Origin of the sequence: Phytoactinopolyspora alkaliphila (assembly GCF_010550695.1) — a bacterium.
In the GTDB taxonomy this organism is placed as follows: domain Bacteria; phylum Actinomycetota; class Actinomycetes; order Jiangellales; family Jiangellaceae; genus Phytoactinopolyspora; species Phytoactinopolyspora alkaliphila.
Genome location: NZ_JAAGOB010000003.1, coordinates 1 through 112,692, shown reverse-complemented (window position 1 = coordinate 112,692; position 112,692 = coordinate 1). Strand labels below are relative to the sequence as shown.

Genomic DNA, 112,692 nt, shown 5'->3' with positions numbered 1-112,692 from the left:
CACGGTCGACGCGAGGTGGTCGGCGAGATCGACCCCGGCTCGGCGTCTCGTCCAGGCCCGGTCGAGACCGGCGGAGGGCCTGGTCAGGGCCTGCTTGTCCTGGTCGGGGTGACGCACGACGACGATCCGGGCACGGCGGCAAAGCTGGCGAAGAAGGTGTGGGAGCTGCGCATCCTGGACGGTGAGCGCTCCGCTGCCGATGTCGGCGCGCCGGTCCTCGTCGTGAGTCAGTTCACACTGTACGCCGACACCCGCAAGGGGCGGCGGCCGTCATGGAGCGCCGCCGCGCCGGGACCGGTCTCCGAGCCGCTCGTCGAGGCGTTCTCGGCCGCGCTACGAGCACTCGGCGCGCGGGTGGAGTCGGGCGTCTTCGGCGCGGACATGAAGGTCAGCCTGGTCAACGACGGGCCGGTCACCCTCGTGCTGGACGCCTGACTGAATGACGTCCGGCGCGCGCCCAGACCTCTGCGGCCCTTCTCAGACATCGTCCTGACGCCGATCTGTCATCCTGACGCCCAGAAGCCGTGCCTCCCGTGCCGTCTGGGCCCTTTGCGCGACTAGGCGGCGTCAGGACGACAGATCGGCGTCAGGACAGCGGGCGCGCCGACTACCGCAGCTGCGGCCGGATGTGCAGGCCTGCCTCTGGATCCACCACGACCTCCTGGGTGGCCGCTACCCCACCCGCGACCAGCTCCACGTCCACCGGGACGTTGCGCTTGATCACGGCCAGGCCGATCGGCCCGAGCTCGTGGTGGCGGGCGGCGGAACCGACATGGCCCACAGTGCGTCCGTCCGCGACGACCTCGTCTCCGTGCGCCGGCAGGTGATCCACTGACCCGTCCAGATGGAGCATCACCAGGCGACGCGGAGGCCTGCCCAACGTGTGCACCCGGGCGACAGTCTCCTGCCCCCGGTAGCAGCCCTTGTCGAGATGGACCGCGGAGCCGATCCAGCCCACCTCGTGGGGAATGGTGCGATCGTCGGTGTCCAGGCCGTGTCTGGCCTCGTGCGCCTCGATGCGCAGCGCCTCATACGCCCACACCCCGGCGAGGGAACCGGCGTCGCCGGCGTAGGCGGAGAGCTCAGCGCGTGGCACGAAGACGTCGCGTCCCCGCTCGGTCACCCTGCTCAAGTGCGTCGCGGGTTCGGTGCGCGGCTCCCAGACCACCGCGACGTCGCCGGTCACGTCACTGATCTCGACCTGGGACCAGAACTTCATCCGTTCCAGGTAGGCGACCAGATCCGCGGCGCGGCCGGGCTCGACATGGAACCAGATGGCCGTACCGTCGTCCACCCCGTACAGGGCGTGTTCAACCCTGCCGTGAGCGTCCAGGATGAGTGCGGCGGTCGCCTCCCCCGCCGCCAGCTGTTCCAGGTGCTGCGAGGTGAGCTGGTGCAGCCAGGTCAGCCGGTCCGGGCCACTCACCCGCACCACGCTGCGGTGCGAGAGGTCGACCAGGCCGGCGCCGTCGGCGAGCCGCCGCTGCTCGCGCAGGGGGTCACCGTAATGCGCCGCGACCCCGGCATCCGGGTCGGTCGCCTCCACGGCACCGGCGGTGTGGAGCAGCGGGCTGCGGTACAAGGTATTCACGCTCACGACCGTACCCAACACCGGGCGATGCGGCGATCATCCCGGTCAGGACCGGCAGGCCAGTGTGCCAGGCGGCTGAGCCTGCCGCGCGGCCGGTCAGCCCGCCGGACCGGTCAGCCCGCCGACTCCGACGCCCCCGCGACCCGCTGCAACTCGGCGGACAGGTGCGGCTGCAGGTCGTGGCCCATGGCTGCCATCTCGTACACATACATCAGCCTGCCGTTGACCATCCCGTAGAGCCGGTGCCCGGCACGGTAGTCTTTCGCGGTTTCAGTCTTCAGCACACCGCGCGTGGCCAGCTCGATCCTGGCCGGCTCCGACCGCCCGATATAGATCTCGACATACCCGGTGGGGTGGGTGAGCAAGACCTCGACCTCATCATTGGGCTGAGGACGCCAGTACCCCGTCTCCCGGGCCGCCGGGCGGACCAGATTGCCGTCGTCGTCGAGAATCCAGCTGCGACTGGTGTAGGACAAGAACGGCTTGCCGGGGACGTAGGTGAACTCCACCTCCTGGCCGAAGCGGTATGCCTCGATGGTCGGGTAGTCACCGACGCCTGCGCCCTCCCATCGCCCGAGGAGCCAGGCGAGCGGCACACAGTCGGTATGAAGATCACTGGGGATCTCGATCACAGTGCGAAACCTTGGTCGAGGGCGGGTGCGCTTATCAGGCCTGGCCCTTGAAGAGCTTCAGCACGACGAGCAGGGCCATCAGGCCGGCTCCCACCGCGACCAGCACCATCAAGGATGTAAAGACGATTTCCAGCACGGCTACGAGTGTAACGGTGCCGGGCGGGCGTGTCGCACGCGGCGCCGGTTCCTACGCTTGTCCACCATGGCTCACACTCTCGTCGTCAAAGTCACCGCAGGCGTCGACGCACCGGAGCGCTGCTCGCAGGCGTTCACGGTGGCGTCCACCGCCGTCAGCATGGGAGCCACGGTCTCGCTGTGGCTCACCGGCGAGTCGGCCTGGTTCTCGCTCCCCGGACGTGCCGCGGATTTCGATCTCCCGCACGCCGCGCCGTTGCCCGACCTTCTGGACAGTCTGCTTGCCGCGGGACAGGTGACGCTGTGCACCCAATGTGCGGCCCGGCGCGAGATCGGGCCGGACGATGTCATCCCCGGCATTCGCATCGCCGGAGCTGCGACGTTCGTCGAGGAGACGCTCGCGGAGGGCGTGCAGGCCCTCGTGTACTGATCCGGTGTGCGACGTCGTCGCACGTCGTCGGTGGCTCGTAGGTGTGGGTCGTCGGTGCGTCGTCGGCGCCGCGATCAGATGACAATGCGACGCTCCGCGGCCTCGTTGTGTCACCTGATCATCTCGCGTCCGCATTGTGGACATGATCAGGTGGCACGACAGCCGGCCCGAATGCAGTTTGTGCACCTGATCATCTCCGGGGAAATGATCAGGTGCACAAACGACGATCAGGTGACACAGGTGTCAGACGACGGTGACGTCCACTGTGTTGATGGCGCCGCGTGAAGCGACGACGGACCGGTTGACCGGCTCCGCACCGGGGGCGAGTGTCCGGACTGTCCACTCGCCGGGGGCGGCGAAGAACCTGAACTGCCCGGTGGTGCTGGTGGGCACCTCCGCGGTGAACTCACCCGTCGAGTCGAGCAGCCGCACGTAGGCGCCGGCCAAGGGCGCGTCGTCGCGAGACACGACGCCCTGGATCACGGTCTCCTTGGCGACATCGACGCCGTCCAGCGCCACACCGCCTGTGGTGGCTCCGCACATGTGCTCAGGCCTCCCCGGGCTCGTCGCCGACGGCGACCGGAACGCCCACCAGGGAGCCGTACTCGGTCCACGAGCCGTCGTAGTTCTTGACGTTCGGCACGCCGAGGATCTCCCGCAGCACGAACCAGGTGTGCGAGGAGCGCTCCCCGATCCGGCAGTAGGCGATGGTGTCCTTGTCCAGCTCCACGCCGGCCTCGGAGTAGAGCTCGCGCAGCTCGTCGTCGGAGCGGAAGGTGCCGTCGTCGTTGGCCGCCTTGCTCCACGGGATGTTCGCCGCGGTGGGGATGTGGCCCGGCACCTGCGAGACCTCCTGCGGCAGGTGCGCCGGGGCGAGCAGCCGGCCGGCGTACTCGTCCGGCGAGCGGACATCGACCAGGTTCTGCGCGCCGATCGCGGAGATGACCTCGTCGCGGAAGGCCCGGATCGAGTTGTCGGTGCCCTCGGCGACGTACTGCGTCGCGGGACGCGCGGGAACCTCCTCGACCAGCTCGCGGGCGTCCAGCTCCCACTTCTTGCGGCCGCCGTCCAGGAGCCGGACGTCAGGGTGGCTGAAGAGCTTGAACTGCCAGTACGCGTAGGCCGCGAACCAGTTGTTGTTGCCGCCGTACAGGATCACGGTGTCGTCCCGCGAGATGCCCAGACGGGACAGGAGCGCCTCGAACTGCTCCTGGTTGACCAGGTCGCGGCGGACCGGGTCCTTCAAGTCGGTGGTCCAGTTGACCTTCACCGCGCCCTTGATGTGGTTCTTGTCATAGGCGGTGGTGTCCTCGTCGACCTCGACGAGAACGACCTTGGGATTGTCGAGATTCTGCTCGACCCAATCGGCCGAGACGAGAGCGGACTCGCGGCTCATGGAGAGACCTCCGGTGTGTTGGTGGTGCGGGCAGGAAAGAAGCGGCGATACAGCAGGTAGATCTCGCAGCCGAGGCAGTAGCCGAAAGCGGCGTTGAGGAACGCCGCAGCCAGCGCCGCGCCGACTGCGATGTACGCGATGAGGGTGACGTCAGAGAGGTACCCGACGAGACCGGCGACCGTGAAGACCAGCCCCACCGCCTGGGCAAACCGCGGCGGCTCCGGACTCTCGAGCTCGCCCGGCGGACCGATACGGGGCCGGACCAGGCGACGGAACAGCAAGCCGTAGGGCGAAGCTGCCACACCGAAGATCACGGCCAGGCCGAACACCACGCCCTGAACGGCGAGGAGCCATGGACTACCGGTGACCAGCACCACGGCGAGCACAACGGTGGTGATCGTAGCGGCGAACCGGGGACCGCGAGGATCGATCATGGAGCGGAATCTCCTGACGTGGACGGGCAGTGAAGTGCGCACACGTGGGGAGCCGGGCCTCAAGGACCACACTTGGGCAGGCCGAAGCGGCTCCCGTCAGGACATGAGACAGAGCATGGTGGAGACGCGCCGGTAGTCAATGGCGCGTCTGCGGGTCAGCTCTGTGCGGAACACGCCATTAGATTACGGCCGATCAGAGCTGAGGTCACGTTCAGTATCACATAATGAGACAGCAAATCTCACGACATGGTCATGCGCCGCCGCATCCACGGGTCCTCACCGGGGGGCGCGGAGGCTTCCGGTCCGCGCTCACCACAGCGCGGCCCTCGCTCACACGGCATTCAGCACGGCGCGGACCTCGCCGATCCGGGGCACTCCCGTGGCACGCCCCACCACACTGCCTTCTCCATCGAGGATGAGTGTGGTCGGCGTGCGCGCGATGCCCAGCACCCGCACCAGCTCCAGATTCCGCTCCGCGTCGATCTCGATGTGAGCTACCCCGGACTCCGTCCCCGCGATGTGGGACAAGGTGCCGCGTGCGGCCCGGCATGGCTGGCAGAACGCCGTGGAGAACTGCACCAGCGTGGCCCGGGAACCCAACTCCGCCCCGAGGTCGCCAGAGCTCAGGACAGCCGCCCGATCGGCCGGCTCGGAGTCCTGCGCGGATCGCACGATCCCGTCGCGCCGCTGCCGCCAGACCCCGAACAGTGTGGCCAGCGCCAGGACGGCGAGTACGACAGCAACTCCGGTCATGGTTGGCGCAACGCCTCCTTCACGAGGTTTGTTCCGCTTGCCGCTCACCCAGGGGAATCAGCCCACCAGGAGCTGGCCGAGCACATACGCCGCCGGGGCGGCCGCGACGAACGGGCCCACCACGCGAAGCGGCGCGATCGACGCCGGGGCATTCGTGGCCGCTGCGGTGACCGGTACGTTCGTAGCCGGCGCGGCGACACCGCCTGCGCCGCTCGCGGTCAACCCGGGCTCAGCATCCGCCGCGCCGGACAGGTCATCATCATTCGGTGAAGCGACGGGAAGCCCGAGGCCGCTCTCCCCCGCAAGCCGATCCGCCACCGCGAAGGCGACGGCACTCATGACGCCGGCGAATGCGGCGATCACCACCGCGCTCACCGCCGGAACGGCCTCGCCGAGCGTGTTCACCAACGAAACCAGGACCGCTGCCCCGGTACTGGCGACCAGTACTCCGACGACGCGCCGAACCGCCCGCGAGATCGGCAGCGCCTCGGCCAGGGCCACCGTGCCCACCCCCAGCAGGGCAAGCGTCACCGTGTGAGTTCCCTCGGGAGTGGTGTGAAGCGACAGCCAGAGCACGGGCATGACGATCAGTACACAGGCGGTGACCACCAGGCTCAGGGCGGTGTTGAGCCCGCTCCGGCCGTCCCTCCGGAGCAGCTGGATGACGAAGGCGGCGAGCACCGTAGGTCCGAGCACGCCGGCCATCGGCGTCAGGTCCGCCGTGCCGGACAGCTCGATCCAGACCAGCGCGCCGATGCCAGCCGTCAACCCGAGCCATCCCGCGGCGCGGGCCGAGCTGAGATCGGACGAGCCGACAACTCCCAGAGCAAAGACGATCTGCACGATCGCGATCCCCACGGCCAGCAGCACCGACCCGGAAGTAGATGCCAAGCCCAGAACTGCCGCGAGGGCGGCGGCGGCTAGGGGAAGTCGGGCGGAAGGCACTCGTCAATCCTGACAGACCGGCGTCGCAGCCTTCCGCCGGTTAGGCAACAAGTCGGCAACAGTACGGTCAACGACGGCGTCGCGGTTCCCTTGCGCCTGCCCGCGTCAGGCCGGCCCGCGCGACCACCTCTGCGCGTTGCGCTCACCCGCCGGCGAAGGGCGGGAGCAGGTCGACGACCGAGCCGTCGCCCAGCTCTTCACGCTCCGGGTCCCGCTTGCCGAGCGGCGTCTCGTCGACCAGGACGGCGCAAATAGCCAGGACGGCAGCGAAGCGGGAGTCGGCGCCGTGCGCGGCTTTCGCCGCGGCCAGCGCCTCGGCGAGTGTGGCGGCGTCGTACGACTCCTCCGGGGTGCCAGCGGCTGCCCGGAGCGCCGCCCAATAGCGCAGCGTCACCTTTGCCATGTTGCCATCTCATCACACTCCACGGCCGATGCGGGCGCCGTCGCCCAGGTCCGGCCTTTCCGACTGCGATGATCGCTCGGGCACGGGCTGCGAACGGCCGCACGCTGCCGGGCACCGGCCGCGTGCCCGGTTTCACCGGGATCACATCGGTCCGCTATATTTGGCGCCAAGCAGGACCTGGGCGACGGAGCTCCCCAGGTCCTTTCGCGTTTGTCGGGGACGACGGCGAAGGAGAACTCGATATGGCTACCATCGTCCTGCTCACTCAGGTGTCTCAACCACCCGAGGAGGTTCTCCCAGCGCTGGGGCTGCTTCTTCACGACGTCCGGGTCATGCCTGCCGAGGGATCGGCACTGGTCGACGCGCCGGCCGGGGACGTCGTCATCGTCGACGCCCGGCGCGAGCTGTCCCACGCCCGCAGCCTGACCAGGCTGCTGCGCACCACGGGCGTGGACGCCCCGCTGCTCGCCATCGTCACCGAAGGAGGCCTCGCAGCGGTCACCGCTGAGTGGTGCGTCGACGATGTGCTGCTCGACACCGCCGGCCCCGCCGAGGTGGAGGCCAGACTGCGGCTGGCGCAGGGCAAGCTGGCCGCCACCACATCCGATCAGCCGGATGAGATCCGGTCCGGAGATCTGGTGATCGACGAGGCCACCTATACCGCGAAGGTCGGCCGCCGCACCCTCGAGCTGACGTACAAGGAGTTCGAGCTGCTCAAGTTTCTCGCCCAGCACCAAGGCCGGGTGTTCACCCGGGCGCAACTCCTGCAAGAGGTCTGGGGATACGACTACTTCGGCGGCACCCGCACCGTCGATGTCCACGTCCGCCGCCTGCGGGCAAAACTCGGGGCCGAACACGAGGCACTGATCGGCACGGTCCGCAACGTCGGCTACCGGTTCGTGCCGCCACAGCAACGCGGCTCCCGGCAGGCCGGCACGCGCCAGCCCGCCCCGGTGGAGCTGCCCGACGATCATCACTCAGCCGACGCACCGGACCGTCCGGCGTCGCCGGCTTCCCTCGACGCGATCCGGATGGGCGGCTAGAGCAAAGCCCGACTCGTCGGTCCGCCGCCGGTGCGCGATGATGCACCGATGAGAGTCACGCGAGACACGACGTTCAGCGCCGAGTCCGTCCGCCGGCTGGGTGAGCTCGCCCACCGGGCGAGGTCGGCGGACGGTCAGGCGCCGTTCTCCGACGAGCTGTGGCAAGCGGCGGTGGAAGGACTCACCGACGCGGCGCTGACCACATGGGCGGGCGTCGCCTCGGACGACGCGGCACCGACGCCGCGGGCCGGCCGGACGCCGCCCGCCGGGCACGTGCCGCCTGCTGGGCAGATTCTGAGCGGTGCGGCCTTCGCTGCCCGGCAGGGCGAAAGGAGGGCGGCGGAACTCCTGGTCGACCCGGACCGACGCCGGCACGGACTCGGCGGTGCGCTGCTGAGCGAGCTCCTGGACTCCGTGCCGGGCGAGGTGTGGGTGTGGTCGCACGGCGATCACCCCGGCGCCCGGGCGCTTGCCGCTCGGCACGGGCTGGACCGAGCCAGGGAACTGTTCCAGCTACGACGTCCGGCCGACCGGCCGGTCCCCGACACACAGGCGCCCCCGGGGGTGACGGTCCGCACCTTCCAGCCGGGGCAGGACGAGGAGGCATGGGTGGCGGTCAACTCGGCCGCGTTCTCCTGGCACCCGGAGCAGGGCAGCCGCACCATCGACGACATCCGGGCCGCACAGAGCGAGCCGTGGTTCGATCCCGATGCCTTCTTCGTGGCCGAGTCCGGCGGTGAGATGGTCGGCTTTCACTGGACCAAGATCCACCCGGTCGTTCCGGACAGCCCCGGCGATCCCGCTCTGGGCGAGGTGTATGTCCTTGGCGTGGCGCCGCAGGCTCACGGCTCCGGCATCGGCGGTCACCTGACGGCCGTGGGCCTGCGTCATCTCGCCGCCCAGGGTGCCGGCGAGGTCATGCTCTACGTCGAGGGGGACAACGCCGCCGCGCTGCGTGTCTACGAGCGGCTCGGCTTCACCCGCTACGCCGTGGACGTGGCGTACCGGCGGGGTGCGGGCGAGTAGGGCCATCACAGCCGGTGATCGACGGTGACGCACCGTCTACCCTCCGTTAACGTCGGCGTGACACCATTGGCGGCATGGCTCCCGAACAGACGGTGACGCAGGCCCGGTACCTCGATCGTGAGCTGTCCTGGCTGGCCTTCAACACCCGCGTCCTGGAACTGGCCGAAGACCCGGCGGTGCCCCTGCTCGAGAGAGCCCGGTTCCTCTCGATCTTCTCCAGCAACCTCGACGAGTTCTACATGGTCCGGGTGGCGGGCCTGAAACGGCGCATCGCGGCCGGGGTGGCGGTGCCCGCCGTTAGCGGGCTGCTCCCGCGAGACGTGCTGGAGCGGACCCTCGACGGCTCTCGGGAGCTGATGACCCGGCAGACCCATTGTTTCCGCGACGACGTCCTGCCCGCCCTGGTCAAGGAGGGCATCGAGCTGTCCCGGTGGGACGATCTCGACGACAGCGAGCACGTCCGGCTGCGGACGCTGTTCCAGGAGCGGATCTTCCCGGTGCTGACGCCGCTGGCAGTCGATCCCGCGCATCCGTTCCCGTACATCTCCGGGCTCTCCCTGAATCTGGCGGTGATGGTCCGCAATCCGGTGACCGACACCGAGCACTTCGCCCGGGTGAAGGTGCCGCCGAACTTCGCTCGTTTCCTGCCCGTGTCCGAGCAGCGCTTCGTCCCTCTCGAGGACGTCATCGCCGCTCACCTGTCCCTGCTGTTCCCCGGCATGGACGTCCTCCAGCACCACACGTTCCGGGTCACCCGCAACGAGGACGTCGAGGTCGAGGAGGACGACGCCGAGAACCTGCTCACCGCGATGGAGCGCGAGCTGATGCGCCGCCGCTTCGGGCCCGCGGTGCGCCTGGAGGTCGAGGAGACCGTAGACCCACACGTCCTCGATCTTCTCCAGCGGGAACTCGGAGTGAGCCACAACGAGACGTTCTCGCTCCCGGGTCCGCTCGACCTCACCGGGCTCAGCGGTATCGCCGATCTGGATCGCGCCGAGCTGAAGTACCGGCCGTTCCTCCCGGCAACCCACCGCGACCTGCCGGACGTCGAGTCGGCGGCCCCGGCCGACATGTTCGCCGCCATCTCCAAGGGCGACATCCTGGTGCACCATCCGTACGACTCGTTCTCCACGAGCGTGCAGCGCTTCATCGAGCAGGCGGCCGCGGACCCGCGCGTCCTGGCCATCAAACAGACCCTGTACCGGACCAGCGGCGACTCCCCTATCATCGACGCCCTCGTCGACGCCGCCGAAGCCGGCAAGCAGGTGCTCGCTCTCGTCGAAATCAAGGCGCGCTTCGACGAGCAGGCCAACATCACGTGGGCCCGTAAGCTGGAGCAGGCCGGCGTCCACGTCGTCTACGGCCTTGTGGGGCTGAAGACCCACTGCAAACTCTGCCTGGTGGTACGCGACGAAGCCGGCGGGATCCGGCGCTACAGCCACATCGGCACCGGGAACTACCACCCCAAGACCGCCCGCCTGTATGAGGACCTCGGCCTGCTCACCGCCGACGCCGGGGTCGCCGAAGACGTCAACCTACTCTTCAACACTCTCTCCGGCTACTCCATCGAATCGGAGTACCAGCGCCTGCTGGTGGCGCCGCACGCGCTACGCACCGGCATTATCGAGCGGATACAACGCGAGGTCGAGCACCACGAGCAGGGCAGGCCGGCACGGATCCGGCTCAAGCTCAACTCGCTCGTCGACGAGGCTGTCATCGACGCTCTCTACGACGCCTCCCAAGCCGGCGTCCCCGTGGACGTCTGGATCCGCGGCATCTGCAGTCTCCGCGCCGGAGTACCAGGCCTGTCGGAGAACATCCGGGCCCTGAGCATTCTGGGCCGTTTCCTGGAGCACTCTCGCATCATCGCGTTCGAGAACGGCGGCCAGCCGGAATACTGGATCGGCTCGGCCGACCTGATGCACCGCAACCTGGACCGGCGTGTCGAAGCGCTCGTCCAGCTCATCCACCCGGAGCACCTGAGCGAACTCGAGGCGATGTTCGACCTCGCCTTCGATCCGGCGACGTCGGCGTGGCACCTTCGCGCCGGTGGGGAGTGGGAACGGGTCCACATCGGCCCCGGCGGAGAACCGCTGGCGGATCTTCAGCACCTGCTGATCGAGCGCAAGCGCCGCCGGCGGACCACCACGTGACACGTGCCGAGCCCGCTGCGGCGCCGCCAGCGCGCCGCGAGGCCGAGCAGAAGTTCCGGGTGCATGGGCTGTTCCGACTTCCAGACCTCCACGACGTGCCGGGCGTGCACGAGGTCGAGGATCACGGCTCGACCGAGCTGGAATCCTCCTACTTCGACACCGAAGATCTCCGCTTGATCCGCGAGGGCATCACGCTCAGGCGTCGTACCGGCGACGATCCGGGCTGGCACCTGAATCTATCCGCGGCGGACCCGAGGCAGGGGGTGAGGGACGAGATCCGCTTGCCGTTGTCCGCATCGGCCGGCCGGCCACCGGACGAGCTGCTGCGGATCGTCCGCGCGGTCATCCGCGGGTCTCCGGTGCGACACATCTCGACGCTACGCACCTACCGAACTACGTACCTTCTGCGCAACGCGAACGGGAAACCCGTCGCGGAGCTGGTCGACGACGCGGTGCACGTCCTGACCGGTGACGGCACTGTCACGGCACGCTTCCGCGAGCTGGAACTCGACGAGCGCAAGGGCGGCAAGGCCGCCGGCCGGGTGGCGGCGGCACTCACCGGCGCGGGAGCCGTCGGCGGTGAGTTCGTCGCCAAGGTCGTCCGGGCACTGGGTCCCGCCGCCACGAGCCCTCCAGAGGTACCGGATCCAGCCGAACCCGGTCCGGACGACCCGGCCGCCGACACCGTGACGGCCTACCTCGCCGTTCAGATCCGAGCACTGCGCAAGGCCGACCTGGCGTTTCGCTGGGCGCCGGAGTCGAGTGAGGACGCCGTGCACCGGATGCGCGTCGCGGCGCGGCGCCTCCGCGGGGCTCTCCGCACGTTCCGGCCCCTCCTTGACTCAGGCCGGACCGTCCACTTGGCGTCCGAACTGGCCTGGTTCGCCCGTGGTCTCAACGAACTGCGGAACAACGACGTCCTGCGCGCCCGGCTCATCGCCCACAGTGCGCACCTCCCCGAGGAGGTACCGAGCGGGCCCGTGAACGCCTTCGTCGAGGCCGCGCTCACGGCCGACGCCGCGGAGGCGCACGCCTACGCGCTCGCGATCCTCGACTCCCGTCGGTATCTGCGCCTGCACGACGAGTTGGTCGCCGCCGTCCACGACCCCTCGTTCGGCGGCGAGTCCGGTGGGTCGGCCCGAGATGTGCTCCCGGCTCTCGCCCACAAGGTATGGAAGCGCCTTCGCGCATCGGCGGACTCGCTACGCGAGAATGCCCCTGCCCAGGAGTGGCATCGCGTGCGGCTGCATGCCAAGCGGGCTCGCTACGCGGCCGAAGCGGTGGCGATGTCGCTCGGCGACGACGCCGCGGCCTTCGCGCGGGAGATGCGAAAACTCACCGACATACTCGGCGAGCACGAGGATGCCCATCAGGCCATCGACGCATTACATCTGCTGGCGCGTCGCCCGCCGGCCGATGCGGAGATCGTCTTCGCCCTCGGTGCGCTCGCCACCGTCGAGAAAGATCACGCCCTGCGGGCGCGGGTCCGGTTCACCGACGCTTGGTCACGCACCAGGCGAGTGGGCGCTCCACGGACGTGGACGGGCGGCTGATCCGGGTGGTGATCAGGACTGCTTGAGGGCGATCTGCTCGACGATGTTGGCCACGGTCTCGAATCCGTCCACCGCGGACTCCAGCGTCTCGATGACGTCCTTGAGCTTGTGCACCGTGAGCGCGTCGTACTCGCCCGAGAAGATCCTCGCGAGCAGCCGCCGATACGTCTGGTCCGCCTCGTTCTCCAGGCGGTTGATCTCGATCCAGTACTTGGTGAGCTCGCCTGCCGTGCGCAGGCGCGGCATCGCCTCCGCCGTGAGCTCCGCGGCACGGTCGAGGACGTCGACCATGGACGCCACGCCGTTGGGCAGATCCTTGATCCGGTACAGGACCATCAGATCCAGCGCTGCCTCGACGTCGTCGAGCACGTCGTCGAGCGCGCCCGCGAGCCGGTAGATGTCGTCGCGATGAAACGGCGTCCTCACGCCCGAGTTCACCCGCCGGACGATGTCGTGCGTGTGCTCGTCACCCGTATGTTCGATGTCCTTGAGAGTGGGCACCAGCGCCGCACGGTCCGCGTCCGGGACGAGCGCCTCCGACAGCACGCGGACACCGTCCCGCAGATTCTGGGCCGAAGCGGTGAACAGGTCGTAGAAGACGATATCTGCAGGCGAGAGTCGCATGCGGAATCGCACGAGAGTTTCTCCCTCACTTAAGAGGTCGCGACCTCTAGGCGTGTTCTGAGAGGCGCACCCCTCATCATCGGACGATCGAATGCTAGAACGTCGAGATGAACAGTAGCGCAGCGGTTCAGCGCCGAACCCTGCGGAGTTGCGGTCACGACCCTACTAGTATCCCACTAACCTCGGCTTTCGTCTTCCATGCGGGCGGACGTGAAACCGGTCACTCGCCCCGCGACACAGGATCGGTGCAGGCGGGCGAGCCTGCCTGGCTCGTCGTCATCCCGATCGCTCTGCCCGGCATGCACGACCGGCCGGCGCGGCTCGGCCAGCCACCCGACGGGGGCGGCGCGGAGTTCAGAACCCGGATGCCGGAGCCCCGCACCGTGGGCCCGCGCGGGACACTACAGTGGTGCGCCATGGCGGACGCGCGACCCTTGAGCGAGCTTGTCGAACCCGGGTGGGCACAGGCCCTGGCTCCGGTATCCGAACATGTCACGGCCATGGGCGAGTTCTTGCGGGCGGAGATCGCGGCCGGCCGCTCCTACCTGCCGGCGGGTCCGCATGTCCTTCGAGCGTTCACCCAACCGTTTGACGACGTCCGCGTCCTCATCGTCGGCCAGGATCCGTACCCCACCCCGGGTCACGCCGTGGGGCTGAGCTTCTCCGTGGCGGCGGACGTGCGCCCGCTCCCACCGAGCCTGATCAACATCTTCCGCGAGTACTGCGAAGACCTCGGGCATCCGCCGCCGAGCACCGGCGACCTCTCCAGGTGGGCGGACCACGGAGTGCTCTTACTCAACCGAGCGCTCACCGTCGCCCCACGCCAGCCCGCGGCCCACCGCGGCAAGGGCTGGGAGATCGTGACCGACCAGGCGATCCGCGCCCTAGCCGCGCGGCGGCGGCCGCTGGTTGCCATCCTCTGGGGCCGCGACGCCCGGAATCTCCGCCCTCTACTAGGCAATACACCGTGTATTGAGTCCGCACACCCGAGTCCGATGTCGGCTCGCAACGGGTTCTTCGGTTCACGGCCTTTCAGCCGCGCCAACGAGCTCTTGACACAGCTCGGTGAGCCACCTGTCGACTGGAAGCTTCCGTAAGGCTCCGGCTTCTGACGGATCAGCCTTTGCTCACGGTGCGGAATGCCCCTTTGACAAAAAGAGCGAACATCGTATGCTGCGGGTCGCGGGCTCAAGGTGGTACTGTTTCCGCGGGTTGCAGTAACAGTTCCTCGTACGTCCTTGACCGCCCGTGGATTGTTATGGCGGGCGTTTTTCGCTTCTCTGTGCCTAGCACGGTAGCGGGAGACGGCAGCAGCAACCGGAGTCGCACGGTGCGGCTCCACATACCGTCCCCTAGGAGGACACAGCACATGGCACAGGGAACCGTCAAGTGGTTCAACGCCGAGAAGGGCTTCGGCTTCATCGCGCAGGACAACGGCGAAGCCGACGTCTTCGTGCACTACTCGGCCATCCAGACCGAGGGCTACCGCACCCTGGATGAGAACCAGCGCGTGGAGTTCGAGATCACGCAGGGTCCGAAGGGACCGCAGGCAGACCAGGTTCGCCCGATCTGACCTTAGTCCGTACTTCGCAAGAACTGCCGGTCTGCGCGCCCACGCATTCCGGCCAGACGTGCAAAGCCATGGGTGATGCTGTGGCTTAGCGGCGAAACGCCCCTCACGCCCAGCGCGGGGGGCGTTTCGCTTACGTGCTTAGTCCGGGCCGCCAGTTGCGTTCCGTCAATGGTGCCCCTCGACATTCTCTAAGCCTTCGTTTCATAAGCGATATGGACTTGTTATAGAAACGAGCTCATAGGCCTCTCTGATACAAATGCTCCCGCACGCCAGGCTTGCCTGTGCAACATTTACGGTCCGGCATACCCGGAAATCCGTACCACTGGCATATACCAGGGGGTAACAATGCCCGGGAAAGATCATCTCTCTGATGGGTCACGCTCCCATAGCGCGGTATTCCGCCGGTGCATAGCCATCGCAATCACGAGGCCGGGTCGCTGCTGTGCCCGCGCGACGTCGTATCCCCATCCGTCCCGGAACAATCCATCTGCCCTTCGCGCCCGTATCCTCGGATGTGCACATGTTCCCCCACACCGAACGCGCGTCGGACACAGCGCTCGTCGAGGGCCTTGCACTGGGAGACCAGCCCGCGGCGCTCGCTTTCGTGCGCCGGTTCCAGGGTGCGGTCTTCGGTATCGCGCTGTCGGTCACGCGTGACCGCGGCTTGGCCGAGGACGTGAGCCAGGAGGTATTCCTCCGCGCCTGGCGAGCGGCCGGGACCTATGACCCGAGGCGAGCGTCGGTTCTGACGTGGCTGCTGACCATCGCCCGCAATGCCGCGATCGACGCGGTCCGGGTCAGGCGGAACACCCCTGCGGAATCCGAAGCCCTGGAGCGGCTGATCCACGACTCCATACGAGATCCGGACCCCACCGAGCCGGTGCTCCATCGCATCGAAGCCGAGCGGGCAGTGCGCCGCCTACGCGCGCTGGCCCCAGAACAGGCCCGGGCTGTGGTTCTCGCGACCATGGGCGGATGCACGGCCGCTCAGGTCAGCCAGCTGGAGCAGATCCCGCTCGGCACGGCGAAGACCCGCATCCGGACCGGCCTGCGGCGGCTGCGCGACCTCATCGATGAGGAGGAACACCATGAGTGAGCGGCATCCCACCGAGGACGCGCTCCTCGACTTGGCGCTGGGTGACGTGCCGGAACCCGGCAACCAGCTTCTGACTCAGCACTTGTCCACGTGCCCGGCGTGCCGCAAGCGCTACGACGCGATCAACGACTCGATCGAGCTCACCCTGCCCGCCGCGCCGCGAGTCCAGCCCGCGCCGGGCTTCGATCAGGCGGTCCTCGAAGCGATGGGCATGTCCGGCCCCACCGCAAGGCGGCGCGTCGCGCCGCAGGCGGCCGGAGGTGGCACAGTGGCCGAGCCCGGGCGGGCTCCCCGCCGCCGATCCGCTCTGGTCGCCCTCGCGGCAGGCGTGGCCGGTGTGGTGATCGGCGTGGGCGGGTCGATGGTCGCCGGAAGTCTCGACGACGGCCCGCCTGCGGCGACGGTCGACGTCGGCACTCCCCTCGTCACGGATGAGGGTGAAGCGGTCGGCACGGCAACGCTGAGCTACCTCGGCGACCAGCGCGTCGTCGTCGTCGCTGCCGCAAATGGGGACGGCCGGACCTACGAATGCCGCCTGCGGCTGCCCGACGGGCAGACATCTGTCCTCGGCGAGTGGACGGTACCGGACACCGGCAGCACCTGGGTCATGCCCGCGCCCTACGCGGACAGCATGACTGTCGAGCTCGTGGACGATTCAGGAGCTGTCTGGTCGACGGCGCGGCTGTGAGTTGCCGGCGTTCACGAGCCTGACCTCGTCGTCGCCCGCTTGTTCTCGGCTTCCGGCGCGTCATAATGGAGTGACGACGATGAATAGCGGGGAGCCGGGCGCATTCCATGACCACTAGTGGCGAAGTGAACAGCGGCCGGGGCGAACGTCCTCTGTTGACTGTCGCCCATCGCGCCGCCAATGATCCCGAAGCTTTGCGGGCGGTTCTGGACCTTGGCGTGGATCTGGCCGAGGCCGACGTCCGCTATTTCAAGGGCGTGCCCGAAGTTCGGCATTCGAAGACTCTGGGCTCGCGTCTACTGTGGGAGCCAGGTGAGCTCACCCACCGGGCACAGATCGACGTGCTGACGCTCGCCGACCTCCTCGAGGTGGTTCCCGGGGCCAGGCATCGCCTGATGCTGGACCTGAAGGGGATCTGGCCCGGTCTGGCTCCCGCCGTCGCCCGGACGTTGCGAGAACACGCCCCCGACTCGCCTGTGGCGATCTGCACCCCGCACTGGTGGATGTTCAAGGCGTTCGCCGACGCGCCGCAGGCACGCATCATCCCGTCGGCGGGCAGCTGGCCGATGTTGGAACGACTACGCGAACTCTTGCGCAAGGGGCAGAGCGGGTGGCCGATTCAGCGGCCGTTCTTCGGCTGCTCGGTGCACCGCACGCTCCTCACGCCGGCCGTCGTCGCCGAACTCCGCCGCCGGGTGGGGCATGTGCTCACCTGGCCGGTAGACACGGACGCTCAGCTAGCCGACGCACGCCGCCTCGGCGTCACCGGTGTCACCAGCAAGAACCTGGAGCTCCTAGCCCAGATCCACGCCCCGAGCTAACCCGTCCCGCACGCCGTGCCGGTCAACCAACACTCAGCGTGACGTCTCCAGGCTCAGTCCCAGCCCCTGGCATGGGTTGTGGTCGTTCGAATCGGACAATTCGGGCGCATTTACGATGCGTAACCCATGCCAGGGGCTGGGACGGCGGGGTGGGATATTTACTGAGGGTTATCGGGGTGCAGCGGATCGGTGGGGGCACCGGCGCCCTCGGCCGCGCCGTACAGCATCTCCCGCAGCGCCTCCACACCGGTGTGCTTCGGTGCCCAGCCCAGTTCCATCCGAATCCGCGTCGTGTCGAGTGTGGGCAGGTTGAGGAACAGGTTCAGCAGCGCGTCGTCGGCGCGCGCCAGCCGCAGGCGCCAGGCCCCGCCGACGGCCACCCGTGCGGCCAGCTCCGGTACCGGCACCACCCTGGACCTGAAGAGATCGCCCAGCTCTCCCGCGTCGATTATCGGCTCGGCGGCCACGTTGTACGCGCCCCGCGCCTCGCTCAGGACGGCGAGCCGGTAAGCCTCGGCGACATCCGAGGTGTGCGCGGCCTGGAACCTCAAGGCGGCAGGCAATGGCAGTATCGGCAACCGGCCGGGCTGGAACAGCGCCCGGGGCACCATGGGCCCGGCAAAGATCCGCCGTTGCTCGCTCGCGGACTCCCGGCTGAACAGGAAGCACGGCCGCATCCGCACGATACGCATCGCAGGGTTGCGGAGCTCAAACGCGTCGAGGTACCGCTCGAGATACGCCTTCTCCCGCCCGTAGGCGGCAGTCGGAATGCTGTGCGTCGGCCAGCTCTCGTCCACGTGCTTCCCCCGCCCGGGAGAGTAGGCACCTACCGACGACGCATACACCAGGGCGCCGACGCCGGCCTCAGCGGCAGCCTCGAACACCCCGATGCTCCCGATGACGTTGACGTCCCACGTCTTCAGGGGATCGTGCGTGGGCTGGAATGCCCACGCCAGGTGGATGACAGCGTCGGCGCCCTGGAAGTGCCGCGCCATCGACGGTGAACGGACGTCGTCGCCGATGAACGTCGTCTTCGGCGGCTGCCAATCCGGGACCCGGCGCGCCAGAGCCACGATCTCGTCGACCTGCCCGTCGCCGGCCAGCGCTTCGACGACGCTGGTTCCGACGTTCCCCGTCGCACCCGTGACCACCACTCGCATGGCCAGACCGCTACCCCGCTGCGCGCTGGTCAAACCCAGGATGCCGTCCTCGTCATCCTCGATGAGGTCCAGCAGCGCGCCGAGGTGCCGGCCGACGAAGAGAGCGACACGAGCGACCCGCTCGGCGCCTACTCGGTGCCCGCGACGGCCACGCGTTCAGTCCATGCCGCCGTCACCACCGCGTCCCTTGGGAGACTCCGGTTCGCGCTCGCCCTCGGGCCCGCCGTCCATCTCGTCGGCTACTGTCGGGCTGGTGTGCTCGTCAGCGAAGTCGCCTCCGCTCTCGTACGCATCTCTGCGCCGGCGCTCGTCGTCCTGGCTGTCCGGCGGACGTTCCCGCTTGTTGTCGGTCATGTCATTCCCGTACCCCAGGCCGTGGTCTTAGAACATCCGCTGAAGAGCGCGGTTGTTCGCCAGCCCCGAGCCGCAACGCTGGACGATTCCTTCAGCGGTGGAAGAGTTCATCGGCCAGGGGCCACACAAGCTTCCACCGCTGAAGGAATCGTCCAGCGTTAGAGAGGCGGCGCTCACCGTCATCACCATGCGGCAGCCGCTTGGAAAGTGGCCGTCGACGGTGGGATAATCACCGTGGCATGGCCTAACAAATTGAGATCAATTCTCATATGAACTAGTGTCCTGCCCCAGACGCACCGTGCCGGTGGATTCTCACCCATCGAGGCACACCCCAGAACACTACGGCGAACGAAGGACCACGATGGCGAACAGGAAACCGATCAAGACCGAGAAGCGGTCTGCCCGCAAGCGGAAGAACCCGCTCGACGCGGCCGGCATCACGTATGTCGACTACAAGGATGTCAACCTGCTGCGCACGTTCATCTCTGATCGCGGCAAGATCCGTTCGCGGCGAGTCACCGGCCTGACTCCGCAGCAGCAACGTTCGGTGGCGCGAGCCATCAAGAACGCGCGCGAGATGGCGCTGTTGCCATACACCGAGGGCTCCCGCGGACCCCGCTGACTTATCGGCCCGCCCGCTCCGCCACCTGAGCGTCGATCCGTCGCACCAGATCGACGATCCGCCGGACAAGTCTGTGCCCATCACGGTCAGGCTGGAGGACACCTGCGACGGCGGGTATCGCCAGTGCGGCCGCGAGAACGCGCGGGCTCATCGGGGTGGCGTGGATCGAGTTCAGAGCCGGCGTGCCGCCCAGCGGCGCTCGGCCAGGAGGAATGCGAGCACCGCCGCGAATCCGATGGCGGCGAGCGCTGACGCTGCCGCGATGTATTCGTCGGGCGCGTGGAGGGCACGGTCCTCGTCCTGCCAGGGCCACAGCGCTCGCAGGCATCCGGCCATCACCCCCGTGAGGATGACCAGGGCGAACCGCCGGTGGTGTTCGAGCAGCCACTGCAGGAGCTTCACGAACGACGCCAGTCCGACGGCGGCGCCAAGCATGAAGAAGGCGAGATACCCGACATCGCGGTCGTTCACCGCCGCCAGGGTGTCGTCGTACAGGCCGAAGGTCAGCAGGAGAAACGAGCCCGAAAGGCCGGGAAGCACGAGGGCGGACACCGCCACGGCCCCGGCCAGGACGATCACCGGCCGCTCCGCCTCGACATCAGACGGCGGGATACTGACTACCACGAAGGTCAACGCTGCCGCGAGCAAGGCGATCGCGGCGTCGCGCCATCCCCAGTGGATGCGGCCCGCCCCGGCCGCACCGGTGAGGCCGGCCAGCCCAACCTGATCCGGCTTCGGCGGGCCCGGCTCACGACCGGCCCTCTCGGCCCGGTGGGCCCTCTCGGGCCGGTCGGCTCGGCCAGCCCGGCCGGCCAGCGAGAACGGCACCCACAACGATGCGAGCACCAAACCGAAGAACAGCGCCCGGCTGTGTACCGGGTTCTCCTCGACCCAGCCCTCGAGCAGTCGCGCCATCACCACCAGCGCGATCACCATGCCGGCCAGCAGAGGAAGGATGAGCCGCCAGCTGACCTTCCTGAACTCCCCTGCGGCGGACGCGGCGCCCCGGCCGCGCGGAATGTCGACGACAGCCCGGCGCAGCCCGGACAGGAAGTGGCCCGCAGAGGTGATCACCGTCTCGTAGACGCCGACCACCAGTGCAACGGTGCCCCCGCTGACGCCGGGGACCGTCTCCACCGTACCGATCAGGGCTCCACGCAGCGCGTTCAGCCCGTGGTCCCGCCATGCGGGCTCAGTAGCCGGGCGTCGATGGCGTGCTCGAAAACCTGGAGGTCTCACATCGTTGGGCACGGCGGAACTGTATCTCGTGACCGTCGCGCCGCCTCGAGCGCTACCAACGCGTCAGGGCAGGGAGCGGCGGCCCGAGCGGCCGGTGAGCCGCCGCCGCTGGGAATCGTCGAGCATCAGGTACGCCGCCACTGGAACACCGATGAGCACCAGCAGCACCAGCCAACCCGGCAGGAGCCACCATGCCACCAGAACGCCGCCGGCCCCGATCAGGAGCTTCGTGCCTGTGGACATTGGATCTACCTCTTTCTCTCTTCGCCGGGCGGGTTCACGCTCGGGTCGTCGTCGGCGTGCCCGCGATCGCCGGGGGTCCGGCCGGAGCACTCGCCACTACCGATTGTGCGTCCACAAGCACCCGAGATGCCTCAGGGAAGGCCCTGATCTGTCCCTGACTGTCCCGCTCTTCCCCACTGATCATTGGCGATCGCGCACCTAGTTAGGCATGTATGCGCCAACGATCATGAAAAAGAGGCGTGGGTGTGCGGGACAATGGTGAGCATGCACAGTGAGGTACTTCAGCTGAACACCGGCACCGATCTGGTCACCGATGTCACGTCCGAGCTCCGCCGGTTCTGCGGCGGCCTCGGGGACGGGTTGTGCCACCTGTTCGTTCCACACGCGACGGCGGGCCTGGCGATCATGGAGACCGGCGCCGGCTCCGAGCCGGACCTTGCCGACGCGATCGACCGGTTCCTGCCCAGGGAAGACATCTACCGCCACCAGCACGGTAGCGTCGGCCACGGCCGCGACCACGTCCTGCCGGCGTTCGTCGCTCCGTCCATCTCCATCCCCGTGCTGGACGGTGAGCCTGCCCTCGGCACGTGGCAGAGCGTCGTCGTCGTCGATTCCAACACGGACAATCAGCAGCGCACGCTCCGTCTGTCGTTCCTAGCCTCCCCATGATCATGGGGGTGGGCGGCCACCGGGTCAGCTGGCCCAATCCAGCAGCGATTCGTGCCGCGCCGGGTCCCGCAGCTCGGCGAGGGCCTGTTTCTCCAGCTGACGGATCCGCTCCTTGGTCAAGCCGACGCGTTCGCCGACCTCCTGCAGGGAGTGCTGTCGCCCGTCGTGCAGGCCGTACCGGAGCGTGATGATCATCGCCTCCCGCGGCGGCAGCGTACCGACGAGTGCGCGCAGCTCCTCGCCCAGCGCCCGGAACTCGGCGACCTCGGCGGCCTGCAGCACCTCGGCGTCCTCGATCAGGTCGCCGACACTGGCGGTGCCTTCGTCCCCCACAGGCGCGTCCAGGCTGATGACGTCGCGGGCGATCTCCCGCAACTCCTCCACACGTTCCTCCGAGAGGTCCGTCTCCTCGGCGAGCTCGGCCGTGGTAGGTGAACGCCCGAGATCCACCTGCAGCTTCCGCTCCGCGCGGCCGAGCTTCGAGATGTTCTCCACCTGGTATGCCGGCAACCGGATGGTCCGGGCCTTCTCGGTACGCGCGCGTTCGAAGGCCTGCCTGATCCACCACATCGCATAGGTCGAGAACTTGTAGCCCTTGGCATAGTCGAACTTCTCCACGGCGCGGATCAGGCCGAGATTCCCGTCCTGCACTACGTCGAGGAAGGACAGGCCCGAGTTGCGGTAGTACTTTCTCGCTGCGGACACGACCAGCCGCAGGTTGGCGCGGATCATATGGTCCTTGGCCGCCATACCGTCATCCGCAATGGCCTGGAGCTCTTCCCGGCGGTGCGGTGCACCGTCGCCGGAAGCCTCAGCCAGGAGATGCTGGGCATAGAGGCCCGCTTCGATCCGCTTCGCCAGATCGACCTCCTCGGAGGCGGACAGCAGCGGCGTCCCGCCGATCTGCTTCAGATACTGCCCAACCAGGTCATAGTCCGCCTCGGGCTCGCGGGGCTCAGTTCGAGCCCGCCGGATGTCCGTGCCGTGTCCGTTGACCATCACCATCAAATCGCTTCCCTCCTTCACTTCCTTCCTACCCATGCCGGGTGCATGACATGTCTCCGCCACGGGTACGGCATCAGGCGTCCGCCATCTCGACGATAGGCAGGTGAGCTGTACAGATGAACACTCATGACACCCCTGAGGTGGACGAACTCTGGACCCGGTTCCACAAAGCCGTGAACATGTCCTCGCGAGAGCTCGTCGACTGGCTCGGCGTTCAGCCCGATGTGGCGCCGACGCCGGGCCCGGACGGACCTGCGCCCCTGGGGATGGCCGCCGTCGGGATCCTCGGCAAGCGCAAGGTAGACCTCACCGCCGGTGATCTCGAAGCGATGCGGAAGATCGTCGACATCGTCGCCGACGAGACGGCCGGCACCACGGCTTCCGAGGCGGCCAACGACGAGCGCAAGCGCCATCGGCTGATGAGCGTGGGCCATGACCCGCTCCGCGACCCGGGTGACTGATGTGGGCGCGGACACGAGGGACGACGCCGAGCCGGAGCCTCCGGCACCTGTACCGCGGAGCCGGTCTCTAGACCGATTGCGCAAAGCCGCCGCCGGCTGTCAGGCATGCGGACTCTACGCCGATGCGACGCAGACCGTCTTCGGCGCCGGCTCACGCGACGCGCGCCTACTCCTCGTAGGCGAGCAGCCCGGTGATGTCGAAGACCGGGAAGGAGATCCCTTCGTCGGACCGGCCGGCAAGCTCCTGGACCGTGCGCTCGTCGACGCCAGGATCACCAGGTCCGGGGTCTACGTGACCAACGCCGTGAAGCATTTCAAGTTTCGCCGTGCGGAGCGCGGGAAACGCCGTATCCACCAGAAGCCTGACGCGGGCGAACTCGCAGCGTGCCGGCCGTGGCTGCGGGCAGAGTTGGCCGCTGTACAGCCCGAGGTGGTCGTCGTACTCGGTGCCACCGCGGCAGCAACCCTCCTCGGACGTGCGTTCCGGGTAAGCCATCAACGCGGCCAGCCGCACTCGTGGTCCGAGCTGGCTGCTGCCTCACCGCTGACCTCCGATGAACACGATGACGTAGGCATCGGTGACGACGCCATGGTGGTGGCGACCGTCCATCCCTCGTCGGTGCTGCGTGCCCGGGGCATGGGTGGCGACCAAGGCGCGGCCGCCTACGACGGCTTGGTCTCGGACCTGACGGTCGCCGCCCACCTGTAGCAGGTGGACGGCGACCGGGTCCGAACGTGGGCCGAGCCACTACCCTTCGCGGGGAACCTCGCCCCGCCAGGCACCGGTCTCGGTCGGGCGGGACTCGATGAACTCCTTGAAGTTCTTCATGTCCCGCTCGACTGCCCGGCTGACGATTCCGGCCTTGTCCCCGATGGTCTCGGCGGCGCCTTCGGGCTCCATCTCCATCTGGAGCGTGACCCGAGTCTGATCATCGGTGAGCTTGTGGAAAGTCACCACGCCGGCTTGGTCGGTGCCGCCCGTGGAACGCCAGGCGATCCGCTCTTCAGGGTGCTGCTCGGTGATCTCGGCGTCGAAACTGCGCCGGACACCGGCGACTTCCACCTCCCAATGGAGGTGACGGTCGTCAATCTGCGTGACCGACTCCACATCAGCCATGAACTCCGGAAAGTCCTCGAACTGAGTCCACTGGTTGTAGGCCGTGCTGATCGGAACAGCCACATCAACAGATTTCTCCGCGGTGGTCATCACCACTCCTCTCGGTTGCTTACCGACAGCAGTGCGGTTACCCCGCAGGGCCCGGCCATAACGCCGGAGGCGTCAACGCGGCCGGTGCCGGTCGATCAACTGGCGAGCCATCTCCTTGGCCCGGCGAGCGGCATAGGTGTCGCCTTCCGCGGCCGAGATGATGGAGCCCTTCATCAGGATGTGCCATGACCTGGCGAATTCGTCCACTTCGGTCAGCCCGGCCCGTTGCGCACGCTCTCGGACGGCGGCACGGATGTTCTCCAGGTACGCGATGCAAGCTTGGCCCGATGGGTGCTCCGGCCCCATCTCGAGCAACACGTTGATGAACGAGCAGCCCTCGAAGTCCCGTTGCTGGAACCACGTGTCGAAGACGTCGAAGATGGCGAGCAGGCGTTCTTCGGGGGTGTTCCCGAGCCGCTCGGACTCGGCCATCACCAGGTCAAGGGTCCACACCTGCTCGCGCTGCTGGAGGAAGGCCAGCGCCAGATCGTCCTTGGCCGGGAAGTATCGGTAAAAGGTAGCCTTCGCCACGGACGCACGGGCGATCACCTCATCCACTCCGACGGCACGCACCCCCTTGCGCGAGAAGAGGTCGTACGCCGCCGCAAGGATTCGCTCCCGTGCGCCGCGCGATGGCATGGCGGCTATAGAATTCATCTCGGATTCCAATGTAATCCTTGACGCGGAGATCCGTCCACGCTAGACAGACAGAACGTTCTGTCTAGTTTCGAGGTGTTGTACTTGGGTGACCTGAGACCCGTCGAGTTCGCAGAGTTGGCCGTAGACCTTCGTGGCGATTTCGATCTCGCGAACACCGTGCGCAGCATCCCGGAGCACGCCTCGGCATACACCAACTGTGATCAGGCCAGCGTCGTCGTCGGCGAGCACCGCCCGGTCAAGGTCGCCTCGGCTACCAACAGCCAGGCTCGGCACGCGGACCAGCTGCAAGTGGAGCTGGAGGAAGGCCCGGGGGCCGCCGCGATGGCCAGTGGGCAAGCCGTCGTGGTCGATGACATCTCCGCCGGTGACCGATGGCAGCGGTGGACCTCACAGGCGGCGGAGCTCGGCTTCACCGGTGTGATCTCGGTCCGCCTGAGCACCAAGGTGGCCACGATCGGCGCGCTCAACCTCTATGTCACACGGCCGGCCGAGTTCGACGACGACGACATCCGCGCGGCTGAGGTCTTCGCCCGGCACGCCGCACTCGCCGTCGATTCCGCTCACCGGATCTCGACACTGCGCCGGGCGGTCGACGACCGGACGATCATCGGCCAGGCCCTCGGCATCCTCAGTCAGCGGCACGGGCTCGACGCCACTCGCGCCTACGCCATGCTCGAGCGTTACGCCAAGGACGAGCACGTCGGGCTGCGGGACGGTGCTGAGGAGGTCATCGCGGGACGCCTGCCGGCGCAACGCTGAGCCAGCCGCATGACGGCTCTCGGTGGGGGTATGGAATAGCGCAGGAAGGAGTGTCAATGCGCCTTGCTCAGCTTCAGCGGTCCCCTTCGCACCGGCGTAGGCCCAGTCGATGAACGGCGTCGTCGTTTTCGTACCCTCTCCTCTGCTCACCATCACCATCGAGAATCACGGCACCCAGCCGGACATCCACCTGCACGCAGGTGGCCAGGGTGTGTGGCAATCACGCATGCTGGTGACGCTGGGAAGCCAAGTCACGATGTGCGCGGTGCTGGGCGGGGAGACGGGCCACGTGCTGCGCCCGCTCCTCGAGGCGGAAGGGCTCACGGTCCGCTACGTCGAAGGCTCCGGGCGCAACGGTTCGTACGTGCACGACCGCCGACGCGACACCCGGGAGGTCGTCGCGGAGGCCCTCGCCATGCCGCTGGCCCGGCATGAGCTGGATCAGCTGTACGACATGACGCTCAGTGCATCCCTCGATGCCTCGGCGGTGATTCTCAGTGGTCCCGCGGGCGATGACACTATCCCGGCGGGCATCTACCGCCGCCTGGCTGCCGACCTGCGTGCCACCGGCAGAATGGTGGTCGTGGACCTGAGCGGAGAGCGGCTCGCCGCCGCTCTCCAGGCAGGCGTGGACGTGCTGAAAGTGAGCGACGACGAGCTGATGGCGGACGGCCGCCTGACCCGTTCCGATACCGGGGCCATCATCGAGGCGATGTACCACCTGCACGAGGAGGGCGCCAGCCGTGTGGTCGTCAGCCGTGCCGCCGAGCCCGCCCTGGCATTGGACCGCGGTGAGGTGGTGGAGATCACGGTTCCCCGGCTCCAGGCGGCCGACACGCACGGCGCCGGCGACTCGTTCACGGCCGGCGTCACGGTGGCGCTGACTCGCGGCGCATCCTTCCACGACGCGTTGCGCCTCGGCGCGGCGGCCGGTGCGGTGAACGTCACGCGGCACGGCCTGGGGTCAGGCGACGTAGAGTCCATTCTCAAGGTCCGCGACCTGGTGGAGATAGCGCCGTGGCCCCGCGAACACACTGGAACACGGCTGAGCCCGCAAGAACTCGCCCGGAGGGCGCAAGGCGAATGACGTCCGTTCCCAGAGTCCTCATCACCAACGACGACGGTGTGCGCTCGGCCGGGTTGCACTGCCTGGCTGAGGCGGCGGCAGCGGCAGGGGCCGATGTGGTCGTGGCCGCTCCCGCCACCGAGGCCAGCGGCAGTAGTGCCGCGATCACCGCTGTGGAGCGGCACGGCCATATCGTCCACGAACGACACCGGGTCGACAGCCTCGGAGACATGCCCGTGTATGCGGTGCCGGCCGCGCCGGCACTGATCTCGTTGATCGCGATGAACGGAGCCTTCGGCCCGCCTCCGGAGCTCGTGCTCTCAGGTGTCAACTACGGCGCGAACGTGGGCCGTGCCATCCTGCACTCCGGAACGGTCGGCGCGGCGCTGACGGCCGGACTCAACGGAGCGCGCGGATTGGCCGTCTCCCTCGACGTCGGCCTGGACCCCACCGAGACGCCGCACTGGGAGACCGCCGCGGACATCGCCGCCGGCATCATGCCTTTCCTGCATGTGCAACCCGTCGGCACCGTGCTGAACCTGAACGTGCCGGACGCGAAAGCCGAGCACGTGGCAGAGCTTCACGTCGCCCCCTTGGCGCCGTTCGGCGCAGTCCAGACTGTTCTCACCGAAGAGGGTGAAGGGATGATCCGGCTCGGGATCACCGACGTCTCCGACCCGCCTCCGCCCGGCACAGACGCTGCGGTGCTCGCGAACGGCTACGCGGTGATCACCGCGGTGCAGTCCGTGTGCGAGACACCCGTGCCCGCGCTGGACGAGGTCATCTCGGGCTGGGTCGCTCGAACGCCGGATGGCGAGAGGACACCTTCCGGGCAGAGGTGAGGTGCCCCCCGAGATACCCGGCGGCCGAAGCGGCCGCGGCACCGGCCAGGCCGAGGACGACTCCTCGCCCATACCGCCCACGGTGGCGTGCCGCCCACGATGCGGTGTAGAGACCGAGCGCCGCCGTGTTGCCCAGAGCGTGCACGAAACCCACCCGCCGTTCGCCGGCGGTGGTGTGAGCCCATTCGGCCAAGCCGGTCACAGCGGTGGGAACGGCCGCCACGATCCCGAGCGCGATCAGCCGGCGGCTGGCGGTTCGCGACGTGCGGCCACCCACCGCGTCCAGCATCATGCTCGACGTCCACGCCCCCACCGGTATGTCGGTGAGCAACGGATGTACCGCGTGCCCAAGCCATCGGCCCCGGAGGACGTCCGCCCGGCCCTGGTCGCCCAGCAGCGCCTGCGCCGCGGCATGCACAGGTCTTTGCCATGTGTCCAGCGCCGTGGCGGCTTCCAGCCGTTGTGTCCAGCGTACGACGCGGGGTCGGTCGACGGCGCTTGGCGTTTCCTGCCGGCCGGCCGGGATGTCCGCGTCGTGTGTTTCGGCACTGTCAGTCATGCCCGTGGGATACCCCCGGGCACGCCCCACATGCCTGCTCGGCGCAGGCCCCAAGAAGCTCCCTGCTTCACCGCGCGGAGCGGTTCGGCGCGATCAGTCTTGGTCGGGCAGCTTCCCCGACGAGATGACCATCTGGGCGACGTCCCTGAGCTTGACGTTGTGGTGCTGTGAGTAGCGACGCAGCAGAGCGAAGGCCCGGTCCGCGTTCAGGCTGTAGCGCTCCATCAGGATGCCCTGTGCCTGGCCGATGAGATGCCGGGCACCGATGGCCTGGCGCAATCCCTCTTCCTCGTGCGCCGTGGCCAGCGCGACCGACGCATGCCGCCCGAAGACATCGGCGATGTCGGCGTCGTCGTCGTCGAACATGCCCGCGCGCTCGCCGTAAAGATTCAGCGCGCCCAGCGTACGATTCGGAGTGAACAAGCGCACCGCCAGCAGGCTGCGCAATCCCAGCTCGGCGGCCTTGGGCCCCCACACCGGCCAGCGATCGTCCAGGCCGGTGTCCTTGACGACGTAGACGTCGCGGTCCCACATGGACTGCAAACACGGGCCCTCTCCGCAGTCCAGCTGGAGGCGGTCCGCCTCGGCGATCCGCGGATGGGTCGTGACAATGGTCTCGATGCGGTTCCGGCCACCGAGGAGCATGACTCCGGCGTCGTCACACCCCGTTGCCTCCTGGGCGTACTCGACGATCCGCTCCAGGGTGGCGTCCATGTCTGGCTGCTGGTGCAACTCCAACGCCATTTCAGCGAACTGGTCTGCGTCCGGCTCGTCCACGCGATGTCTCCCCGCCGATGATATTGGCTACCCGTCGCGCGCTGAGCGGCCCCGCGTGCAGGACGGATCCACATTCCCTCGCGCCCAGCGTACCCGGCTTTGTGGCGAATCGAGCACGAGCTGACCGGAAGCTTCTCCACCTCCGCGGGCGGCCCGCACTCCGGGGTCACCCGGAGAAGACCCTGAACAGACCCTGGAGTGTCCCTCGAGACGGTGTTCTACCGCGTTGACCACGCCTAACGTGTGGAGCACGGCACCGCGACACGGCGGTGCACACCAACGACAACCGAGACCGAGGGTTTCATGATCACTGCGAGAGGACTCACCAAGCGTTACGGTGATACCACCGCTGTCGCCGCCGTCGACTTCGCCGTCCGGCCGGGCTCTGTCACGGGCTTCCTCGGGCCGAACGGTGCCGGGAAATCCACCACCATGCGGATGATCCTGGGCCTGGACCGTCCAACGGCCGGAACGGTGACCGTGAACGGGCGTGCGTACCAGGATCATCCGGCGCCACTGCACGAGGTCGGCGCGCTGCTCGAGGCCAAAGCCATCCACGGCGGACGCACGGCATACAACCACCTGCTGTGGCTGGCGAAGAGCAACGGCATTCCCCGGCGCCGGGTGGACGAGGTCATCGGCATGGTCGGCCTGGACAACGTCGCCCGGAAGCGATCCGGCGGATTCTCGCTGGGTATGGGCCAGCGGCTCGGGATCGCCGCCGCCCTGCTCGGCGACCCGGGTGTGCTCCTGTTCGACGAGCCGGTGAACGGCCTGGATCCCGAGGGCATCCGCTGGATACGTACGCTGATCCGGAGCCTGGCCGCGGAAGGCCGCACGGTCTTCGTCTCCAGCCACCTGATGTCGGAGATGGCCTTGACCGCCGACCATCTGCTCGTCATCGGCCGGGGGCAGATCTTGGCCGACACCGACATGAACGACTTCATCGCGCGGAACTCGTCCGCCTACGTCCATGTCCGGTCGCCGCACGGCACCCAGCTGGCTCACCAGCTCGCCACGCGGGGCTGGCGGGTGGAGCCGGCGGAGGACGGCGCCCTGGCCGTCTACGGCACATCCGCCGAACAGGTCGGCGACGTAGCCGGATCGAACGGCCTGCACGTCCACGAGCTCCGCAGCGTGCATGCCTCCCTGGAAGAGGCGTTCATGCGTCTTACCGCGGACAGCGTCGACTACCACGCCGGCGTTCCGGAGCTTCCGGACGTCGCGATAACTACTGACTTCCACGCCAACCGAACACCGGCCGGAGTGTGACCACTCATGACCGCGACACTACTCGCACAACCCCGCCCGACGCAGGAAGCAGAACCCCGCCGTGACGTGCCGCGTCTGACGTTCGGCCGCGTCCTCGACGCGGAGTGGACCAAGATCCGCACGGTCCGATCGACCACGTGGACCCTCGCTGCCCTGGTGGTCACGAGCATCGGGCTGACCGCGCTGATGGCATTCGCCGCGGCCGGTGACCTCGCCTCGGGTAACGCCGACGATCCGATAGGCGCGTTCGTCATGATCGGGCTGATGTTCGGCCAGATCGCCGCACTCGTCCTCGGTGTCCTGGTGGCGTCGGCCGAGTATTCGAGCGGCATGATCCGTACCACGCTCGCCGCCGTACCGCGCCGGGGAACGGTCCTCGCCGGCAAGGCCATCGTGCTCGGTTCGGTCCTCCTGGTGCTGGGCCTCGTCACGTCGTTCGGTAGTTACCTGGCAGGGAACTTCTTCCTCAGCCAGGAGGGCATCGGACTGTCACTCGGCGATCCAGGAGTGCTGCGCGCCATCGTCGGCGGCGGCCTCTACCTGGCGGTCCTGGGAATCTTCGGGCTCGGTCTCGGCGTGCTGATGCGGCACACCGCCGGAGCTGTCACAGCCGGCATCGCGCTGATCTTCGTCGTCGGCTCGCTCGTCGGACTCGTCCCGGGAGCGCTCGGCGAGTGGCTGAACAAGCTGATGCCGGGCAACGCCGGCGGCGCCATAGCGACCGTGGAGTCCTTCGATCCCAACGTGCTCGACCCATGGGTGGGCTTCGCCGTGTTCTGTGCCGAGACAGGGCTTCTGCTGGCCGTCGCCGGCCTGATCTTCCGCCGCCGCGACGCGTGATGCGCGCCAACGCAGCCGAACGGGGATAGCGTGAGCCACGTGCCTGTCATCGCGACCGAAGACCTGACGAAACGCTACCCGGGCATCACGGCCCTGGACCGCCTCAGTGTCGAGATCGAGCCCGGAGTGGTCGGCCTGGTCGGCGCCAACGGCGCCGGCAAGTCGACGCTGATCAAGATACTCCTCGGACTGTCCGAAGCCACCTCAGGACGCGCCAGCGTCCTCGGCTTGGACACCGTGAGCCACGGACCGCAGATCCGCGGGCAGGTGGGCTATATGCCCGAGCACGACTGCCTGCCCGCGGACGTCTCCGCCACCGAGTTCGTGGTGCACATGGCCCGGATGTCCGGTCTTCCCGCCGACGCGGCCCGTGAACGCACCGCCGACATCCTGCGCCACGTCGGTCTGTACGAGGAGCGCTACCGCCCGATCGGCGGCTACTCCACCGGCATGAAGCAGCGGGTGAAGCTCGCCCAAGCGCTGGTCCACGACCCGCAGCTCGTCATGCTCGACGAGCCCACCAACGGCCTCGACCCGGTCGGCCGGGACGAGATGCTGGCCCTGATCCGCCGTATCCACACCGACTTCGGCATCGCGGTGCTCGTGACGTCGCACTTGCTCGGCGAACTGGAGCGCATCTGCGACCACGTGGTGGTCATCGACGCGGGTGTACTCCTGCGCTCGTCCGCGACGGCGGACTTCACCCGCGCGAGCGAGCAACTGGCCGTGGAGGTCACCGCGGGCACCGAGGCGGTCGCTCGGGCCCTGACCGCAGCAGGGCTCACCGTCAGCGCCGCCGGCCAGATCCTCGTGGTCGAGATCACCGGTGAGGACACGTACGACGTGGTCCGCGACACGGTCGCGGATCTCGGACACGGGCTGCTGCGCCTGGAACCACGGCGACACCGGATCGCCGAAGTCTTCGAAGGAGGTGCCGCCGATGTCTCCGCAGCCTGAAGCAGCTCCGTCCGGTGTCATCCACGACATCGGCTACCGCGGCTACGACGGTCCCCGGCTGGGCCGCAATCTCGTCGCGCGGGCGTTGTTCTTCCACAGCCTGCGCGGCGTGTTCGGCATCGGGCGCTCGGCGCGGTCCAAGGTGATGCCGATGGGGCTGTTCGCGGTCATCTGGCTACCCGCGCTGGTGATCGCGGTGATCACCGTGGTCACGGCCAGTCAGGGCCTCCTGAACGACGTGCCGGTGCAGTTCGCTCGCTACCCGATGCTGTTGCAGCCGGCCGTGGCGATCTTCCTCGGCACCCAGGCACCGCAGGCGGTCTCCCTCGACCTGCGCTACAACACCCTCCCGCTCTACCTGTCCAGGCCGCTGGAGCGCGTCGACTACGTCACCGCGAAGTACGCCGCTCTCGCGACCGGGGTCTTCATCCTGCTCGCCATTCCGATCCTCACCATGTACATCGGAGCCCTCCTGGCCGAGCTGCCCGCCGGCGAGCAGACGGGCGACGTCGTGCTCGCGCTGATCGGCGCCGCACTGTTCTCACTCGTGCTGGCCGGAATCGGCCTGCTGATCGCCTCACTGACAGCGCGCCGCGGGTTCGGAGTGGCCGCGATCATCACGGTTCTGGTGATGAGCTACAGCGTGGTCAGTGGGCTCCAGGGGATCATCGGCCACGGGCAGAGTGATCTCGCCACCGCCGGCTGGCTCGGCCTCCTCTCCCCGATGACCCTCGTCGACGGCGTGCAGACGTGGGCACTGGGAGCGGAGTCGTCGGCGGTCGCGGGACCGCCGGGCGATCTCGCCGGGCTGGTCTTCTGCCTGGTGACCGCCACCGTCGTCGTCGGCAGCTATCTGTGCCTGATGTACCGCTACCGGAAGGTCACCGTCTGATGGCCACTCTCACCGTGTCTGGCGTATCCCGATGGTTCGGGAACGTCGTCGCCGTCAACGACGTCACCATGTCGATCGATCCCGGCATCACCGGGCTGCTCGGCCCCAACGGCGCCGGCAAATCCACCCTGATCCACCTCCTGGGCGGATTCCTGCCGCCGTCTGCTGGGACAGTCACCCTCGACGACGCCCCGGTGTGGAAGAACCCGGAGGTGTACCGGACCATCGGCCTCGTTCCGGAACGCGAAGCGACGTTCGACTTCTTGACCGGCTGGGAGTTCGTGCTGGCCAACGCGGAGCTGCACGGCCTGGACCAACCCGCCGCTGCCACACGGAAGGCACTGGCCACCGTGGCCATGGAGTACGCCCAGGAGCGCAAGGTCGGCGAGTACTCCAAGGGGATGAAACAGCGGGTCAAGATGGCATCCGCGCTGGTACACGAGCCGAGTGTCCTGCTGCTCGACGAGCCGTTCAACGGCATGGATCCGCGGCAGCGGATGCATCTGATGGACCTGCTGCGCAAGATGGGCGCCGACGGGCGCACCGTGCTGTTCAGCTCGCACATCCTCGAAGAGGTGGAGCAACTCGCCCATCACATCGAGGTCGTCGTCGCCGGCAGGCACGCGGCGTCCGGGGATTTCCGCGAGATCCGGCGGCTGATGACCGACCGTCCGCATCAGTTCGTCATCCGGTCCAGCGACGACCGTGCCCTGGCCTCCGCGCTCATCGCCGACGGCTCTACCGAAGGCGTCTCCCTCGATCTGCAGGACAAGGCGCTTCGTGTCCAGGCCAGCCACCTGCTGAGCTTCGCCGAGCTTCTGCCCCGGGTGGCTCGCGGCGCCGGGATCCGGCTGTACGAGGTCAGCCCGGCGGACGAGTCCCTCGAGAGCGTCTTCTCCTATCTGGTCAAAGCCTGAGGCAGGGATTCACGTGAACTCGACAATCATCCGGATGACGGCCCGCGCGATGCTCGGTGGGCGCCGCATCTACCTGCTCGCCGCACTCTCGGTCCTGCTCTTGGTCCTGGCCGTGCTGTTGCGCCTGTTCGCGGACCTCTCGCCCGACGACACCGCCCAGTTCCTGCACGGCGTCTCGCTGAGCACCCTGCTGCCACTGTTCGGCCTGATCGTGGGCACCGGCGCCATCGGCCCGGAGATCGACGACGGCTCCATCGTCTACATCCTCGCCAAGCCGATCTCCCGGGCGGAGATCGTGCGCAGCAAGCTCCTGGTGGCGGTGACCGCGGCGATCGCCTTCGCGGCGGCGCCGACGTTCCTCGCCGGAGCCATCATGGCGGGCACGTCGGCGAACGTCGCGCTCGGGTTCGGCGTCGGCGCGCTCGTCGCCGGCGTGACCTATAGCGCGCTCTTCCTGCTGCTGGCGATCGCCACCCGGCACGCCGTCATCGTCGGCCTGGTGTACGCGCTGGCATGGGAGAGCCTGGTGGGCAGTTTCGTGCCCGGCGCCCGGACGCTGAGCATCCAGCAATGGGCGTTGTCGGTGACCGAGGCCATCACCGGTCCGGGCGTGATCTCCTCCGACGTCAGCCTCGGTGCGGCGCTGGTGCTGCTCGTCCTGGTCGTCGGCGGCACCACCTGGTACGCGGGCGAACGTCTGCGCGTTCTCACCCTCGCCGGCGACGACTGACCCCCTACCACAACCCCTGGCATGGGTTGAGGTCGCTAATCGGCCCGAAATGTCCGTTTCCAGCGACCTCAACCCATGCCAGGGGTTGAGAACGGCCGTGTGGACCATCCGCTGCCCGGCCGTTCGGCCTCTAGGCAGATATGTGCCGCGATGCTAAGTTTTCTCGACACCTGCGCTGGCCATAAGTAGTCCAGCGCATACGGGGGAAAACCGAATATCTGCCACGGGAGGATCCCCGACATGGTCAGACGCATCGCCGTCGCTGTCACGTCCCTTGCCCTGCTGGCCGCCAGCGCCAGCACCGTCGCCGCCGAGGATGCGGGTGTGCCCGAACGCCCGGTCCCAGATCATGTCGAGGACCTCAGACTCGACGACCCGGTGACCGCTTCAGGGGCTGAGCTCGACGGGAAGATCGATCCCCAGCTGCTCGAAGCCACCGGCACCGAGCTGGTGAGCGTGCAGCTGAGCGAGGATCCCGTCTCGGTCGTGGCTGCCGGCGACGCGTCGCCGGCGCGGCAACGGCAGCAGAAGGCCGCAGTCGACCGGCAGCAGGCGAGCGTCCTCGGATCGATCACCCGTGCAGACGGCTCGGCCCAGCAGGTCGCCGCCGTCTCCGGCGCCCTGAACGCCGTGATCGTCGAAGTCGACGCGGCCGCGCTGAAGGACCTCGCCGACGACGAGCGCGTCGTGTCGATCGCGAAGGTGATCGACTACGAGGAGGCACTCAACGAGACCGTTCCCTACATCGGCGGCGAGACCGTGCACAACGCCGGCTTCGACGGTGACGGCGTGCGTGTCGCGGTGCTCGACTCCGGAATCGACTACACCCACGCCAAGCTCGGCGGTGCGGGCACCCTCGAGGCCTACGAAGAGGCCTACGGCACGGACTTCGACGACCCCGCCAACACCACCCGGGACGGCCTCTTCCCCACCGACAAGGTAGTCGAAGGCTACGACTTCGTCGGCGAGCAGTGGGTCGGCGGCGACCCGGCGTCGGCGCTCAATCCCAACCCGGACCCGATCGACTACGACGGTCACGGCACGCATGTCGCCGACATCATCGGCGGTGTCAACGGCGTGGCGCCGGCCGTGGACCTGTACGCCGCCAAAGTGTGCGCATCCCAGGATTCCGCCTGCTCGGGCGTCGCCCTGATGCAGGCGATGGACTGGGTTCTCGACCCGTACGGCAACGGCGACACCAGCGATCCCGTGGACATCGTGAACATGTCCTTGGGCGCCGTCTACGGTCAGCACTTCGACAACCAGCTCTCCCAGGCGGTGGAGAACGTCTCGGAACTGGGCGTGCTCGTCGTCGCAGCCTCGGGCAACAGCTCCGACAAGCCGTTCATCACCTCCACGCCGGGCGCCGCGCCGTCGGCCCTCTCGGTGGCACAGACCTACGTGCCGTCCGCGGTGCTACCCCTCATGGAGGTCGTCTCACCCGAGGCGATCGCCGGCGAGTACGCCGCCGTGTTCCAGCCCTGGTCGGTGCCGTTGACCGAGCTGATCGAGGGACCGCTGCAGTACGCCGACGGGCAGGGCGGCAACCTCCTCGGCTGTGAGCCGTTCGAGCCGGGCAGTCTCGATGGGCTGGTGGTCCTCGTCGACCGGGGCGACTGCAACTTCAGCCTCAAGATCAGTCACATCAGTCAGGCCGGCGGCATCGCGGGCATCATCGGCATGGTCACCCCGGACGAACCCTTCGCGGGCGCCGACGGCGGCGACCGTCCCATCGACATCCCGGGCTTCATGATCGGCCAGGCGGAGAACCAGGCGCTCAAGGCCCACGTCGAGGACGGCGTCATGGTGCGCTTCGACCCGGAGGCCGGCATACCGCTGATCGGGCACACGGTCGGATCCTCCTCCCGCGGCCCCACGGTCGAATCGAACATCATCAAGCCGGAGATCGGCGCCCCCGGGGCATCCATCTCGGCGATCGCCGGCACCGGTGCGGGTGAGGGCGCGTTCGGAGGCACCTCGGGCGCCACCCCGATGGTGGCCGGCTCCGCGGCCCTGCTCATGCAGGCCTTCCCGGAGCGGGACCCCATGCAGGTCAAGGCGAATCTGATGAACACCGGCGAGATCGAGATCATGAACGAGCCGGAATTCCTCGGCGGTGACCTCGCACCGATCACCCGGATCGGCGGTGGCGAGGTCCGCGTGGACCGCGCGCTGGCGGCCGGAGCCACGGCTTGGGTGCCGGAGCAGCGAAGCGCGGCACTGTCCTTCGGGTTCCACGAGGTGCACCAGAAGAGACTCACCATGACCGAGGCGGTGCGCGTCACCAACGTCTCCGACCGGCGGATCACCTACGACGTCACCCCGGAGTTCCGTTTCGCCGACGACGAGGCGAACGGTGCGGTCACCGTGACCGCACCACGCAGCGTGAAGATACCGGCCGGCGCCTCGCGTGACGTCAAGGTGACGATGACGATCGACGGCGCCGCACTGCGGGAATGGAACCTCGACTCCGGAGCGCTCGGCGCCGACGGCGACGCCCTCACCGCCATGGAGTACGACGGCTACCTCACCTTCGCCGAGGCCGGCCAGGACCAGAACACGATCCGAGTGCCGTGGCACGTTCTCCCGCGGCAGACCGGCGACGTCCGTGAGACCAAGGTCAGGGACTCCCTCCGGCTCGTGAACACGGGCGTCGGAGACGCCGCCGTGGAGACGTACTCGCTGATCGCCGAGAGCGAGCGGCAGGAGCGGGGAGACGCGGGTGAAGGCATGCCCACGCCAGACTTCCGCTACCTGGGCGTGGCAACCGCACCCGTTCCCGCGGGGTTCTGCTCCGACGACGAGTCGTTCGTGATGACGTTCGCCGTCAACACCTGGGAACGGCAGACCCACGCCAATGTCCCGTCCTCCTTCGAGTTCTGGCTGGACACCGGCCAAGACGGCGCGGCGGACTACGTCGTCGTCAATCGGGATCTGTCCTTTGCCGGGTACGACGACGGCCGCAACGCCACGTTCGTCGTCGACCTGGCCACCGGAACCGCCGATGCCTGGTTCTTCACCGATCACGACACCAACAGTGCCAACACCGTGCTGCCCATCTGCGGTGAGCAGATCGGGATGACCGCCGCCGATTTCGGCACCCCGATGGACGTCACAGCTGTAGCGACCGACATCTACTTCGGTGGCCCAGGCGACGAGGTGGGCGGCATCACCATCGCCCCGATGGGTGAGCGGTTCCTCGGCGTGTTCGGCGACGGCTCCGTCGGTTTCGGCACCGTACCAGCCCGCGGGCGGGAAACCCTGGGGTATGTCGACACCGGCGAGACGGTGAACACCACCGAGACCGGTCTGCTGCTGCTCTACCGCGGCGGCGCGCCCGGTCTCGACGAAGCATCGACGCTGATCCTCGCCGATTGAGGGCTGCGGGCCCTCTTGGGGAGGGGCGGCGCAACTCCTCTGCCGACTGTCGACGGCGTGGCGGAAAAGCGTGCCACACCGTCGCCTTGAGGCCGGCTGCCGGAGTTCCGCCGCCCCTCCACGTTCCGCTGCTCAGCAGGGAGGACCAGGGAACCGGGAGTGGGTATGGGGCGTCTGAGTGGTATGAGGACAGCCCTGGGTTCGCTGGGTGCCGCGCTCGTCCTGGCGTTGGCCGGATGTGGCGCGGACGACGACGCCGGCCCCAGCGCGACCACAACGCCGGAGCCGGCCGCATCGTCGGCGGACCCCGCCCCGGCGGAGTCCACGCCGACCGATATCGCTCCGACACCGGAGGACACCGTGCCACCAGTCGAGCCCGACCCGGAGCGGACCTCGCCCGGGCCCACCGACCAGCCCCAGCCGACCAGGTCGCCGTCCGATCGGCTTACACCCACGCCACAGCCGACCGGCACTCAACCGCCGCTCACCGGAGAAGTCCCGGCCGGGATCCTGGACGACGTCGTCGCTGACGCCGCCGACCGGGCGGGTACCGCACCAGGTGACGTGGTCGTCGTCCGCGCTCAGGCTGTGCAGTGGCCCGATGGCTCGCTCGGCTGCCCGGAGCCCGGGATGATGTACACCCAAGCGATCGTCGACGGGTACTGGGTGGAACTGGAGGCGGAAGGAAAGACGTACGACTACCGGCTCAACGAGCAGGGCACCTTCCGCCTGTGCACCACGCCTGGTCTGGAACCGCCGCCGAACCTCCGCGAACGATCGTGATCTGTATGCACCGCCGCGCTGGGCGGAGTGTGTTCGGGCTGCGCTCGGGGACTTCGCTGCCGTAGGTTGACTTCACCGCCGTGAATCGCGTTTTGGTGCCTATCCGGCCGCCTTCGCGCGATTCACGGCATGGAAGTCAACGTTGAGCGCAGAAGAGACCGTCAACGACGCGGCCCCTGGCGGGGACGATGGCCGGTGGGAACTCCGTGCGCAGGCGGAATGATCGGCTCCGCGGTTGTCTCCGGTCCCACCTTCTGCTTCCCCCGCGGCTGTGCCGACGGCGACACCGACGGAGGCTCGCCCTCCGTCGGCTCCGCACCCGCGGACAGCTCGACCATCCGGTTCGTCATGATCTCCTTGACCAGCGGACGGTCCGCGTGACTGTGCTCATGCTCGAGGAGCTTCTGCAGTTGCTCTTCGTCCAGGGAACGGATCGCGTCGCGGATGGTGCCGACGGTCATCTGGTCGTAGCCTTCGAGTGGCAGCTCTTCGTGGTGCGTCATGCCCATTGCCTCCTTCATATGGCCGGACATTGACGTGTTTACCCGTTCGCCGCGAACTCACGAGCCGGACAGGTACAGAAGGTCAGCGGCCGGCGGCGTAGCCCTGCATCCCCCGTGGATTGGCAGCGGCGCGAAGGAAGCCGTCCCGTCCCACGCTCGCCGCCGACATCCGGCCCAGCGACCATTCGCCCTCGACGACCACCTCATGGCCGCGCTGCCGGAGCTCCCGGACGGTCTCCTCCCCCACGCGGGCCTCGACGTGCAGCCGGCCCGGGTGCGCGGCACGGGGATAGAACGACGACGTGAAATGCGACGTGTGCCAGGCCGGAGCATCGATGGCTTCCTGCAGGTTCATCCCGTGGTGGACGTATCTGAGGAACCACAGGAGGGACCACTGGTCCTGCTGGTCACCACCGGGTGTTCCGAATGCGATCCGGGTGTCGCCGCGATACGCCAGCGACGGTGTCAGCGTGGTCCGGGGCCGTTTGCCGGGGGCCAGTGAATTCGGCAGCCCCTCCTCGAGCCAGAACATCTGACCCCTGGTGCCGAGGCAGAACCCGAGGCCGGCGATAGTGGGCGAGCTGTGCAGCCACCCGCCGCTCGGGGTCGCGGAGACGACGTTGCCGAACCGGTCCACCACGTCGAGGTGGCAGGTGTCTCCGTCGACCGGTCCCAGCGTCGGTTCGCCGACTCCGCTGGCTGCGGGCAGTTCGACCGACCCGGCAACCGGCAACCTGGCCTCGCGCGCACCCGGCTGTCCGGGCCGCAGAGCTCCGGTGTCGGCGTGGTGGGAAACCAGCTCCCGGCGCTGCGCGGCGTAGTCCGGCGAGAGCAACGCGGCGAGCGGCACGTCCGCGAACGCGGGGTCGCCGTAGTGGGCCTCCCGGTCGGCGAAGGCCAGCTTGGCGGATTCGACGACCGTGTGGATGATCTCGGTGCCGGAGGGAGCCATCGCGTCGAGGTCGAAGCCCTGGAGCAATGCGAGCTGCTGCAGGAACACCGGCCCCTGGCTCCACGGACCCACCTTGCACACGGTGTGGCCGTGGTAGTCGAGCGTCACCGGACGTTCCAGGCTCGCTTGCCAGCCCGCGAGATCGTCGTAGCCGAGCAGGCCGCGGTGCGGACGCCCGCTGGCGTCCATCACCTCGGTCTGCACATGCTCGGCGATCGCCTCGGCGACGAATCCCTGATAGAAGGCGCGCAGAGCGTGGTCGATCTGCTCGTCGCGACCCGTCGACGACGCCTCCGCCTCGTCGACGATGCGCTGGTAGGTAGCGGCCAGCGCGGGATTGACCATTCGGGCGGCCGGTGCGGGCGGCTCGCCGTCGTTCAGCCAGAGCGCCGCGGAACTCGCCCAGTGCTGGGTGAACCACGACGCCACGCCGTTGATGGTGGCGACAGCGGACCGGCCGAGCGGAAAGCCGCCGCCCGCGTAGTCGATCGCGTATCGCAGCACGTCGCCCAGGCTCATGGTGCCGTGCCGCAGCAGCGCCATCCAGCCGCCGAACGCGCCGGGCACGCATGCTGGCAGCAGGCCGGTGCCCGGAATCAGATCGAGTCCGAGCGAGCGGAACGCGCCGATGTCGGCTGCGGCGGGGGCGGTGCCCTGCCCGCAGACGACGAACGGCTCGTCGTCCCCGGCGCGCCAGCCGATGACCGGCACCTCGCCGCCGGGGCCGTTCATCTCCGGCTCCACCACCTGGAGCACGAATCCCGCGGCGACCGCGGCGTCGAAAGCGTTGCCGCCCTTCTCCAGCACGGCCATACCGGCCTGGGACGCGAGGTAGTGCGTCGAGGCGACCATGCCGAATGTTCCGGTGAGCTCAGGCCGTGTGGTGAAGACGGGTGGACGGTGCGCCACGATGAGTTCCCTTCTCGAGGTTGCGACGACCCTACCGGCCGGCTCCGCACTCCCACGGTGTGTCCAACGGCTACCGCGCCCGGCGCGGCCGGCACCCCTCCGGCCCCAGGGCACCAGTACCGTGTCCGTGTGACTGATCCCGACGCCACCGGCCGGACGGGCACATGACCGACTGGTTGTGGCTGGTCGCACTGATACCGGTGCTCGCCCTGTTCTTACTGGTCCTTCTGGGCCGGATGAAGACGGTGTGGTCGGCCGCGATCGCCTTGGCTCTGGCCGTCGTGCTCGCATACTGGCTGTTCGAGGCTCCGGTGAGCACTCTCGCCACCGGCGCGGGGAAGGGTCTGTGGCTGGGCAGCTGGATCCTGTGCGTCATCGTCCCCGCGCTCTTGCTGTACCGGCTGGCGAGCGCGGCCGGCATGGAGCGCCTGGGCACCACCTTCACTCGCTATCTCCCTAGCCGCACCGACCGGGTGCTGCTGCTGGCCTGGATCTTCCCGAGCTTCATCCAGGGCGTCGCCGGTTTCGGCACGCCGGTAGCCGTGTGCGCGCCGCTCCTGCTGCTGCTCGGCTACGACAAGGTCCGCGCCGTGGTCCTTCCCCTGGTCGGTTATCACTGGTCGGTCACCTTCGGGTCGATGGGCTCGTCGTTCTACATGGCCTCCTTGACCGCCGGATTCGGCGTCTCCGAGCAGAACGCGCTGGCACTGCAGACCGCGGGCCTGCTCGCGGTCAACGCGATCCTGGCCGGAGCGTTGGTCCTCCTGCTAGACGGCGGGCTCGGGGGCCTGCGGCGTGGCGCCGTTCTCCTGCTCACCGCCGGCCCGGCGATGGCCGCGACACTGCTGATCGGTGCCACGGCCGTGCCGGCGATCGCCTCTCTGGCCGCGGGCAGTGCCGGCCTCCTGGTACTCACCGCCAAACGCCTCGTCGAGGCCCGGCGCGCGCCTGGCGAGCCAACCCCGGCCATCGGCGACGACGCGCCTGAGCCCACGGAGCTGTCCACTGCGCCGTCACCGGCGAGCCAAGCCATGGTGCTGGCGCCGTACGGCTACCTTCTGCTTCTGGTGCTACCGGTGTTCCTGATCCCACCGAGTCGTGCCTTCGTCACGGAGGTGTGGCAGCTCGCCCCGTCGTTCGGCCGCACCGCGACCGGGAGGGGCTGGATCAACGAATCGGTCGACGCGTACCTGCCCATACCGGTACTCGGCCATCCCGGGTTCTACATCGTGCTGGCGTGTGTCCTGGGCTGGTTCACGTACCGGGCGGCGGGGCTGTGGCGGGGCGTCGAGGGCCGGGCCGTGACGCACGGATGGCTGACCGCCGTGCGCAGCTCAGCGCCCACGACAATGCTGCTCGGGACGCTCGCCATGGTCCTGGTGGACAGCGGCATGATCACAACGCTGGCCACGGGCATCGCCGACACGGCCGGCTCGGCGTATCCCGCACTGGCGCCGGTGGTGGGCGCCGTCGGATCGTTCATGACCGGTTCGAGTACGTCGTCGAACGCGCTGTTCGCCGCCCTGCAGGGGGAGGTGGCCGGCCTGGTGGGCGTCGATCCGGAACTCCTGGTCGCCGCGCAGGCGGCAGGGAGCAACGTCGGCAACAGCATCGCGCCCGTCGTGGTGCTGATCGGCGCGGCCGCGGTCGGGGCCGTGGACCGGGTCGGGGAGATCACCCGCCGTTGCCTGCTGCCGATGATGGCACTACTGGCCAGCGTGATCCTCGGCGTGGTGATCCGCGCTTTCTGACCCTCCCCCCGGCCGCGAGGGTGAGGGTCAGCGCGGAGTGCCGAGCGGAACGTCGCACATCGGGCCGCCGAGCCGGTTCAGGTGCGGGTCGGTGGCGAAATCGGGCTCGCCGTGCTCGGCGATCAGCGCGGCCGCGCACACCTCGGCGTCGTCCTTCGGGTAGTAGCCGAGCGCCTCCCCCTCGGCGAGGGAGAACCAGCGGCGGGTGTTCCGGCTGATCCCCCACACCATCCGAAACCCCGGCGACGGCGCTGCGAGACAGGCTTCGACGAGCCTGGCTCCGTCATCGGGCGACAGCCACAACGCGAGATCGCGGAGCCGGTGCGGCGCCTCGCGCCAGCCGCCGATACGCACGCAGATCACATCCATGCCGTGCTCGTCCGCATATAACTGCCCCAGGGACTCCCCGGCGACCTTGCTCCATCCGTAGTACGAGTCCGGGCGGCCGGGCACACCGGCAGGCAGTCCACCGGGCGGATGCTGCCCATACCGGTAGAAGCCGGCCGCGTGGTGAGAAGAGGCGAGGACGACGCGGGAGACGCCGGCGCGGTGTGCCGCCTCAAGGACGCACCTGGTGCCCTCCACATTCAGCCGCAGGACGTCGCCGAACGACGCTTCCCACGCCTGGCCGGCCAGATGCACCACCGCATCGACGCCCCGGCAGGCGTGCGTCATCGCCTCCAGGTCGGTGATGGAGGCCAGCAGCACATCCTCGCCGTCCGCGAGCACCGCGGGTTCCGGCCGGCGCTGGTCGAGCAAGGTCAGCAGCCGTCCGGGCCGAGCCAGGCGCGGCACCAGCAGTGCGCCCGCACGCCCGGCGGCGCCGGTGATCAGGATGCGCTCGGAGGCCGCCTCGCCGCCCCGGTGCCCGGATGTCCGCGTCATCGGCCCGCCTACCGGATCCCGGCCCGGCGTAGCGTGCCAGCGAGCCGGTCGGCGTAACGGACGACGGCAGCAGCCACCCGCTCCAGTTCAGTGGCTTCGGCCAAGGCGGCGGGCATCGAACAGCTGAGGGCGTCGGTGGCGGGGATCCGGTAGGCCACGACGGCGGCGACACATGCGATGCCCTCGCTGCCCTGCTCCCGCTCCAGCGCCCAGCCGCGCGCTCGCACCGCGTCGAGCTCGTCATGCAGCGATTCGTGATCGGTGATGGTGTGCGGCGTGTATGCCACGAGCTGAGGAGGGAGGATCTTGGTCGTCTCCGCCTGGGTGAGCTCGGCGAGGATCGCCTGCCCGAGCGCGGTGAGGTGGATGGGGAGCCTGCGCCCGACCCGCGGCACGGTCCGCACCGCGTCGCGGGACTCACGGCTGGCGAGATACAGCACATGCGCGTGATCCCGGCGGGCGTAGTGCACGGTGTAACCGAGCTCTGCTCGCAGATCCTCGAGCGCCTCATATGCGTAGGGCAGCGCCGGATCCCGGTCCAGGTAGGACGTCCCGGCGAGCAACGCCCTGGGGCCGACGGCAAAGGCACTGCCGGTCTCGTCGGTCTCGAGCCACTCCAGATCCCGCAACGTGCGGATCAGCGCGTGCAGGCTGGAGCGCGGGTATCCGGTGCGTTCTTGCAGCTCGGGAATGGTGAGCCTGGCCGGGGAGGCGGCAAGTGTCTCCAGGATCCGTACAGTCCGCTCTGCCGATTTGACCGACGAGGAGACCACACGCCCAGTCTCCGGAGCACCCGTGCTCGGCGCGCTGGTGGTTGTCAGTGGATCCTCCGTCTCCTCAAGCGTCCGGCGATCCGGTTCACTGCAGCCGGCTCATTGCTACGATCTCGCACTCACGATACCGTATCCTGTGCGTCGGACACGTACTAAGACGATGTCCACATATATGGACGGAGATTTGATGCAGCCACGCGGCCTGCTCGCCTTTCCTCTCACGCCCTTCACCTCGGACGACAACGTCGATACCGGTGTGCTCGCCGAACATCTCGACCGGCAGCTCTCCGCCCGCCAGTTCGGTGACGACGGCGTGGGGCAGCCATCCGCATGGTTCATCGCCTGCGGAACCGGCGAGTTCAGCGCACTCTCCCTCGGCGAGTTCCGCACCGTTGTCCGCACAGCCGTGGACGTCGTCGCCGGCCGGGCTCCGGTGTTCGCCGGGACCGGCGGTGGTCCCAGACAGGCGCGGGACTTCGCCGATGCCGCCGCCGATGCCGGGGCCGATGGTCTCCTGCTACTGCCGCCCTATCTCGTGTCCTCGACACCGGCGGGCCTGGTCGACCATGTCCGGTACGTCGCCTCCGCCACGCCGCTCCCCCTCGTCGTCTACCAGCGCGCCAACGCGGTGCTCGACCCGACATCGGCCCTTGCCCTGCTCGACATCCCGAACGTCGTCGGTGTCAAGGACGGCATCGGCGACGTCGACGCCATGTCACAACTGGTGGCCACCGTGCGCACCAGCGATCACCCGCGCGCCGCGGAGTTCGCCTTCCTCAACGGACTGCCTACCGCGGAGCTTTCCGCTCCGGCGTACCGCGCCATCGGGGTCGAGAACTACTCCTCGGCGGTGCTCGCCTTCGCACCCGACATCGCCGTCGCCTTCTACGGCGCCCTCGCCAGAGCCGACCAAGAGATGCTCGACAAGCTGCTCAAGCACTTCTACCTGCCTTTCGCACAGCTGCGAAACACCGTGCCCGGATATGCCGTGGCGCTGGTCAAGGCAGGAGCGCGGCTGTCCGGGCTCGACGTCGGCCCGGTCCGGCCGCCACTGGTGGAGCCGTCGGCGGAGCACGTCGACCGCCTGGCGCGGATCATCGAGGAGGGCAGGGCCGTGCTGGCAGACACCACCCCCGTCGCCGCAGCCGAGCGAGGACCCGTCGCATGAGCGGGCTCGAGGTCACCAAGGTCGTCGTCACTCCGATCGCGTTCCCCGATCCGCCGTTGCTCAACGCGGTGGGCGTGCACCAGCCGTGGGCTCTTCGGGCCATCGTGGAGGTCCATACGGGCGACGGCCTGGTGGGCCTCGGGGAGACGTACGGAGACCGCCGTCACCTGGATCTCCTGCGCCGAGCCGCGGCGCAGATAGCCGGACTGGATGCGTTCGACCTGGCCGGGCTCAGACGCCGGGCGGCACACGCCATCGGAGCCTTGGATGCCGGTGACCAGCACGGGCTGACCGGCGCATCGAGCCAGGCGAAGACGCTGCTCCGGGTGTTCTCGCCGTTCGAGGTGGCCTGCCTGGACCTGCAGGGGCAGGCGATCGGCCGCCCCGTGCACGATCTGCTCGGCGGCAAGGTACGAGACACCGTGCCGTTCTCCGCGTACCTGTTCTACAAGTGGGCCGCGCACCCGGGCGCGGAACCGGACGAGTGGGGCGAGGCACTCGACCCAGCCGGCGTCGTCGAGCAGGCACGCATGATGATCACGCGCTACGGCTTCCGGTCCATCAAGCTCAAGGGCGGCGTGTTCGAGCCCGACACGGAGATCGAGGCGATCCGCGCGCTGCGCGACGCCTTCCCGGACCATCCGCTCCGCCTGGATCCGAACTGCGCGTGGACCGTCGCCACCTCGGCCGGCGTCGCGGCGAAGACCGATGGCCTGCTGGAGTATCTGGAAGACCCGACGCCCTCGATTGCAGGCATGGCCGAGCTGGCCGCGCGCGCCCCGATGCCGCTCGCCACGAACATGTGCGTCGTCGAGTTCGCTCATCTGCCGGAGGCGTTCGCCGCCGGCGCGGTCGGCGTAGTGCTGGCCGACCACCATTACTGGGGCGGACTTCGTTTGTCCACCCAGCTGGCGACCATCTGCCAGACGTGGGGCGTCGGGGTCTCCATGCACTCGAACAGCCACCTCGGAATCAGCCTGGCCGCCATGACACACCTGGGCGCGGCGACGCCTCAGCTCAGCTACGCCGCGGACACGCACACCCCCTGGCAGAGCGGCGCCGACGTGGTCGAGCGGCCGTTGTCGTTCGTGGCCGGCTCGGTCACGGTGCCAGACACCCCTGGCCTCGGCGTCAGGCTCGATCGGGACGCGCTGGCTCGCATGCACGAGGACTACGTCCGAAGCGGGATCACGGAGCGCGACGACACCGCCTACATGAAGAGTCTCGATCCCACGTATGAGACGCGCCCCGAGCGCTGGTAGCTCCCCGGTGGCCGCCGCGGCCCTCTATGCTTGGCAGACTAGTGGTCTAGACCTGAACGGCGCGTCAGCCGTCACGTCGCGGCCAGCAGCGTGAGCATGGAGAGGACCAGCGACGATGAACGACGAGCCGGCGGCGCGCCGTTACCTTGATGGGGCGATCGAAATCCTGCGGCGGATCGCCGACGACGAATCGGAGGCGATCACCGCCGCCGGTGACCGGATCGCCGAATCGATCACCGATGGGGCCCGGCTGTTCGCCCTCGGCTGCGGACACTCGGCCCTCGCGGTGCAGGAGCTCGTCTACCGGGCCGGCGGCCTGATGCTGGTCAACCCCCTCCTCGCACCTGGCGCGGACGGCGTGACCGTGCGCCCCGTGACGTTGAGCTCCGACCTGGAGAAGATGCCCGGCTACGGCCCCACCGTCGTGGACTCGAGCCCGCTGCGCAGAGGTGACGTGCTGATCGTGGTCTCGCTGTCCGGCCGGAACGCCATGCCGGTGCAAGCTGCGCAACGGGCTCGGCAGATCGGTGCCACGGTGGTCGCCGTCACGTCGTCGGCCTACGAGGATCTGCCCGCGCGTGATGAAGTCGGCGAACGGCTCGTGGACGCCAGCGACATCGTGCTCGACACGAACGTGCCGCTGGGCGACGCCATCCTGACCACGGACGGCGTGCCACAGCCCTATGCCCCGGCGTCCGGCATCGCGACGGGTGCCGTGCTCCAGTCGCTCGTGACGGCTGTCATCGACGGCATGCTGGCCCGAGGCGTGACGCCTCCGGTGTTCCTCTCCGCGAACCTCGACGGCGGCTCAGAATGGAACGCCGCACTCCTCAAGGAGCATCGCGAGCGCATCTTCTACATGAACTGACGGCCGCGGCCGCATTCGCGCTCGGCGATCAGCGCTTCCACACCACGGCTCGTTCGGTAACCCCGGTCACAGATCCTGGAGCACAGCTGTGAACTCGGCGTGGGCGGACTCGTCGAAGAGCACGAAGCGCACCTCGGACACCTCCGTCGGCGTGGCCAGCACGGTGGTCAGAGCTATCTCGGCCGCGGAGCGCATGGGCCAGCCGTAGACCCCGGCCGAGACCGCCGGGAAGGCCACGGTCCGGGCACCCAGCTCGTCGGCGACGGCCAGCGCCTTGCTGTAGCACGACGCCAGCAACGCGGACCGGTCCTCTTTGCCGGACCACACGGGACCAACGACGTGGATCACCCACCGCGCCGGCATGTCGCCCGCGTCGGTGGCCGCAGCCTCTCCGGTCGGCAGCGAGCCGATCCGATCGACGAGCGCCTCGCGGGCTGCTCGCTGAGCCGGGCCACCGGCCCGAAGGATCGCTCCGTCGACACCGCCGCCGCCCGTCAGACCGCTGTTCGCTGCGTTGACCACGGCGTCGACGTGCTGCTCCGTGATGTCACCGCGCATCAATACGATGCGCGGAACAGGCGTCGTGTCATCGCGCATGGGCCAAGTGTGGCACTTTTTCGAAGCGACGATGACTTTCGTGTCGATCCGCGGTCTGAGTATTCGACGTGTCTATGAGAGATAGACCCGCTGACGACTCGAGGGACGAAGAAGATGAACGCACTGGATCAGTCCGGCACCCGAGCCGGGCGCAAGGAGTGGATAGGCCTGGCGGTTCTCGCCCTCCCGACCCTCCTCCTGTCACTGGATATGAGCGTGCTTTATCTGGCGGTTCCGCACCTGGCCGCGGACCTGCAGCCGAGCAGCAGCCAACTGCTGTGGATCATGGACATCTACGGATTCATGATCGCCGGTTTCCTCATCACCATGGGCACGCTGGGCGACCGGATCGGCCGGCGGCGCCTGCTGCTGATCGGCGCGGCCGCGTTCAGCGTCGCATCCGTCGTCGCCGCCTATTCCACCAGCGCGGAGATGCTGATCCTGGCCCGCACGGCTCTCGGCATCGCCGGAGCCACTCTGATGCCCTCCACGCTGGCCCTGATCAGCAACATGTTCACCGACCCGAAGCAGCGCAGCAGCGCCATCGCGGTGTGGATCAGCTGCTTCATGGGCGGCACGGCCATCGGCCCGGTGGTCGGGGGCGTCATGCTCCAATCGTTCTGGTGGGGCTCCGCCTTCCTGCTCGGGGTGCCCGTCATGGTGGTGCTCCTCGTCGCCGGCCCCCTGCTGCTCCCGGAGTTCCGCGACAGTGCGGCTGGAAAGCTGGATCTTCGAAGTGTCGCCTTGTCCCTCGCCACCATCCTCCCGGTGATCTACGGTCTGAAGGAGCTGGCCAAGGACGGGATGAACGGCACGTCGGCCGGGACGATCGCAGCCGGCGTCCTGATCGGCGTGGTGTTCGTCCGGCGGCAGTTGCGGCTGACCGCTCCCCTGCTGGACCTGCGGCTGTTCACCAACCGCACCTTCACCGCAGCGCTCGGCACCATGCTGGTCGGCGCGTTCTTCATGGGTGGGATGTTCCTCTTCATCGCTCAGTACCTGCAGCTGGTGAACGGACTGTCGCCGCTGGAAGCTGGGTTGTGGTCCGTCCCGCCGGCCGTCGGCATGATCATCGGCACCATGGCCGCGACGCATGTCGCGCAGCGGGTGGGCACGTGGCAGGTGATCGGCGGAGGCATGCTGATCACGGCTGTCGGTTTCGCCGTCATCACCCAGGTCGACGCCACCGGAGGACCGGCGCTGGTGGTCATCGGCATGATGTTCGCCACGGTGGGTCTAGGCCCGGGCGCGGCCCTGGTGACGGACATCGTCGTCGGATCTGTACCGCCGGAACGCGCCGGCTCCGCGGCGTCGGCCTCCGAAACCAGCGGCGAGTTCGGCATCGCCATGGGAGTGGCGGTCATGGGAAGCCTGGGCACCGCGATCTACCGCAGTGGACTGGACATCCCCGCCGGCACCCCGGCCGACGTGGCCATCGCGGCCGAGGACACCCTGGCCGGCGCCGTTGCCGTCGCGGAGCAGCTCCCAGGCGAGCTCGCTCAGCAGCTGCTCGTCCCCGCACGTGAGGCGTTCACCGACGGACTGAACCTGGTGGCCGGCCTGGGCGGAGCGGCGATCGCCGCCTTCGCGGTCGTAGCGCTGATCCTGGCCCGGCGGCACGGTTCCAGCGTCGACGGGCAGGCGGAACACCCCACACCGTCCGACGACGACCTCACCGCCGTAGACGGCGACCTCACAGCGGTGGACGGCGACGCCGGGGAGCCCGTCGCTGCCCCGGCATAGAGCTTCACGTCGAGGCTCCGGGCCGGGGACACCCGCCCGGAGTCTCGACGCGGGCGCGAATTGATGCGAACATATGTTCGTGACCGATGCCCATATCCTGCATGCTGATCTCGACGCGTTTTATGCCTCGGTCGAGCAGCGCGACGATCCACGGCTGCGTGGCCGGCCGGTCATCGTCGGCGGGGGCGTGGTCCTCGCCGCCAGCTACGAGGCGAAGGCCTGCGGCGTACGGACCGCCATGACCGGCGCTCAGGCCCGCCGGGTCTGTCCACAGGCGCGCGTCGTCGAGCCCCGCATGTCCGCCTACTCGGAGGCCAGCCGGGCGGTGTTCGAGATCTTCCGGGAGACCACCCCGGTGGTCGAGGGACTCTCCATCGACGAGGCGTTCCTCGATGTCGGTGGCCTGTGGCGCATCGACGGCCCGCCGGTGGACATCGCCGAGCGGCTGCGCCGCAGGGTCCGGGGGCAGGTGGGCCTGCCTATCAGCGTCGGCGTGGCCCGGACCAAGTTCCTCGCCAAGGTCGCCAGCGGCGTTTCCAAGCCTGACGGCCTGCTGGTCGTGCCACCCGACACAGAGCTTGAGTTCCTGCATCCGCTGCCGATCGAGAGGCTCTGGGGCGTGGGCCCGGTCACCGCCCGGAAGCTGCATGACCGGGGCATGATGACGGTTGGAGACGTGGCGAGATTACGCCGGGCAACGCTGACGTCGATCCTGGGGGCGGGCGCGGGCCATCACCTGCACGCCCTGGCCCACGGCCTGGATCCCCGCACGGTTCAGGTGGGCAAGCGCCGGCGCTCGATCGGCGCTCAATGTGCCCTCGGCCGGCGCCGCCGCTCCCCCGACGAGCTGGAAGCCATTCTGGCCGCACTCGTCGATCGGGTCACGCGCCGGCTGCGAACCGGCAAGCGGGTGTGCCACACCGTCACTGTCCGGTTGCGTTTCGACGACTTTTCCCGGGCCACGCGTTCACACACGTTGGCCGAGGCGACAGACGAGACCCGGCTCATCCTCGCTACGGCCCGCCGGCTACTCGCCGACGCCGCACCTCTCATCTCCCGCCAAGGCCTGACACTGATCGGCGCGGCGCTGAGCAACCTGGACGACGCCGACGCCGTCCAGCTGGCCTTACCGTGGGAGCGCCGGCCCGACGCGTCACTCGACTCCGCACTCGACCACCTGCGCGACAGATACGGGACCGGCTCCGTCACCCGGGCCTCCGTGCTTGGCCGCCGGGTGGGGCAACCGGTCCCGATCCTGCCGGACTGACGAGGCCAACCTCGCCCACCGCCCGGGTACGCGATGATGGATCACATGACTGACAAGGCAGCCGCCTACCGCTTGTACGACGACCTGGCGGACTGGTGGCCCCTGATCTCGCCTCCGGACGAGTACGCCGACGAGGCCGCGTTCACCGCTACGGTCCTCGAGTCGGCCACCACACCGGTGCACGACGTGCTGGAACTCGGCTGCGGCGGTGGCCACAACGCAGTCCATCTCAAACGGCGCTTCACCATGACCCTGACGGACCTGTCCCAGCGGATGCTGGAGGTCTCCCGGCGGCTCAACCCGGAGTGCGAGCATCGCCGGGGAGATATGCGCACGCTTCGCCTCGGCCGGGCCTTCGACGCCGTGTTCGTCCACGACGCCGCGGACTACCTCGTCACGGAGTCGGACCTGGTTCACGCCGCGGAGACCGCGTTCGACCATTGCCGGCCAGGAGGCGTCGCGGTGTTCATCCCCGACCACACCCGGGAGAACTTCGTCCCGTTCACCGAGCACGGCGGCAGCGACGACGGTGACCGCGGCGCCCGCTACCTGGCCTGGACGCCGGACCCTGGCCCCGCGGCTTCGTCGGTGATGACCGAGTACGTGTTCGTCCTACGCCAGCCCGGGACCCCGACGCGCGTGGTGCACGAGACCCACGAGACCGGGCTGTTCAGCCGTGCCGAATGGCTCGGCAGGCTGGGCGACGCAGGCTTCGACCCGTACGTCCTCACCGAGCAGACCGACGAGGATCGTTCGCCGAGATTGTTGTTCGTCGGCCGCCGACCTGCGTGAGGTCCTGGTGTGTCGCTAGCCGGCTTGTGACTCGCCCTCGATCCGGTCCAGCCGCTCAGCCACCTGAGCTGCCCGCCTCGTCGCGCCCAGCCGGTTCAGGATCTCCCAGGCCTTCCGGAGATGTGCGCGATCCGAGGCGGCGGCGAGGGCGTCGGCGTGCTCGTATGGCCTGCAGTGCTGCCGCCAGTACCGCGCCGCCTCCTTCCACCGGCCCTCGATCAAGTGGCGATAGGGGGCCGCGGCCTTGGAGGGGACCCGATCCAGAGCTCCCGCGCGATCGAGCCAGAGGGCAGATTCTCCGGCCCACCATTGATGCTCGCGCTCGTCAGCGATGGCGACGAGTGGGGACAACGCCTCCACGGCCTGCTCCGGCTCCCCGTTGAACCAGGCCAGCTCGGCACGGGCGAGACCGATGGGCACGACGGTCTCGGCTTCCTCGGCACCATCGGCGAGCTGCACCGCACGCGCCACAGTACTCGCCGCTGTCTTTTCCCCTCGTCGAGTCTCGATCAGGCTCAGCACCCGCAGCGCGCGCAAGGTGGCGACGCATTCCCCGGTGGCCGCCAGCACCCGCCGAACGTCGTCCTCGGCCTCTCGCCATTGCCCACGCTCGAAATACCACGCGGCACGGATGGAGAGAAGCTGATTCCTCCCCATCGCCAGGTCGGTGACCTCACAGTGCTCCAGTCCTTCGGCCAGATACCTCCAGGCCTCGTCGTCGCACCGATGTGCCAGGAGAGCACCCGCCAGGTTCACGTATGTCCTGGCAATGGCATCGTTGTCCTGATGCTTGCGCGCAACCATGAGCGCGTCGAGCAGCGCCGGCACGTCGGTAGGATCGCGGCGCAGCCTGGCCGCTCCCACAGTGACAGCGGCGTTCACCGCAGCTTCGTGCTCGCCCAGCTCCCTGGCCGTTTCCAAGGCACGTGTCCCCAGCGCGATGGCGTCGTCGATGCGATGGTCCGCCGCCGCGAGCTGGGCCGCCTGCTCGTATGCGGCGGCGAGCCCTTCGGACGGCTCCTCTGCCAGGAGGTCGATGGCTCGCCGGGCGGATTCCATTGCTTCCGCGCCACGCCCGAGCGCTCGCTGGATGGCCGATAGTCTGCGCAAGCTGCAGCCAAGGCCGGGCCGGTCGTCAATGGTCTCGCGCAGTTCCACTGCTTGCAGTAAGGCCTCGTAGGCCCATCGGGCGACGCCGGTCAGCTCACACTCGCGGCCGTAGGCGTCGAGCAGGTCCGCCAGCTCGGCATCCGACAGATGCTCGGACTGGACAAGAGCACGCTCGAAGTTCTGCGCCGCGAGCTCGTGGCAGTGCAGGGCTGCCGCGTCGCGAGCCGCTTGCCGCGCATAGACCGCGATGGCAGGCCCGTCGTCCGCCCGGTGTGCATGGTGCAGAAGCCGCCCAGCATGTTCGTCGTGCGCGGCGAGTGAGCCGAGCACCCGGTCGTTGAGCTCTCGGCGGAACGGCACGGACAGGCTCTCCTCGACCGCGCGCCGGACGATCTCGTGCCTGAACCAGACCGCCTCGTCGTCAGAGGCGAGGACGCCCGCTTCAATCGCGGGATCGACACTCTCCAGCACTCCGCAGTCCGCCAGCAGCCAGCGTTCGGCCCGGCCCGGCACGACCGAAGCGGTCTGCACACCGATTTTCGCCGCTGTGTCGAGCCGGTCCACGCGCGCCAGCACCAGCTCCGGCCCTGCTGGCGACGCGGCGGCGGGCGGGCCGGCCAGTGCCTCGTGGAGAAAAAACGGGTTTCCACCGGTCAGCCGGTACAGAGCTTCCACGTCGGAGCGCCCGGCCCTACCCGCGAGCCTCGCAGTCGCGGCGCGAGACAGAGAACGCACCGGCAGCCACCGCAGATTCGCCGATTGCAACAGCTCGACGGTGCGCCGCAATGGGGCGCTGGTCCGCAATGCCGCCTCGGCGGTGATCATGACGATCATGACGCGCAGGTCGCGGATCCGTGGAGCGAGAAAGCGCATGCCCTCCAGGGTCGCCTCATCGGCCCATTGTGCGTCGTCCACGACCATGATCCGTGGCTGCGGTGATCCGATGAGCTCGCCGAGAATGCGTCGGTAGTGCTCCACCAACCACGCGGGCCGGCCCGCCGGCATGATCAGTGGTGGCGGGCGCGCATCGATCGGCAACTCGCCGAACATCTCCTGGAACGGGCCCAGCGGGACCGGCGACAGCACGTCGTGACAGGACGCCCATCTCACCGTCGCCTGGCCGACATGCCCGCCGACAAACTCCCGCACCAACGCGGTCTTGCCGACTCCGGCGGGCCCGGTGATCAGGACGAAGCTTCCATGGCCGAAACTGGCATCGCGCCGGGCTGCGTCCAGCTCGGCGAGGTGTTTCTGCCTTTCGAGTAATTGCGTCATGTCATCACTAGCGGCCGAGGTACCCCTTAGACCTCCGTTCTAACCAGATGTCATATCTCACGAGATCATTTCGAGACAACCGTGGCATACACCGTCGCGAAGGAGGAACGCGGCGAGCTTACGCGCGCCCGCCCAGGGGAGGCAAGGCCGTCGCCAGATACCGGCGCCGGGGCCGCGGAAGCTGATCCCACGGCCCCGGTCAGCGAGCCACCGGCCGGCGGATGTTACTGCTCGATCACGATCTTCGCCTGCCGGTAGTTGCGGGCCCGGCCGTCGGGCTCGTAGTAGTTCTGCGTGTTGCCGGCCACGTCGATGGCGAACCAGCGGACGGTGGTGGTCTCCGAGATGGTGATCGGCCGTTGCTCCTGCCGGGGGCCCATGAACTCGATCCGCGGCGACTTGAGATCGGGGCGGCTTCCGTCCAGCGTGTAGTACACATCGGCCGGTTCGCTGATGTCGAAGGTGACCTCGACGGGCGCGTCGTAGGTTCCCGCGCCCGGCCGCAACGTGGACTTCGGCGGGATCTTGTCACGGCTGTACATGTGCGCCACTTCGAGGATGCCGATCCAGCCGTGGGAGAACTCCATCGCCTCCTCGTAGCCCTCCGAGTACGGCGGGGTGAAGCCCACGCTGGACCACCCGGTGCCCGTCCACAGCGGCGAGCCCGCTTCGAAGCTCCACGAGAAGATGTCGTTCGAGTAGAAGTGGTCGTCGCCGGAGTTGCCGGCCGCCGAGTACAGGACGTCGCTGATCGGTCCGACCCGGCTCGGCCACACGCTGGTGCCTCGATGTTCCTTGATCCGGTTGAGGATCACGTCAGAGGCCTCGTAGAAGTAGCTCTCCACTCCGTAGCTCGGGCGCTCGAGGCCGTCTCGGGTGGGGAGCTGGTACGCCCCGGGTGACCACATGAAGTATCCGCCGTGGGTGTGGGTGTTCATCGCGAAGCGGATGTTCGGGTTCTCCTCCACGAGCCAGATCTCGTTCTTCGCCTCCGGCTCGGACAAGGGCTCGGGCCCCGCGTAGACGTCACTGGTACACGACGTCGAGGCTCCGCTGAAGCCCTGGTGCACGTTGCCGACCCGGAAGTTCCGGTTGAGGTCGACACCCCACGCGTTACGGGCCAGGGGGTCGACCGTGCCGCCGTCAGGGCAATGGTTCGTCATGTTCCGGCGCTGCAGCGTGAAGTCGTGGATGGAATAGTGGGCGCCGTCCGGGTTGATCGTGGGGACGATGAAGATGTCGAGATTGTCGACCAGCTTGCGGATCGTGTCGTTGGACCCGTAATTCCGCAACAGCCGCTCCGCCGTCTCCAGCGCCACCAAGGGCGTCACCCATTCACGGGCGTGTTCCTGGGAGTACAGCAGAACGCCCGTGTTCGATCCGTCTCGTCGCGCTCCGATGCGGATCGCCTTGACCGTGAACGGATCGCGGGACACGTGCTCGGGCGCGGACAGGAAGTCGCTGAGCTGTGGCGTCCCCGGTGTGCCATGACACTTGGCGGGTGTGCAGGGCGCCACGACGCCGGCCCCCGCGTCGCCCCGGAACGTGTACGCCTCGACAAGGTCACCGGCCTCGGCGTTCAGCGCCGCCACGACCTCCGCCGCGGTGCTGACGAGCTCGCCATCCGGACCCGTCGCCAGCCGGACCACGATGTCGTCACCGGAGAGCTCCACGGTGAGCGGCTGATCCGGAGCCTGTGGGTCGATCATCTCCACCGAGATGTCGTTGCCGCCTTCATGGCCCCACGCCCTCGAGTCCACGACCACGCGGTGGGGGTTGACGTCCGGCCGGTGCACCCGGCCGGTCGCGGGCAGACCGGCCTTGATCGTGTCGCCGTCTTCGAGAGAGATCATGCCGGCGGGAACCGTGATGTCGGGCGCGTTCCCCGAGATGACTGTCGGATCTCCGGGCACGTTGTTGACCACGACGACCGCGGACGCACCGGCTGCCTGGGCATGGCGCAGCTTGTCGAAAAACGGGCAGCTGCCGCGATCGACGAGCGCGATGGCGCCTGCGGTGAAGCCCACCAGCGGGAAGCAGCCTTCGGCCGGATTCACCGTGCCGTCGTCGACCAGTTCGACCGGGCCCGGCACGCCGGCGATCGACGTCACGCCCCCGACACTCGCGGCCGCCATGGTGTAGTCACCGGAAGCGGCCGACGGCGCGTCGATCACCAGGCTGGGTGGCGGCGGATCGAAGATCGCCTGCGCCTTGCGCCGGTAGCCGTTGGTCTGATGCGGCATCTCGACGATCTCGGCCAACTCCGGGAACTCCTCGGCCAGGGACTCGATCTTCGCGGTCGCCTCCGTCGCGTCGACGTACCGGTCGATGAAGCCGGTGGCCAGATCGCCCCAGGCCTTGGGTGCGCCAGGACCGTTCGGCATGTCGCCGTCGAGCGACTCGGTGAACCCCAGCTCGGCCTCGCCGATCACCTCACCGTCGAGCGTGCTCGTCACACGCATCCTGGACGGGACCGGGCTCTGCTGCCGCGGCGTATTGGTGCGATGGAACATGTAATGCCCGGCGTCGACGTGCCGGGAAAGGGTGAACGTGGGGCCGTCGCCGATTTCGGTCCCGGGGCCTGCGTCCAGGGTGACGGTCAGGATCACGCTCGCCGAGACGGACCCGGCCTCGGACCAGGTTTCGATCTCGATGAAGGTCTCTCCGTGGTTGTCGAACCAGGCGGCGCGCTGGATCCGGAGTTCGTCGCCCTCGGCATGAGCCTGGGTCTCGGCCACCTCGATGTCGGCGACCATGTCCGCACGCTCCTCCTGAAGGACGGTGAAGTCCTCCTCGGTCAGCAGCGGTGTGCCGAGGTCGAAACCGATCGAGGTGAGCCAGTCCTGTTCCGACGGCGTGACGATGGCTTCGACCCGCAAGCCCTCGCCGGTGTCGTCGACCATCTCGGTGATGTCGACGCCGGTAGCCACCAGCTGGTCGAGCATGGTCCGATCACGCACTGTGATCGGCACGACCTCGGGATGCTCGAACTCGTCCGGCTGGACGAACTCGGTGCTGGAGTCGATCTCTGGCTGCGTCGCCGTGCCCTGGACCGCCAGCGGAACGATCAGCAGAGCGGCGGGAAAGAGAACGGCTGAGGCGACACCGACGGAACGGCGCGAAGTGGACAGGCGAGCCATACTCCCCTCCTAGGGGAAAAGGAGGCTGCCAGGGGGTCACCCGTGACGGCGCCTCCGCCCGGTTTGTATGCGTCTCCCCCGAAGACAGCCACAATGTACTTTTACCGCCGCCGTGTAACAAGACTTGACTTCGGCGGCTACATGTGCGGTGACCGGCTGTCTCAAGCAGCTCCTCGCTCGTGTCCTTCGGGGCCGGCGTCGTCTCCGCCTACGGGAGCCACCCCGATCGAGTCCGACGGTCGAGGCCGATTGCTGCCGCCGTCGAGGGGTATCGCGAAACCGAGGGGTACAGACGTGCCTTGGGATCCACACAAAGGAGGGTCAATCGTGGAACGGGGAAGCAGCAAGCACGGCCCCAGGCAGGACGAGGAACTTAAGCACGAGTTGCACGGAATGGAGCAGGCGGACCGGCCGGTTCGGGTCGAAGAGTGGCGAGACCCGGAGCCTCCGGCCGACGACGATCCCGCGTCCTTCACCGGCCGCGAGGCCGGCATCACGGCACAGACTGTGGCCGACGCCATGACAAGTGGCGTGGTCGCGATGCCGGTGGACGCCTCCGCCACCGATGCGGCCGCGGCGATGAACACCAACGACATCGGTGACGTCCTGGTCGTGAGCGACGACGTGGTGCGCGGCTTGGTCACCGACCGGGACCTGACGGTCCGGGTGGCAGCCGAGGGCCGGGATCCCAACACCACACGTCTCGGCGACGTGTGCAGTGAGGACATCACCGCCGTTCACCCCACCACGTCTGTGGAGGAGGCCGTCGGATTGATGCGCAGCTCAGGACTCCGGCGCCTCCCTGTCGTGGACGAGGAGCGGCATCCCCTGGGAATAGTGACCATCGGGGACATCGCGATGACGCGCGAACCGGAGTCCGCGCTCGCGGACATCAATGCGTCGCCACCGAATCGGTAAGGGAACTCGTGCACGTCTGACGCTCAGCAGCCGGCCGCCGGGTCCTCGTGTCCGGAACCATCATTCGTCGCGATCTGGCCCGTTTGACGAGCCAGTTGGCACATGGTGGCTTGGGCCAGAGCACTCCGCGCTCGAATATCTGCACGTCACTGAGCGACCTCGGAGACGGATGCGGCTCGGCGGGCCCGTGCCGTCGATCATTACGATCGTCCCATGGCCGAAGTGATCGTGCGGGACGGCACGTGGACGTTCGACGGTGAACGCGTTCGGATAGTTCCAGGCGGAGAACGGAAGATCCACAACCTCCGACAAGCTTTGGGCGAGCTGGCGGTCCCCCTGACGGCGCTCGCGGGCGTCACTTACGAGCCCGCGCGCAAGGGCGGTCGCCTCCGGCTCCGGCTCCGCCAGGGCGCCGACCCTTTCCTCCAAGTCGCTGGCGGAAAGCTTGCGGACGAGGCCGATCCATACCGCCTCGCCATCGACCAGGACAGCGCCGGAGCGGCCGAGTACTTCGTCGACGAGATCCGGAATGACCTGCTGATCGCGCAGGTGCCTCCGGGAGAGTCCGACCGTTACTTGCTCGCCGGCCCAAGCGTCCCGCTCAGCGCCACCGCAGGCGACGGCACCGTGTCATTCGACGGCAAACGGATCCACATCGAGTGGACCGACTGGGCCGAAGAAGTCAAGAAGGCGAGCGGGCCACGGGAGATAGCACTCGAAGACGTGGTGGGCGTCGAATGGACGCCGATCGTGGGATGGACAAACGGGTTCTTACGCTTCCGGGTGACCGGCGCCTCCGCGCTGCTCCCCAAACACGACCCCAACTGCATCTCGTGGGGCATGCGCCGCGAAGGCGGCACCAGCTCTCTCCTGGCGGCTGCTGTAGTCGCGAGACTCCCGCATCCATTCGGTTCGCTACCTGCCGCACTCGCCGAGGGCGCCACCGGCGACAAGACCCACAAGAGCGGCGACAACCACGACGCCCTCCTCCAGAAACTGCGTGAACTCGGCGAACTGCATCGCGACGGCGTCCTGACCGAGGACGAGTTCACCACGGCAAAGCAAGCGATCCTGCGACGATTCTGAGCGCACCGCTCCTCTCCGGACCCAAATAGTCATCCGATTGGTCTGAATAACGTCCACCTGGCGGCCCGCCATGAATGATGATTGCCGCCAGCGGATGAGAGTGTTCTCACGCGCGCTTCATGGATTGCTCACACCACCGCCGTTGAATCGTCTCGTCCGCCGGAGACCAGCTCCGCGGACCGAGACGAGAGGACCCACCGCCATGAAGCTTCACCGCCTTGTAGCCATCGGATCTGCCGTATCGATCACTGGGCTCTTGTTTGTGGGCCTGTCCCCGGTTGCGATGGCCGACGACGTCTACCGCAACGGCGACTACACGGTGCCGAAGGGCCGCACTATCGATGGTGACCTCACTGTCCGCAACGGCAACATCCGGATCTACGGCGAGGTCGACGGGAACGTCCGCCAGATCGGCAAAGGCTGGGTCTTCGTGGCCAAGTCCGGTGAGGTGGACGGAAACATCACCGAATCTGGCTCCGGAGGCGTCCGCGTCGCGGGCAAAGTGGACGGAAACCTCTCCGAGAGCGGATCCGGGCGGGTTCTGATCAACCGCAGCGGAGAGGTGGACGGCAACATCACCGAACGCAACGCCGGTTACGTCAGAATCTGGGGCGAGGTCGATGGCAACGTCCGTGAGACCGGCGACGGATATCTGTCGATCCGGGCCACCGCCGAAATCGACGGCAACGTCCGCGAGGAGAACCGCGGCAACCTCTACTACTACCGCGGTGCAGATGTCGACGGCAGCATCCGGGAAAGCGGCCCGGGATCCCGTATCAACCGCTGACTCGACCGAGCGCGGAGTAGTGGCGCCCGCGACCGTGAGGTCGACGGGACCCGGGTCCGGATCCGAACCTGCCTCGCCATCTTAGGCCAGGGCAGGTTCGGCTTCCCGACTTAACGACGTGGATCTCGGGCGTTCACCGTGCATCACGAGGCGATGGCCCTGCCGGCCGAGGATCCGACGCTGGCAAGCGCGAACACCGTATCCACCACAGCATTCTCGGTGCCACCGCGAACGGGTCGACCACAGCAGGCAAGCGTGAAAGCTTACCCTCCACCCGCTGCGCGATCCGCACTACCCGAAGCACCGGCTCGGCACGCTGGCGTCGCTAGCCTGAGGGCTCCACTATGAACCCCAGCCGGCGAAGGAGACCGCGTGAACGTTCGTCCTGAGCGCGATTTCAATGTGGATGAGCTCCTCGATCTGTATGCGTCGGTGGGCTGGACTTCCTACACGGGATCGCCTGACGTTCTGACCAAGGCGATCGCAAACTCGAGCTTCGTGGTGGCCGCACGTGACCAAGGCGGCACGTTGATCGGTTTGGCTCGTGGTCTATCGGACGACGCCTCGGTGTTCTATCTCCAGGACATCATTGTGCGACCAGAGCATCAGCGCCACGGCATCGGGCGACAGCTCCTCACAGCATGCTTGGAGCGCTACCGTCACGTGCGCCAGAAGGTACTGCTGACCGACGACGACGAGTCGCAGCGGCTGTTCTACGAGAGCTTCGGCTACGTCCGCACGGTCGATTTCGAGGATGCCCCACTCAACGCCTACGTGCGCTTCGACTCCTGATCGCCCAAACTGCGGGGTCGTGTCGAAGGCGGGGCACCGGCCGAGCAACTCGTCGACCTGACTCGGCCACGAAAGCCGCACGTGGGCCACCGGGGGCTCGAACCCGGAACCTACGGATTCTCGGGCGAGCATCTTTGTGGTTTCCCGCTGTGCACCAGTCTGGCGTCTAGCCAGCGCGCCTACGCAGGCTTTGTTGGCCATGGTGTCTCCTGCTCAACGCTCACCGGGCGGCGTGCGAGCCGCAGCTCACGCGCGCCGTCGGGCCGGGTCGTTTCGACATAGATCCATCACTCGCCGTCTGCGATCGCCACGCGCCACCGGTGGCGCGGGCCAATACGCTCGCCAGAACCGGTCAGGCGATCCGCGTACGGTCAAGTCCCCGGTGGTGGTATAGCCATCGCCGAGGACTTGACCGAGTTAACGCGCTGATGCTCAAACCCCCGTGGCATCCGTATGGTCAGGCCGATCCGGAATCAGCTCGTAGACGTTGCCGTCCGGTGCGCGGAAGTGCTGCCAAGACCCTCCCGGCGAACCGAGCAGTTCTATCCCTGCTGCCTCCAGCTCCGCCACCGCGCCTGGGAAATCGTCCACGACGAATCCCGCAACCGGACCGGTTGTGAAGTGATCCTTGTCCGGATACGTTGTGTCGAAGACCTCGACGTGCCGGCCGTTTGGTAACTGATACACCCAGAATCCGGGCTCATGGTGAACTAGCGGAAGGCCGAGGACGTCTGCGTAGAACACAGCGAGTTCCTCGGCGCGTTCCGTTCGGGTGCCTAACCAGCCGAGGTTTGTGACTTTCATCGTGCGTCTCCAATCGTGCCATTTCGATTGTGTCCCAGCCGCGCCGTGGGCGGCCGTCAATGACCCCGGTGGGGCCGATCAACATGTTGCGAGCTGTTGGCGGGCGTCGTTCAGGTGTCGAGGAATGCCTGCACCTGTGTCAGGAGACGGTCAGGCTGGATGAACCAGTCCATGTGGCCTTCCCCGTTGATCTCCACCAGGCGGCTGTCAGGTATTCCGGCGTGGAGCTGGCGCGATCCCTCCACAGGCACCATCGCGTCGGCCCCCAGCCCGATGACCAGTGTAGGTGCCTGAATCTGCGGCAGCAGCGCACGAATGTCGACTCGCAGGCCAGCGGTGATTTGACGGCCCATGCTCGGGGGCGGCCACTCGTTGCCGAGGTATTGGGAGATCCCGTCGTGGCCGAATCCGTCGACCGCGGCAGCGCTGTAGCCGGTCAGTGCGGTAAACCGCTTGAACAGGTCGCGATCGGTCTCGAAAAGCCGTTCCCAGGTCTCGAAGTACAGCCGGTCGCGCGGGTCTGTGGTATGCGCCCATCCGGCCACCAGGATGAGTCTCCGGACCAGTTCCGGATTGGTCGCAGCCGTCGCGGCAGCAGCTACCGCGCCGAGGGAGAAGCCGAGGAGATCTGCGGGTTGGTTCGGCGAGGCCGCCCGGGTCGCAGCCGCGACCTGTTCCGCGAACGTGTCGACGGTCAACTCCCCACCCGTGTCACCGGTTCGGCCGCTGCCGCTGAGGTTCGGCCTGATGACATCACGATGCTCGACGAGCGGTCCGACGACGTGACCGAAGACGGCTTCGGCGTCTCCACCTGTCCCGTGCACCAACACGAGCGGAGTCTGTTGGCCTGAACCGTTTCCTTCGGTCCGGTCGAGTTCGTAGTGAACCGCCCCGTTGCGCCATGGTGTTGTTGGCAAGATTCCTCCTCGGGTGTGCTCTTGGTAACCTGTTCAACGTTAACTAAATGAACGTTGACATATATTCCCGAGTAGGAGGCATCGATGAGCGACGCGGTCGAGGCGGTGCTTGCACAGTGGTCACGAGAGCGACCGGACGTGGACAACACTCCAATGTCGGTGATCGCCCGAGTCATGCGGCTCTCCCGGCTACTGGACCGCCGGCTGAAGGACTTCCTCGCCGGGCATGGGCTTGAACCGGGCGAGTTCGACGTGTTGACGACCCTTCGCCGGTCGGGTGCGCCGTACAGTTTGAGCGCGCGAGAGTTCCGCGTCGCATCTCTGGTCACCTCGGGTGCGATCACCAACCGGGTTGACCGGATGATGGCTAAAGGTCTCGTCGATCGCACACCAGACACGCACGATCGGCGGTCCGTGCAGATCACGCTGACACCGCGTGGCCTTGACCTGATCGACAGGCTGTATAGCAGCCATATCAAGAACTACGAACGGTTCCTTTCCGCTCTGGACCATGAGGAACAAGCTCGGCTGGCCGACGGATTGCGGTCTGTCATCGAGTCCCTCGAGAACGAACCCGAGGCGTGAAGGGTCAGAATTGACGACCATGATTGGTCACCGTCACCCTCGGGGCGACGTGTGATGCAGTCCCGACCCTGGGGCAAAGGACGGACGGCGAAATCTGGAACTCGAACCGGTGACATCGTTGGTTTGAACGACGACGATCTGGTGGGCCCCCCGGGGCTCGAACCCGGAACCTACGGATTAGGTGATCAGATCGAACCAGACGTTATCGAAGTTACATCCATGCAGGTCAGGTATGGTCCTGGGTTTCTCGATATAACCCGAGATAACCGAGCACCTCCCCCAATCCGGGGGATTTCTGGGGGACGAATCACAGATGCCAGCGTGGAAGCTCCTGTCGTGTCGCGTGTCTATCTTGCCCGAGTGCGCAAGAAACACGGGCAACGTTGCCGGCGGTCGGCTAGTAATCGAAGCCGAGCAACACCAAGGGTCTGTCCGATGAGCGGTGTACCTGGTCCGACGCGCCCAGCCGTGCTCTGGGAAAGATCACTGGTTGTCCAGCACCTTACTGTGAAACTATGTAATGGTCCGCATCGGCCGGGGCAGGTTATGAAGATAGGCGTGTGCGGCCGTTCAATACACAAACGTGAAATGAGGGGCGTGCGGAATGTACCACGGCAATTCTATCGATGACTCGGTCCTACAGCATGAGATTAGGTCGGACGTTAGTCTAGTTTCGAACCTCGTAGCCCACCAGTTTCCGCAATGGGCGGACGCAGCTGTACGCGAGGTTGAGTCGTCTGGAACTGACAATGCGATATTCCGCTTGGGCGACGATCTAGCCGTTCGGCTGCCGCGGATTCCTGACGCCGTGGACAGCCTCAGGCGAGAGCTCCATTGGCTACCCTGGCTTTCTCGTTACCTGCCAATCCCGGTGCCTGAACCCGCTGGCAGAGGAACGCCGACCGAAGAGTTTCCATATGATTGGGCCGTTTATCGCTGGATCCCTGGAGCAGATCTAGCCCGAACGGTTGACGTCGACTTAGATCAAGTTGCGGTCGAACTGGCGGAATGGATCGCTCAGCTGCAACGTCTCGAAACATCAGGCGCACCAATTTCTCGAAGAGCACAGCCAATCAATCCAGAAAGCGAAGCCGTGCCCGTAGCTATTGAGGAGCTCAGCGCCGATGGCCTGATCACTGACGCTGCGTCAGCGGCGGCCGTGTGGGAGGATGCCATCAAATCGCCGGGCTGGAAATCCCCACCGGTCTGGATTCATGGCGACCTACATCAAGGAAACATGATCACCGCAGACGGAAAGTTGGCTGCGGTGATCGATTTCGGATTAATTGGAATAGGTGACCCCGCGTGCGACATGCTGCCTGCCTGGACTCTGTTGTCAGAACGAACTCGAGAGATCTTTCGCGCAAGAATTGACGTCGACGACGCTACTTGGCTTCGTGGGCGCGGATGGGGGATGAGGTTCGGGCTTGGCGCGTTACACGTGTATAGGCAGAGCAATCCCGTGTTCGCTGGCGTCGGCCGACACGCGATCGCTGAAGCAATTCATGATATCCAGACGAGAAGTTGATCGCTTCTGTCGAACCTCGCCTTCTGCATCGATGTGTGCGGTGATCAGCGGAAACTCCGAGCGGACTTCTGCGTCGGTGGCCAGCTTTGGCCGTCCGAGTTTCTGCTTGAAGGCGTTGATTGCACGTCGGACCATTGATCGGGTTCGCTTATCGATGGGCTCCCAGGCAGATTGAGAGAGCGCTCGGGCATCACCGTACGCCCTCCACGTCCTATGGAATCCTACGAGTGCACACAGGAGGCCAAAAGCTTGTAACCCTCCCCCGATCACGACCAAGGGATGCACGACGCCCCAATCTCTTCTGCCGCCGTCTGATACTGCGGTTTAGCGGGACTGTACCTGCGGCTCCCCCGACTTCAGTGGAACAGCCACACCGGGCTCTGCCAGCTCGCCGACCAGATCACAGGCGAGTGATTCCCACTTGGCGTAGACGCTGGAGTAGGACCTTCGTTGGACGGCATGCCTCGCCGTCCGTGACGGCGACGCACTATGGCGGGACCATCAACCCCTCTCAAAGCGGCGCACGTCTCAGAATCATGCTCTCGTGCCCCGAGCCAAGCGCCTGACGGAGGATGCGTTGCCGTTCACTCCCGCCAGGTCGCCGACCAACTCGATCACGCCCGACCGTCGATGACCCAGGATGTCTACCTGGGTCGCCGTGTTCTCAATCCGATAGCAGCAAACTTGTTGGAACAGGCACTACGAGACGTGGCTGAGGACAAAAGCCATGGGTAAAGCATGGGTTGATCTTGGAGCCAATTTGGCAGCCCTGTTGAGCTGGCGTTTTGTGGGCCCCCCGGGGCTCGAACCCGGAACCTACGGATTAAAAGTCCGCAGCTCTGCCGATTGAGCTAGAGGCCCCTCCGCAGCCAGGGTACCGGAGGCATGCCCACGAGGCGCATCCACGTGGCCACACAAGCGCTTCGACCGACTCATTGTTCAAAATGTAGTAGCTATGCTACGTTCTGAATGACTTCAACAACACTAGGAGCCAGGTGAACTATGGGCAATGGGACAGGCGCTCCACCTGATACCGCCGCGCCAGGTGCTGACGCGGTGATTGACGTCCGTGACCTGCGAATGCGGTACGGGTCCACGGACGTGCTCGACGGCGTCAGTTTCACGGTCTCCAGGGGAGAAGTAGTCACCCTGCTTGGGCCCAATGGTGCCGGCAAGACCACCACCATCGAGATCCTCGAGGGCTTCCGGATGTGCTCCGCCGGTGTGGTTCGCGTGCTGGGAGCCGATCCGAGCCGGGGCGACGAGCATTGGCGGGCGCAGCTCGGCATCGTCCTGCAGTCCTGGCGGGACCACGGCAAGTGGAGGGTGCGCGACCTTCTACACCACCTCGGCCTCTACTACGTGCCGTATTCGACACCGAGCCGTCGCCGTCCGATCCCCGCCGATGAGCTGATCGACATGGTGGGGCTGAAGGAACAGTCGAACCAGAAGATCAGCAAGCTCTCCGGTGGGCAGCGGCGCCGCCTCGACGTCGCCATCGGCATCGTCGGCCGGCCCGAGCTGCTGTTCCTCGACGAGCCGACCGCTGGCCTCGACCCGCACGCGCGGCGGGAGTTCCACGACCTGGTGCACCGGCTAGCCGATCTGGATGACACCACCATCCTTCTCACCACTCACGATCTTCATGAAGCGGAGAAGCTCGCCGATCGGATCCTCATCCTGGCGGGCGGCCGGATCGTTGCCGACGGCAGCGCCGACCAGCTCGCCCGGAACGTGTCGAACCAGGCGGAGGTGCGCTGGAGCCGCGAGGGCGAGTTCTACGTGCATCCCACCGACGACGCCACCGCGTTCGTCCGCGAGTTGCTCGCTCAGCACGGCGACAAGATCGGTGATCTCGAGGTCCGTCGCGCGAGTCTCGAGGACACCTACATGGCGATGGTGCATCGCATTGAGACGGGGCACGACAACGGCGCGGTCACCACCCTGGAGAGGAATCCCCGATGAACCCGATCCTCTACGTCGCCCGTCTGGGAGTCGGGCGCGGCTGGCACGAGTTCAAGATCGGTCTGCGCGGCGCCGACGAGACAGGCTTCAAGCTGGTGTTCGCGCTGTCGTTCGCCCTCGTTCTGTACTTCCAACGCAACGCGACGGTCGAGGGCACCACCCAGTCGCTGGCGAGCGTGGTACTGCCGAGCATCCTCGGCATGATGGTGGTGGTCGGAAGCGCGTTGGGCGGGGCGGGTGCGCTGTCGGTGGAACGCGAAGACGGCACCCTCCTGCGGGCCAAGGCCATTCCCAACGGCATGATCGGCTACTTCGCCGCCAAGGTCACCTCCGTCACCCTGGACACGGTGATCGCCGTGACTCTTGTCCTCGCCACCGGCCTGATCTTCGTCCCCGAGTTGCTCTCCACCGGCTACGCCGGGTGGCTGGCCCTGATCGGCATCCTCGGCCTGGGTCTTCTGGCCACGCTCCCCTGGGGCGCGGTCATCGGCTCGGTGGTACTCAGCCCACAGTCGGCGTTCGGACTGACCATGCTGCCCATTGGTGCGATCACAGCCATCTCCGGCATCTTCTACCCGATCACGGCACTAGCCGGATGGGTGCAAGGCATCGCCCAGGTCTTCCCGGTCTACTGGCTCGGGCACGGCACCAGGTGGGCTCTGCTTCCGGACTCCGCCGCCGCGGCCGAGATCGGAGGATCCTGGCGACCGCTGGAGACAGCCGGCGTGCTGGCGGCGTGGGCCGTTGCCGGCCTGCTCGTCGCCCCTCCCGTCCTGCGCACCATGGCCAGGCGGGAGTCGGGCTCGGCCATCGAGGCCCGCCGCCACCGAGCGATGCAGCGCGTCGGCTGAGAAGATAGGCGATGCCATGAGTGAGACCGTCTACAACAGGATCGCGATGCTCCGCGCCGAACGGGGAATCTCGCGCCGAGAGCTGGCGGACGCCCTGGGAGTCCATTACCAGACTGTGGGTTACCTCGAACGCGGCGAGTACAGCCCCAGCCTCTATCTCGCACTGAAGATCGCCGAGTACTTTGAGGTGACGGTCGAGGTGATCTTCTCCACCAGCGAGTTCCCACGCCTGGGATCGGCCGAGCGGTCGGCGTGAGGCGGACCGCTCGGCCGATCCCAGCCCGACCAGGCGTGCCCAGATCCATCGGCACGCCGATCGAGACGACGTCAGACAGCGCCACGCCGAAGCAGGCCCGTGTGCCGCCGACACTGATCATTCGGGCGGACCCGAGACCCTCTCAACGGCGCAGCCGTGCGTACGCGACCACGTCGGCGGCGCGGCCGAGTTCCTCCCGCAGCTGGTGGGAGAGCGGCGCCGCACCGGTCCGCTCTGGCGCCCAATCTGCGAGCCTCCGCAACCCGGCCTCGGCCCGGCGCAAGCCTGTGCCGTCCCCGTCAGGCTGGCTCAGCGAGTCGATCACCTCGTTGAGCCGGGCGCGCAGAGCACGTTCGCTGCTGCCAGTGATACACCGTGCGTGCACACCTGAGACCCGCTCGGCGAGGTCCGCGACACCCACGGTAGCCGCATCCACCGGATTCCGGCCCGCACTTGATGACCGGTCCCGGAACGACGCCTGGGCCGCGGCGGCGGCCTGCCGGATGGTCAGCTGATTGTAGGCGAACAGCGCGACGCCGTGTGCACCAGCCGATCGAGCCGCCTCGATCTGTTCGATCATCGTTTCCGGCGGCAGCGAACTGTACGGGGCGTAAGTCCCGGTGACAATCAACGTCGACGCACTGGTGGCCTCCAGCATGGTCTCGGTGTCCACCGCCGTCTGGCGCGGCGACCCACCGAACGACATCCCTGCCAGCACGTCGATGATGCCCTGTTCCGACCAGCCGGCCCAGTTCTGTGCCTTACGCTGCTCGGCATCGAACCGGTCCGGGAATACGGCGGCGGACAGCACCACGTCGCGTTCTGCAGCCCTCACTCTGGCGTGCGTCTCGGTGACGAACGATGTCACCTGCCGTTGCCGCCAGGCGGTCCAGTCCTCCCACCCGTCGCTGTCGAGGTCCAGTTCGAGCGGGTCGACTCCGAACTCCGCGTCGAACTGCGCCCGGGAATGGTCGCTGTAGGAGAAGCTGGACTCCAGCGGCAGGCTGATCGGATAGCGGATGTAGTCAAGGTGCAGCCCGTCGACGTCGTAACCGTCGACGATCTCGCCGAACACGTCGTGGAGGTACGACCGGGCGCCCGGGATCGCCGGATCGACGAAGTAGTAGCCCGCCTCAGCCGTCGACGGTCTCGGCTCGCCAGCGCCGACATGACGGCGCTCCACCCCGGCCCACTCGGGATAGACATCGAGGATCGGGCCGGGCCCGCCGGTGGCCTCACTGCCGACGAAAAAGCTGTGCACCCAGGCATGCAGCTCCAGGTCACGGGCGTGCGCCTCGTCCACCCACACCGCCAGCGGGTCAAAGTCCGCGAACTGTGGCCGCTGCGGCGTCACACCGTACTTTTCGGCAGTGGCCGACGGGAAGATGGTGTACCCCTGGTAGAAGGTCTCCAGGTAGACGGTGGTGAACCCCGCGTCGGCGATCTCATCCAAGGCGCCGCGGATCGCGTCGGCGTTCTCCTCCTGTGGCCGGACCCAGATCCCGCGAGTCTCCAGGGGCCGGCTGGCCCGTGTCGCGTACCACGCTCGATCGGCCGACGCGAGCGCCTGCCCGGCCAGGTCGACCGCGCCCTGCTGATCGCCGGTGTCGACGGCGTCCAACGCCGCCGCCAGCGCGTCGTCCGCGTCGCTCAGCTCGTGTTCCGCGGCGGCGGTATCGACGGCGAGACACGCCTCCCTTGCAACGCCGAGCGACTCTTCCGCCCGGTCGATCGCCAGCTGCGCGCCGAAGACGTACGAGCCGGCGTCGACGATGATCCGCAACTGCGGGCCGTCGATCTCCACTCGGGCGCCTACCTCCGCGTGCGTGGCCAGCCAGTTGCCACGGGTGCCGTGGCCAGAGAGCACGTAGCCGCCGGCCGGTATCGCGTTGTCGCTGCCGCCGCGCTGGACCACGCGACCGTCGATCACGGTCACCTCGTAGCCGAACTGGTTGGTACCCGTGGATGCTCCCGACTCCGGGGTGTAGCGGACCAGCTGTTCGGCTCCGCGACATCCCGGGAAGCACTCGCCGGTGGAGGGGTCGACTCCGTCCGGGTTGGTGGCCGCGGTCGGATCGGTGACGTCGAGCGTGGTGACCACCTCCCGCTCGATCGGGAGATCCACGGTGACCACGTCACCCACGGCGACGTGGTCACGGATGAACGTGCGTGGGTCGTCACCGCCGGGCGACGCGGAGAGGACGTACCCACCCTCCGGTATGGCGTTGTCCCCCGGCCCGCCACACTGCCCGTCCTGCTGACCCCAGACGGTGCAGACTCCGGTGACGAGGAACTGACCGCCGCCGCCGCTCGGCTCGAGCACCGCCTCCGCGCCCCAGGCGTTGGTGCGGGTGGACGGGCCGAAGTCCGGCGTGTACAGCGCCATCACACCGTCGCCCCGGCCGCCGGGGTCGATCGCGTCGATGGCGCGTTCGGCGCCGTCCGCGGCCACCACATGCGGGCCGTCGGCAGCCACCAGGTGCGGGGCGTCCGGGGCGTCCGACGCGGCCGCGGAGATCGCCGCCGGTCCCGCGGCGAGACAAAGCACCGCCGCCATCGAGATCAGCTGACGTGTCCGGCTCATGGTTCCTCCTTGTCGCGGACCCGGCGCCTACCGGCGCACGAGCTCCAGGAATCCGGGGTTGGTGTGCGGAGACGCGCCCGGTCGATCCAGGACCTCGGCCACGATGTGCCACCAGTCGTACATCTCCAGGTAGACGAGGTCGAAGACCATGAGACCGTGCGTCCGCTCCATCGCCATCTCCATGGCGCGGCGGAACCGGTCCTCGTCGTCCTCGTACTGCAGGACGAACAAGCTGCCGTAGACGAAGGTCGCCAGGTCGGTGGCTTCCATCGCGATCTCCGCGGATCCTTCGACGCTGTACCAGTCCTCCGGTCGTCCCGAGTCGACGGCCTCGTCACGGGTCACGTCCTCGAAGTAGGTGCCGGCCATGAAGAAGTCGAGCGACTCGGCGTAGCCGGTGGCGCCGTACCCGGGACCGGCCCAGTCAAGATCCGGCTGGTAGTTTCGGCTCCCCCAGTTCACGCCCTCGTGCCAGTACAGCGGATACCAGGCGCCGGCGTAGGTCGAGTACGTCACGTCCGGGTCGATCTCGCGCACCAGTGCGCTCGTGTCGTCGACGAAGTCGGTGATCACAGAGGCCCGGAACTCGAGCCAGTCCTGGAAGAGCGGCCCGCGCTCGATCTCCTGTCCGGTGTCGGTGAAGACAATCTCGAAAATGTCCTCGGGCCACTCGGCGACCGGTGCCCCGATCCGCTCTTCGAACGCCGCTCGGCTCTCCGGCGAGAAGTCCGCATACTGACTGGCGTATCTGGTGCGGTCGAGCACCACGCCGTCCACGTCGTACCTCTCGACGATCTCGGTGATCAGTGACTGCGCGTAGGCACGGACGTCGTCGCGAAGCGGGTTGACGAAGGTGGCGAATTGGGCCTGGTGATCAGCGGCAGGAACCAGACGGGTGTCGGTCTGCGACAGGTCGATCGAGGCGCCTTCCACAGCGTTCGCGACAAGCCACTCCCGAGCCGCGCCGTGCCCCGACAGCACCACACCGTTCTCCGGGACCGGCATGGGCGGGGAATCGTCCTCCGCTCGGTCGCGTAGCTCGATGACCACGCCATCGACGACGGCCGCCTCCGCGCCCCAGCGGTTCGCCGGTGATACGTCGTGCTCGTCGGATGTGTAAAGGACAAGCTGGTCGGTGCCCCGCTCCAGGTTGGTGCCCGTGATCGGGTAGCTCGCGGTCCCGGCCGCCGCCATGCGCCGGCCCTCGTAGAAGACCGACTGCCATTCCGGATTGTCGAATGCCGGCCCCTCGCCGGCGGACGTGGCGCCCTGGGCGAAGACGTTGAGGTTCGCATGGACCTGCACACCGCGATCTTCGGCGGCCTCGAGGACTTCCTCCAGAAGGTCGTACCCGGCCGGATAGGTGCGGCCCGCGTAGGTGGCCGACTCGCTGATGTGCGGCGCGATCTCGGACTCGTACGCGACAAAGCCGGTGTAGTTGCCGACGTCGAGCACGATGGTGTCGAAGCCGGCGTCGGCGGTCTTGCCCACCATCGTCGCCACCTTCTCCGGCGTGTCCAGGTTCTCGACATTGGCCGACAGGTCATACCAGAGAACCCGGCCGGCGTGGCGGTCGTGGCCGATCAGATTCGACAGCACCTGGCGGCGGCCATTGTCGGCGCCTTTCCGGTCAGGGTCTGCAGCCTGTCCGTCCTGCTGTCCCGATCTGCCGGGTTCGTCTGGCGCGGCCGCTGCCGCACCCGCGACCATCAGGGACACGGCGGTGGCAAGAGCGGCGATATGCGTCGGTCTCACGGATCTCTCCTTCGGGTGGGGGATCATTCCTCGACGGCCTCGACGAAGCCGGCGGCGATGACGTGCGGGCGGGTGATCGCGGTGCCGACGACGACGGCGAACGCCCCGGCGCGACGTGCCGCACCGGCGGCGCGAGGCGTGGAGATGCGTCCTTCGCAGACCACGGGTACCGGCAAGTCCCTCGCGAGGGCGGTGAGGAGCGCGAGGTCCGGTCCGTCCGGGACTGCGTCGTGCATGGTGTAGCCCGCGAGCGTGGTCGCGATCACGTCAGCACCCGCCTCCACGGCGGCCACTCCCTCGTCGTACGACGAGATATCCGCCATGACCAGGGCCGGGGTCTTCTCATGTACGGCTGCGACGGTCTCGGCGAGGCTCCGCCCGTCGGGACGCGGGCGAGCGGTCGCGTCGAGCGCGACGATCTCTGCCCCGGTCGCCGCCACCGCCAGCGCATGGTCGACGGTCGGGGTGATGTAGACGCCGTCGTTGCCCACTTTCCAAAGCCCCACCACCGGGACATCGACGGCCGCTCGCACGGCACGCAGATCGTCGAGCCCTTCGACCCGGACGGCGCGGGCCCCTGCCGCCACGACCGTCGCCGCCATCTTCGCCATGACGCCGGGGCCGGACATGGGATCGTCCGGCGGCGCCTGGCAGGAGACGATGAGTCCACCTTCGATGGTGGCGAGCGGGCCGGTTTCAGGTCTGTGCACGAGCTCTCCAGATCGCGTGGGGTTCGGGGAGGTCAGAGACAAGGCGTGCGGCGGCGTCCTCCCAGGTGACCGTCGTCGTCGCCGGGTCGAGACCGAGATGCCCGCGCACCGTGGCGACGGCGGATGCCAATGCCCCGGCGTCCGGCCCGGTCGCTCGGGTTGGCCCGAGATCGAGGTCGTCGGTCCGCGCACCGGCGGCCAGCGCGTACACGGCGAGCATCTGCAGACCGGCGAAAAGCGGATCATCGGAATCCACGTCGGTCGCCCATGCCGACGGCGCACCGCGCCGGGCAAGATCCAGCTGGAGCGCGGCGATCGCGGGCGGGTCGTCGGCCACGGCAGAGGCCGCCATACCGTTCATCGCGCACCGGGCCGCAGCGACCCCGGCGGCTTCGCCGATCGCCCACTCGACGTGGTGCACCCGGTAGGCGCCGTTGGTGATGTGTGTGGTGCCGATGTTCTTCGCGGCTGCGACGAGATTGACCGGGGAGCGGGCGACCATGGCGGAGAACGGAACGGTGAACGGGCGGCTCTCGGCATACATGCCGGTGCTGTCACCGACCCGTGCGTGCAGGTCGAGGTGGTACCAGCCGACACCCACGGCATCCAGCCGCGGCAGCGCCCGCACTGACGGCACACAGTCGGCCGACATCTCCTGCTCGACCACACGTGAGCGGGCCAGGAGGCGGCGTGACTCCCGGACGTAGGGGGCTGCGGCCAGGCCGTCATCCGTGCCCAGAGCCTGAGAAGCCAGCTGGATCTCCGGGTACCCGTGACCGTCGCCGTCGTCGCGCGGCACCTCCGTCTGCAGCCATCTGACGAAGCTCAGGGTGAGGCGCCGGGCCTCGTCGGCGATGACCTTCCGGCCGGCTCCATCGGCGCCCACCAGGTCGCGGTCCACGTAGTCGTGCGAAGCCCAGTTAAGTAGCACGGTCTCGGGACCGCCCACGGTGGCCGCGGCGCGGATCCGCCGGTAGGTCCAGAACGGCGGCAGCCCACCTGGGCCGTCCGTGAACACCCGGAAGGGACGTGGCCGGCCCAGGTGATCCGGAACCTCGAGGGTGAACGGCTGTGTCTCCCGCCATCGCGCATAGCCTCCCGGTTCGGGAACCGGCTGCCCCGGCTGGGCTGCGAGCGTCAGAGCAGCGCACCAGGTCAATGATTGGGTGCGCGTAGGCTCCGGCCCCCCGGCAGTGGCGTGTGGCTCGCCGGTGTCGGCCCGCGCTTCGGCCCCGGTGACCCACGGCGCGCCGGCGAGAGGGAGCAGATCGCCGAGTTCGGTCGCGTCGACGACGACGGCCGCCCGGACCCGTAGCACCGCGGCCGGTGGCGGCTCGGTTCCGATCACGGAGATCTCGCCAGCGGCCGGCGCGAGGTCCACGGCCCGGATCCGGTCGGCCGACATGGCGCACGCGGTGGGCGCGACACCCCGGTGCGTGACGAGCCGGCCCGATTCGACGTGGGGGGCGAGCAGGTCGGCGATGACCGCTTCCGCGACAGCGGGCTCGAAACAGAGCCGGCTGACCCAACCGCCACCAGGGTTCGCTGCGGCCTCGCGACGGACCACGTCGTCGACGCCGGGCAGGCCGGCGAGCTGGGCCGCGTAGCGAGCCCGGATGCCGTCGCGTAACCGCCGATAGCTACGAGTGACGCCAGTGGTCTCCACCAGAGGATGCTCGTCGAGAGCTGACACCGCCTGCGTGGTGATCTGACCGCCGAGCCGGTCGGTCGCTTCGGTCAGCACCACGCGCGCACCGGTCTCGCACGCGGCGAGGGCAGCGGCTATCCCGCCGAGGCCGCCTCCGATGACGGCGACGTCCGCGTCCACGATGTCGATGCCGTTCATGCGCCGGTCCGTTCCAGATCGAAGTCGCATTCGAAGGCCCGGCGCCACGGAAGGCGGACGCTGCCGGGACGTACCCGCCACTGCTGCGAGAGGTCGCCGTACCGGCTGATCTCCTCCGCAAGCCGCCGTTCCAGCACTGCGGCCGCGGCATCGGGCTGGTCGTGGGCTAGCGCGGCGATCCCGGCGCGCAGCCCGGCCTGGTACCCGACGTCTTCGAGAAGCCGGTGGCAGAGCAGCCGTTCGTGTGCCTCGGCGCGATGTGCGCTGTCCGTGCCGAAGTCGGCCAGCCGGCTGAACGCCTGGGCGAGCGCGGAGCCGATCGAGTTGCCGGCGGTGTTCCAGCCCGCGTAGCCGGCCAGTCGCGACAGTGCTCCATGCGCGCCCAGCGCCGCCACCAGTGTCGGATCACCCCCGTTGGGCCACGCACAGTCGGCGAGCGCGACCTGATGCCCGGCGGTGATCATCCCGGTGATGTCCTCGGCCAGCCGCGGCGCCACCCCCGCTTTCAGCGTCTCCGGATCCGGCGGCGACAGGGCCCAGTCGCCACTGCCGCCCGTCGGCGTATGCACCGCGAGGATCAGATCGGCCTGGCTGTTGTCCTCGACCACCACCCCGCCGGCGACGTTCACCTGAGCGGTCACCGTGTCGAGGATGGGCTGGTCTTCGTATGGAGCTACCCGGGCCAGCCCTGGGAGGTCTGCGGCGTGGATCGCGACTCGAGGCCTGTAACCCCGGGCCGCCAGCCTGACGACCAGAATGCTGGGCACCTCATCAGCGCCCGGATAGTGAAACACCCGACCGGCCATCCGTAGCCGTGCGCTCCACCCCTCCAGCCAGGATCGTTCGACGGCCGGCAACCCGAGTGGCGCGGTGTCGTCCGCGGTCAGCGCCAGGAGGTCGACGGTTCCGTCCGAGACCAGCTCCAGCGCCGCCAGGTTGGCCACGTGGTTGCGCAGCCGGCGGTTGAGCCAGTCGCCGACGACGTCCGCCGGTATCCCTGCGCGCACCGGGTCATCTGCCGAATCGCCTTCCGGGCCGCTGGCCGGGGACGCCGGCCGCTCGCTCAAGCGAGCAGACAACGCATGAATGGCACGCCCGTGCCGGGACCAGTAATCCGGCTCCTCGGTCGCGTCGTCGAGGTCCGGCACCCTGGTCACGACCATGGCCGCGTACAACGGCGTCCCGGCCCGGATGGGCAGCGTGCGCAGGGCGCCGAGTCTCGTCACGACGTCGGTGGCGGGGCAGTCGGTCAGCCGGGACGGAACAAGCCCGCCGTGCCCGAGCAGGTCGAGGGAGACGATCACCGCGTCCGCGGCGGGCGCCTCGTCCACCAGCCAGGTGGCCAGCGCATCGCACTCGGCCGGGCGGCGGAACGCCGGCAGCAGGTGGGGCGGCGGCAGGACGACGTCGACGCCCGCACATGCACCGACCATACGGGGCAACGTGGTAGAGACCGGCCGCTCGTCGGGCGGGAGGAGCAGGATACGCATGTGCTATCCCTTCACTGCGGCTTGACCGACGCCCCGGAAGAACTGGCGCTGCAAGAACACGAACAAGGCCAGCACCGGAATGATCGAGATGACCGTCCCCGCCGCAACCAGGCGCTGGTCCGCGGAGAACTGGTTCTCCAGGAACACCAGTCCCACCGTGAGCGTGAAGTTCTGCGGATCACGCAGTACGATCAGCGGCCACAGGAAGTCATCCCAGGCGAACATGAACGAGAAGATCGCCACCACCGCGAGAGAGCCACGCACCGACGGCAATCCGATCCGCCAGAACGTCTGCCACTCGCCCGCGCCGTCGACTCGCGCTGCCTCTTCGACCTCGCGGGGCAGGGCGAGGAACGCCTGGCGCATGATGAAGATGGACAGCACGCTGATCGCGAGCGGGAGCATCGCGCCGGCCAGGGTATTGATCAGCCCGAGACCGCGAGTCACCAGGAACACCGAGATCATGATCACTTCGAACGGAATGATCAGGGTAGCGATCATCGCAGCGAACAGCGCGTTCCGGCCCCGGAACCGCATCCGCGCGAGGGCGTATCCGGCCATCGCCCCGAACAGGCAGTTCGTGAGCGTCACCGCGGTGGCGACGATCGTGGAATTGCCCAGGTAGCGCCATAGCGGGATCGCTTCAGCCACTCGCGCGTAGTTGCGCAGCGTCGGCTCATCCGGAACGAGCTGGGGAGGGAAGGCGAAGATGTTCTCGCCCAGGCCCTTGAGAGACGTCGACACCTGCCACGCGAACGGTCCGACGGTGACGGCGAGCACCACCAGCAGCAGAACGTAGCGGCCGCCGATGCCGGCCGCCACCCTCGCCTTCGTGCCGCGCTGCGCCGGGGACGCGACGGAGCGGGGCCGGCCGGCCTTGGGCGGTTGCCGTGTGGTCGCGCTCATGCTTGCGCTCTCTTCCTGGTCAGGCGGCCGGCAAGCACCGTGAACACCAGCACCAGGGCGAACAGGACAATGCTCATCGCCGAGGCGTAACCCATCTCCAGCCCGACGATTCCCCGCTCGTAGATGTACGGCACGAGTGTCTGGCTGGAGCGTCGCGGGCCGCCGCCGGTGAGTACGAACACCTCGGTGAACACCTTGATCGCGCTGATCGCCGCCAGCGTGGCGACCAGGACCATGGTGGGGCGCAGCAACGGGACCGTGATCGACCACAGCCGGCGGAATGCCCCGGCCCCGTCCACGGTGGCGGCCTCGTGCAGTTCCTCCGGCACGTTCTGCAACCCGGCCAGATAAATGATCATGTAATAGCCGAGCCCCTTCCACACGGTGACGAACATGACGCTGATCAGCGCCAGCGCCGGGTCGGTCAACCAGCCCACCGGCTCGTTGAGGATCTGCAGCCGGATCAGGACCCAGTTGAACAGTCCGTCCGAGCGCAGCATCCATCCCCAGAGCAACGCGGCGACCACCATCGACGCGACCACCGGCGAGAAGAAGACAGTCCGGAAGAAGGACATGCCGGGCAGCTTCGCGTTGACGAGTACGGCGAGCAGAAGCGGGAGGATGACCAGGAGCGGAACGACGCCGATGGTGAAGACCGCGCTGTTCTTCAGTGCGTTCCGGAAGAACGGATCCCCCGCGAGCCGGACGAAGTTGTCGAGCCCGGTGAACGAACCGCCCCGGATCGCGTGCGCGTCCGTCATGGACAACACTCCGGTGTTCGCGATGGGCCACCAGTAGAAGACCCCGAGCACCAGCAGCGAGGGCAGTAGAAACAGCCATGGCACATACCATCGGCGACCGATCACGCCGTCACGCCCCTCTTCACCGCGTCCGTCCTTACCCTCATTGGTTGCGGCGATCCAGAATGTCGTTGACCTCGGCTTCCGCTGCCTCGAGTGCCTCTTCTGGGGTCAGCTGCCCCAGGATCGCGCCCTGGACGTTGGAGATCACCGCCTGGTTCACCTCGTCGTCGACCACCACCGGGCGCAGGTTCTCCGCCTGGGGCAGTTGCTCCGCGGTGATCCGGATGGCCTCGGCGACCATCGAGTCCTCGCCCTCCCGCGCGGTGAAATGCTCGTCCTGCAGGGCAGCGGTCACGCTGGGGAAGATCAATACCTCACGGGCGAAGTCGAGCTGGTTCTCACCGTTGGTCATGAATGCCGCGAACTCCAGGGCCAGGTCGCGGTTGTCCGTGCTCGCGGGGACCAGTAGGCCCATCACCGACATTCCGGTGACGCCTCGCTCGCCGGTGATCTGCGGGCCCACCATGGTGGCTTCAGCGATGTCCGGAGCGTTCTCCTCGATGATGTTGAGGAAGTTCGGGCCACTCGGGAACAGTGCGATCTGGCCGCCCTGGTACGCCTCAATCTCCTGCCGGTGCCCTTCGGTGACGGAGTCGGCGGAGATGGCGCCGTCCTCGTACAGGGCGCGCAACTCGGCGACGTGGGCGACGGCCTCCGGCGTGTTGAACGTCGCCGCGGTGGCATCCGGGTCGGTGATCTCGACGCCGCGCTTGCGGAGGTCCGTGATGAAGCGGTTCTCCAGGGCCAGGTGCATGCCGTGCGCGCCGGTCTGCTCGGCGACCGTCCTCGCTGCCGCGAACAGTTCCTCGAAGGACTCCGGCGCGGCCTCCCGGTCCAGGCCGGCCTCCTCGAAGAGGTCCGCGTTGTACATGGTCAGTTCGCTGGTCAGGTACCACGGAAACCCGTAGGCGCCTTCGTGTCCCGGGTACCGGAAGCTGTCCCACGCGCCTGGAATATAGCTCTCCCGGACATCGCCTGCGGCCTGGTCGAGGTCGATGAACGTACCTTCGTTCGCCAGCGGATAGGCCAGGTCAGGATTGAGATTCATGACATCGGGGAGCTCTCCGGCGCTCGCGTCGGCGAGCAGCCGTTCCGTTGCTCCTTCGAACGGCAGGTCGACCCAGTTGACCGTCACGCCGTCGTGCAGCGCCTCGAAGTCGGCGATCACGGCGTTGATGTAGTCGTCGAAGTCCGGGGAGAGCTGCAGGGTGGAGAAGGTGATCTCGCCGGACAACTCGGCCGGCTCACCCGAGTCCGGCGTGGTCTCTGCCTGGTCCGGATCACCGGATTCTCCGTCGCTCAGCCCGCAAGCGCCGAGGACGACGACGAGACCGGCGGCCAGCGCGCACCGTGCACCGGTGGTGATGGCAGTCATATCCAACCTCCAAAGGTCTGGTCATATGGGACCACTTCCGTGGAATGGTAGTCTTTTATCGTCCTGTGTCAATACCAATCATCCAGTGGTATTGAAGTGGAGTTGCCACTCAACCCACGAAGAGACCAAACTGCTCATCAAGAAGGCTCGAACCGGTGGAAGGCGGGGCATGACGGCGAACCCCCGGAAGCACGAGATGGTCCGTGACCGAATCCTCGATCTCCTCGAGGGCCTCGCTCTCGGCGCCGCCATCCCGGCCGAGCGGGCGCTCAGCGACCAGCTCGGTGTTTCACGAGTCACCGTGCGCAGGGCAGTCGACGATCTCGTTCGGGACGGCTATCTAGAGCGACGGCAGGGCAGCGGCACGTACGTGGCCCAATCCAAGCTGGCTCAACCCCTGACCGCGTCGTCGTTCACGGCCGACATGGAACGCCGCGGCCTGCGCCCGTCCAGCCGGCTCCTCACGGTGGCCAGAATCCCGGCGGGAGCGCCGCTCTCCTGGCGGCTCGGTATCGATCCGGACGACGAGGTGATCCAGCTGCGCCGGTTGCGGCTCGCCGACGACGAGCCCCTGGCGATCGAGACCGTGCATATGCCCGCACACCTGGTCCCGGGCCTGCCGGAAGAGGAACTGGAGCGCCGTTCGCTGTACCAGGTCCTGAGTGAGCGCTACGAGCTCCGGATCGCGTCGGGCACGCAAACCATCGAGCCGACGATGACCAACGACGAGGAATCGGCCATCCTCGACATCCCCACCGGCTCGCTGGCCTTCCTCTGCCGGCTGACGACGGCGATCTCGGATGGCAGAGTGATCGAGTACACCCGCGGCCTCTATCGGGGAGATCGGTACGTCCTCACCGCGGAACTGCAGCCGTCACCGAATGGCGACGGTCTGGCGTATCCGGCTCGTGCCGTGTTGTCCGCGGCGGTCGCCTCGCCGATCCGATGACCGGACATGTGGTGGTGGTCGACGCCGGACGGTCGAGCTGCCGGGCGGCGGCGTCGGCAGATGGATCGGTGATCAGGCCCGCAGCTGTCACACCGGGGTTGCCGCTGATCGCGGCCGAGAACGGCATATCCACGGTCGCCGATGCCCTGACCCGAGCCGTGCTCGCGATCAGTCGAGAGCCGGCTGTGGTCGCCGCGGGACTCACCGGCCTGTTCGAACGGATGGACAGTGCCCCGGAGCTGGCCGCCCGCCTCCGCGCCGCCACCGGCGCCGGACGGGTTCTGATCACGGGGGACGTCGTCACGTCACATGCCGGCGCGCTCGGTGGCCGGCCGGGCGTCGTCGTCGCAGCCGGCACGGGCACCGTGGCACTCGGGGTAGGACACGACGGCAGCTGGGCGCGCGTCGACGGGTGGGGGTTCGCCGTCGGCGATGCGGGCAGTGGGTACGACATCGGCAGAGCAGGCCTGGCGGCCGCACTCCGGCACCACGATGGACGGGGCGGTTCAGCTCATCTCGCCGAACTGGCGCAAGCACGTTTCGGCCACCTGGACCGGCTCACGGCGACCCTGTACTCCGTCGGGAATCTGGCCGGCACAGTGGCCGCCTTCGCCGCGGATGTCGCTGCCGCCGCACGAGACGGGGATGACACCGCCCGGCTCATCTGGCACAACGCCGCGCACGAGCTGGCCAGGACTGCGATTGCCGCCGCGGAACGAGTGCGAGGAGACGGCGACAGCGTCCAGGTGAGCTCGACCGGTGCACTGTTCAAGGCCGGCGATCTCCTGGAGATGCCATTCCGGCAGTTCCTCGCCGCCCGATGCCCCTATGCGGTGCCGGTGCCCGCCTCCGGTGACGCGCTCGACGGCGCAGCCCTGCTCGCCGCCGGCCACGCGGACGCACTCAGCGCAGGGGTCGTCACCGCCTGACACCATCGGCAAACACGGGCGGGGTAGCGGGTGGGTTGAGCATGTAGCGGGTGTTGGCCCACACCACGTACAGCAGGGGCGAACAGACCACCAGCAGCCCGATCGCCGGCTTGAGCAGCGCGATCCCGACAGCCAGGGCGAGCACGGCCAGGTTCATCGCCACCAGGTACCAGCGGCGCGCCAGCAGGTAGATGCTCGGCCGCACCAGATCCCGCAACCGCGCGTCCGGCCGTTCGACGACCATCACGACGACGCCGACCACGACCGCAACCACCAACAACGACGTCGTCACGAAGAAGGGCACCAAGGCCCCGCCCCACGCGGTGCGCGCGAGGACGACGCCGTCGACCAGCAAGGCGGTCACGATCGCCGAGCCCGCGACCCACACGCCCAGTGCCCGGCGCGCCGCGGAGCGGTAGGCCGTCCAGAACGGGCGCAGCACCGTCGAGCCGCCGCCGTCGCTAAGTTCCCTGAAGCAGCCGAACGCTCCCGCCAGCGCAGGCGCACACACCGCCGACAGTGCAAGGAAGAACGGCCACGATGCGACCGGGTCGCGCACGATCGCCAGCGCCACCAGCAGCGGTGAACAGGTCGCGGCCAGCAGAAGGTTGACCATCAGGCCGACGTACACGGTGCCGAAGATGTTCTCATACGTGCTCTGCGCAGCCGGCCGCATCAGGGCGTGGACCACGCCACCACGCGTGTCCGTACCGTCCGGCTCGTCGCCGGAATCCCATGTCCTGCCCTGCCACGCTCCGTGCTCGCCGCTGTACCGCTGCGCACCCGCGGTCGTCCCCATCGCGCTCACCCCTTCAGGCCCGTCGTCGCGATGCCGCGGATGAAGTACCGCTGGCCGAGCAGGAAGATGACGACGATCGGCAGGACCGAGATGACGGCGCCGGTCATGATCATCGCGTAGTCGGCGCTGTACTGTCCGATGAACGACCGCAGTCCCAGCTGGACGGTCCACAGCTCATTGCTGGTCAGATAGATGAATGGCCCCATGTAGTCGTTCCACGTGTTGACGAACGTCAGCAGCGCCAGACTGGCCAGAGCCGGCTTGGACAGCGGCAGCATGATCCGGAGGTAGATGCTGTACTCGCTGAGGCCGTCGATCCGGGCCGCCTCGACCAGCTCGTCCGGGATCGACATGTAGTACTGGCGCATCAGGAACACCCCGAACGCGCCGAACGCCTGCAGCAGGATGATCGACCAGAACGTGTTGGTCAGGCCGGCTTCCTGCATCATGATGTACTGCGGCACCATGTATGCCTGCCACGGCACCGCGATGGTCGCGATGTAGGCGACGAACAGGGCATCGCGTCCCGGGAAGCGCACTTTGGAGAAGCCGTAGGCGGCGAAGCTCCCGGTGAGCACCTGCAGGAAGGTGATGGTGATCGCGAGGAACGCCGAGTTCCGCAGGTACGTCACCATCGGGATGCGGTCCCAGATCTCGACGAAGTTCGACCATCGGAACTCGTCCGGTATCCACTGGATGGGAACGGTGAAGACCTCGTTGTTGCGCTTCAGCGACGACGAGATCATCCACGCGAACGGCACCAGCACCAGCAATGCGGCAACTGTCATGACGATGTACGTCGCCGCCTTGCGGATCAGGTGCCTGTCGCGGCGCGCCCGCACCGCCGTTGCCGGCGTCTTCCCCGGCGCCACCGGCGAGGCCGGAGACGCAGCGTCAGGCATGGCGGTCATCAGGCCTTCCTCCGTTCATTGAGGCGAAACTGGAAGACCGTCACGGTCAGCACGATGAAGAACAGCACCAGCGCGATCGCCGACGAGTAGCCGAAGCGGCCCTCGCGGATCCCCTCCCGGTAGATGAGCTGGGCGAGCACCAGCGTGCTGCGACCCGGCCCGCCGTCGGTCATGACCACGATCAGATCAAGGATCTTGAAGCTCTGGATGGTCAGCATGACGACGACGAAGAACGTCACCGGCCGCAGGCCCGGGAGCGTGACGTGCCAGAACCGCTGCCACGCGTTGGCCCCGTCCACCCGTGCGGCCTCGTAGTACTCCTCGGGGATGGTCTGCAGACCGGCGAGGTAGAGCACCATGTAATACCCCATGTCCCGCCACACGCTGGTGATGATGACGGCGGGCATCGCCCAGTCGGTGCTGGCGGTCCAGCCCGGCGGGTTGGCCATCCCCAGCGTCTCCAGGATCTGATTCACCGGCCCCAGCGTCGGGTTGAACATCATGTTCCACACCACGGCGACGGCGACCAGGGAGGTGATGTACGGGAAGAAGGCGGCGGTGCGGAAGAACTGCACACCGCGGATCTTCCGGTTCAGCACGATCGCCAGCGTCAGAGCGGCGACGAGTGTGAGCGGGATATGGCCACCGGCGTAGAAGAACGTGTTGAACAGGGCGACCCTGAAGTTCTCGTCCCCGAGCATCCGCCGGAAGTTGTCCAGCCCTACCCACTCCGGCGAGCCGAACGAGTTCCACTCCATGAACGCCAGGACGAACGCGGCAGTCACCGGGACGAGGGTGAAGAGCGCGAAGCCGACGAAGTTGGGCAGGATGAAGCTCCACCCTACGAGCGTGTTCCGCCTGACCTGACGGCTTCTGCCCTGGCGACGCGGCGGCCGGCCCCGTTCCGAGGGCGCCGGCCTGGCGGCGTCAGGCTGAGTCGTTACATGAGACATGTGGTCCTCTCCGGCCTCGCCCCGCTGATCATCAACGGATGGCCACGGTGGCACGTGGGTGTGGCTCCTCGTTGACGATCAGCGGGTGGAACGCGACGCGAGATGTCCTAACGGACCTCGCTGTCGACCCGGTCCCCCATCGTGGCGATGCCGTCCTCGATCGACTTGTCGCCGACCATGATCAACTGGTGTTCCTCGTTGAGGATGGTGTCGATGTCCGACGTGGTCTCGCTGACCGGCATCTCCAGCTCGACGACGTCCGGCTCGAACGCCGTCCTGGACAGGTCGTCTTCAGGCATGCCGTCGAGGGCGAAGTACGCATCGGTGATCGCCGAGTTCTGCAACGCCGGGACGACCCCCACCTCGGCGATCGCCTTGGCGCCTTCCTCGCTGGCAGCGAACTCCACGAACATCTTGGCGGCGTCGGCGTGCTCGGCGTTCTCATTCACCGCGAAGGCGGTGGGCGAGCCGAACGTCACGACCTCGCTGGAGTCCGGACGCTGCGGCATCGGAGCGATCCCCCAGTCGACGTCCGTGTCACCGTTCGCCGCCGCCGCGAGGACCCCGGAGATATACCAGGTGCCCATCGGCATCATGGCGGTCGCCTCGGTCTCGAACATGTTCCGGTAGTCGGCCTGTTGTGCGACGGCCGTACCGAAGTCGAGCGCGAAGCCGGAGTCCTGCACTCCAAGCGCCATCTCGTACTGGTCGGCGAAGAACGAGTAGTCGCCGCCCAGCTGGTCACCGCCTGTCTGCGCCGCGGAGATGGCCTGGATGACCGAGCGCCACGTGTGGTGGTAGGTCCCGTACACCTTCTCGCCGCCTTCGCCCGATGTCAGCTGCTCGGCAAGCTGGACGTACTCGTCCCAGGTGATGTTCTCCGGATAGTCGAGCCCAGCCGCGTCGAACATCCCCTTGTTGTAGTAGAGCAGCCAGAAGTCCTGTCGATACGGCATCGCGTAGTACGAGCCGTCGATGTCGTAGGCGTCGAGGCCGGCGAGGTCCGACGTGTCCGTGGACCCCACCAGGTCACTGATGTCCATGAGCTGCCCGCGGTTGGCGTAGCGCGAGTAGCCGATGACGTTCTTCATGGTCAGCACGTCGGTCTTATCACCGCCGGCCAGCATCGCCGTGAGCTTGTCGTCGTAGTCGTCCGCGAGAATGTCGACAGGCTGGATCGTGATATTCGGGTTGGCTTCCTCGAATGCGTCGAACATCGCTCGGAACTCCGGCGTGGTATCCATGTTCCACACCGACACGGACAGTGTGACATCGCCGTCCCCGGCCGACGCGCTGTCTCCGTCGCCGCCTTCATCTCCGCCACACGCGGTCACAGCGAGCGCCAGCGCCAGCGCGGCTCCGATCGCCCCCCGCCGGTGCACACCCATTGCCAGCTTTCGTCGCATGTTCCGATCTCCTCTCGTCAGGTCTCGTCCCCGAAACCTGTGATCTGTGTCTGGACGTGCCTGTTCAGCTCGTGCTGCCCGGAAGGTCCTCCGGCGTCGACGCAGGCAGTTCGGTCTCCGTACGGACGCCATCCGGCCAGACGACATGCACCCGGCCAATGACGTGCTCGACGTGAAATTCCGGCAGGACAGCGGTCTCGGCGCTGCCCGCGTTTCCGGCGCTTCCAGCGTCGTCGGCGCTTCCGGCATCGTGGGTGTTGCCCGTGCGGCCCAGAAGTCCGACGCCGACGACGACCCACCGGCCGGCCCGCACGGGGCCGGACACCCAGGGCGTCCGGCTGTACGTGCCCAGCGGGCCGGCGTCTTCCTCGGTGTACACGCCCGCGTCGTCGAACCCGTCGTCCGCGACGAGCAGGGATGCCAGCCGCCGGGACCACACGGCCGCCGTCACCGTACCGGCTCCCCCGGTCGCCTCTGCGGGGTCGGTTCGAGGGTTCTCGTCGTCATCCGCCAATGCCCAGCCGCCCACGCGCAACCGCACCGCCACCGCGGCCGCACCCGGATCACCGGGCAGATGGTCGACGCGCACGCAGCGCACCTCCCAGCTGCCACGCACCACCGAGACGGTGGTGACGGCCGCGGCGTCCTGGGCCACACCGGAACGGCCTGACCCGTGGTCGCGCTGACCAGGGGCCGCATCCACCCAATGAGCACGGGCGGTGGACGCTCCGACGGCGTGCCGTGCGCCGCCGTCTCCGCGGACCTCGGTGAGAAGCGTGCGCATCCCTGTGCGGTGAGTGGCCCTGCCGCGGGCGTCGAGCAGAACGACCGCTTGGTCGACGGGTGATTCCCACGCCTCCGCGGACAATGACGGGGCGGTCGCGGTCGAGTACCCCAGCCGGGCGTACAGCGGCGAGTCAGCGGCGCCGGAACCGAGGACGTGGTGGTCGGTGCCGTGGTTCACCACGCGCACGACTCCGTCGGCGCAGGTTCCGCTGACCAGCCAACCGGGCGCTTCGGCCACCCACACCTCGTCATCGCTTTCGGCCGGCAGGCGCTCCTCGCTCGCCGTCCACACCGGATGATCGGCGGGAAGCGCCAGGCCCAGCATGCCTTTGGCCGCCCAGTACGGCGAACCTGGCCCGGAATAGCTCTGCGCGAGCCGCCGCCATTCGTGGTGCCAGCCCAGCGTCAGCAGGCCACGCTCGTCCGGCGAGCCGCGCTCGGCGAAATGTGCGACGACGCCCGACGCGGCCCGGCGCAGCTGGCCCAGGGAGGGGGACGTCGCCGGAGGATTTCCGTCCACCGCACCCGTTCCGGCGCCCACGCCCGCGATCGCACCCACCCAGAGCGGGGCGGCGGCGGCGAATCGGTAGGTGAGGCTGCGCCCCTGGATCAGCGGCGATCCGTCCGCACCGATCAGGCGGATGTAGTCCCGCAGGAATCGTGCAAGCCGGTTGCGGTCGGTCTCCTGGCGCGCGGTGGCAACCCGGGTCAGCTCGTCGCCGCCGTCGGCCACGCCACGCATCCGGGACCACAGGATCGGATACAGGTGTAGCGCCCAGCCGCAGTAGTGGTCGAAGGAGCGCTCGTCACCGTCGGCGTACCAGCCGCCCGACCGGTAGAACGACTCGTGCGCGTCGACGTCGGCCGTGACATCGTCGAGCGACCACGCGCCTCCCACGGAACGGAGGAACGTCTCGACGACCACCCGGAACCACACCCAGTTGCATCGCGGATAGTCGTCGTCCCCGACCACGGTAGCGAGGTAGTCGACCACTCGCTCCTGCGCTCCCGGCGGCAGCCGGTCCCAGATCCACGGCCGGGTCAGGTCCAGGATCAGCGCAATCGACGCGGCTTCGACCTTGGCCTGGCCATGCTCGTCCGGCCGGGGCCAGCGCTCAGCGGACCCCGGATCGGTTCCCGTCATCAGGCCTTCGGCGTACCACTCGGCCAGGCCGGGCAATCCGGCCGGATCCGCACCGCCTTCGCCGGCCAGCCGGAAGCCGGCCAGGAGGAATGTGCGAGCGAACCCTTCCAGCCCGTCCACGTCACTGCCGTAGCCGCCTGCGTCTCCGGGCGGGGTGATCCGGGCATGGCCGGGCGAGGCATACGGCCGAACCGCCGCCAGCATCCGGTCGGCTAGCAGAGCCCAGTCCGCGCGGGCCCAGCCGGTGATCGGAGCCGTAGTGTCTCGTCTTGCATCTCTCGTCGCGGTCATGCGCTCAGCCTCAGTTCGTCGGCCGTGACCGGTGCCCGGGGCGGCAATCCGGCCAGATAGCGCTCGAGCTCGTCGAGCGCGCTGTCACTCATCCGCCGGGTCTCCGAGCCCAAGGAGCCGGCGATGTGCGGCGTGATCATCACGTTGGGCAGGTCGAAGAGAATCGAATCGACGGGGAGCGGCTCTGGATCGGTGACGTCGAGGATGGCGTCGATCCGCTGGGAAGCGCATTCCCGAGCTAGAGCGTCCGTGTCGATCACCGATCCGCGTGCGGTGTTGATCACCGTCGCACCGTCGCGAAGGAGGGCGAGCTCAGCGGCGCCGATCAGGTGCCGGGTGGAGGGCAGTTCCGGGAGGTGCAGCGACAAGATGTCGCAGGCTCGCAGCAGTTCGGGCAGCTCGACGAGCCGCCCTCCGGCATCGGCTACCTGCGCCTTGTCCGCGTAGGGATCGGTGACGAGCACGTCCACCTCGAGGCTGCGCAGCCGCTCGAGGACGCGCTGGCCGACCCGCGAGTACCCCACCAGGCCCACGACGCGTCCACGGTTAGAGAGCCCGTCCCGGCCGCTGCCCAAGGTCCAGTCGCTTCGATGCTCCCGCGGGTTGCGAGCGAGGAACGGCGCCCTCTTGCCGGCGAAGACGATCGCGGCGAAGGTGTACTCGGCGACCGGGATCGCGTTCTCGTCCGCGGCGCTCGTGACCAGGATGCCGCGCTGCCACAGATCATCGCTCACGAGCGGGCGAACCGTGCCGGCGCAGTGGAAGACCGCCCGCAGCCGCGGGGCCGCGGCCAGCCGCTCGGCCGTCAGGATGGGACAGCCCCATGAGGTGATGAGCACCTCCACCTCCCGTAGCCGTGCCCTGACGTGAGGCGCGTCCATGTCGTCGGCCCACACCGGCTCACCGAGTCCGGCCAGCGACCGCAACCGGCCGAGTTGCTGCTCGTGGAACTGGGCGGCGAAACTCCCGCCGTCCATGAGCAGCAGTGCCTGCGGCCGTCGTCGTTGTCTCACCGGTGGAGGTCTCCTCGTGGCATCAGATCAGCCCGTCGATCATTGGCGATCATTTATGTTCGTTCGAACGTAGTGGATGAGTAAACTCGGCGAACGCACTGGGCGTCAAGGGCTTGAAATAATCAATTGTGATCAGTCATGATCGGACGACCGATCTGCTGCTGAGGAGGCCGTCATCCGTCGTCACGCGCCGAACGTCGGGCCTCTGCTGGCCGCGTGGGGCTCCGCAGCAGGTGCGGACGCACTTGCCGAGACGCTCCTGCCTGCGGCGGAAGCCCTGCCGGGTCCGGCATACAATGCCGCCGCATGGACGAAGGCGGATCCCGCCACCATGCGGCGCCTCCGGGGTCAAGCCGAATCCGAGCTCGGTACGGCGTGGCCGCAGCCACGCGCGTCCCAATACACCCGGTTCTTCCGGGACGGCAGTCGCACTGCGTGGGAAGAACAGGTCTTCGCCAGGCAGGAACGTTTGAGCCGCGCCGTGGTGCTGGCCGCCGCCACCGGCGACGACGTCTGGGTGGACGAGGCCGCGGACGGGCTCGTCCTGCTGTGCGAGCAGACCTCATGGTGCTGGGCCGCGCACGAGGGGTCGTGCTCGGCGGGGGGCAACGTGCTGCCCGACATCGACACGCCGTACCTCGACCTGGGAGCGGGAGATGTGGCCGCCCAGCTCGCCTGGGCCGATCACACACTCGGCGCCGGCCTGAACACCCGGTACCCGGGGCTGCGGGAACGGATCCGGCTTGAGGTGAGCCGTCGCGTGATCCAGCCGTTTCTGCGCCGCACGGACTGGCACTGGCTCGGACTCGACGGAGACGTACACAACTGGTGCCCGTGGATCTGTGGAAACGTGCTCGTTGCCGCGTTGAGGCTCGCGGAGGACGATGACGAGCGGGTCCGGGCGGTCGCGTGGGCGGTTCAAGGCCTGGACCGCTACCTCGGGGCGCTCCCTGCCGACGGTTCCATCGACGAGGGATACGAGTATTGGTGGAACGGAGCCTGCCGGGCGCTGGAGGCGCTGGACGTCCTCGCGCATGCCACAGGCGGGGTTCTGGACGCGGCCGACGTGCCCGTGGTCCGGCAGACGGTGGCGTTCCCGCACCGGATGCACATCGGCGGCCACTGGTACGTCAACGTCGCCGACGCGTCGGCGAAGCCGCACGCCGACCAGCCGTGGCACGTGCCCTACCGGTGGGCTCGCCGGGTCGGCGACCGCTCGGCTGCCGCTCATGCCGTGTCGTACCGCGATCCGGGTGAGCCGGCGTCGAAGAGCCGGGAACTGGGACGGCTGCTGAGCGCACTTCACGACCCGGATTGGGTCGCCGCCGTTCCGTCCCCACCCCCGCTGATCGGCAGCGTGTGGCTCTCCGGCACTCAGCTGGGCCTGGCTCGTGAGGACGCCGGCAGCCGGCGCGGGCTGACGCTGGCGGTCAAGGGCGGGCACAACGCGGAGCACCACAACCACAATGACGTCGGCTGTGTCATGATCGCCGTGGACGGCGTGCCAGCCGTGGTCGACGCCGGACGGCCCACCTATACCGCGCAGACCTTCAGCCGGGACCGGTATGCGATCTGGACCATGCAGAGCAGCTGGCACAACGTTCCCGAAGTGCTCGGGATGCCGCAGAGCCCTGGTGCCGAGTTCCGTGCCCGGGAGGTGAGCGTCGCCGACGAGGATGCCCGCTTTCGGGTGCGGCTTGAGCTCAGCGCCGCCTATGCCGTCCCACAGCTCGAACACTGGTGGCGAAACGCCACGCTTGACCGCGAAGCTCAGCGGGTGATCATCGAGGACACGTGGGCATACTCCGGCGCGAGTGTCACCGGCTCCTCCACGATGCACTATCTCCTCGCCGGTGAGATAGAAGTCCCGGCCCCGGGGCGGGTCGTCGTCCGGCCCCTCGACCACGCCCGCCCGCTAGTGCTCACCTGGGACCCCGGCCGGGCGACCGGTACCACCGAAACCCGAGTCCTGGACGACCCGATGCTCGTCCGTGTCTGGGGCGCCCATGTGACCAGGCTCGCGCTACACGCTCCCGCCGGCTCGCACGGCGTAGTCACGCTCACCGCGGAGGTCCATGCATGACGTCGCCCCCACCGCCGGTTCTCCTCCCTGAAGAGCGGCGCGAGCGCGTGCTCGAGACGCTGCATCGCCGTGGCACCGTGCGGGTGAACGACTTGGCCGAGGCCCTGGGGGTCACGCCCATCACGGTGCGCCGGGACATCGCGCTGCTGGCCGAGCAAGGACTCCTGCGCCGGGTGCACGGCGGAGCGACCGTGCGCGACGACCCATCAGCGGGCGACGGCGCGGCCACGGCGGTGCCGGGCGGTCAACCCGGCGCGTCGCCCACCAACGGCGGCGGTGACCCGGGACTGCACCTGACCATGGGAATGGTGGTGCCGTCCCTGGACTATTACTGGCCTGACGTCATCCGCGGCGTACGGGAAGCCGCCGCGGCCTCCGGAGTCCGGGTCGTGCTGCGGGGAGCCACCTACGAAGCCGCCGACGAGCGCCGCCAGCTGGCGAGGCTGGTCGAGGCGGTGGGTGTCGACGGCTTGCTGGTGGCACCCACCACGAGTGGCCCTCAGGGTGAGGAACTGGTGCGCTGGCTCGAGTCGGCGCCGGTCCCGGTGGTGCTCGTTGAGCGTGCCGTCTCCGTCGGGCCCTACCACGAGGCGATGGAATCGGTGGTGAGCGACCACACGCTCGGCGCCGAGGCGGCAGTGCGGCACCTGGCCGGACTCGGCCATCGCCGGGTCGGCCTCACCACGACGGTCGGCAGTCCGACGTCGCGACATGTGCGCCGCGGCTGGCGGGACGCCTGCGAGGAGCTCGGGCTGCCGCACGAGGGTGTCCCCGACATCCACACTCTCGATCACCGTAGTCCCAGCTGGTCCGCGACGGTCGACGAGATCCTCGACGTGTGCCTGGACACGGGGACGACGGCGCTGCTTGTGCACTCGGATCCGGAGGCGATCTCCCTGGTTGAGCGGTGCCAGGAACGCGGCATCGACGTCCCTGGGCAACTCTCGGTGCTTGCCTACGACGACCAGGTGGCCGCTCTCTGCGATCCTCCGCTCACCGCTGTGCGGCCGCACCGCGAGGCGATCGGCCGGGCGGCCGTCGACCTGCTCGCCGCCCGCCTGCGCGACACGACGGGTGACCGGGCCGCGCATCGTGTGGTCATCGGGCCACGGCTGGTGGTGCGGCAGTCCACCACCGCGCCGCCCGTGACCTGAGCCGAGCCACTCCCGGGGTTCAGTCATGGGCGAATGTCCGTGCTCGGCTGCCCTGCAGCGCGCCTTGTGTGATCAGCCAGGGCGGGCGAATGCCTGAGTGACGTCGAGAATGGCACGTCGCGCCCGCTCGGCGCCGAGCTCAGCCACGACCGCGTGCAGGTGCTCAGCCGACACCATGGCGAGAATCGCGTGGGCGAGCGCGTCTGCGTCGGCTCCCGGGTGCACGGCCGCCAGCAGCACGGCCGTGTGGCGGTGCCAGAACCGATAGGCACCGATGCGGTATCGGGCACCTGGAGCGGCCGTCTCGGACATCCGTACCAGGTCCAGATGATCCAGCACGTAGTCGAGGTATGCGTCGAGAAACGCGTACAACCTGCTCGCCGGCGCGGGCACCTCGCCGCCGTCTCCCGGGCCCAGCGGCGCGGGACCGGTCAGGATCGCCTCTTGGAGCTCGCGTTCCCGCTTGTCGAGCAACGCCACCGCGAGACCAGCCTTGTCACCGAACCGCCGGAAGAGCGTGCCCTTGCCGACTCCGGCCGCGGTCGCTATCGCGTCCATGGAGACGTTGTCGACTCCGTGCTCGGCGAACAGTCTGGCCGCAGACTCCAGGACCACCGCCCGGTTCCGTGCCGCGTCGGCGCGCTCAGTAGGGGGTGACGTGCGCAACACCAGGAGTTCGTCGGCGCCTCTGGCATAACCGGACTGCGGTCCGGTACCTTGGTCCATAACCGGACTGTAGTCCAGTTCTACCGCCAACGCGACTCCGCATGCCTCGCGAGTCGCCGACCAAGGGAAGCGCCACATGACCACCTTGCTGCACGTCTCTGCCTCGCCCCGGGCCCAGGCGTCGGAATCCCTCGCCCTCGCGGGTGTCTTTCTCGACACCTATCGCGAAATCCACCCGGAGCACACCATCGAGCACTGGGATCTCTGGGACGGCTCGCTGCCCGCGTTCGGACCCGCCGCCACGGCGGCGAAGATGGCGGTCTTCGGTGGGCAGGAGTTCGACGAGGACCAGGCGGCCGCTTGGCGGACCGTTAAGTCAGCGTTCCAGCGGTTCAACAGCGCGGACCGCTACCTGTTCAGCGTCCCGATGTGGAACCACGGCATTCCGTACGTCCTCAAGCAACTCATCGACGTGGTGAGCCAGCCGGGCCTGGCGTTCAGCTTCGACCCGGACACCGGGTATACGGGACTGCTCGAAGGGAAGAAGGCCGCCGTCATCTACACCGGCGCCGTTTACGGCGAGGGGCGAGGAGCCGCGTTCGGCAGCGACTTCCAGGCACCGTACGTGCGGACGTGGTTGCGCTGGGCCGGTATCAACGAGATCGAGACCGTCGAGTTCCGGCCGAATCTCGTCACCGCCGATGCTGGCTCTGGACGACGATCCGCTGAGGCGGACACACGCGAGCTCGCGAAGAGGTTCTGAGGCGGCACCGCCACGGTAGACGCGGGCCCCGGTCCGCCACTCCCTGGCAGAGCGCGGGCTCGGGCTCATCCACTACGCCGTTCCGACCGCCCATGACGACGAGCTGCACCCCATCGGGCGTCGGTCACAGCAAGGCCTACTCGACACGCTCTCGACGGTGGAACAAGAGACCCTGGTCTCACGCCTGCGACGCGCCCTTGAGGCCAACGACACCGCACGGCAGGGCGGCCAGACCCGGTGACGCGTGCCGCGGGTCAGACGGCGGTGCCGCGCCCGCGGTACGGCAGCACGACGATCCACTCCGCGCTGGCTTCCAGTGCCCGCGGGTCCAGATTGGACAGAGCACCGACCTCGGCCAGGGACGCATAGCCGCGCCGCGCCTCACGCCCGGCGACGAAAGCCTCGGCGGTGGCCGGGTCGAGACTCAAAACGCTGGCGATGCCACCGGCGCTGGCATTGTTCAGGTCGACGAGCCCGCCGTCGGCATAGCTTCCCGGCACATCCGGCTGGCCGATGCCCAGCTCGAGAGCCATGGCGGGGTCGTTCACCGCGATCTCCCGGGCCTGCCCGCGGCGTTCCCGGTTCCGCAGGACCTCTTCGATCGCGGGATCGACGTCAGGCGTCGGGCGACCGAACATGATCCGTCGCCCGGCGGCCGCGGCGGCCACACCGCCCCCTGCGGTGGCGATGAGCAGGCCGCCGAAGCCGGCGCCGCTCGCGTCCATCGCCATCGCCGTGATCACCGTTCCGGACGCGACGACGAGCAGTACCAGGGTGAGCAGCCAGCCTGATGTCCGCGCCCGCCAATACACCTGCGCGGCGGGGATGAAGGACAGGAAACTCAGGCTGATGACCGGGATCAGCGTCCACACCGCCTGCGTGACGAACCGCACGATGCCAGGAGCCGACTCGAGACTTCCTCCGGTACTCCGGTTGCTCACGCCCCAAGAGTGCCACAAGCACTGTGGTCAATGGCCGGCGTGGTCACCCGCCGGCACGCCCGCGTACGCGGAGCCGAGCGCAACACCGAGTGGGCGTACCACGTCACCATCGCGGAAGTGCAGGCGGAGGGCACCGACCACAGCCTCCGCACGCGCCCTCGCCGCCGGGCCGGCCGGATCCACGGTGACGATGTGGCCCAGGTACGCGTCGTTGTCGCGCGGGCGACGGGCGGCGGCCGGCGTCGGGATCTCCCAGCGCAGCACCCTGGGATCCGCGTCCAGCGACTCCACTCCGCTCACCCGCTCGAGGACGCCGTCCCGCGGAGACATCACGAACACGACAGCGGCGCTGGCGGCTGGCGCCTGGCGGGCCGGCACCAGTGCGCTTGACAAACCGGGCTCGCTCGCTCCGCTCAGGTCCGGCATCCGGCCGAGCGCGAGCTCGACGAGCATCTGCAGCGGGTGAGTCCCGGTCACCAGATGGACGAGGTCGAAGATGTAGCCACCGGCCTGCCGGGGATTGACCTCGATCAGCCGCGGACCGTCCGCGGTGATCATGATCTCGATGTGGCTGAGGCCGTGGGTGAACCCGATGGCATCGAGCGCGTCTGCCGCGAACGCCTCCACCTGCCTGGCGACACGCGGTGCCAGGCGGGCCGGAAACATGTGCCCAGCCTCCACACAGGCGGGTGGGGCGGTCACGCTCTTGTCGGTGATCCCGATGATCGTGGTGGCGCCCTCGAAGGTCAGCGCCTCGACACTCACTTCTTCGCCGCTCAGCTCCTCCTCCACCAGCAGGAGCCGACGAAGGGGCTGGCCACGGGTATTGCTTTCGACGCCGTTCACACACCAGAACGCGTCCTTGAGGGCCGCCTCGTCCCGGATCCGCTCGACCGCCGTTCCGGCATTGAGATCGACCGGTTTGGCGATCACGGGCATCCCGATCCGGTCCGCCGCGGCCCGGGCATGGTTCCAGTCGGCAGCCACGGCAAAGGCGGGATTGGGCAGGCCGGCCTCGTCCAGGGCCACCCTTACCAGGTGCTTTTGGGTGGCCCGACGCATCACGTCCGGCGGTGCGCCGGGCAACCCGAGAAGACGGGCAACTGTCGCCACGGTGCCGAGGTAGTAGTCACACGTCGTCAGCACGCCGTCCACCCGGCGGCGACCTGCGATCTCGCGCGCGGCCGCGCACACGGCGTCGTCGTCATTGGTGTCGGCGACCACGACCTCGCCGGCGAAGCCCAGGACGGGGTGCGGATCTCCTCCGGGACCCGGCGGATAGAGACCGGGATCCTTGGTGACCAGGACATAGTCGTGGCCCAATCGCCGAATGATCGGGGGCAGGCACCGGCCGGTCGAATGCAGCCAGCTCTCCACCATCAGCAGAGTCGCCACGTCACGCCCCCGCCCCGCCCTGGGCCGGCAACCGAGTCCCGGTGAACGGGCGTGACCTCGGCACGGGGACGGGCCACGATCACGGAGTTGATGACGTCGTCGTCGGGATGGACCACATCCAGGACGTCGAAACCGGACCAGGACTCGACCTCGGCTTCCGGATAAAGCAGCGTTCGCAAACCGCGGGCACTGCGCATCAGGAGAATGCATTCCGGATCCATTCTGGGCCTCAGCGTTCGCAACATGGCGGCCTTCTCCGCGGACGTCGTGCCGACCAGCGCGGCGATGACCACGGCGTCGTACCCGGACAGATCGGCATCGGCGGCATCCACGTGGTGGAAACGGAGCCCGCCCGCGTTCAGCGCGGCGGTCAGCCGGCGCGCCGCGGAGATCGCGCTCGCGTCGCAATCGATGCCGTCCACCCGTGCCTCCAGGTTCTGGGCGAGAAACAGCGAGCTCAGCGGCAGTGGCCCGGAGCCGACGAAGGCGACCGAACCGAGTGGCCGCCGAGCCGCCGCACGCAGGACCGTGGCCTCCAGCTGACTCAGCCGCCGGTAATTGTCTAGGTACGGAAACAGGGCGAGCTCGTTCTCAGGCCGCCGGCCGGCCACGATGCGGGCGGCCCATTCCCGCTCGAGTTCCGTTTCACCGCGAGCGCACAGCTCTCTCAGCCGAGGCGCGAGAGCGTCGACGACAGGGTCTTCAAGCACGTCGTTCGCACATGCGTCCGGCGTGCCGACGACGAGTTCCACCAAGCGGCGGAACAGATCGTCTACGTCCGAGCCAGGCCGCAGGTCGGCGCAGGCGGCGAGCCGCTGATAGATCGAGCACAGGGACGCCACGGTCTCCGCGGCAGCCGGGAGGGCGGCCGGAATGGCCGCCCGCGTGGCGGCCGGCAGCGTGTCGAGCAGCGTCATCACGCCACCCCGTTTTCCGGCGTCGCGCCCGCGCGCGCATCGTCACCGCAAGAAGTTACGGGCGAACGGTGCAGGAGAGGGTAGACAAGGACAAGATTGGTTATGAGATTCATGTTCATCGCGCTTCATGGTGCCATAGGCCGGGCCGCGCCGCCGCTCATTCGGGCCGGTTTCCGCCGAACAGCCGCCGGGACGTCGCCGCGCGGCCTGAGTTGAGCCCTCGCGCCCGTCGTCAGTACCGCACGAGATCACCGGGTGCGGGTGATGTCGGTTGAGATCGCCTCCGCCGTCTCCCGCAGCGCGGGCAGCAGATCTCGCCGGATCGCCGCTGGCGACCCGCGGCTGATGTGCGCTGAGACGTTCAGCGCGGCGACCACCTCACCGTCCCGGCCGGCGACCGGCACAGCCATCGATCGGAGCCCCTCCTCGAGCTCCTCGTCGACCAGGCAGAACCCTTCCGAACGCGCCCTGCCGAGCACGGTGCGCAACCTGTCCGGATCGGTGACCGTCATCGGGGTCAAAGGCGCGAGCTCGACCCTCGACAGGTAGTCGTCCAGGTACTCGTCGCTCTGATGCGCCAGGAGGACCCGCCCCATCGACGTGGCGTAAGCGGGGAAACGGGTCCCGACACTGATGACCACGCTCATGATTCGCTTCGTGGGCACGCGCGCCACGTACACGACGTCGTCACCGTCCAGCACCGCCATCGAGCACGACTCCCGCACGCATTCCACCAGGCGCTCCATCGACGGCAGCGCGAGCTCGGACAGCGACAGGCTCGACACGTAGGCGTATCCCAGCTCCAAGACCCGCGGGCGCAGCGAGAACTGCCGGCCGTCGGTCCGGACGTAGCCGAGATCGACCAGCGTATGCAGGAACCTACGAGCCGCCGCTCGGGTCAGGCCGGTCAGCCTCGCGACCTCGCTCAGCGTCAGCTGCGGGTGGTCGGCGTCGAAGGCACGGATGACCGCCAGTCCGCGCTCCAGGGACTGGACGAAGCCGGTGCGCCGCTCCGGCTTCTCAGCCACCCAGCACGTCCTGGGGCGTTGAAGAACGCTGCGCCACGATCAGGCAGTGGGGCGCCGTCGTCACCGGGCTCCCTCGAGGACGACGGCCAGGCCCTGACCGACGCCGATACAGATCACGGCCATCCCCCAGCCGCCTCCCCGGCGACGAAGCTCGTCACCCAGCTGAGCGACGACCCGGCCGCCGGACGCGCCGAGTGGATGTCCGATGGCCAGGGCGCCCCCGTTGACGTTGAGCAGCTCCGGGTCCAGCTCCGGCCATTCGGCCAGGCAGGCCAGCGACTGTGCGGCGAACGCCTCGTTCAGCTCCACGACGGCAAGATCGCTCCACCCGATGCCCGCTCGCGCCAAGGCCGCTTCCGCTGCCCGCACCGGCCCGATGCCGAACACGTGCGGGTCCACCCCGGCGGCCCCCCGGCCGGCGATCCGCGCCAGTGGCCTCACGCCGAGCCGGTCCGCGGCGGCCTGATCACCGAGAAGGAGCGCTGACGCGCCGTCGTTCAACGGTGACGAGGTCCCGGCCGTGACCGTGCCGTCCGGACGGAACGACGGCGCCAGCTTGGCCAGCTTCTCCAGTGACGTGTCCGGCCGGATCGCCTCGTCGCGTGTCAGGCCGGTCTCCGGGACCGGAACGACGTGGCCGTCGTAGAAGCCCTCGTTCCAGGCCTGGTCCGCGAGCCGGTGGCTGCGTAGCGCGAACCGCTCCTGCGCTTCGCGGCCGATCGCGTAGTGCTCGGCGAGGAGCTCGGTGCTCTCGCCGAGGGAGACCGTCCATTGCCTCGGCATGGCGGGGTTGGTCAGCCGCCAGCCGAGCGTGGTGGAGTGCAGGGTCTCCGACCCTGCCGGAAAACCCTTGGCCGGCTTAGGCAGAACCCACGGCGCGCGGCTCATCGACTCGACGCCGCCGGCCACCATCAATGACGCGTCGCCCACGGCGATCGTGCGGGACGCCTGCATCGCGGCGTCCATGCTCGAGCCGCAGAGGCGGTTGACCGTGGTGCCCGGCACCGACGTGGGCCAGCCGGCCAGGAGCGCGGCCATCCGGGCGACGTTCCGGTTGTCCTCACCGGCCTGGTTCGCCGCGCCGAACACGACATCCTCGACGTCGCCGGGGTCGAAGCCGGTCCGGACGGCCAGTTCGCGCAGCACATGAGCGGCAAGATCGTCTGGCCGCACCCCGGACAGTGCACCACCGTAGCGGCCGAAGGGAGTACGGACGCCGTCCAAAAGGAACACGTCCTTCACGCAGCCTCCCAGGGTGCTTTCTGGAGCTCTCGGTGAGCGGCACGTCAGGTCCCCGAATGCGACCCCCGACGCGTGTTCGCCATTCGCACGACAATTCTTCAAGCGAACGTAACGGGAGCCGGTACCGCCGTCAACCTCCACGGCGGTGGGACGAGATCAGATGACACAACCGGACAACAATCGCGGCGTACGTCGTCTGGTCATCACACCGAGCGGGCCAGCCGGAAGCCGAGATCATCCATGTGGTAGGCCGGGTGGCTCTTGCGCCTGCACGACGCACGGCAGCCCCGAGGCGGATCCGACCAGCCGCCACCACGGAACACCCGGTACGGACCGTAGACCGTGGTGTCATAAAGGTCCCAGCACCATTCCCACGCGTTGCCGATCATGTCGTACAGGCCCCACGGGTTCGGCGCCTTGCCCCCTACGTCGTGCACCCTGCCGCCGGAGTTGCCGTCGTACCACCCGATCTCGTCCAGCTCCGCGTAACGGACGTCCGCGACCCCCGCCCGGCACGCATACTCCCACTCCGCTTCGGAGGGAAGCCTGAAACCATCTGCCTGCCAGTCGCAGAGCACGTCCAGCGCGTCAGGGTCATCACCGATCGTGTAGCAGGCCTCGACGCCCATCGCCTGCGACAGCAGGTTGCAGAAGTGCAGCGCGTCCTTCCAGCAGATCTCGGTCACCGGCGTCAGCGGGCCAGCGGAGCCCGGGGGCGCCTCACCCCGCACGGCGGTATAGAGCTCGCGCGTGACCGGGTATGACGCCAGCCGGAACGGCTCGACCTCGACCCTCCAGGTCGTCCGGGAACCCTCGTCACGCACGACGATCTCGCCGGCCGGAATCTCGACCATGTGTTCCGCTGCCGAGATGAACAGTGCCGTTTCCGCGCTAGTCACGTGCTCATCGTGCCCCACTCACCTCGATTCCCGCCAAGGGGTTGCGGCCGACAATAAATTTAGGTAAGCCTTGTCTCAGTCAAGTTAGGCATGCCTAATTTGACCGTTTGAAGCCATGATCGGAAGGAATATGCGCCCGTGACCCTCACGACGCCGCCCACCCTCGACAGCGATGTCCCGCCACGTCAACGGGAGTCCTCCGCGCGGTCCTATCCGCGCCGGCTACCCGTCACTCTCGTCTGGGGCCGGGGGGCGATGGTGAGAGACAGCGGCGGCCTCGAGTACATCGACTGCCTGGCCGGCGCCGGAGCCCTGGCGCTCGGGCACCACCATCCAGCGGTCGACGAAGCCATCCGCGACATCCTGGACCGTGGCGCTCCTCTGTCCACGCTGGATCTGCCGACTCCCGTGCGCGACCGGTTCATCGAGGAGCTCTTCCGGGTCCTGCCACCGGGCTTGCGCGACGGCCGGATCCTCTTCTGCGGGCCTACCGGCGCCGACGCCGTCGAAGCGGCGGTCAAGCTCGCCCGCACCGTGACCGGCCGCAGCGGCCTGCTCGCATTCGGGGGCGCCTACCACGGTATGACCCAGGGCACGCTGGCCCTCACCGGACGCCGGTCCGCGAAGGAGCCGCTCGGGCCACTGCTGCCCGACGTGCACCACCTTCCGTTCCCCACCAGCTATCGCTCACCCTTCGGGGCACAGCCGCGCAGCGAACCGCACGGTGGCGGAGGGCGATCCGGGACGGCCGCCGGCGGTGCCGCCAGCGGCATGGCCGGCCGTCTCGTGGAATGGGCACTCGGCGACGACCTCAGCGGTATCGCCGCCCCTGCCGCGGCCGTCGCCGAGCCCGTGCAGGGAGAGGGGGGCGTGCATCCCATGCCGGCGATGTTCGCAGCGACGTTGAGGTCCGCCACCCGCCAGGCGGGAACTTTCCTGATCGCCGACGAGGTGCAGACCGGACTCGGCCGCACGGGGGCACTGTGGGCCAGCGAGGCGATCGGGCTCGATCCGGACATCCTCGTCCTCTCCAAGGCGATCGGCGGAGGGTTGCCGCTGGCAGTCATCATCCACAAGGCCGTTTTGGACGGCTGGCAGCCCGGCGCGCACGCCGGGACTTTCCGTGGCTCCACTCTTGCTCTGGCAGCCGGGGCCGCCACCATCCGCGAGGTCGTCCGGGCCGGACTGGCGGAGCGCGCGGACACGCTCGGCAGACGGTTCATGGAGGACCTCCGCACGGTCGCCGCGGGCGATCCGCGCATCGGCCAGGTGCGCGGTCGCGGCCTGATGGTGGGCGTCGAACTCGTGGATCCCGAGTCGCCCGCAGCCGACGGCGTTCCGGTCGCCGACGGATCCCTGGCCGCGGCCGTCCAGCGGCAGATGCTCCAGCATGGCGTCATCGTCGAGGTCGGCGGCGGCCGGGACGCCGTAGTCAGGTTCTTGCCTCCGCTCACGGTCACCGAAGGCCAGCTCGACCGGGTCGTCTCCGCGTTCGGCTCCGCTCTGGCGTCCGTGCGCGCGGGCTCATCGTGACCGGCGCAGGTACAGGGCCGCGCCAGTGGTTTCTCGACGGCAGCGCGGAGGCGGAGAAGAACCTGCGCCACACGGTGGACGCCGTGCTCGACGCCGTCCTGTCGAACGATCCGCCGTCGCCGTTTCCTGCCCTCGGGCCGGCCGAACTCCGCTCCGCCACCGAGCACGTCGACCCGCTTCCCGACATCGGCTGCGAACCCGAACGCGTGCTGTCCGAGATCGGACGGGTGGTGCTGAGGCACGGCGTGCGCGTCACCGACCCCTACTGCGCCGCACACCTGCATTCACCGACCCTCATCACGGCGGCGGTGACCGAGCTCGCCATCGGTCTCACGAATCAGTCGATGGATTCGTTCGACCAAGCACCCGTGGCCACCTATGTCGAAGACCTCCTGGTGCGAACTCTGGCGGCCGTCCTCGGACTGCCAGGCACCGCATCCGGCGTGCTGACCTCGGGTGGGACGTCGTCGAACCTCCTGGGTCTCCTGCTCGCCCGGGAGCGCGCCGGCACGGGGACCACCGTCTCCGGGCTACCCGGCGAATCGCGCCGGTGGCGGGTCCTCACCTCCGCAGCCGCTCATATCAGCGTCCGGCAGGCGGCGTCGGTCCTCGGGCTCGGCCGGGACGCCGTTGTTCCCGTGGGGACGGACCATGCCGGCCGGATGCGAGTGGATGACCTCGACCGGGTGCTCGCCGGATTGGATGACGCCGGCCTGTCACCCATCGCGCTCGTGGGCACGGCCGGCACCACGGACAGCGGCGCCATCGACCCGCTCGACGCTCTCGCGGACCGGGCGGCCGCTCGGGGCGCGTGGTTCCACATTGACGCGGCCGTGGGCTCCGCGCTCGCGCTCAGCGAACGGCTCCGCCCGATGCTCGCCGGCCTCGAACGAGCTGACTCCATCACCGCCGACCTGCACAAACTCTGGTGGCAACCGATCGGGGCGAGCGCCCTGCTGGTCCGCAACGCCGGGACCCTGCACGGATTCCGCGAGCCGGCGGACTATCTCAACCGGAGGGACGGCACCGCCGAACTCGACCTGGTGGACCGCTCCCTGGACACCTCGCGCCGGTTCGACGCGCTGAAGATCCTCGTGTCGCTGCGCATCACCGGACGGCTGCGTCTCGCCGGCTTCGTGGAGCATCTGGTCGACCTCACCGCCGAGGCCGGCCGGCTCGTCGATGCGCATCCTCAGCTGGAGCTGATCGCCCCACCGCAGACCGTCACCGTCCTGTTCCGCTGCCGCGCGCCCGAGGGATCGCCGGTCGACGGTCAGGACGCGCTCAACACGCGTGTCCAGCGAGATCTTCTGGCATCAGGGCGGGCCGTCGTGGGCCGCACCCGATGGAAAGGACGCACGGTCCTCAAACTGACGCTGGTCAATCCGCTGGCGACGGCCGGCGACATCGCCGGGCTCCTCGACCTCATAGCCGGGGCCGCCGGTCCCGGGATTCAGGAAGGCATGCCGTACCCATGATCGACACCGCTGAGTTAGCCACCACCGCGACCAGAGCCGCGGCCGCCGCCGACGACGCCGCGGTCCGCGCCTTCCTGAGCTGCTGGATCCGCGAGACGTCGGGCTGGTGGCTCACACCCACCGACCGACCCGGGTACCCCGCGGTCCTCTCGGTACCACTGCCACGCTGGAATGCACGCGTCGACGTCGACGTGCGGCGGGTGTCACCGACATTCCGGCATGTGCTGGAGCTTCCGGCCCGGGCGAGCGCCGGCGGTCAGCCGCCGCGGCCCATCAGGCTGGCGACGCTCGCCGCACTGCTGGCGGACCAGCTCACCGCGCTCCCGCCCGGAGGCTACGAGCACGTCGCCACCGCTGGGGACCTGCCTGGCTCCGCACGGCCACCCTCCATCGACGCCCTGCTCGGCCGGATCCTCGACAGCTCCATGGCGGTGGCGGACCATCTGCGCGAGCGCGACGCCGACATCGACCGGCTGTGGAGTGCAGTGCCGCTGAGTTTCGGCGAAAGCGAGCAGGCACTGCTCCTGGGTCACATGACGCATCCCACCCCGAAGAGCCGTGGTGAGATGACCGGGTCCCAGCGACGCCTCTTCTCCCCGGAGTCCTGCGGCCGGTTCCCGCTGCACTGGCTGGCCGTCACGCCCGGCCTGGTCCGGCACCGCAGCGCTGCCGGCACGCCCGCGCCGGAGCTCGCCGAACAGATTCTGCGCAAGGATCCGCGGACCGACCTCGGCGCCCTCGACGCGATGATGGACGCCGTCGGCCCGCGCATCCTCGTACCGGCGCATCCGTTCGAGGCCAGCCGGCTGGCCACGGACCCCGCCACGGCCGCGTTGTTCGACGACGACGCGGTGGTGGACCTCGGGCCGCTCGGTTCCCCCTACCTGCCGACGACATCGGTGCGCACCGTCTACCACCCTGATTCGCCCTGGCAGCTGAAGTTCTCCCTGCACGTCCGCGTGACCAACTCGATGCGGGTCACGCTGCCGAAGGAGCTGGATCGTGCGGTCGAGTCCGCGCAGCTCAGCCGTACCGAAGTAGGCCGCCGGAGCGCCGCCGTCGCGCCGCGGTTCACGTTGCTGCAGGATCCCGCCTACCTGACTGTCGAGCACGACGGCGTCGTGAGCGACGGGTTCTCCGTCCTGCTCAGAGAGAACCGGTGGACACGAGACGGCCCCGCGGATGTCAGCGCCCTCACGACGCTGTGCCAGGACCATCCGTACGGCGGCCGCAGCCGGCTGGCGGCGATCGTCGCGTCGATCGCACACCGTGAGCACCGGCGTGAGTCCGACGTCGCCCGGGAGTGGTTCGCCCGGTTCGGCGACGTGGTGGTGCGGTCCTTGCTCCGGTTGTATCTCGACGTCGGGCTGTGCTTCGAGGCGCATCAGCAGAACACTCTGGTGGAGCTCGACAGAGGCTGGCCGGTGCACGGCGTCTACCGGGACAGCCAGGGTTACTTCCATCGGGAAGCGGCGCACGGGGACCTCACCCGCGTGATCCCCGGCCTGGGCGAGTCCACCGAATCCGTCTTCCCGGAGCCACTCGCCGACGAACGACTCGTCTATTACCTGTTCGTCAACCTGACGCTCGGTGTGGTCAACGCGCTCGGAGAATACGGGGACGAGCAGGTCCTCCTGACCGACCTGAGCAGGCTGCTCGAACAGGAGCGTGCCCGCGGCGGGCGCTACCCCGCGTCCCTCCTCGACCGGCTCCTCGACGACCACTCGTGGCCGTGCAAGGCCAACCTGCTGACCAGAGTGCACGACATGGACGAGCTGGCCGGAGACATCTCCACCCAATCCGTCTACGTCACCCTTCCGAACCCCCTGAGAGAGACACCGGATGCCACCGCCCGTATCCCCCATTCCGATGATTGCTGATCCGCGCCGCCCATCATCAGGCTCCACCTCCGCATTTGGCCCCTGGTCGAAGTCATTCCACGGATCGACGACGTCTCCCGGGCCGGCACCGGGCACGAGCCGCGAGCACCGGGCGCGCGTGCTGATCGAGGTGGAACCGCTCGACGTCGACGCCCACCTGGAGCTGATCCATGCCTGGATGAACACACCACACGTCGCGCCCTGGTGGGAGCTCGACCGCCCGCGCGACGACGTCGGCGCCTATCTGTCCGAGCTGACCCATCAGCAGGGCTGGATCGTGTCCGCCGACGGGGTCCCCTTCGGCTACGTCGAGACCTACCGCGTGGCCGGCGATCCCCTGGCCGCGCACTATCCCGCACGGCCGGGCGACGTCGGATGGCACCTGCTGGTGGGTCCGGAACGCTTCCTCGGCAGCGGCATGCCACGGCTGCTCGGCCGCGCCTTCGTCTCGCACCTGCTGAACGGGGACCATCCGCACCGCGGGAGGCGGGTCGTGTGCGAGCCGGACATCCGCAACACCCGGATGCATGCGTTCTGCCGGCGGCTGGGCTTCCGCTCGATCGGCCACCTCGACCTTCCGGAGAAGCGCGCGGTGCTGATGGTCCATACGGGCGATGACACCGCAGACCGGCACAGCGACGAGCCGATGGGCGGTGAACGGCCGTGACCGTCGGCGAAACGAGAGATCGGGACCGCGTTCTCGATGTCGTCGGGGTGGGGCTCGGGCCGTTCAACCTCGGGCTCGCCGCCCTGCTGGATCCGGTTCCGGACATCGACGCTCTGTTCTTCGAGGCCCGCCCAGCCTTCTCCTGGCACCCGGGCCTGATGCTGCCCGGCACCACCCTTCAGGTGCCGTTCCTCGCGGATCTGGTGACCCTCGCCGACCCGACCAGCAGATTCTCGTTTCTGAACTATCTGCATGAACACAACCGGCTGTATCGGTTCTACTTCTACGAGCGCTTTCACGTCCCGCGCCAGGAGTACGACGCCTATGCCGGGTGGGTCGCGGCGAGCCTGCCGTCATGCCGGTTCGGGCATCGGGTCGAGAAGGTGGAGCCCGGCGGCGACGGCACCTGGACCATTCGCGTGACGGCGACTGACCGCGATGACAGCACCGGCGACGGCACCACCCAGCATGTGTCCGCGGATGGTCACGGCGGCAGCTCGTCCACCATCCGGTTCCGGGCGCGTTCAGTGGTCTTCGGGGTAGGCAGCCGCCCGCGGGTTCCGGAGGCGGTGCGTGACCGGCTCGGAGAGGACGTCTTCCACGCTGCCCACTACCTGGAGCTCAGGGAGAAGATCAGCGGCGCCGCCCACGTGACCGTGGTCGGCTCCGGCCAGAGCGCCGGTGAAGTGGTGGCCGATCTCCTGCAGTCTCACGCAGCCCACGGCGGCATCGTGGACTGGTTCACCCGCGGTGCCGGATTCCTGCCGATGGAGTACTCGAAACTCGGGCTCGAGCACTTCTCCCCCGAGTACACGGCGTACTTCCACGGGCTCGCCCCCGGCACCCGAGACCGGGTGCGCGCCGGTCAGGACCTGCTGTACAAGGGGCTGTCAGCGGAGACCAGCGAACGCATCTACGACCTCCTCTACGAGGCCACGATCGGCGGCGACGAGCCGCCGCTCACCTACGCCGGCCGGTGCGAGCTCGGGGAGATCGCCCCGTCGCCGGTGCCCGGCCGGCGCTGGCGGCTGACCTGGCGGCACCACGACGAGCAGCGCACCTTCATCCGGGACACCGACGTGGTGGTGCTCGCCACCGGCTACGAGCCCACGCCTCTTCCTCTTCCGGCCGGCTTCGTCGCCACCGACGAGCACGGCCGGCCCGAGGTGGACCTGGACTACCGGCTCAAGCTCCGCCACGGGCTCGGCGGGCGGGTGGTGGACACCGGCCGCGACGACGGCGTGGCCGCCGACCCTGGTGCCGGTTCCGATGCCAGACCGGGGGCGTCGTCGTTGTTCATCCAGAACGGTGAGCTGCACACCCACGGCGTCGGCGCGCCCGACCTCGGTCTCGGCGCGTACCGGGGCGCGGTGATCGCCAACGCCGTGGCCGGTCGCGAGGTGTATCCGGTGCGGGAGCGGACCGTGTTCCAGCGTTTCGGCACCTCCTCCCTGGGCTCTGCTCACTCCCAGGACCGTGTTCCTGACGACGGAGTGGATCTGGTGGGGCGCAGGAGTACACGAGGTGTGGCCAGGGCGACCCCAGATTCACTCCTTCGACGCACCGACCTCGCTCCCCCACCGCGACGACAGGACGACGCATGAACGAACCCCTCACCGCACCGTCGTGGCTGAGCGCCGCGCACTGGACCCGAGCCAACCGGGAGCTACTCGCCAAGGCACTCACCGAGTTCATGTACGAGGAGATCATTCCCGCGAACGTGAGCGGCGACGGCCGGCTCGTCGTCGACCTGCCGGAAGGCACCCTGACGGCGCGGGCACGCTACCGGAGTCTCGGCTGGTGGCGAATAGACCCGGACTCCCTGAGCTGGAGCGGCGGCGTCCCGCCCGACGCGGCCCACCTGCTCGCGACGCTCACCACCAGCTTGGGCGTTCCCCCGCCCACCGTGGCGAACCTGGTCGCGGAGCTGTCCTCGACGCTCGTCTCTGACACCTGGCAGCTGGCGCGCGCCCGGCCGAGCGCCGCGCTCATCGACATGGACTCTGTCCTCGCCGAGAGCGAGCTTCGCGGACATCCGTGGATAGTCGCCAGCAAGGGCCGGGTCGGGTTCGGCGCCGACGACATGTTTGCGTACGCCCCAGAGGTTGGGCGCGAGCTGCGGCTGCACTGGCTGGCGGCCGAACCGGCGATCGCCGACGAACAAGCCGTCCCCGGCCTGGATCACCACACCGTGGTCCGTGAACAGGTGGGCGACGGCGAGTTCGACCGGCTGCGCGCCCACGCCCACCTCGCCGGGCTGGATCCCGACAGGTGTGTCTACCTGCCGGTTCATCCGTGGCAATGGACCAACCGGATCCTTCCCTTGCACGCGAGCGAACTGGCCCGTGGATCGCTGGTCCACCTCGGAGAGGCGGCGCCGCGCTACCGGCCACAACTGGCCATCCGGACCCTCACCGACATCGACCAGCCTGCTCGGCGCTATCTGAAGCTCCCGTTGTCCGTTCTCAACACCTCCGTCTATCGCGGCCTGCCCCGCGAGCGCACTATCGCGGCTCCCGCGCTCACCGCATGGCTGTGCGGCCTGGCCCACGCCGACCCGTTCCTGCGGGAAACCGGGCTCGTCCTGCTGGGCGAGGTCGCCTCGGTGAGCATCCCGCACCCCGCGTTCGAGAGCGTCCCCGGCGTTCCGTACCAGCACACAGAATTGCTGGGCGCGATCTGGAGAGAGTCGGTCCACGGCTACCTGGAGCCGGGCGAACGCGCGGTGTCGCTGGCGGCGCTGCTGCATGTCGACGCGGACGGTCAGCCGTTCGCCGGTGCCCTTCTGAAAGAGAGCGGGCTCTCGGCGGACGAATGGTTGCAGCACCTGCACGCGGCGACACTGCCGCCCTTGCTGCATGTGCTCTACAAGTACGGGGCGATGTTCTCGCCGCACGGGCAGAATTGCATGATCGTGCACCGCGACGGGGTTCCTACCCGGCTCGTCGTGAAGGACTTCGTCGACGACGTCGCAATCTGCTCCGAGCCGCTTCCCGAACACGATCGCCTAGCCCCCGCTGCACGGGATGCGCTCGCCGACGTGACACTGGGCGCGACGACGTTGATCAAGTATCTGCAGAACGGCTTGCTCGTCGGGGTCTACCGGTACCTGGCCGAGATCGCCGATGATCTCCTCGGACTGCCGGAGCCGGCGTTCTGGGCGCAGGCGCGGGAGGAAATGACGGTGTACCACCGGCGCTTCGGCGCCGACTTGAGCGACCGCTTCGCCCTGTTCGACCTGGAGACGCCGACGTTCCCGAAGCTCTGCCTGAACCGCTTGCGGCTGTTCGAGCGCGGCTACGACGACGACGCCGAGCGCCCGGTGATCTCCGCGGTGGGGACGGTCCGCAATCCGCTCGCTCCTGACTCTGTCGCCGCAGGGTGAGGGGCGAGCGGATCGCCGCGGACCGGGTCAGCCGACGGCGTCAGCGAGCCGGGTGGTCCCCGGAGCGTGTTCGCCGGTGCGCGTACACGAGGGCAGCACCGCCAAGGACCACGCCGGCCAGACCGGTCCCGAATCCGGCGACGGTCATCGCTTCGGTACCGGATCCGGCGGACGAGTCCTCCTCCGCGGTGTCATCGCCGGCCGCCGTCTCGGCACCGTGGCCGTCGTCGACGGGTTCGGTGATCTCGACGAGTGGTGCCGGGTACTCCAGATCGTGCGGGTCCTCGTCGTCGGCGGCGATCTCGACCCACGCGGCTTGACCGTCCTCACAGCTCTGTACCACCGGGAAGGCCAACGTCTGCCCGGCCTCATCGGGCAGGCGGACCGACAGCTCGAACGCGTCCCGTAGGTCGTGCGGCAACGGCGTGTGTGCCGAGTACACGACCTGCGCGACGGAGCCGCCGGCTTCGGCCGGCGAGCCGTTGGCAGCGAGTCTCACCACGTCCCAGTTCGCGTGGACGGTGGGGGTGACGGCGAGGATCTCCTCGGGAATCTCGATGGCGACCTCGGTGGTGCCGGACGTTTCGCAGCCGTGTGGCACGGCAACCGTGAGCACGGTGTAGGAACCGGCGGGTGCCTCGCCCGGGTTCACGGTGACGTGCGCGCCCGCGAGGGCGGGTCCGGCGACGACGAGAGCGGTGGCGCCGGCCACGGCGCCGCCGACGCGCACGGGACGGATGACAGATATCGACAATGGCATGGCTGATGAACCCCTGTTGCTGGTGGGAAGTGTGTTGAGGCGTGCGCCCACGGCGCACGAAAGCTCGCCCAGTGGGTCCGGGCAAGTCACTCAGGACGCGTGACGGATGGATCCGGGCGTTGCCGGTCCCCGCGTGCGTCAGCCAGCGGGCGGGGCGCGGGTGTCGGGTCCGGTGAGATGCAGGTCCCGGCACAGCGCCAAGACGGGCCGGTAGTCGCGGACGAGCCGCGGCGCGCCGGCGTCCGGCACAACCAGACCGAGCCGCGGAACCCGTGGCAATCGCGCGAGGCTCCACAGTGCCCACACGAGCCGTTCGCCGTGCGCGAGCACCAGGCTCACCAGGACGGCGGCCACGCCGTGGAACGCGACCATCGCCGGGGTCAGGCCGAGTCCGGCCGGATCCGCATGGTGCCCACCCGCGCCCGCGAAGAGATGGAGACCCACCTGGGAGAGCAGCACCACGCCGAGAATGCCGCCGAAGGAGCGGCGGGCGTCGGCGGCAGCCACACAGATCACCGCCAGCGCCAAGCCGCCGGCGAGCACGCCGGCGGACATGTGGACGGCTCCTCCAGCCGCGACGTGCGCGCCCACGGACATGCCGAGGCAGGCGGCGGCCAGCGTGCCGCCCCGCGCCACTCGCGCGGCGCCCTGGCCAGGACTCGTCACAACCGCTGAGGCTAGCATTCAGGCGCCCGCGCCTCGTGGCCGAATCCCGCCGCCGGATGCCCTACGCACGCCCCCGCCGGTCATCGGCGCACGGCGGGGCCGTCCGGCGTCGTACTGTGGATCGTGTGGTGAACTTGACGAAGATCTACACCCGCACCGGCGACGACGGAACCACGGGGCTCGGCGATTTCAGCCGAACCCGCAAGACGGATCCTCGCCTCGTCGCGTACGCCGACGTCAACGAGGCCAATGCCACCATCGGCGTGGTGGTCGCGGTGGAGCGTCACGGCGGCGGAGGCGGCGACCTCGGCGACGCCGCGCTGGGCGCGCTGGTCCGTATCCAGAACGACCTGTTCGACGTCGGTGCGGATCTGTGCATGCCGCTCAAGCCGACGTACGAGTACGAGCCCCTCCGGGTCCAAGCGGCGTGGATCGACGAGCTCGAATCGTACTGCGACACCTTCAACGCGGACCTGCCCAAGTTGCGTTCCTTCGTCCTCCCCGGAGGCACGGTGACCTCGGCGCACCTGCACGTGGCGACGACGACGGTCCGCCGTGCCGAGCGATCCGCATGGCATGCCCTGGAGACGTACGGTGACGGTGACGACGACGGCGTCAACCCGCTGACCGCCACGTACCTGAACCGGCTCTCGGACCTGCTGTTCGTTCTCGCACGGTACGCCAACCGCCACGACGGCGACGTCCTGTGGCAGCCCGGTGGGGGTCGCGACGAGCCGTCCTCTCGCTGAGAGGTCACGCTGAACCCCAGGCGGCGCGGCTCGTAGAATCGAGCAGATGAAGCTGACCAAGTTCGAGCACTCGTGCGTTCTCGTTGAAGACGGCGCCGCCCGGGTGCTGATCGACCCGGGCAACTTCTCGCACGGATTCGAGGCACTCACGGACCTGACCGCCGTGCTGGTGACCCATCAGCACCCTGACCACGTCGACCTGGAACGCCTGCCTGCCCTGATCGAGCGCAATCCGGACGCCTCCGTCTACGCGGATCCCGGCACCGCGGAACTGCTGGCCGAGAACCACATCACTTGCACCACGGTCCGCTCGGGCGACCGCGTCGACGTCGGCACCCGAGTGGACGTCTACGGGGAGCAGCATGCGGTCATCCATCCGGACATCCCCGTCATCGCGAACGTCGGCTACCTCGTCGGCGGGCGGTTCTTCCACCCGGGCGACTCGTTCACGGCGCCGGACACCGACGTTGAGATCCTCGGCCTGCCGACGGCCGCCCCGTGGCAGAAGATCTCCGAAGCCATCGAATTCCTACGAGGTGTCGCCCCGGCCACGGCGATACCCATCCATCAGGCGCTCCTGGCGAAGCCGGAGATGTACTACGGCCACTTCCAGCGGCTCGGCCCGCAGGGCATGGACCTTCGCGTCATCGCCGCCGGGGAGTCGGTCACGCTATGACGCCGGGCACCGCTCCCGGAGGCGACGAATCCCAGCGACCACGCCGCCCGTCGCTCCGCGGCGACATGCCGGATCTCCTGGGCGACCCCGACCCGGCCGACCGCATCGCCATCGCGCATGCCACCGCCTCGGCTCTGCTCCGGGCCGGCCGCGCCGACGACGCCAGCCCAGGCACCACCGAGCGCCTGGTCCGCCTGGCCGATCAGGTCGGCTTGGACGAGCTCGCCGAACTGTGGCGCGAGTCCGGGCCGGGCACGCTTCCCGGAACCATGTGGTCGCTGTACCTGCTGCGTAGCTGGGTGCACCGCAACGGACCGGAAGCGTCCCGCCTGTTCGCCGCAGGCCAGCAAATGGCGGAGGTCTCCACCGCCGTCGCAGGGGTGGAGCAACCACCAGGGCCGCGGGAGGTCGCCGCGCTCGGTGACGCGATCTTGACCCGCGCCTTCGACGGCGACTTCGCCACCACGCTGGAACGCGCCTCGGCATTCTGCCGGGTGATCGCCTCCGGCCGAGCCTACGTAGCCGATGACGCCCTCGACGACGAGCGTGACCGGCAGATCCGGCTGGCCCGCGGAAACCTGCGCATGGCCGAGGAGCTCGAACAAGCCGCCGGCCTCTGGCGCCGCCAAGAACTCCACTAACCCCACCTAAATGATCATGTAAACCATGCCTTCTCGTGCTTCACCATGCCTGCAGCCCTGGTATCGCACGAGAAAACATGGTTTACATGATCATTTAGGGCTCTCCTGACGTTTCCGTGGGTTAGCGGCCCGGGAGGGCTGGGCGGTAGCCGCCGAGGGAGAGCATGGCCAGGGCGATGAGGGCGTGAGGGTCTTTGAATCCGTAGGCGACGCGGGTGATGACGCGGATCTTGGTGTTGGTGGATTCGATGAGGGCGTTGGACATGCCTTCTTCGAGGGCGGCGTAG

The 112,692-nt window shown here is 68.3% G+C and carries 107 protein-coding genes, 1 tRNA gene and 1 pseudogene (1 of these 109 only partly in view); 56 read left to right on the top strand and 53 right to left on the bottom strand.

Features of this window, described 5'->3' with window-relative positions; all coding sequences use genetic code 11:
* A pseudogene (gene dtd / locus G1H11_RS06570) lies at positions 1-435 on the top strand (D-aminoacyl-tRNA deacylase) (it extends 38 nt beyond the left edge of the window).
* 172 nt (positions 436-607) lie between these two features.
* Here the strand turns inward: dtd and ygfZ are convergent.
* The gene (gene ygfZ / locus G1H11_RS06565) at positions 608-1,582 is read right to left on the bottom strand and encodes a CAF17-like 4Fe-4S cluster assembly/insertion protein YgfZ (protein ID WP_163817837.1); all 975 of its coding nucleotides are present in this window, start codon (positions 1,580-1,582) and stop codon (positions 608-610) included.
* 122 nt (positions 1,583-1,704) lie between these two features.
* A complete protein-coding gene (locus G1H11_RS06560) occupies positions 1,705-2,223 on the bottom strand; it encodes a heme-binding beta-barrel domain-containing protein (protein WP_163817313.1) in 519 nt (172 codons plus the stop codon).
* A gap of 202 nt (positions 2,224-2,425) precedes the next feature.
* Between G1H11_RS06560 and G1H11_RS06555 the strand changes: the two genes are divergently transcribed.
* On the top strand, positions 2,426-2,788 hold the full coding sequence (locus G1H11_RS06555; RefSeq protein WP_163817311.1) for a DsrE family protein: 363 nt from the start codon (positions 2,426-2,428) through the stop codon (positions 2,786-2,788).
* A 243-nt stretch (positions 2,789-3,031) separates the two neighbouring features.
* On the opposite strand, the gene G1H11_RS06550 is transcribed toward G1H11_RS06555, so the two are convergent.
* The 6 genes from G1H11_RS06550 to G1H11_RS06525 form a co-directional block, all read right to left on the bottom strand.
* On the bottom strand, positions 3,032-3,331 hold the full coding sequence (locus G1H11_RS06550) for a DUF1416 domain-containing protein (protein WP_163817309.1): 300 nt from the start codon (positions 3,329-3,331) through the stop codon (positions 3,032-3,034).
* A gap of 4 nt (positions 3,332-3,335) precedes the next feature.
* Positions 3,336-4,184: a sulfurtransferase gene (locus G1H11_RS06545; RefSeq protein ID WP_163817307.1), complete on the bottom strand. Its 849-nt coding sequence runs from the start codon at positions 4,182-4,184 to the stop codon at positions 3,336-3,338.
* A complete protein-coding gene (locus tag G1H11_RS06540) occupies positions 4,181-4,618 on the bottom strand; it encodes a DUF4395 domain-containing protein (protein ID WP_163817305.1) in 438 nt (145 codons plus the stop codon). The genes G1H11_RS06545 and G1H11_RS06540 overlap by 4 nt, the downstream gene beginning before the upstream one ends.
* 330 nt (positions 4,619-4,948) lie before the next feature.
* A complete protein-coding gene (locus G1H11_RS06535) occupies positions 4,949-5,371 on the bottom strand; it encodes a TlpA family protein disulfide reductase (protein ID WP_163817302.1) in 423 nt (140 codons plus the stop codon).
* A gap of 57 nt (positions 5,372-5,428) precedes the next feature.
* Positions 5,429-6,316: a hypothetical protein gene (locus G1H11_RS06530; protein ID WP_163817301.1), complete on the bottom strand. Its 888-nt coding sequence runs from the start codon at positions 6,314-6,316 to the stop codon at positions 5,429-5,431.
* Positions 6,317-6,458: 142 nt separating this feature from the next.
* Positions 6,459-6,719, bottom strand: coding sequence for a MoaD/ThiS family protein (locus tag G1H11_RS06525; protein ID WP_163817298.1), 261 nt, complete (start codon positions 6,717-6,719; stop codon positions 6,459-6,461).
* A 242-nt stretch (positions 6,720-6,961) separates the two neighbouring features.
* On the opposite strand from G1H11_RS06525, the gene G1H11_RS06520 reads away from it, so the two are divergent.
* The 4 genes from G1H11_RS06520 (at position 6,962) to G1H11_RS06505 (ending at position 12,494) form a co-directional block, all read left to right on the top strand.
* Positions 6,962-7,762 (top strand): winged helix-turn-helix transcriptional regulator, encoded by an 801-nt coding sequence (locus G1H11_RS06520; RefSeq protein ID WP_163817296.1) that lies wholly within the window; start codon positions 6,962-6,964, stop codon positions 7,760-7,762.
* Between the two features lie 48 nt (positions 7,763-7,810).
* A complete protein-coding gene (gene mshD, locus G1H11_RS06515) occupies positions 7,811-8,788 on the top strand; it encodes a mycothiol synthase (RefSeq protein WP_163817293.1) in 978 nt (325 codons plus the stop codon).
* 74 nt (positions 8,789-8,862) lie between these two features.
* Positions 8,863-10,941 carry an RNA degradosome polyphosphate kinase gene (locus tag G1H11_RS06510; protein WP_163817291.1) on the top strand — a complete coding sequence of 693 codons (2,079 nt, stop codon included), beginning with the start codon at positions 8,863-8,865 and terminating at the stop codon, positions 10,939-10,941.
* Entirely contained in the window at positions 10,938-12,494 is a 1,557-nt protein-coding gene (locus G1H11_RS06505) for a CHAD domain-containing protein (protein ID WP_163817289.1), read from the top strand. Before G1H11_RS06510 ends, G1H11_RS06505 begins: the two co-directional genes overlap by 4 nt.
* A gap of 12 nt (positions 12,495-12,506) precedes the next feature.
* On the opposite strand, the gene G1H11_RS06500 is transcribed toward G1H11_RS06505, so the two are convergent.
* Positions 12,507-13,118, bottom strand: coding sequence for a DUF47 domain-containing protein (locus tag G1H11_RS06500; protein WP_163817835.1), 612 nt, complete (start codon positions 13,116-13,118; stop codon positions 12,507-12,509).
* A 416-nt stretch (positions 13,119-13,534) separates the two neighbouring features.
* On the opposite strand from G1H11_RS06500, the gene G1H11_RS06495 reads away from it, so the two are divergent.
* From G1H11_RS06495 to G1H11_RS06475, 5 genes are all read left to right on the top strand, one after another.
* Positions 13,535-14,215 (top strand): uracil-DNA glycosylase, encoded by a 681-nt coding sequence (locus G1H11_RS06495; protein ID WP_163817833.1) that lies wholly within the window; start codon positions 13,535-13,537, stop codon positions 14,213-14,215.
* A gap of 272 nt (positions 14,216-14,487) precedes the next feature.
* Positions 14,488-14,691, top strand: a complete 204-nt coding sequence (locus G1H11_RS06490; RefSeq protein WP_163817288.1) for a cold-shock protein — start codon at positions 14,488-14,490, stop codon at positions 14,689-14,691.
* 520 nt (positions 14,692-15,211) lie between these two features.
* Complete coding sequence (locus G1H11_RS06485; RefSeq protein ID WP_163817286.1) at positions 15,212-15,787, top strand: sigma-70 family RNA polymerase sigma factor; 576 nt, start codon at positions 15,212-15,214, stop codon at positions 15,785-15,787.
* Positions 15,780-16,475 (top strand): anti-sigma factor, encoded by a 696-nt coding sequence (locus tag G1H11_RS06480; protein WP_163817284.1) that lies wholly within the window; start codon positions 15,780-15,782, stop codon positions 16,473-16,475. Before G1H11_RS06485 ends, G1H11_RS06480 begins: the two co-directional genes overlap by 8 nt.
* 107 nt (positions 16,476-16,582) lie before the next feature.
* Complete coding sequence (locus G1H11_RS06475) at positions 16,583-17,296, top strand: glycerophosphodiester phosphodiesterase (RefSeq protein WP_216843508.1); 714 nt, start codon at positions 16,583-16,585, stop codon at positions 17,294-17,296.
* Positions 17,297-17,454: 158 nt separating this feature from the next.
* On the opposite strand, the gene G1H11_RS06470 is transcribed toward G1H11_RS06475, so the two are convergent.
* Complete coding sequence (locus tag G1H11_RS06470) at positions 17,455-18,456, bottom strand: NAD-dependent epimerase/dehydratase family protein (protein WP_163817830.1); 1,002 nt, start codon at positions 18,454-18,456, stop codon at positions 17,455-17,457.
* 156 nt (positions 18,457-18,612) lie between these two features.
* The gene (locus G1H11_RS06465) at positions 18,613-18,810 is read right to left on the bottom strand and encodes a hypothetical protein (RefSeq protein WP_163817283.1); all 198 of its coding nucleotides are present in this window, start codon (positions 18,808-18,810) and stop codon (positions 18,613-18,615) included.
* 361 nt (positions 18,811-19,171) lie between these two features.
* On the opposite strand from G1H11_RS06465, the gene rpsR reads away from it, so the two are divergent.
* Positions 19,172-19,432: a 30S ribosomal protein S18 gene (gene rpsR / locus G1H11_RS06460; protein ID WP_163817281.1), complete on the top strand. Its 261-nt coding sequence runs from the start codon at positions 19,172-19,174 to the stop codon at positions 19,430-19,432.
* A gap of 1 nt (position 19,433) precedes the next feature.
* Here the strand turns inward: rpsR and G1H11_RS06455 are convergent, their stop codons facing one another.
* The 3 genes from G1H11_RS06455 to G1H11_RS06445 are packed head-to-tail and all read right to left on the bottom strand — an operon-like array spanning position 19,434 to position 20,914.
* Positions 19,434-19,583, bottom strand: coding sequence for a hypothetical protein (locus G1H11_RS06455; protein WP_163817279.1), 150 nt, complete (start codon positions 19,581-19,583; stop codon positions 19,434-19,436).
* A 20-nt stretch (positions 19,584-19,603) separates the two neighbouring features.
* Entirely contained in the window at positions 19,604-20,683 is a 1,080-nt protein-coding gene (locus G1H11_RS06450) for a DUF368 domain-containing protein (protein WP_216843506.1), read from the bottom strand.
* 51 nt (positions 20,684-20,734) lie between these two features.
* Positions 20,735-20,914: a hypothetical protein gene (locus G1H11_RS06445; protein ID WP_163817277.1), complete on the bottom strand. Its 180-nt coding sequence runs from the start codon at positions 20,912-20,914 to the stop codon at positions 20,735-20,737.
* A gap of 264 nt (positions 20,915-21,178) precedes the next feature.
* Between G1H11_RS06445 and G1H11_RS06440 the strand changes: the two genes are divergently transcribed.
* Entirely contained in the window at positions 21,179-21,583 is a 405-nt protein-coding gene (locus G1H11_RS06440; protein ID WP_163817276.1) for a YjbQ family protein, read from the top strand.
* Positions 21,584-21,607: 24 nt separating this feature from the next.
* On the opposite strand, the gene G1H11_RS06435 is transcribed toward G1H11_RS06440, so the two are convergent.
* Positions 21,608-22,624, bottom strand: coding sequence for a sigma-70 family RNA polymerase sigma factor (locus G1H11_RS06435; RefSeq protein ID WP_216843505.1), 1,017 nt, complete (start codon positions 22,622-22,624; stop codon positions 21,608-21,610).
* An 80-nt stretch (positions 22,625-22,704) separates the two neighbouring features.
* Here G1H11_RS06435 and G1H11_RS06430 point away from each other — a divergent pair, with 80 nt between their 5' ends.
* Together G1H11_RS06430 and G1H11_RS06425 are read left to right on the top strand one after the other, a co-directional pair.
* Positions 22,705-23,049, top strand: a complete 345-nt coding sequence (locus G1H11_RS06430; RefSeq protein ID WP_163817274.1) for a DUF3140 domain-containing protein — start codon at positions 22,705-22,707, stop codon at positions 23,047-23,049.
* Positions 23,021-23,758, top strand: a complete 738-nt coding sequence (locus G1H11_RS06425) for a UdgX family uracil-DNA binding protein (protein ID WP_163817272.1) — start codon at positions 23,021-23,023, stop codon at positions 23,756-23,758. Before G1H11_RS06430 ends, G1H11_RS06425 begins: the two co-directional genes overlap by 29 nt.
* A gap of 39 nt (positions 23,759-23,797) precedes the next feature.
* Here the strand turns inward: G1H11_RS06425 and G1H11_RS06420 are convergent, their stop codons facing one another.
* On the bottom strand, positions 23,798-24,256 hold the full coding sequence (locus G1H11_RS06420; protein ID WP_163817270.1) for an SRPBCC family protein: 459 nt from the start codon (positions 24,254-24,256) through the stop codon (positions 23,798-23,800).
* A 72-nt stretch (positions 24,257-24,328) separates the two neighbouring features.
* Complete coding sequence (locus tag G1H11_RS06415; protein ID WP_163817268.1) at positions 24,329-24,913, bottom strand: TetR/AcrR family transcriptional regulator; 585 nt, start codon at positions 24,911-24,913, stop codon at positions 24,329-24,331.
* An 84-nt stretch (positions 24,914-24,997) separates the two neighbouring features.
* On the opposite strand from G1H11_RS06415, the gene G1H11_RS06410 reads away from it, so the two are divergent.
* From G1H11_RS06410 to surE, 3 genes are all read left to right on the top strand, one after another.
* A complete protein-coding gene (locus tag G1H11_RS06410) occupies positions 24,998-25,675 on the top strand; it encodes a GAF and ANTAR domain-containing protein (RefSeq protein WP_163817266.1) in 678 nt (225 codons plus the stop codon).
* A gap of 109 nt (positions 25,676-25,784) precedes the next feature.
* Positions 25,785-26,762, top strand: coding sequence for a 1-phosphofructokinase family hexose kinase (locus G1H11_RS06405; protein WP_163817264.1), 978 nt, complete (start codon positions 25,785-25,787; stop codon positions 26,760-26,762).
* Positions 26,759-27,583, top strand: a complete 825-nt coding sequence (gene surE / locus G1H11_RS06400) for a 5'/3'-nucleotidase SurE (RefSeq protein ID WP_163817262.1) — start codon at positions 26,759-26,761, stop codon at positions 27,581-27,583. The genes G1H11_RS06405 and surE overlap by 4 nt, the downstream gene beginning before the upstream one ends.
* Here surE and G1H11_RS06395 read toward each other — a convergent pair.
* Positions 27,522-28,142: a DUF2231 domain-containing protein gene (locus G1H11_RS06395; RefSeq protein WP_216843504.1), complete on the bottom strand. Its 621-nt coding sequence runs from the start codon at positions 28,140-28,142 to the stop codon at positions 27,522-27,524. The genes surE and G1H11_RS06395 overlap by 62 nt on opposite strands.
* Positions 28,143-28,235: 93 nt before the next feature.
* Positions 28,236-28,919 (bottom strand): GAF and ANTAR domain-containing protein, encoded by a 684-nt coding sequence (locus G1H11_RS06390; protein ID WP_216843503.1) that lies wholly within the window; start codon positions 28,917-28,919, stop codon positions 28,236-28,238.
* A 303-nt stretch (positions 28,920-29,222) separates the two neighbouring features.
* Here G1H11_RS06390 and G1H11_RS06385 point away from each other — a divergent pair, with 303 nt between their 5' ends.
* From G1H11_RS06385 to G1H11_RS06350, 8 genes are all read left to right on the top strand, one after another.
* On the top strand, positions 29,223-30,191 hold the full coding sequence (locus G1H11_RS06385) for an ABC transporter ATP-binding protein (protein WP_163817260.1): 969 nt from the start codon (positions 29,223-29,225) through the stop codon (positions 30,189-30,191).
* Positions 30,192-30,197: 6 nt separating this feature from the next.
* Positions 30,198-31,031 carry an ABC transporter permease subunit gene (locus G1H11_RS06380; protein WP_163817258.1) on the top strand — a complete coding sequence of 278 codons (834 nt, stop codon included), beginning with the start codon at positions 30,198-30,200 and terminating at the stop codon, positions 31,029-31,031.
* A 39-nt stretch (positions 31,032-31,070) separates the two neighbouring features.
* Complete coding sequence (locus G1H11_RS06375; RefSeq protein WP_163817255.1) at positions 31,071-31,988, top strand: ATP-binding cassette domain-containing protein; 918 nt, start codon at positions 31,071-31,073, stop codon at positions 31,986-31,988.
* Positions 31,972-32,880: an ABC transporter permease gene (locus tag G1H11_RS06370; protein WP_163817253.1), complete on the top strand. Its 909-nt coding sequence runs from the start codon at positions 31,972-31,974 to the stop codon at positions 32,878-32,880. The genes G1H11_RS06375 and G1H11_RS06370 overlap by 17 nt, the downstream gene beginning before the upstream one ends.
* On the top strand, positions 32,880-33,797 hold the full coding sequence (locus tag G1H11_RS06365; protein WP_163817251.1) for an ABC transporter ATP-binding protein: 918 nt from the start codon (positions 32,880-32,882) through the stop codon (positions 33,795-33,797). Before G1H11_RS06370 ends, G1H11_RS06365 begins: the two co-directional genes overlap by 1 nt.
* Before the next feature lie 34 nt (positions 33,798-33,831).
* Positions 33,832-34,527 (top strand): ABC transporter permease, encoded by a 696-nt coding sequence (locus G1H11_RS06360; protein ID WP_163817820.1) that lies wholly within the window; start codon positions 33,832-33,834, stop codon positions 34,525-34,527.
* Positions 34,528-34,767: 240 nt separating this feature from the next.
* Positions 34,768-37,905: a S8 family peptidase gene (locus G1H11_RS06355; RefSeq protein WP_163817249.1), complete on the top strand. Its 3,138-nt coding sequence runs from the start codon at positions 34,768-34,770 to the stop codon at positions 37,903-37,905.
* A 183-nt stretch (positions 37,906-38,088) separates the two neighbouring features.
* Positions 38,089-38,688 carry a hypothetical protein gene (locus G1H11_RS06350; protein WP_163817247.1) on the top strand — a complete coding sequence of 200 codons (600 nt, stop codon included), beginning with the start codon at positions 38,089-38,091 and terminating at the stop codon, positions 38,686-38,688.
* A gap of 161 nt (positions 38,689-38,849) precedes the next feature.
* Here G1H11_RS06350 and G1H11_RS06345 read toward each other — a convergent pair whose 3' ends face one another.
* Together G1H11_RS06345 and G1H11_RS06340 are read right to left on the bottom strand one after the other, a co-directional pair.
* Entirely contained in the window at positions 38,850-39,191 is a 342-nt protein-coding gene (locus G1H11_RS06345; protein ID WP_163817245.1) for a DUF8129 domain-containing protein, read from the bottom strand.
* 82 nt (positions 39,192-39,273) lie between these two features.
* The gene (locus G1H11_RS06340) at positions 39,274-40,995 is read right to left on the bottom strand and encodes a gamma-glutamyltransferase (RefSeq protein ID WP_163817818.1); all 1,722 of its coding nucleotides are present in this window, start codon (positions 40,993-40,995) and stop codon (positions 39,274-39,276) included.
* Positions 40,996-41,216: 221 nt separating this feature from the next.
* Between G1H11_RS06340 and G1H11_RS06335 the strand changes: the two genes are divergently transcribed.
* Positions 41,217-42,803, top strand: coding sequence for an L-lactate permease (locus tag G1H11_RS06335; RefSeq protein WP_163817243.1), 1,587 nt, complete (start codon positions 41,217-41,219; stop codon positions 42,801-42,803).
* A gap of 27 nt (positions 42,804-42,830) precedes the next feature.
* Here G1H11_RS06335 and G1H11_RS06330 read toward each other — a convergent pair whose 3' ends face one another.
* Complete coding sequence (locus G1H11_RS06330; protein WP_163817241.1) at positions 42,831-43,688, bottom strand: NAD-dependent epimerase/dehydratase family protein; 858 nt, start codon at positions 43,686-43,688, stop codon at positions 42,831-42,833.
* A gap of 8 nt (positions 43,689-43,696) precedes the next feature.
* Positions 43,697-44,461 carry an IclR family transcriptional regulator domain-containing protein gene (locus G1H11_RS06325; RefSeq protein ID WP_163817239.1) on the bottom strand — a complete coding sequence of 255 codons (765 nt, stop codon included), beginning with the start codon at positions 44,459-44,461 and terminating at the stop codon, positions 43,697-43,699.
* Positions 44,462-44,648: 187 nt separating this feature from the next.
* On the opposite strand from G1H11_RS06325, the gene G1H11_RS06320 reads away from it, so the two are divergent.
* From G1H11_RS06320 to G1H11_RS06310, 3 genes are all read left to right on the top strand, one after another.
* Positions 44,649-45,629: a 5-dehydro-4-deoxyglucarate dehydratase gene (locus tag G1H11_RS06320; protein WP_163817237.1), complete on the top strand. Its 981-nt coding sequence runs from the start codon at positions 44,649-44,651 to the stop codon at positions 45,627-45,629.
* Entirely contained in the window at positions 45,626-46,891 is a 1,266-nt protein-coding gene (locus G1H11_RS06315; RefSeq protein WP_163817235.1) for a glucarate dehydratase family protein, read from the top strand. The genes G1H11_RS06320 and G1H11_RS06315 overlap by 4 nt, the downstream gene beginning before the upstream one ends.
* Positions 46,892-47,006: 115 nt before the next feature.
* The gene (locus tag G1H11_RS06310; RefSeq protein ID WP_163817233.1) at positions 47,007-47,759 is read left to right on the top strand and encodes a sugar isomerase domain-containing protein; all 753 of its coding nucleotides are present in this window, start codon (positions 47,007-47,009) and stop codon (positions 47,757-47,759) included.
* A gap of 66 nt (positions 47,760-47,825) precedes the next feature.
* On the opposite strand, the gene G1H11_RS06305 is transcribed toward G1H11_RS06310, so the two are convergent.
* A complete protein-coding gene (locus G1H11_RS06305; protein ID WP_163817231.1) occupies positions 47,826-48,356 on the bottom strand; it encodes an O-acetyl-ADP-ribose deacetylase in 531 nt (176 codons plus the stop codon).
* Between the two features lie 114 nt (positions 48,357-48,470).
* On the opposite strand from G1H11_RS06305, the gene G1H11_RS06300 reads away from it, so the two are divergent.
* The 3 genes from G1H11_RS06300 to G1H11_RS06290 all read left to right on the top strand — a co-directional run bounded on the left by G1H11_RS06300 (position 48,471) and on the right by G1H11_RS06290 (position 52,158).
* A complete protein-coding gene (locus G1H11_RS06300; RefSeq protein ID WP_163817229.1) occupies positions 48,471-50,099 on the top strand; it encodes an MFS transporter in 1,629 nt (542 codons plus the stop codon).
* Between the two features lie 73 nt (positions 50,100-50,172).
* Entirely contained in the window at positions 50,173-51,366 is a 1,194-nt protein-coding gene (gene dinB / locus G1H11_RS06295; RefSeq protein WP_163817227.1) for a DNA polymerase IV, read from the top strand.
* 45 nt (positions 51,367-51,411) lie between these two features.
* Complete coding sequence (locus tag G1H11_RS06290) at positions 51,412-52,158, top strand: class I SAM-dependent methyltransferase (protein WP_163817225.1); 747 nt, start codon at positions 51,412-51,414, stop codon at positions 52,156-52,158.
* A 15-nt stretch (positions 52,159-52,173) separates the two neighbouring features.
* Here the strand turns inward: G1H11_RS06290 and G1H11_RS06285 are convergent, their stop codons facing one another.
* Both G1H11_RS06285 and G1H11_RS06280 read right to left on the bottom strand, forming a co-directional pair.
* Entirely contained in the window at positions 52,174-54,543 is a 2,370-nt protein-coding gene (locus tag G1H11_RS06285) for an AAA family ATPase (protein ID WP_163817223.1), read from the bottom strand.
* A 224-nt stretch (positions 54,544-54,767) separates the two neighbouring features.
* Positions 54,768-57,683, bottom strand: a complete 2,916-nt coding sequence (locus tag G1H11_RS06280; protein WP_163817221.1) for a M14 family metallopeptidase — start codon at positions 57,681-57,683, stop codon at positions 54,768-54,770.
* Positions 57,684-58,010: 327 nt separating this feature from the next.
* Here G1H11_RS06280 and G1H11_RS25575 point away from each other — a divergent pair, with 327 nt between their 5' ends.
* From G1H11_RS25575 to G1H11_RS06260, 4 genes are all read left to right on the top strand, one after another.
* On the top strand, positions 58,011-58,601 hold the full coding sequence (locus G1H11_RS25575; protein ID WP_216843499.1) for a CBS domain-containing protein: 591 nt from the start codon (positions 58,011-58,013) through the stop codon (positions 58,599-58,601).
* A gap of 213 nt (positions 58,602-58,814) precedes the next feature.
* Positions 58,815-59,687, top strand: a complete 873-nt coding sequence (locus tag G1H11_RS06270; RefSeq protein WP_163817219.1) for a DUF4429 domain-containing protein — start codon at positions 58,815-58,817, stop codon at positions 59,685-59,687.
* Between the two features lie 262 nt (positions 59,688-59,949).
* A complete protein-coding gene (locus G1H11_RS06265; protein ID WP_163817217.1) occupies positions 59,950-60,474 on the top strand; it encodes a polymer-forming cytoskeletal protein in 525 nt (174 codons plus the stop codon).
* Positions 60,475-60,846: 372 nt separating this feature from the next.
* Positions 60,847-61,266 carry a GNAT family N-acetyltransferase gene (locus G1H11_RS06260; RefSeq protein ID WP_163817214.1) on the top strand — a complete coding sequence of 140 codons (420 nt, stop codon included), beginning with the start codon at positions 60,847-60,849 and terminating at the stop codon, positions 61,264-61,266.
* Positions 61,267-61,698: 432 nt separating this feature from the next.
* Here G1H11_RS06260 and G1H11_RS06255 read toward each other — a convergent pair whose 3' ends face one another.
* Positions 61,699-62,070 (bottom strand): VOC family protein, encoded by a 372-nt coding sequence (locus tag G1H11_RS06255; protein WP_163817212.1) that lies wholly within the window; start codon positions 62,068-62,070, stop codon positions 61,699-61,701.
* A gap of 110 nt (positions 62,071-62,180) precedes the next feature.
* The gene (locus G1H11_RS06250; RefSeq protein WP_163817210.1) at positions 62,181-62,987 is read right to left on the bottom strand and encodes an alpha/beta fold hydrolase; all 807 of its coding nucleotides are present in this window, start codon (positions 62,985-62,987) and stop codon (positions 62,181-62,183) included.
* 84 nt (positions 62,988-63,071) lie between these two features.
* Here G1H11_RS06250 and G1H11_RS06245 point away from each other — a divergent pair, with 84 nt between their 5' ends.
* Both G1H11_RS06245 and G1H11_RS06240 read left to right on the top strand, forming a co-directional pair.
* Positions 63,072-63,572, top strand: coding sequence for a MarR family winged helix-turn-helix transcriptional regulator (locus G1H11_RS06245; RefSeq protein WP_163817208.1), 501 nt, complete (start codon positions 63,072-63,074; stop codon positions 63,570-63,572).
* A 604-nt stretch (positions 63,573-64,176) separates the two neighbouring features.
* A complete protein-coding gene (locus G1H11_RS06240) occupies positions 64,177-65,100 on the top strand; it encodes an aminoglycoside phosphotransferase family protein (protein ID WP_163817206.1) in 924 nt (307 codons plus the stop codon).
* 788 nt (positions 65,101-65,888) lie between these two features.
* On the opposite strand, the gene G1H11_RS06235 is transcribed toward G1H11_RS06240, so the two are convergent.
* Positions 65,889-65,961 (bottom strand) — tRNA-Lys (locus tag G1H11_RS06235).
* A gap of 141 nt (positions 65,962-66,102) precedes the next feature.
* Between G1H11_RS06235 and G1H11_RS06230 the strand changes: the two genes are divergently transcribed.
* Genes G1H11_RS06230 through G1H11_RS06220 form a run of 3 tightly spaced genes read left to right on the top strand, consistent with a single transcriptional unit; the run spans position 66,103 to position 68,172 of the window.
* Positions 66,103-67,065 (top strand): ABC transporter ATP-binding protein, encoded by a 963-nt coding sequence (locus G1H11_RS06230; RefSeq protein WP_343074817.1) that lies wholly within the window; start codon positions 66,103-66,105, stop codon positions 67,063-67,065.
* Positions 67,062-67,916: an ABC transporter permease gene (locus G1H11_RS06225; protein ID WP_163817204.1), complete on the top strand. Its 855-nt coding sequence runs from the start codon at positions 67,062-67,064 to the stop codon at positions 67,914-67,916. The genes G1H11_RS06230 and G1H11_RS06225 overlap by 4 nt, the downstream gene beginning before the upstream one ends.
* Positions 67,917-67,932: 16 nt before the next feature.
* A complete protein-coding gene (locus G1H11_RS06220) occupies positions 67,933-68,172 on the top strand; it encodes a helix-turn-helix transcriptional regulator (RefSeq protein ID WP_163817202.1) in 240 nt (79 codons plus the stop codon).
* Positions 68,173-68,314: 142 nt separating this feature from the next.
* Here G1H11_RS06220 and G1H11_RS06215 read toward each other — a convergent pair whose 3' ends face one another.
* From G1H11_RS06215 to G1H11_RS06180, 8 genes are read right to left on the bottom strand one after another with little or no spacing between them, the layout of a single operon-like run.
* The gene (locus G1H11_RS06215) at positions 68,315-70,756 is read right to left on the bottom strand and encodes a glycoside hydrolase family 10-like protein (RefSeq protein ID WP_163817200.1); all 2,442 of its coding nucleotides are present in this window, start codon (positions 70,754-70,756) and stop codon (positions 68,315-68,317) included.
* 27 nt (positions 70,757-70,783) lie between these two features.
* A complete protein-coding gene (locus G1H11_RS26910; RefSeq protein WP_163817198.1) occupies positions 70,784-72,511 on the bottom strand; it encodes an alpha amylase family protein in 1,728 nt (575 codons plus the stop codon).
* 23 nt (positions 72,512-72,534) lie between these two features.
* Positions 72,535-73,221 (bottom strand): N-acetylmannosamine-6-phosphate 2-epimerase, encoded by a 687-nt coding sequence (locus tag G1H11_RS06205; protein WP_216843496.1) that lies wholly within the window; start codon positions 73,219-73,221, stop codon positions 72,535-72,537.
* Positions 73,208-75,067 (bottom strand): FAD-dependent oxidoreductase, encoded by a 1,860-nt coding sequence (locus G1H11_RS25145; protein ID WP_163817194.1) that lies wholly within the window; start codon positions 75,065-75,067, stop codon positions 73,208-73,210. Before G1H11_RS25145 ends, G1H11_RS06205 begins: the two co-directional genes overlap by 14 nt.
* A complete protein-coding gene (locus tag G1H11_RS06195) occupies positions 75,064-76,557 on the bottom strand; it encodes a DUF4127 family protein (RefSeq protein ID WP_163817192.1) in 1,494 nt (497 codons plus the stop codon). Before G1H11_RS06195 ends, G1H11_RS25145 begins: the two co-directional genes overlap by 4 nt.
* A gap of 3 nt (positions 76,558-76,560) precedes the next feature.
* The gene (locus G1H11_RS06190) at positions 76,561-77,463 is read right to left on the bottom strand and encodes a carbohydrate ABC transporter permease (protein WP_163817190.1); all 903 of its coding nucleotides are present in this window, start codon (positions 77,461-77,463) and stop codon (positions 76,561-76,563) included.
* Positions 77,460-78,329 (bottom strand): ABC transporter permease subunit, encoded by an 870-nt coding sequence (locus G1H11_RS06185; RefSeq protein ID WP_163817188.1) that lies wholly within the window; start codon positions 78,327-78,329, stop codon positions 77,460-77,462. Before G1H11_RS06185 ends, G1H11_RS06190 begins: the two co-directional genes overlap by 4 nt.
* Positions 78,330-78,366: 37 nt before the next feature.
* Positions 78,367-79,701: an ABC transporter substrate-binding protein gene (locus tag G1H11_RS06180; RefSeq protein WP_163817186.1), complete on the bottom strand. Its 1,335-nt coding sequence runs from the start codon at positions 79,699-79,701 to the stop codon at positions 78,367-78,369.
* 169 nt (positions 79,702-79,870) lie between these two features.
* Here G1H11_RS06180 and G1H11_RS06175 point away from each other — a divergent pair, with 169 nt between their 5' ends.
* A complete protein-coding gene (locus G1H11_RS06175; RefSeq protein ID WP_163817184.1) occupies positions 79,871-80,650 on the top strand; it encodes a GntR family transcriptional regulator in 780 nt (259 codons plus the stop codon).
* Entirely contained in the window at positions 80,647-81,579 is a 933-nt protein-coding gene (locus tag G1H11_RS06170; RefSeq protein ID WP_163817182.1) for an N-acetylglucosamine kinase, read from the top strand. The genes G1H11_RS06175 and G1H11_RS06170 overlap by 4 nt, the downstream gene beginning before the upstream one ends.
* Here G1H11_RS06170 and G1H11_RS06165 read toward each other — a convergent pair.
* The 6 genes from G1H11_RS06165 to G1H11_RS06140 form a co-directional block, all read right to left on the bottom strand.
* Positions 81,569-82,378 (bottom strand): YesL family protein, encoded by an 810-nt coding sequence (locus G1H11_RS06165; protein ID WP_163817180.1) that lies wholly within the window; start codon positions 82,376-82,378, stop codon positions 81,569-81,571. The genes G1H11_RS06170 and G1H11_RS06165 overlap by 11 nt on opposite strands.
* A 5-nt stretch (positions 82,379-82,383) precedes the next feature.
* Positions 82,384-83,289 carry a carbohydrate ABC transporter permease gene (locus G1H11_RS06160; RefSeq protein WP_163817178.1) on the bottom strand — a complete coding sequence of 302 codons (906 nt, stop codon included), beginning with the start codon at positions 83,287-83,289 and terminating at the stop codon, positions 82,384-82,386.
* The gene (locus tag G1H11_RS06155) at positions 83,289-84,242 is read right to left on the bottom strand and encodes a carbohydrate ABC transporter permease (protein ID WP_163817176.1); all 954 of its coding nucleotides are present in this window, start codon (positions 84,240-84,242) and stop codon (positions 83,289-83,291) included. Before G1H11_RS06155 ends, G1H11_RS06160 begins: the two co-directional genes overlap by 1 nt.
* Before the next feature lie 107 nt (positions 84,243-84,349).
* The gene (locus G1H11_RS06150) at positions 84,350-85,648 is read right to left on the bottom strand and encodes an ABC transporter substrate-binding protein (RefSeq protein WP_216843495.1); all 1,299 of its coding nucleotides are present in this window, start codon (positions 85,646-85,648) and stop codon (positions 84,350-84,352) included.
* 64 nt (positions 85,649-85,712) lie between these two features.
* Positions 85,713-87,869 (bottom strand): DUF2264 domain-containing protein, encoded by a 2,157-nt coding sequence (locus G1H11_RS06145; RefSeq protein ID WP_163817174.1) that lies wholly within the window; start codon positions 87,867-87,869, stop codon positions 85,713-85,715.
* A complete protein-coding gene (locus tag G1H11_RS06140) occupies positions 87,866-88,846 on the bottom strand; it encodes a hydroxyacid dehydrogenase (protein WP_163817810.1) in 981 nt (326 codons plus the stop codon). Before G1H11_RS06140 ends, G1H11_RS06145 begins: the two co-directional genes overlap by 4 nt.
* 367 nt (positions 88,847-89,213) lie before the next feature.
* Here G1H11_RS06140 and G1H11_RS06135 point away from each other — a divergent pair, with 367 nt between their 5' ends.
* Both G1H11_RS06135 and G1H11_RS06130 read left to right on the top strand, forming a co-directional pair.
* Positions 89,214-90,965 carry a heparinase II/III family protein gene (locus G1H11_RS06135; RefSeq protein ID WP_163817172.1) on the top strand — a complete coding sequence of 584 codons (1,752 nt, stop codon included), beginning with the start codon at positions 89,214-89,216 and terminating at the stop codon, positions 90,963-90,965.
* Positions 90,962-92,119: a substrate-binding domain-containing protein gene (locus G1H11_RS06130; RefSeq protein WP_163817170.1), complete on the top strand. Its 1,158-nt coding sequence runs from the start codon at positions 90,962-90,964 to the stop codon at positions 92,117-92,119. Before G1H11_RS06135 ends, G1H11_RS06130 begins: the two co-directional genes overlap by 4 nt.
* 72 nt (positions 92,120-92,191) lie before the next feature.
* On the opposite strand, the gene G1H11_RS06125 is transcribed toward G1H11_RS06130, so the two are convergent.
* A complete protein-coding gene (locus G1H11_RS06125) occupies positions 92,192-92,845 on the bottom strand; it encodes a TetR/AcrR family transcriptional regulator (RefSeq protein WP_163817169.1) in 654 nt (217 codons plus the stop codon).
* 76 nt (positions 92,846-92,921) lie between these two features.
* Between G1H11_RS06125 and G1H11_RS06120 the strand changes: the two genes are divergently transcribed.
* On the top strand, positions 92,922-93,548 hold the full coding sequence (locus tag G1H11_RS06120; RefSeq protein ID WP_163817167.1) for an FMN-dependent NADH-azoreductase: 627 nt from the start codon (positions 92,922-92,924) through the stop codon (positions 93,546-93,548).
* A 254-nt stretch (positions 93,549-93,802) separates the two neighbouring features.
* Here the strand turns inward: G1H11_RS06120 and G1H11_RS26905 are convergent, their stop codons facing one another.
* The 6 genes from G1H11_RS26905 to G1H11_RS06090 form a co-directional block, all read right to left on the bottom strand.
* The gene (locus tag G1H11_RS26905; protein WP_163817165.1) at positions 93,803-94,489 is read right to left on the bottom strand and encodes a helix-hairpin-helix domain-containing protein; all 687 of its coding nucleotides are present in this window, start codon (positions 94,487-94,489) and stop codon (positions 93,803-93,805) included.
* A 27-nt stretch (positions 94,490-94,516) separates the two neighbouring features.
* Positions 94,517-95,884: an ATP-grasp domain-containing protein gene (locus tag G1H11_RS06110; RefSeq protein WP_163817163.1), complete on the bottom strand. Its 1,368-nt coding sequence runs from the start codon at positions 95,882-95,884 to the stop codon at positions 94,517-94,519.
* Entirely contained in the window at positions 95,869-96,801 is a 933-nt protein-coding gene (locus G1H11_RS06105; protein ID WP_163817161.1) for a nicotianamine synthase family protein, read from the bottom strand. The genes G1H11_RS06110 and G1H11_RS06105 overlap by 16 nt, the downstream gene beginning before the upstream one ends.
* 248 nt (positions 96,802-97,049) lie before the next feature.
* A complete protein-coding gene (locus G1H11_RS06100) occupies positions 97,050-97,829 on the bottom strand; it encodes an IclR family transcriptional regulator domain-containing protein (protein ID WP_163817159.1) in 780 nt (259 codons plus the stop codon).
* A gap of 60 nt (positions 97,830-97,889) precedes the next feature.
* On the bottom strand, positions 97,890-99,071 hold the full coding sequence (locus tag G1H11_RS06095; RefSeq protein WP_163817157.1) for an acetyl-CoA C-acyltransferase: 1,182 nt from the start codon (positions 99,069-99,071) through the stop codon (positions 97,890-97,892).
* A 203-nt stretch (positions 99,072-99,274) separates the two neighbouring features.
* Positions 99,275-99,925, bottom strand: a complete 651-nt coding sequence (locus G1H11_RS06090; RefSeq protein ID WP_163817808.1) for a formylglycine-generating enzyme family protein — start codon at positions 99,923-99,925, stop codon at positions 99,275-99,277.
* 183 nt (positions 99,926-100,108) lie between these two features.
* Between G1H11_RS06090 and G1H11_RS06085 the strand changes: the two genes are divergently transcribed.
* From G1H11_RS06085 to G1H11_RS06060, 6 genes are all read left to right on the top strand, one after another.
* Complete coding sequence (locus G1H11_RS06085; RefSeq protein WP_163817155.1) at positions 100,109-101,503, top strand: diaminobutyrate--2-oxoglutarate transaminase family protein; 1,395 nt, start codon at positions 100,109-100,111, stop codon at positions 101,501-101,503.
* Complete coding sequence (locus G1H11_RS06080) at positions 101,500-102,981, top strand: pyridoxal-dependent decarboxylase (protein WP_163817153.1); 1,482 nt, start codon at positions 101,500-101,502, stop codon at positions 102,979-102,981. Before G1H11_RS06085 ends, G1H11_RS06080 begins: the two co-directional genes overlap by 4 nt.
* Positions 102,978-104,861 (top strand): IucA/IucC family protein, encoded by a 1,884-nt coding sequence (locus G1H11_RS06075; RefSeq protein ID WP_163817151.1) that lies wholly within the window; start codon positions 102,978-102,980, stop codon positions 104,859-104,861. The genes G1H11_RS06080 and G1H11_RS06075 overlap by 4 nt, the downstream gene beginning before the upstream one ends.
* 118 nt (positions 104,862-104,979) lie before the next feature.
* Positions 104,980-105,528, top strand: coding sequence for a GNAT family N-acetyltransferase (locus G1H11_RS06070; protein ID WP_163817149.1), 549 nt, complete (start codon positions 104,980-104,982; stop codon positions 105,526-105,528).
* Positions 105,525-107,132, top strand: a complete 1,608-nt coding sequence (locus G1H11_RS06065) for a SidA/IucD/PvdA family monooxygenase (protein WP_163817147.1) — start codon at positions 105,525-105,527, stop codon at positions 107,130-107,132. Before G1H11_RS06070 ends, G1H11_RS06065 begins: the two co-directional genes overlap by 4 nt.
* A complete protein-coding gene (locus G1H11_RS06060; RefSeq protein WP_163817145.1) occupies positions 107,129-108,913 on the top strand; it encodes an IucA/IucC family protein in 1,785 nt (594 codons plus the stop codon). Before G1H11_RS06065 ends, G1H11_RS06060 begins: the two co-directional genes overlap by 4 nt.
* A gap of 40 nt (positions 108,914-108,953) precedes the next feature.
* On the opposite strand, the gene G1H11_RS06055 is transcribed toward G1H11_RS06060, so the two are convergent.
* Both G1H11_RS06055 and G1H11_RS06050 read right to left on the bottom strand, forming a co-directional pair.
* A complete protein-coding gene (locus G1H11_RS06055) occupies positions 108,954-109,673 on the bottom strand; it encodes a YcnI family copper-binding membrane protein (protein WP_163817143.1) in 720 nt (239 codons plus the stop codon).
* Positions 109,674-109,811: 138 nt separating this feature from the next.
* Positions 109,812-110,339, bottom strand: coding sequence for a hypothetical protein (locus G1H11_RS06050; RefSeq protein WP_163817141.1), 528 nt, complete (start codon positions 110,337-110,339; stop codon positions 109,812-109,814).
* Positions 110,340-110,464: 125 nt separating this feature from the next.
* Here G1H11_RS06050 and G1H11_RS06045 point away from each other — a divergent pair, with 125 nt between their 5' ends.
* The 3 genes from G1H11_RS06045 to G1H11_RS06035 are packed head-to-tail and all read left to right on the top strand — an operon-like array spanning position 110,465 to position 112,405.
* A complete protein-coding gene (locus tag G1H11_RS06045) occupies positions 110,465-111,088 on the top strand; it encodes a cob(I)yrinic acid a,c-diamide adenosyltransferase (protein WP_163817139.1) in 624 nt (207 codons plus the stop codon).
* Positions 111,089-111,134: 46 nt separating this feature from the next.
* Positions 111,135-111,764 carry an MBL fold metallo-hydrolase gene (locus G1H11_RS06040; RefSeq protein ID WP_163817137.1) on the top strand — a complete coding sequence of 210 codons (630 nt, stop codon included), beginning with the start codon at positions 111,135-111,137 and terminating at the stop codon, positions 111,762-111,764.
* Positions 111,761-112,405: a hypothetical protein gene (locus G1H11_RS06035; protein WP_163817135.1), complete on the top strand. Its 645-nt coding sequence runs from the start codon at positions 111,761-111,763 to the stop codon at positions 112,403-112,405. The genes G1H11_RS06040 and G1H11_RS06035 overlap by 4 nt, the downstream gene beginning before the upstream one ends.
* 121 nt (positions 112,406-112,526) lie before the next feature.
* Here the strand turns inward: G1H11_RS06035 and G1H11_RS06030 are convergent.
* A partial coding sequence (locus G1H11_RS06030; protein WP_163817133.1) for a transposase occupies positions 112,527-112,692 on the bottom strand: 166 nt, incomplete at its 5' end.

What these genes read in the sequence shown, in the direction of transcription:
- G1H11_RS06555 (WP_163817311.1), top strand. Translation starts at nt 2,426, where the DNA reads ATGGCTCACACTCTCGTCGTCAAAGTCACCGCAGGCGTCGACGCACCG.
- G1H11_RS06550 (WP_163817309.1), bottom strand. Translation starts at nt 3,331, where the DNA reads ATGTGCGGAGCCACCACAGGCGGTGTGGCGCTGGACGGCGTCGATGTC.
- G1H11_RS06545 (WP_163817307.1), bottom strand. Translation starts at nt 4,184, where the DNA reads ATGAGCCGCGAGTCCGCTCTCGTCTCGGCCGATTGGGTCGAGCAGAAT.
- G1H11_RS06540 (WP_163817305.1), bottom strand. Translation starts at nt 4,618, where the DNA reads ATGATCGATCCTCGCGGTCCCCGGTTCGCCGCTACGATCACCACCGTT.
- G1H11_RS06535 (WP_163817302.1), bottom strand. Translation starts at nt 5,371, where the DNA reads ATGACCGGAGTTGCTGTCGTACTCGCCGTCCTGGCGCTGGCCACACTG.
- G1H11_RS06525 (WP_163817298.1), bottom strand. Translation starts at nt 6,719, where the DNA reads ATGGCAAAGGTGACGCTGCGCTATTGGGCGGCGCTCCGGGCAGCCGCT.
- G1H11_RS06520 (WP_163817296.1), top strand. Translation starts at nt 6,962, where the DNA reads ATGGCTACCATCGTCCTGCTCACTCAGGTGTCTCAACCACCCGAGGAG.
- mshD (WP_163817293.1), top strand. Translation starts at nt 7,811, where the DNA reads ATGAGAGTCACGCGAGACACGACGTTCAGCGCCGAGTCCGTCCGCCGG.
- G1H11_RS06510 (WP_163817291.1), top strand. Translation starts at nt 8,863, where the DNA reads ATGGCTCCCGAACAGACGGTGACGCAGGCCCGGTACCTCGATCGTGAG.
- G1H11_RS06500 (WP_163817835.1), bottom strand. Translation starts at nt 13,118, where the DNA reads ATGCGACTCTCGCCTGCAGATATCGTCTTCTACGACCTGTTCACCGCT.
- G1H11_RS06495 (WP_163817833.1), top strand. Translation starts at nt 13,535, where the DNA reads ATGGCGGACGCGCGACCCTTGAGCGAGCTTGTCGAACCCGGGTGGGCA.
- G1H11_RS06490 (WP_163817288.1), top strand. Translation starts at nt 14,488, where the DNA reads ATGGCACAGGGAACCGTCAAGTGGTTCAACGCCGAGAAGGGCTTCGGC.
- G1H11_RS06485 (WP_163817286.1), top strand. Translation starts at nt 15,212, where the DNA reads ATGTTCCCCCACACCGAACGCGCGTCGGACACAGCGCTCGTCGAGGGC.
- G1H11_RS06480 (WP_163817284.1), top strand. Translation starts at nt 15,780, where the DNA reads ATGAGTGAGCGGCATCCCACCGAGGACGCGCTCCTCGACTTGGCGCTG.
- G1H11_RS06475 (WP_216843508.1), top strand. Translation starts at nt 16,583, where the DNA reads ATGACCACTAGTGGCGAAGTGAACAGCGGCCGGGGCGAACGTCCTCTG.
- G1H11_RS06470 (WP_163817830.1), bottom strand. Translation starts at nt 18,456, where the DNA reads ATGCGAGTGGTGGTCACGGGTGCGACGGGGAACGTCGGAACCAGCGTC.
- G1H11_RS06465 (WP_163817283.1), bottom strand. Translation starts at nt 18,810, where the DNA reads ATGACCGACAACAAGCGGGAACGTCCGCCGGACAGCCAGGACGACGAG.
- rpsR (WP_163817281.1), top strand. Translation starts at nt 19,172, where the DNA reads ATGGCGAACAGGAAACCGATCAAGACCGAGAAGCGGTCTGCCCGCAAG.
- G1H11_RS06455 (WP_163817279.1), bottom strand. Translation starts at nt 19,583, where the DNA reads ATGAGCCCGCGCGTTCTCGCGGCCGCACTGGCGATACCCGCCGTCGCA.
- G1H11_RS06445 (WP_163817277.1), bottom strand. Translation starts at nt 20,914, where the DNA reads ATGTCCACAGGCACGAAGCTCCTGATCGGGGCCGGCGGCGTTCTGGTG.
- G1H11_RS06440 (WP_163817276.1), top strand. Translation starts at nt 21,179, where the DNA reads ATGCACAGTGAGGTACTTCAGCTGAACACCGGCACCGATCTGGTCACC.
- G1H11_RS06435 (WP_216843505.1), bottom strand. Translation starts at nt 22,624, where the DNA reads ATGGGTAGGAAGGAAGTGAAGGAGGGAAGCGATTTGATGGTGATGGTC.
- G1H11_RS06430 (WP_163817274.1), top strand. Translation starts at nt 22,705, where the DNA reads ATGAACACTCATGACACCCCTGAGGTGGACGAACTCTGGACCCGGTTC.
- G1H11_RS06425 (WP_163817272.1), top strand. Translation starts at nt 23,021, where the DNA reads ATGACCCGCTCCGCGACCCGGGTGACTGATGTGGGCGCGGACACGAGG.
- G1H11_RS06420 (WP_163817270.1), bottom strand. Translation starts at nt 24,256, where the DNA reads ATGACCACCGCGGAGAAATCTGTTGATGTGGCTGTTCCGATCAGCACG.
- G1H11_RS06415 (WP_163817268.1), bottom strand. Translation starts at nt 24,913, where the DNA reads ATGAATTCTATAGCCGCCATGCCATCGCGCGGCGCACGGGAGCGAATC.
- G1H11_RS06405 (WP_163817264.1), top strand. Translation starts at nt 25,785, where the DNA reads ATGAACGGCGTCGTCGTTTTCGTACCCTCTCCTCTGCTCACCATCACC.
- surE (WP_163817262.1), top strand. Translation starts at nt 26,759, where the DNA reads ATGACGTCCGTTCCCAGAGTCCTCATCACCAACGACGACGGTGTGCGC.
- G1H11_RS06395 (WP_216843504.1), bottom strand. Translation starts at nt 28,142, where the DNA reads ATGACTGACAGTGCCGAAACACACGACGCGGACATCCCGGCCGGCCGG.
- G1H11_RS06385 (WP_163817260.1), top strand. Translation starts at nt 29,223, where the DNA reads ATGATCACTGCGAGAGGACTCACCAAGCGTTACGGTGATACCACCGCT.
- G1H11_RS06380 (WP_163817258.1), top strand. Translation starts at nt 30,198, where the DNA reads ATGACCGCGACACTACTCGCACAACCCCGCCCGACGCAGGAAGCAGAA.
- G1H11_RS06370 (WP_163817253.1), top strand. Translation starts at nt 31,972, where the DNA reads ATGTCTCCGCAGCCTGAAGCAGCTCCGTCCGGTGTCATCCACGACATC.
- G1H11_RS06365 (WP_163817251.1), top strand. Translation starts at nt 32,880, where the DNA reads ATGGCCACTCTCACCGTGTCTGGCGTATCCCGATGGTTCGGGAACGTC.
- G1H11_RS06360 (WP_163817820.1), top strand. Translation starts at nt 33,832, where the DNA reads ATGACGGCCCGCGCGATGCTCGGTGGGCGCCGCATCTACCTGCTCGCC.
- G1H11_RS06355 (WP_163817249.1), top strand. Translation starts at nt 34,768, where the DNA reads ATGGTCAGACGCATCGCCGTCGCTGTCACGTCCCTTGCCCTGCTGGCC.
- G1H11_RS06350 (WP_163817247.1), top strand. Translation starts at nt 38,089, where the DNA reads ATGAGGACAGCCCTGGGTTCGCTGGGTGCCGCGCTCGTCCTGGCGTTG.
- G1H11_RS06345 (WP_163817245.1), bottom strand. Translation starts at nt 39,191, where the DNA reads ATGACGCACCACGAAGAGCTGCCACTCGAAGGCTACGACCAGATGACC.
- G1H11_RS06340 (WP_163817818.1), bottom strand. Translation starts at nt 40,995, where the DNA reads ATGGTCGCCTCGACGCACTACCTCGCGTCCCAGGCCGGTATGGCCGTG.
- G1H11_RS06335 (WP_163817243.1), top strand. Translation starts at nt 41,217, where the DNA reads ATGACCGACTGGTTGTGGCTGGTCGCACTGATACCGGTGCTCGCCCTG.
- G1H11_RS06330 (WP_163817241.1), bottom strand. Translation starts at nt 43,688, where the DNA reads ATGACGCGGACATCCGGGCACCGGGGCGGCGAGGCGGCCTCCGAGCGC.
- G1H11_RS06320 (WP_163817237.1), top strand. Translation starts at nt 44,649, where the DNA reads ATGCAGCCACGCGGCCTGCTCGCCTTTCCTCTCACGCCCTTCACCTCG.
- G1H11_RS06315 (WP_163817235.1), top strand. Translation starts at nt 45,626, where the DNA reads ATGAGCGGGCTCGAGGTCACCAAGGTCGTCGTCACTCCGATCGCGTTC.
- G1H11_RS06310 (WP_163817233.1), top strand. Translation starts at nt 47,007, where the DNA reads ATGAACGACGAGCCGGCGGCGCGCCGTTACCTTGATGGGGCGATCGAA.
- G1H11_RS06305 (WP_163817231.1), bottom strand. Translation starts at nt 48,356, where the DNA reads ATGCGCGATGACACGACGCCTGTTCCGCGCATCGTATTGATGCGCGGT.
- G1H11_RS06300 (WP_163817229.1), top strand. Translation starts at nt 48,471, where the DNA reads ATGAACGCACTGGATCAGTCCGGCACCCGAGCCGGGCGCAAGGAGTGG.
- dinB (WP_163817227.1), top strand. Translation starts at nt 50,173, where the DNA reads ATGTTCGTGACCGATGCCCATATCCTGCATGCTGATCTCGACGCGTTT.
- G1H11_RS06290 (WP_163817225.1), top strand. Translation starts at nt 51,412, where the DNA reads ATGACTGACAAGGCAGCCGCCTACCGCTTGTACGACGACCTGGCGGAC.
- G1H11_RS06285 (WP_163817223.1), bottom strand. Translation starts at nt 54,543, where the DNA reads ATGACGCAATTACTCGAAAGGCAGAAACACCTCGCCGAGCTGGACGCA.
- G1H11_RS06280 (WP_163817221.1), bottom strand. Translation starts at nt 57,683, where the DNA reads ATGGCTCGCCTGTCCACTTCGCGCCGTTCCGTCGGTGTCGCCTCAGCC.
- G1H11_RS06270 (WP_163817219.1), top strand. Translation starts at nt 58,815, where the DNA reads ATGGCCGAAGTGATCGTGCGGGACGGCACGTGGACGTTCGACGGTGAA.
- G1H11_RS06255 (WP_163817212.1), bottom strand. Translation starts at nt 62,070, where the DNA reads ATGAAAGTCACAAACCTCGGCTGGTTAGGCACCCGAACGGAACGCGCC.
- G1H11_RS06245 (WP_163817208.1), top strand. Translation starts at nt 63,072, where the DNA reads ATGAGCGACGCGGTCGAGGCGGTGCTTGCACAGTGGTCACGAGAGCGA.
- G1H11_RS06240 (WP_163817206.1), top strand. Translation starts at nt 64,177, where the DNA reads ATGTACCACGGCAATTCTATCGATGACTCGGTCCTACAGCATGAGATT.
- G1H11_RS06230 (WP_343074817.1), top strand. Translation starts at nt 66,103, where the DNA reads ATGGGCAATGGGACAGGCGCTCCACCTGATACCGCCGCGCCAGGTGCT.
- G1H11_RS06225 (WP_163817204.1), top strand. Translation starts at nt 67,062, where the DNA reads ATGAACCCGATCCTCTACGTCGCCCGTCTGGGAGTCGGGCGCGGCTGG.
- G1H11_RS06220 (WP_163817202.1), top strand. Translation starts at nt 67,933, where the DNA reads ATGAGTGAGACCGTCTACAACAGGATCGCGATGCTCCGCGCCGAACGG.
- G1H11_RS06215 (WP_163817200.1), bottom strand. Translation starts at nt 70,756, where the DNA reads ATGAGCCGGACACGTCAGCTGATCTCGATGGCGGCGGTGCTTTGTCTC.
- G1H11_RS25145 (WP_163817194.1), bottom strand. Translation starts at nt 75,067, where the DNA reads ATGAACGGCATCGACATCGTGGACGCGGACGTCGCCGTCATCGGAGGC.
- G1H11_RS06195 (WP_163817192.1), bottom strand. Translation starts at nt 76,557, where the DNA reads ATGCGTATCCTGCTCCTCCCGCCCGACGAGCGGCCGGTCTCTACCACG.
- G1H11_RS06190 (WP_163817190.1), bottom strand. Translation starts at nt 77,463, where the DNA reads ATGAGCGCGACCACACGGCAACCGCCCAAGGCCGGCCGGCCCCGCTCC.
- G1H11_RS06180 (WP_163817186.1), bottom strand. Translation starts at nt 79,701, where the DNA reads ATGACTGCCATCACCACCGGTGCACGGTGCGCGCTGGCCGCCGGTCTC.
- G1H11_RS06175 (WP_163817184.1), top strand. Translation starts at nt 79,871, where the DNA reads ATGACGGCGAACCCCCGGAAGCACGAGATGGTCCGTGACCGAATCCTC.
- G1H11_RS06170 (WP_163817182.1), top strand. Translation starts at nt 80,647, where the DNA reads ATGACCGGACATGTGGTGGTGGTCGACGCCGGACGGTCGAGCTGCCGG.
- G1H11_RS06165 (WP_163817180.1), bottom strand. Translation starts at nt 82,378, where the DNA reads ATGGGGACGACCGCGGGTGCGCAGCGGTACAGCGGCGAGCACGGAGCG.
- G1H11_RS06160 (WP_163817178.1), bottom strand. Translation starts at nt 83,289, where the DNA reads ATGACCGCCATGCCTGACGCTGCGTCTCCGGCCTCGCCGGTGGCGCCG.
- G1H11_RS06155 (WP_163817176.1), bottom strand. Translation starts at nt 84,242, where the DNA reads ATGTCTCATGTAACGACTCAGCCTGACGCCGCCAGGCCGGCGCCCTCG.
- G1H11_RS06150 (WP_216843495.1), bottom strand. Translation starts at nt 85,648, where the DNA reads ATGCGACGAAAGCTGGCAATGGGTGTGCACCGGCGGGGGGCGATCGGA.
- G1H11_RS06145 (WP_163817174.1), bottom strand. Translation starts at nt 87,869, where the DNA reads ATGACCGCGACGAGAGATGCAAGACGAGACACTACGGCTCCGATCACC.
- G1H11_RS06140 (WP_163817810.1), bottom strand. Translation starts at nt 88,846, where the DNA reads ATGGACGGCGGGAGTTTCGCCGCCCAGTTCCACGAGCAGCAACTCGGC.
- G1H11_RS06135 (WP_163817172.1), top strand. Translation starts at nt 89,214, where the DNA reads ATGCGGCGCCTCCGGGGTCAAGCCGAATCCGAGCTCGGTACGGCGTGG.
- G1H11_RS06130 (WP_163817170.1), top strand. Translation starts at nt 90,962, where the DNA reads ATGACGTCGCCCCCACCGCCGGTTCTCCTCCCTGAAGAGCGGCGCGAG.
- G1H11_RS06125 (WP_163817169.1), bottom strand. Translation starts at nt 92,845, where the DNA reads ATGGACCAAGGTACCGGACCGCAGTCCGGTTATGCCAGAGGCGCCGAC.
- G1H11_RS06120 (WP_163817167.1), top strand. Translation starts at nt 92,922, where the DNA reads ATGACCACCTTGCTGCACGTCTCTGCCTCGCCCCGGGCCCAGGCGTCG.
- G1H11_RS06105 (WP_163817161.1), bottom strand. Translation starts at nt 96,801, where the DNA reads ATGACGCTGCTCGACACGCTGCCGGCCGCCACGCGGGCGGCCATTCCG.
- G1H11_RS06090 (WP_163817808.1), bottom strand. Translation starts at nt 99,925, where the DNA reads ATGGTCGAGATTCCGGCCGGCGAGATCGTCGTGCGTGACGAGGGTTCC.
- G1H11_RS06075 (WP_163817151.1), top strand. Translation starts at nt 102,978, where the DNA reads ATGATCGACACCGCTGAGTTAGCCACCACCGCGACCAGAGCCGCGGCC.
- G1H11_RS06060 (WP_163817145.1), top strand. Translation starts at nt 107,129, where the DNA reads ATGAACGAACCCCTCACCGCACCGTCGTGGCTGAGCGCCGCGCACTGG.
- G1H11_RS06055 (WP_163817143.1), bottom strand. Translation starts at nt 109,673, where the DNA reads ATGCCATTGTCGATATCTGTCATCCGTCCCGTGCGCGTCGGCGGCGCC.
- G1H11_RS06040 (WP_163817137.1), top strand. Translation starts at nt 111,135, where the DNA reads ATGAAGCTGACCAAGTTCGAGCACTCGTGCGTTCTCGTTGAAGACGGC.
- G1H11_RS06035 (WP_163817135.1), top strand. Translation starts at nt 111,761, where the DNA reads ATGACGCCGGGCACCGCTCCCGGAGGCGACGAATCCCAGCGACCACGC.